This window comes from Zavarzinella formosa DSM 19928 (genome assembly GCF_000255705.1).
GTDB lineage: Bacteria > Planctomycetota > Planctomycetia > Gemmatales > Gemmataceae > Zavarzinella > Zavarzinella formosa.
Window position 1 is genome coordinate 202933 of sequence record NZ_JH636448.1, and the last position, 115343, is coordinate 318275.

Annotated in this window: 109 protein-coding genes and 2 tRNA genes (1 of these 111 running past the window's edge); 77 read left to right on the top strand and 34 right to left on the bottom strand. The window is 58.7% G+C overall.

Annotation, left to right across the window (positions count from 1 at the left end):
* Positions 1–4542 (bottom strand): beta strand repeat-containing protein (locus BGIM_RS0139600; RefSeq protein WP_238537812.1); only part of this gene is annotated, 4542 nt, incomplete at its 3' end.
* Between the two features lie 1720 nt (positions 4543–6262).
* Between BGIM_RS0139600 and BGIM_RS59090 the strand changes: the two genes are divergently transcribed.
* From BGIM_RS59090 to BGIM_RS0139625, 5 genes are all read left to right on the top strand, one after another.
* Positions 6263–7012, top strand: coding sequence for a TIGR03000 domain-containing protein (locus BGIM_RS59090; RefSeq protein ID WP_020475141.1), 750 nt, complete (start codon positions 6263–6265; stop codon positions 7010–7012).
* Between the two features lie 131 nt (positions 7013–7143).
* Complete coding sequence (locus tag BGIM_RS0139610; RefSeq protein ID WP_020475142.1) at positions 7144–8595, top strand: FAD-binding oxidoreductase; 1452 nt, start codon at positions 7144–7146, stop codon at positions 8593–8595.
* A gap of 19 nt (positions 8596–8614) precedes the next feature.
* A complete protein-coding gene (locus BGIM_RS0139615) occupies positions 8615–9046 on the top strand; it encodes a hypothetical protein (RefSeq protein ID WP_020475143.1) in 432 nt (143 codons plus the stop codon).
* Positions 9047–9146: 100 nt separating this feature from the next.
* Positions 9147–11087: an FHA domain-containing protein gene (locus tag BGIM_RS0139620; protein WP_020475144.1), complete on the top strand. Its 1941-nt coding sequence runs from the start codon at positions 9147–9149 to the stop codon at positions 11085–11087.
* Positions 11088–11146: 59 nt separating this feature from the next.
* Complete coding sequence (locus BGIM_RS0139625; protein WP_020475145.1) at positions 11147–12565, top strand: DUF1501 domain-containing protein; 1419 nt, start codon at positions 11147–11149, stop codon at positions 12563–12565.
* Between the two features lie 7 nt (positions 12566–12572).
* Here the strand turns inward: BGIM_RS0139625 and BGIM_RS0139630 are convergent, their stop codons facing one another.
* A complete protein-coding gene (locus tag BGIM_RS0139630; protein ID WP_020475146.1) occupies positions 12573–12971 on the bottom strand; it encodes a hypothetical protein in 399 nt (132 codons plus the stop codon).
* On the bottom strand, positions 12971–13270 hold the full coding sequence (locus BGIM_RS64040) for a hypothetical protein (RefSeq protein ID WP_157369783.1): 300 nt from the start codon (positions 13268–13270) through the stop codon (positions 12971–12973). The genes BGIM_RS0139630 and BGIM_RS64040 overlap by 1 nt, the downstream gene beginning before the upstream one ends.
* A gap of 79 nt (positions 13271–13349) precedes the next feature.
* Between BGIM_RS64040 and BGIM_RS59095 the strand changes: the two genes are divergently transcribed.
* On the top strand, positions 13350–13928 hold the full coding sequence (locus BGIM_RS59095; protein WP_020475147.1) for an RNA polymerase sigma factor: 579 nt from the start codon (positions 13350–13352) through the stop codon (positions 13926–13928).
* Positions 13925–17095, top strand: coding sequence for a serine/threonine-protein kinase (locus BGIM_RS59100; RefSeq protein WP_020475148.1), 3171 nt, complete (start codon positions 13925–13927; stop codon positions 17093–17095). Before BGIM_RS59095 ends, BGIM_RS59100 begins: the two co-directional genes overlap by 4 nt.
* Before the next feature lie 20 nt (positions 17096–17115).
* Here the strand turns inward: BGIM_RS59100 and BGIM_RS0139650 are convergent, their stop codons facing one another.
* From BGIM_RS0139650 to BGIM_RS0139675, 4 genes are all read right to left on the bottom strand, one after another.
* The gene (locus BGIM_RS0139650) at positions 17116–17574 is read right to left on the bottom strand and encodes a hypothetical protein (protein WP_020475149.1); all 459 of its coding nucleotides are present in this window, start codon (positions 17572–17574) and stop codon (positions 17116–17118) included.
* Positions 17575–17744: 170 nt separating this feature from the next.
* Positions 17745–18155, bottom strand: a complete 411-nt coding sequence (locus BGIM_RS0139655) for a PDZ domain-containing protein (RefSeq protein ID WP_020475150.1) — start codon at positions 18153–18155, stop codon at positions 17745–17747.
* A gap of 81 nt (positions 18156–18236) precedes the next feature.
* Positions 18237–18770: a TIGR03000 domain-containing protein gene (locus tag BGIM_RS65260; RefSeq protein WP_020475151.1), complete on the bottom strand. Its 534-nt coding sequence runs from the start codon at positions 18768–18770 to the stop codon at positions 18237–18239.
* Positions 18771–19538: 768 nt separating this feature from the next.
* Entirely contained in the window at positions 19539–20927 is a 1389-nt protein-coding gene (locus BGIM_RS0139675) for a hypothetical protein (protein ID WP_040891693.1), read from the bottom strand.
* A 102-nt stretch (positions 20928–21029) separates the two neighbouring features.
* Here BGIM_RS0139675 and BGIM_RS0139680 point away from each other — a divergent pair, with 102 nt between their 5' ends.
* On the top strand, positions 21030–22334 hold the full coding sequence (locus BGIM_RS0139680) for a thymidine phosphorylase (protein WP_029631592.1): 1305 nt from the start codon (positions 21030–21032) through the stop codon (positions 22332–22334).
* Between the two features lie 130 nt (positions 22335–22464).
* Here the strand turns inward: BGIM_RS0139680 and BGIM_RS0139685 are convergent, their stop codons facing one another.
* The 4 genes from BGIM_RS0139685 to BGIM_RS59110 form a co-directional block, all read right to left on the bottom strand.
* Positions 22465–24813, bottom strand: a complete 2349-nt coding sequence (locus BGIM_RS0139685) for a cache domain-containing protein (protein WP_020475156.1) — start codon at positions 24811–24813, stop codon at positions 22465–22467.
* Positions 24810–25283, bottom strand: a complete 474-nt coding sequence (locus BGIM_RS59105) for a chemotaxis protein CheW (protein ID WP_020475157.1) — start codon at positions 25281–25283, stop codon at positions 24810–24812. Before BGIM_RS59105 ends, BGIM_RS0139685 begins: the two co-directional genes overlap by 4 nt.
* Before the next feature lie 4 nt (positions 25284–25287).
* Positions 25288–28095: a hybrid sensor histidine kinase/response regulator gene (locus BGIM_RS0139695; protein WP_020475158.1), complete on the bottom strand. Its 2808-nt coding sequence runs from the start codon at positions 28093–28095 to the stop codon at positions 25288–25290.
* An 88-nt stretch (positions 28096–28183) separates the two neighbouring features.
* Entirely contained in the window at positions 28184–29629 is a 1446-nt protein-coding gene (locus tag BGIM_RS59110; RefSeq protein ID WP_020475159.1) for a serine/threonine-protein kinase, read from the bottom strand.
* A gap of 440 nt (positions 29630–30069) precedes the next feature.
* Here BGIM_RS59110 and BGIM_RS0139705 point away from each other — a divergent pair, with 440 nt between their 5' ends.
* Positions 30070–30552 carry a VOC family protein gene (locus BGIM_RS0139705; RefSeq protein WP_020475160.1) on the top strand — a complete coding sequence of 161 codons (483 nt, stop codon included), beginning with the start codon at positions 30070–30072 and terminating at the stop codon, positions 30550–30552.
* Between the two features lie 104 nt (positions 30553–30656).
* Here BGIM_RS0139705 and BGIM_RS0139710 read toward each other — a convergent pair whose 3' ends face one another.
* The 3 genes from BGIM_RS0139710 to BGIM_RS0139720 form a co-directional block, all read right to left on the bottom strand.
* Positions 30657–32246 (bottom strand): TIGR02996 domain-containing protein, encoded by a 1590-nt coding sequence (locus BGIM_RS0139710; protein WP_162136337.1) that lies wholly within the window; start codon positions 32244–32246, stop codon positions 30657–30659.
* 241 nt (positions 32247–32487) lie between these two features.
* Entirely contained in the window at positions 32488–33060 is a 573-nt protein-coding gene (locus BGIM_RS0139715; protein ID WP_020475162.1) for a thioredoxin family protein, read from the bottom strand.
* 178 nt (positions 33061–33238) lie between these two features.
* On the bottom strand, positions 33239–33475 hold the full coding sequence (locus BGIM_RS0139720) for a hypothetical protein (protein ID WP_020475163.1): 237 nt from the start codon (positions 33473–33475) through the stop codon (positions 33239–33241).
* 190 nt (positions 33476–33665) lie between these two features.
* On the opposite strand from BGIM_RS0139720, the gene BGIM_RS54930 reads away from it, so the two are divergent.
* A complete protein-coding gene (locus BGIM_RS54930; RefSeq protein WP_020475165.1) occupies positions 33666–34997 on the top strand; it encodes a hypothetical protein in 1332 nt (443 codons plus the stop codon).
* Between the two features lie 177 nt (positions 34998–35174).
* Positions 35175–38144, top strand: coding sequence for a peptidylprolyl isomerase (locus tag BGIM_RS59115; RefSeq protein WP_020475166.1), 2970 nt, complete (start codon positions 35175–35177; stop codon positions 38142–38144).
* A 46-nt stretch (positions 38145–38190) separates the two neighbouring features.
* Here BGIM_RS59115 and BGIM_RS59120 read toward each other — a convergent pair whose 3' ends face one another.
* The 4 genes from BGIM_RS59120 to BGIM_RS54945 form a co-directional block, all read right to left on the bottom strand.
* Positions 38191–40578 (bottom strand): hypothetical protein, encoded by a 2388-nt coding sequence (locus BGIM_RS59120; RefSeq protein ID WP_020475167.1) that lies wholly within the window; start codon positions 40576–40578, stop codon positions 38191–38193.
* Positions 40575–41318 carry a PP2C family serine/threonine-protein phosphatase gene (locus tag BGIM_RS0139740; protein WP_020475168.1) on the bottom strand — a complete coding sequence of 248 codons (744 nt, stop codon included), beginning with the start codon at positions 41316–41318 and terminating at the stop codon, positions 40575–40577. The genes BGIM_RS59120 and BGIM_RS0139740 overlap by 4 nt, the downstream gene beginning before the upstream one ends.
* 7 nt (positions 41319–41325) lie before the next feature.
* Positions 41326–42075 carry a vWA domain-containing protein gene (locus BGIM_RS0139745; RefSeq protein WP_029631597.1) on the bottom strand — a complete coding sequence of 250 codons (750 nt, stop codon included), beginning with the start codon at positions 42073–42075 and terminating at the stop codon, positions 41326–41328.
* A 182-nt stretch (positions 42076–42257) separates the two neighbouring features.
* Positions 42258–43340, bottom strand: coding sequence for a TIGR03000 domain-containing protein (locus tag BGIM_RS54945; protein WP_020475170.1), 1083 nt, complete (start codon positions 43338–43340; stop codon positions 42258–42260).
* A gap of 392 nt (positions 43341–43732) precedes the next feature.
* On the opposite strand from BGIM_RS54945, the gene BGIM_RS0139755 reads away from it, so the two are divergent.
* A complete protein-coding gene (locus BGIM_RS0139755; RefSeq protein ID WP_157369784.1) occupies positions 43733–45067 on the top strand; it encodes a S41 family peptidase in 1335 nt (444 codons plus the stop codon).
* Between the two features lie 20 nt (positions 45068–45087).
* Here BGIM_RS0139755 and BGIM_RS62290 read toward each other — a convergent pair whose 3' ends face one another.
* Positions 45088–46095 carry a prenyltransferase/squalene oxidase repeat-containing protein gene (locus BGIM_RS62290; protein WP_020475172.1) on the bottom strand — a complete coding sequence of 336 codons (1008 nt, stop codon included), beginning with the start codon at positions 46093–46095 and terminating at the stop codon, positions 45088–45090.
* 841 nt (positions 46096–46936) lie between these two features.
* Between BGIM_RS62290 and BGIM_RS59125 the strand changes: the two genes are divergently transcribed.
* Entirely contained in the window at positions 46937–49207 is a 2271-nt protein-coding gene (locus BGIM_RS59125; protein ID WP_020475174.1) for a protein kinase domain-containing protein, read from the top strand.
* A 136-nt stretch (positions 49208–49343) separates the two neighbouring features.
* Here BGIM_RS59125 and trxA read toward each other — a convergent pair whose 3' ends face one another.
* Positions 49344–49676 carry a thioredoxin gene (trxA, locus tag BGIM_RS0139780; protein ID WP_020475175.1) on the bottom strand — a complete coding sequence of 111 codons (333 nt, stop codon included), beginning with the start codon at positions 49674–49676 and terminating at the stop codon, positions 49344–49346.
* A gap of 189 nt (positions 49677–49865) precedes the next feature.
* On the opposite strand from trxA, the gene BGIM_RS0139785 reads away from it, so the two are divergent.
* The 3 genes from BGIM_RS0139785 (at position 49866) to BGIM_RS54955 (ending at position 52293) form a co-directional block, all read left to right on the top strand.
* Positions 49866–49938, top strand: a tRNA-Glu gene (locus tag BGIM_RS0139785).
* A 201-nt stretch (positions 49939–50139) separates the two neighbouring features.
* On the top strand, positions 50140–50346 hold the full coding sequence (locus BGIM_RS67540) for a hypothetical protein (protein ID WP_020475176.1): 207 nt from the start codon (positions 50140–50142) through the stop codon (positions 50344–50346).
* 525 nt (positions 50347–50871) lie between these two features.
* Complete coding sequence (locus tag BGIM_RS54955) at positions 50872–52293, top strand: glycoside hydrolase family 140 protein (protein WP_238537813.1); 1422 nt, start codon at positions 50872–50874, stop codon at positions 52291–52293.
* A 7-nt stretch (positions 52294–52300) separates the two neighbouring features.
* On the opposite strand, the gene BGIM_RS0139800 is transcribed toward BGIM_RS54955, so the two are convergent.
* Entirely contained in the window at positions 52301–54115 is a 1815-nt protein-coding gene (locus BGIM_RS0139800) for a hypothetical protein (RefSeq protein ID WP_157369786.1), read from the bottom strand.
* A 474-nt stretch (positions 54116–54589) separates the two neighbouring features.
* Here BGIM_RS0139800 and BGIM_RS0139805 point away from each other — a divergent pair, with 474 nt between their 5' ends.
* Genes BGIM_RS0139805 through BGIM_RS0139815 form a run of 3 tightly spaced genes read left to right on the top strand, consistent with a single transcriptional unit; the run spans position 54590 to position 57613 of the window.
* Positions 54590–55603 carry a succinylglutamate desuccinylase/aspartoacylase family protein gene (locus tag BGIM_RS0139805; protein WP_020475179.1) on the top strand — a complete coding sequence of 338 codons (1014 nt, stop codon included), beginning with the start codon at positions 54590–54592 and terminating at the stop codon, positions 55601–55603.
* Positions 55600–56718, top strand: coding sequence for a mandelate racemase/muconate lactonizing enzyme family protein (locus BGIM_RS0139810; RefSeq protein WP_020475180.1), 1119 nt, complete (start codon positions 55600–55602; stop codon positions 56716–56718). Before BGIM_RS0139805 ends, BGIM_RS0139810 begins: the two co-directional genes overlap by 4 nt.
* A gap of 13 nt (positions 56719–56731) precedes the next feature.
* Positions 56732–57613: a creatininase family protein gene (locus tag BGIM_RS0139815; RefSeq protein ID WP_020475181.1), complete on the top strand. Its 882-nt coding sequence runs from the start codon at positions 56732–56734 to the stop codon at positions 57611–57613.
* Between the two features lie 15 nt (positions 57614–57628).
* Here BGIM_RS0139815 and BGIM_RS68510 read toward each other — a convergent pair whose 3' ends face one another.
* Together BGIM_RS68510 and BGIM_RS0139820 are read right to left on the bottom strand one after the other, a co-directional pair.
* On the bottom strand, positions 57629–57790 hold the full coding sequence (locus tag BGIM_RS68510) for a type II toxin-antitoxin system HicA family toxin (protein WP_020475182.1): 162 nt from the start codon (positions 57788–57790) through the stop codon (positions 57629–57631).
* Positions 57787–58014, bottom strand: coding sequence for a type II toxin-antitoxin system HicB family antitoxin (locus BGIM_RS0139820; protein WP_020475183.1), 228 nt, complete (start codon positions 58012–58014; stop codon positions 57787–57789). The genes BGIM_RS68510 and BGIM_RS0139820 overlap by 4 nt, the downstream gene beginning before the upstream one ends.
* 85 nt (positions 58015–58099) lie before the next feature.
* Between BGIM_RS0139820 and BGIM_RS0139825 the strand changes: the two genes are divergently transcribed.
* The gene (locus BGIM_RS0139825) at positions 58100–59218 is read left to right on the top strand and encodes a mandelate racemase/muconate lactonizing enzyme family protein (RefSeq protein WP_020475184.1); all 1119 of its coding nucleotides are present in this window, start codon (positions 58100–58102) and stop codon (positions 59216–59218) included.
* A gap of 2 nt (positions 59219–59220) precedes the next feature.
* Here the strand turns inward: BGIM_RS0139825 and BGIM_RS0139830 are convergent, their stop codons facing one another.
* The 5 genes from BGIM_RS0139830 to BGIM_RS54960 are packed head-to-tail and all read right to left on the bottom strand — an operon-like array spanning position 59221 to position 65371.
* Complete coding sequence (locus BGIM_RS0139830; RefSeq protein WP_202947380.1) at positions 59221–60666, bottom strand: neutral/alkaline non-lysosomal ceramidase N-terminal domain-containing protein; 1446 nt, start codon at positions 60664–60666, stop codon at positions 59221–59223.
* A complete protein-coding gene (locus tag BGIM_RS0139835) occupies positions 60647–61903 on the bottom strand; it encodes an MFS transporter (protein WP_020475186.1) in 1257 nt (418 codons plus the stop codon). The genes BGIM_RS0139830 and BGIM_RS0139835 overlap by 20 nt, the downstream gene beginning before the upstream one ends.
* 39 nt (positions 61904–61942) lie before the next feature.
* Positions 61943–62851, bottom strand: coding sequence for a dihydrodipicolinate synthase family protein (locus BGIM_RS0139840; protein WP_020475187.1), 909 nt, complete (start codon positions 62849–62851; stop codon positions 61943–61945).
* A gap of 1 nt (position 62852) precedes the next feature.
* Positions 62853–64031, bottom strand: coding sequence for a galactonate dehydratase (dgoD, locus tag BGIM_RS0139845; protein WP_020475188.1), 1179 nt, complete (start codon positions 64029–64031; stop codon positions 62853–62855).
* Positions 64028–65371, bottom strand: coding sequence for an MFS transporter (locus tag BGIM_RS54960; RefSeq protein ID WP_020475189.1), 1344 nt, complete (start codon positions 65369–65371; stop codon positions 64028–64030). The genes dgoD and BGIM_RS54960 overlap by 4 nt, the downstream gene beginning before the upstream one ends.
* 138 nt (positions 65372–65509) lie before the next feature.
* Between BGIM_RS54960 and BGIM_RS0139855 the strand changes: the two genes are divergently transcribed.
* The gene (locus BGIM_RS0139855) at positions 65510–67102 is read left to right on the top strand and encodes a carboxypeptidase-like regulatory domain-containing protein (RefSeq protein ID WP_020475190.1); all 1593 of its coding nucleotides are present in this window, start codon (positions 65510–65512) and stop codon (positions 67100–67102) included.
* Positions 67103–67190: 88 nt separating this feature from the next.
* Entirely contained in the window at positions 67191–68306 is a 1116-nt protein-coding gene (locus BGIM_RS0139860; RefSeq protein WP_020475191.1) for a mandelate racemase/muconate lactonizing enzyme family protein, read from the top strand.
* A gap of 1 nt (position 68307) precedes the next feature.
* Here the strand turns inward: BGIM_RS0139860 and BGIM_RS59995 are convergent, their stop codons facing one another.
* A complete protein-coding gene (locus BGIM_RS59995) occupies positions 68308–70638 on the bottom strand; it encodes a serine hydrolase (RefSeq protein WP_020475192.1) in 2331 nt (776 codons plus the stop codon).
* Positions 70639–70848: 210 nt separating this feature from the next.
* The gene (locus tag BGIM_RS0139875) at positions 70849–71337 is read right to left on the bottom strand and encodes a cupin domain-containing protein (RefSeq protein WP_020475194.1); all 489 of its coding nucleotides are present in this window, start codon (positions 71335–71337) and stop codon (positions 70849–70851) included.
* A gap of 151 nt (positions 71338–71488) precedes the next feature.
* Here BGIM_RS0139875 and BGIM_RS54965 point away from each other — a divergent pair, with 151 nt between their 5' ends.
* Positions 71489–71815 (top strand): DUF3817 domain-containing protein, encoded by a 327-nt coding sequence (locus tag BGIM_RS54965; protein ID WP_202947381.1) that lies wholly within the window; start codon positions 71489–71491, stop codon positions 71813–71815.
* A gap of 229 nt (positions 71816–72044) precedes the next feature.
* Here BGIM_RS54965 and BGIM_RS54970 read toward each other — a convergent pair whose 3' ends face one another.
* Together BGIM_RS54970 and fusA are read right to left on the bottom strand one after the other, a co-directional pair.
* Entirely contained in the window at positions 72045–74435 is a 2391-nt protein-coding gene (locus BGIM_RS54970) for a G8 domain-containing protein (RefSeq protein ID WP_020475196.1), read from the bottom strand.
* Positions 74436–74695: 260 nt separating this feature from the next.
* On the bottom strand, positions 74696–76840 hold the full coding sequence (fusA, locus tag BGIM_RS0139890) for an elongation factor G (RefSeq protein WP_020475198.1): 2145 nt from the start codon (positions 76838–76840) through the stop codon (positions 74696–74698).
* Positions 76841–77273: 433 nt separating this feature from the next.
* On the opposite strand from fusA, the gene BGIM_RS0139895 reads away from it, so the two are divergent.
* From BGIM_RS0139895 to BGIM_RS0139905, 3 genes are read left to right on the top strand one after another with little or no spacing between them, the layout of a single operon-like run.
* Positions 77274–77831, top strand: a complete 558-nt coding sequence (locus BGIM_RS0139895) for an inorganic diphosphatase (protein WP_020475199.1) — start codon at positions 77274–77276, stop codon at positions 77829–77831.
* A 49-nt stretch (positions 77832–77880) separates the two neighbouring features.
* Positions 77881–78846 carry a GDP-mannose 4,6-dehydratase gene (gmd, locus tag BGIM_RS0139900; RefSeq protein ID WP_020475200.1) on the top strand — a complete coding sequence of 322 codons (966 nt, stop codon included), beginning with the start codon at positions 77881–77883 and terminating at the stop codon, positions 78844–78846.
* A gap of 4 nt (positions 78847–78850) precedes the next feature.
* On the top strand, positions 78851–79819 hold the full coding sequence (locus tag BGIM_RS0139905) for a GDP-mannose 4,6-dehydratase (RefSeq protein WP_020475201.1): 969 nt from the start codon (positions 78851–78853) through the stop codon (positions 79817–79819).
* A 123-nt stretch (positions 79820–79942) separates the two neighbouring features.
* Here the strand turns inward: BGIM_RS0139905 and BGIM_RS0139910 are convergent, their stop codons facing one another.
* Positions 79943–80386 carry a hypothetical protein gene (locus tag BGIM_RS0139910; RefSeq protein WP_020475202.1) on the bottom strand — a complete coding sequence of 148 codons (444 nt, stop codon included), beginning with the start codon at positions 80384–80386 and terminating at the stop codon, positions 79943–79945.
* Positions 80387–81427: 1041 nt separating this feature from the next.
* Between BGIM_RS0139910 and BGIM_RS0139925 the strand changes: the two genes are divergently transcribed.
* The 8 genes from BGIM_RS0139925 (at position 81428) to BGIM_RS0139965 (ending at position 85618) form a co-directional block, all read left to right on the top strand.
* Positions 81428–81502 (top strand) — tRNA-Pro (locus tag BGIM_RS0139925).
* A gap of 175 nt (positions 81503–81677) precedes the next feature.
* Positions 81678–83147: a tyrosine-type recombinase/integrase gene (locus BGIM_RS0139935; protein WP_157369788.1), complete on the top strand. Its 1470-nt coding sequence runs from the start codon at positions 81678–81680 to the stop codon at positions 83145–83147.
* A 114-nt stretch (positions 83148–83261) separates the two neighbouring features.
* Positions 83262–83459: a hypothetical protein gene (locus BGIM_RS0139940; protein WP_020475207.1), complete on the top strand. Its 198-nt coding sequence runs from the start codon at positions 83262–83264 to the stop codon at positions 83457–83459.
* 72 nt (positions 83460–83531) lie between these two features.
* Positions 83532–83813 (top strand): hypothetical protein, encoded by a 282-nt coding sequence (locus BGIM_RS0139945; RefSeq protein ID WP_020475208.1) that lies wholly within the window; start codon positions 83532–83534, stop codon positions 83811–83813.
* 107 nt (positions 83814–83920) lie between these two features.
* On the top strand, positions 83921–84475 hold the full coding sequence (locus BGIM_RS0139950; RefSeq protein ID WP_020475209.1) for a hypothetical protein: 555 nt from the start codon (positions 83921–83923) through the stop codon (positions 84473–84475).
* Positions 84476–84551: 76 nt separating this feature from the next.
* Complete coding sequence (locus tag BGIM_RS0139955; RefSeq protein ID WP_020475210.1) at positions 84552–84836, top strand: hypothetical protein; 285 nt, start codon at positions 84552–84554, stop codon at positions 84834–84836.
* Positions 84833–85090 carry a helix-turn-helix domain-containing protein gene (locus tag BGIM_RS0139960; protein WP_020475211.1) on the top strand — a complete coding sequence of 86 codons (258 nt, stop codon included), beginning with the start codon at positions 84833–84835 and terminating at the stop codon, positions 85088–85090. Before BGIM_RS0139955 ends, BGIM_RS0139960 begins: the two co-directional genes overlap by 4 nt.
* A 96-nt stretch (positions 85091–85186) precedes the next feature.
* The gene (locus tag BGIM_RS0139965; RefSeq protein ID WP_020475212.1) at positions 85187–85618 is read left to right on the top strand and encodes a hypothetical protein; all 432 of its coding nucleotides are present in this window, start codon (positions 85187–85189) and stop codon (positions 85616–85618) included.
* A 256-nt stretch (positions 85619–85874) separates the two neighbouring features.
* On the opposite strand, the gene BGIM_RS0139970 is transcribed toward BGIM_RS0139965, so the two are convergent.
* Positions 85875–86597: a hypothetical protein gene (locus BGIM_RS0139970; RefSeq protein ID WP_157369789.1), complete on the bottom strand. Its 723-nt coding sequence runs from the start codon at positions 86595–86597 to the stop codon at positions 85875–85877.
* Between the two features lie 412 nt (positions 86598–87009).
* On the opposite strand from BGIM_RS0139970, the gene BGIM_RS0139980 reads away from it, so the two are divergent.
* The 43 genes from BGIM_RS0139980 to BGIM_RS0140210 all read left to right on the top strand — a co-directional run.
* Positions 87010–87357, top strand: a complete 348-nt coding sequence (locus tag BGIM_RS0139980) for a MerR family transcriptional regulator (RefSeq protein WP_020475216.1) — start codon at positions 87010–87012, stop codon at positions 87355–87357.
* Positions 87354–87506 carry a hypothetical protein gene (locus BGIM_RS64045; protein ID WP_020475217.1) on the top strand — a complete coding sequence of 51 codons (153 nt, stop codon included), beginning with the start codon at positions 87354–87356 and terminating at the stop codon, positions 87504–87506. The genes BGIM_RS0139980 and BGIM_RS64045 overlap by 4 nt, the downstream gene beginning before the upstream one ends.
* Positions 87507–87815, top strand: a complete 309-nt coding sequence (locus BGIM_RS0139990; RefSeq protein ID WP_020475218.1) for a hypothetical protein — start codon at positions 87507–87509, stop codon at positions 87813–87815.
* Between the two features lie 88 nt (positions 87816–87903).
* Positions 87904–88584 (top strand): hypothetical protein, encoded by a 681-nt coding sequence (locus BGIM_RS0139995; RefSeq protein ID WP_020475219.1) that lies wholly within the window; start codon positions 87904–87906, stop codon positions 88582–88584.
* A 9-nt stretch (positions 88585–88593) separates the two neighbouring features.
* Positions 88594–88722 (top strand): hypothetical protein, encoded by a 129-nt coding sequence (locus BGIM_RS67965; RefSeq protein ID WP_020475220.1) that lies wholly within the window; start codon positions 88594–88596, stop codon positions 88720–88722.
* A complete protein-coding gene (locus BGIM_RS0140005; protein ID WP_020475221.1) occupies positions 88722–88991 on the top strand; it encodes a hypothetical protein in 270 nt (89 codons plus the stop codon). Before BGIM_RS67965 ends, BGIM_RS0140005 begins: the two co-directional genes overlap by 1 nt.
* A complete protein-coding gene (locus BGIM_RS54975) occupies positions 88991–89671 on the top strand; it encodes a lambda exonuclease family protein (RefSeq protein WP_020475222.1) in 681 nt (226 codons plus the stop codon). Before BGIM_RS0140005 ends, BGIM_RS54975 begins: the two co-directional genes overlap by 1 nt.
* Positions 89668–90249, top strand: a complete 582-nt coding sequence (locus BGIM_RS54980; protein WP_020475223.1) for a hypothetical protein — start codon at positions 89668–89670, stop codon at positions 90247–90249. The genes BGIM_RS54975 and BGIM_RS54980 overlap by 4 nt, the downstream gene beginning before the upstream one ends.
* On the top strand, positions 90249–91835 hold the full coding sequence (locus tag BGIM_RS0140020; RefSeq protein WP_020475224.1) for an OLD family protein: 1587 nt from the start codon (positions 90249–90251) through the stop codon (positions 91833–91835). The genes BGIM_RS54980 and BGIM_RS0140020 overlap by 1 nt, the downstream gene beginning before the upstream one ends.
* A complete protein-coding gene (locus BGIM_RS0140025) occupies positions 91835–92035 on the top strand; it encodes a hypothetical protein (protein WP_020475225.1) in 201 nt (66 codons plus the stop codon). Before BGIM_RS0140020 ends, BGIM_RS0140025 begins: the two co-directional genes overlap by 1 nt.
* Before the next feature lie 2 nt (positions 92036–92037).
* Positions 92038–92394: a hypothetical protein gene (locus BGIM_RS0140030; RefSeq protein WP_040891705.1), complete on the top strand. Its 357-nt coding sequence runs from the start codon at positions 92038–92040 to the stop codon at positions 92392–92394.
* On the top strand, positions 92394–93632 hold the full coding sequence (locus tag BGIM_RS59135; RefSeq protein ID WP_020475227.1) for a DUF5131 family protein: 1239 nt from the start codon (positions 92394–92396) through the stop codon (positions 93630–93632). Before BGIM_RS0140030 ends, BGIM_RS59135 begins: the two co-directional genes overlap by 1 nt.
* 1 nt (position 93633) lies before the next feature.
* The gene (locus BGIM_RS0140040; protein WP_020475228.1) at positions 93634–93933 is read left to right on the top strand and encodes a hypothetical protein; all 300 of its coding nucleotides are present in this window, start codon (positions 93634–93636) and stop codon (positions 93931–93933) included.
* A gap of 217 nt (positions 93934–94150) precedes the next feature.
* Entirely contained in the window at positions 94151–94345 is a 195-nt protein-coding gene (locus tag BGIM_RS0140050) for a DUF1737 domain-containing protein (protein WP_020475230.1), read from the top strand.
* Between the two features lie 258 nt (positions 94346–94603).
* Positions 94604–94849: a MerR family transcriptional regulator gene (locus BGIM_RS0140055; RefSeq protein ID WP_020475231.1), complete on the top strand. Its 246-nt coding sequence runs from the start codon at positions 94604–94606 to the stop codon at positions 94847–94849.
* Between the two features lie 72 nt (positions 94850–94921).
* Entirely contained in the window at positions 94922–95968 is a 1047-nt protein-coding gene (locus BGIM_RS64050; RefSeq protein WP_157369790.1) for a hypothetical protein, read from the top strand.
* Between the two features lie 133 nt (positions 95969–96101).
* Positions 96102–96581 (top strand): P-loop NTPase family protein, encoded by a 480-nt coding sequence (locus BGIM_RS0140065; RefSeq protein WP_162136338.1) that lies wholly within the window; start codon positions 96102–96104, stop codon positions 96579–96581.
* Between the two features lie 60 nt (positions 96582–96641).
* On the top strand, positions 96642–97763 hold the full coding sequence (locus tag BGIM_RS0140070) for a hypothetical protein (RefSeq protein ID WP_157369792.1): 1122 nt from the start codon (positions 96642–96644) through the stop codon (positions 97761–97763).
* The gene (locus BGIM_RS0140075; protein WP_020475235.1) at positions 97760–98041 is read left to right on the top strand and encodes a hypothetical protein; all 282 of its coding nucleotides are present in this window, start codon (positions 97760–97762) and stop codon (positions 98039–98041) included. Before BGIM_RS0140070 ends, BGIM_RS0140075 begins: the two co-directional genes overlap by 4 nt.
* Positions 98038–99222 carry a DNA cytosine methyltransferase gene (locus BGIM_RS0140080; RefSeq protein ID WP_020475236.1) on the top strand — a complete coding sequence of 395 codons (1185 nt, stop codon included), beginning with the start codon at positions 98038–98040 and terminating at the stop codon, positions 99220–99222. Before BGIM_RS0140075 ends, BGIM_RS0140080 begins: the two co-directional genes overlap by 4 nt.
* 187 nt (positions 99223–99409) lie before the next feature.
* Positions 99410–99742 carry a hypothetical protein gene (locus tag BGIM_RS64055; protein WP_020475237.1) on the top strand — a complete coding sequence of 111 codons (333 nt, stop codon included), beginning with the start codon at positions 99410–99412 and terminating at the stop codon, positions 99740–99742.
* Entirely contained in the window at positions 99739–100086 is a 348-nt protein-coding gene (locus BGIM_RS59140) for a MazG nucleotide pyrophosphohydrolase domain-containing protein (RefSeq protein WP_052640205.1), read from the top strand. Before BGIM_RS64055 ends, BGIM_RS59140 begins: the two co-directional genes overlap by 4 nt.
* Before the next feature lie 199 nt (positions 100087–100285).
* Entirely contained in the window at positions 100286–100906 is a 621-nt protein-coding gene (locus BGIM_RS55000; RefSeq protein WP_157369793.1) for a TIGR02996 domain-containing protein, read from the top strand.
* A gap of 149 nt (positions 100907–101055) precedes the next feature.
* Entirely contained in the window at positions 101056–101592 is a 537-nt protein-coding gene (locus tag BGIM_RS0140100; protein WP_020475240.1) for an RNA polymerase sigma factor, read from the top strand.
* Positions 101593–101623: 31 nt separating this feature from the next.
* Positions 101624–101929 (top strand): HNH endonuclease, encoded by a 306-nt coding sequence (locus BGIM_RS55005; protein WP_020475241.1) that lies wholly within the window; start codon positions 101624–101626, stop codon positions 101927–101929.
* The gene (locus tag BGIM_RS0140110; RefSeq protein ID WP_020475242.1) at positions 101926–102108 is read left to right on the top strand and encodes a hypothetical protein; all 183 of its coding nucleotides are present in this window, start codon (positions 101926–101928) and stop codon (positions 102106–102108) included. Before BGIM_RS55005 ends, BGIM_RS0140110 begins: the two co-directional genes overlap by 4 nt.
* A gap of 691 nt (positions 102109–102799) precedes the next feature.
* Complete coding sequence (locus BGIM_RS0140130) at positions 102800–103027, top strand: hypothetical protein (RefSeq protein ID WP_020475246.1); 228 nt, start codon at positions 102800–102802, stop codon at positions 103025–103027.
* Between the two features lie 9 nt (positions 103028–103036).
* Positions 103037–103309, top strand: a complete 273-nt coding sequence (locus BGIM_RS0140135) for a hypothetical protein (RefSeq protein WP_020475247.1) — start codon at positions 103037–103039, stop codon at positions 103307–103309.
* Entirely contained in the window at positions 103288–103776 is a 489-nt protein-coding gene (locus tag BGIM_RS0140140) for a phage terminase small subunit P27 family (RefSeq protein ID WP_020475248.1), read from the top strand. Before BGIM_RS0140135 ends, BGIM_RS0140140 begins: the two co-directional genes overlap by 22 nt.
* Complete coding sequence (locus BGIM_RS55010) at positions 103769–105481, top strand: terminase large subunit (protein ID WP_020475249.1); 1713 nt, start codon at positions 103769–103771, stop codon at positions 105479–105481. The genes BGIM_RS0140140 and BGIM_RS55010 overlap by 8 nt, the downstream gene beginning before the upstream one ends.
* Positions 105478–107097, top strand: a complete 1620-nt coding sequence (locus BGIM_RS55015; protein ID WP_020475250.1) for a phage portal protein — start codon at positions 105478–105480, stop codon at positions 107095–107097. Before BGIM_RS55010 ends, BGIM_RS55015 begins: the two co-directional genes overlap by 4 nt.
* Positions 107094–108074, top strand: a complete 981-nt coding sequence (locus tag BGIM_RS55020) for a S49 family peptidase (protein ID WP_020475251.1) — start codon at positions 107094–107096, stop codon at positions 108072–108074. Before BGIM_RS55015 ends, BGIM_RS55020 begins: the two co-directional genes overlap by 4 nt.
* Positions 108075–108127: 53 nt before the next feature.
* Positions 108128–109435, top strand: coding sequence for a phage major capsid protein (locus tag BGIM_RS0140160; RefSeq protein ID WP_157369794.1), 1308 nt, complete (start codon positions 108128–108130; stop codon positions 109433–109435).
* A 73-nt stretch (positions 109436–109508) separates the two neighbouring features.
* Positions 109509–109946, top strand: a complete 438-nt coding sequence (locus BGIM_RS0140165) for a hypothetical protein (RefSeq protein ID WP_020475253.1) — start codon at positions 109509–109511, stop codon at positions 109944–109946.
* 37 nt (positions 109947–109983) lie between these two features.
* Positions 109984–110556 carry a head-tail connector protein gene (locus BGIM_RS0140170; RefSeq protein WP_020475254.1) on the top strand — a complete coding sequence of 191 codons (573 nt, stop codon included), beginning with the start codon at positions 109984–109986 and terminating at the stop codon, positions 110554–110556.
* Positions 110557–110661: 105 nt separating this feature from the next.
* Positions 110662–111009, top strand: coding sequence for a phage head completion protein (locus tag BGIM_RS0140175; RefSeq protein WP_020475255.1), 348 nt, complete (start codon positions 110662–110664; stop codon positions 111007–111009).
* 1 nt (position 111010) lies between these two features.
* Complete coding sequence (locus BGIM_RS0140180) at positions 111011–111580, top strand: HK97-gp10 family putative phage morphogenesis protein (protein WP_020475256.1); 570 nt, start codon at positions 111011–111013, stop codon at positions 111578–111580.
* Position 111581: 1 nt separating this feature from the next.
* Positions 111582–112028 carry a hypothetical protein gene (locus BGIM_RS0140185; RefSeq protein ID WP_020475257.1) on the top strand — a complete coding sequence of 149 codons (447 nt, stop codon included), beginning with the start codon at positions 111582–111584 and terminating at the stop codon, positions 112026–112028.
* 14 nt (positions 112029–112042) lie between these two features.
* Entirely contained in the window at positions 112043–112495 is a 453-nt protein-coding gene (locus BGIM_RS0140190; protein ID WP_020475258.1) for a hypothetical protein, read from the top strand.
* 52 nt (positions 112496–112547) lie between these two features.
* Complete coding sequence (locus BGIM_RS0140195) at positions 112548–112982, top strand: hypothetical protein (RefSeq protein ID WP_020475259.1); 435 nt, start codon at positions 112548–112550, stop codon at positions 112980–112982.
* An 8-nt stretch (positions 112983–112990) separates the two neighbouring features.
* Complete coding sequence (locus BGIM_RS55025) at positions 112991–113254, top strand: phage tail assembly protein T (RefSeq protein ID WP_449355847.1); 264 nt, start codon at positions 112991–112993, stop codon at positions 113252–113254.
* 3 nt (positions 113255–113257) lie between these two features.
* Positions 113258–115264, top strand: a complete 2007-nt coding sequence (locus BGIM_RS0140205; RefSeq protein ID WP_020475261.1) for a tape measure protein — start codon at positions 113258–113260, stop codon at positions 115262–115264.
* 2 nt (positions 115265–115266) lie between these two features.
* Positions 115267–115343, top strand: partial view of a hypothetical protein gene (locus tag BGIM_RS0140210; RefSeq protein ID WP_020475262.1) — the 5' portion only. The gene runs 871 nt beyond the window's last position; only the first 77 of its 948 coding nucleotides appear in the window; its start codon is at positions 115267–115269; its stop codon lies off the right edge, out of view.

Genomic DNA, 115343 nt, shown 5'->3' on the forward strand with positions numbered 1-115343 from the left:
TGTCGTCGGGTTGATGAGGAACTTCGCGTTGTCGTTGCCGGTCCCGGTCAGCGAATACGTGAAGCTGTCCACGGCGTCCGGGTCGGTCGTGGTCACCGTTCCCACGGCGGCTCCCGTCGCGAGGTTCTCGTTCACCGACGCGTGGTCGAGCGACAGGTTGGTCGGGGCGTCGTTCGTGTCGTTCACCGTGATGGTGAAGTCCTTCGAGACGGTGAGGCCGCCCGAGTCCGTCGAGGTCACGTGAACCGTGTAGCTGCTCTTGGTCTCGAAGTCGAAGGTGGCGTTGGTCGTCAGCGCCCCCGTCGCCGGGTTGATGAGGAACTTCGCGTTGTCGTTCCCCGTCCCCGTCAGCGAATACGTGAAACTGTCCACGGCGTCCGGGTCGATGGTGGACACCGTCCCCACGGTGGCGCCGGGGGCCAAATTCTCGTTCACCGTCGCGTTGTCGAGCGACAAATCGGTTGGGGCGTCGTTGACGGGGGTAACAGTGACTGTGAAGGTCTTGGTGATGGTGTTAACGCCGCCGCCGGCCGTGCCGCCGTCGTCAGTCACGGTCACGGTGATTACGGCCGTTCCGTTGGCGTTGGGCACGGGGGTGTACTTCAAATCCCGGAAGGATCCAGTGCCGCTGACGCTCACGGAGGAGATCAGGGCGGTGTTGCCGGAGGTCGCCGTCACCGTGAGATTTTGCGATGATTCATTGGCGGGTCCGGCCGAAATCCCGCCGATGGGGATCGTGACTTCGGAACTGTCTTCCAGAATCGGGGCCGGGTCGGGGATGTCGTTGAGGGTCGGCGCATCGTTCACCGGGGCGAGGATCACGTTAAACGTCTCCTCGACAAACTGGTTGACCGTGTCGGTCGCCCGGACGGTGATCGTGGCCGTGCCATTGGCGTTGGCTTGCGGCGTGATCGTCAGAGTCGAACCGCTGACACCCGTGGAGACCAACCCGCCCGGCGTGTTGCTTTGGACGGCGTAAGTCAGCGTGTCGTCGTCCGCGAAGAACGCGGACAGGTCAATGGTGAAGGGGGCATCATCTTCCAACTTCGACTGAGCGGGGACACCTGCCCCGACAATGGTGGGAATCGTGTCGGGCCGGAGTGTGATCGTGGCCGTGTCGAAAAGATTGCCGGTGCCGTTGTCCGTGGCCCGGAGGAGGATTTGGAATGTCCCGCCCAAGGCCGCCTTGTTGGCGACCGTGATCTGGCCGGTGGAACTGACGGCAAACGCCCCGCCGGTGTTGCCGGTGTCGGCGGGGTCGATGGTGTAAGTGAGCGTGTCGCCATCCCTGTCGGTCGCAGTGACCGTGCCGACCACGGCGCCGTTGTTGTCCGAGGCAAGGTAACCAATGTTGGCGTCGTTGAAGACCGGGGTGTGGTTGATGGCGTTCACCGTGACGGTGAAGGTCTTGGTGATGGTGTTGACGCCGCCGTTGGCCGTTCCACCGTCGTCGGTGACAGTCACGGTGATGACCGCCGTGCCATGGGCAAATGGCACGGGCGTGTACTTGAGGGCACGAGTCGCACCCGTGCCAGTGACGCTGACCGAGGCGATCAGGGCGGTATTGCCCGAAGTGGCCGTGACCGAGGTGATCGTCTGGCCGGATTCGTTGGCCGGGCCGGTCGAGATTCCGGTGATCGTGACTGTTTGCTCGCCCGATTCTTCGTCAATCGGGGCCGGGTCGGTGATGTTGTCCAGCGTCGGGGCGTCGTTGACGGGCGTGACGTTGATCGTCATCGTCGCCGACACCGTGCCGAGGCCGGCGTCATTCGCCTTGAAGTCGAACTTGGAAAGGGCCGAACCGTTGGCGTTCAGGGCCGGGGTGTAAGTCAGCGACGGGATTTGAGCCACCGTAATCGTCATGCCGTTCGTCACCGTCACCGCGCCGGAGCCTTGGTCCACGGTCAGCGTGTCACCGCTGGCGAGATTCAGGTTGCTCACCGTGATCGACACCAAATTGTCATTTTCCGTGTCGGTGAACAAGAAGTCCGACGCCGCGAATGTCTTGGGCGTCTCCTCAAGCGTCGTCACGCTGCTGGCTTGGGCGACCGGGGGGAAGTTGATGGTAAGGTTGGTATAGTTGAACGTAAGCCGGGCGGCTGACGTGGCCCAATTGGCGCTGTTTGCGATGGCGGAACGAAGCTGGCTCGGGCTTCCGACCAACAGTGAGTTGTTGTACTGGGCATTTGCGGTTGTCGCAACAGAAGTGCCGAGGGCAATAGCCGTCGTGCCGACCACCAATCCCGCTGGGAGCGCTGAACTGCTTGCGGAAGTGGCGTCGGCGTCAAAGACGTTGCTGTTGGTCGTGAGGGCAAACAAAGGTGTCGGTGATGCCACCGTGCCTTGGAACACGATCAATTGATCGCCGGAGCTGTTCAATCCAAAGGAACCGGCGGTTGTTTCGTTGAATGCAGTGCCCAAATTACCCGTTTGAACAATGGAAGCGACTCCAGTGGTACTATTGACGGTGATGCCAATCTCAGTGCCAGCAGTCAAACCTCCGGCCGGAGTCACATAAACGATATCTCCCTCGTTGGCTCGAAAACCTCCAGCCGCAAACCATCCGTTATCGGTAAATCGGATTTCGGTTCCGGCCGCCAAGTTAACCAAAGGAACGAAGCCGAACTCATCCGGGTTACTGGAATCAAACCGGGTGACCACAATGTCGCCGGGGCTAAGAACAGTCCCTTCTTGCACGTTTGTCAGATTGACTGTTACGGTGTTTGTGATCGACAACGAGTTTGCCGTGTCGAGCGCCTTCACTGTCAGCAGGAATGAGTGGTTGACCACGGCTTCGTAATCGATTTGGCTGGCATCGGCGATAGTGATTTGGCCATTGCTGTCGATGGCAAATGCCCCGCTCCCGGCGCCGTTGCCGCCGGTGATCGAGAAACTTTTGACGGCGGACGAATCAAAGGTCGCCGAGACCGTACCAACCACTGTCGAAGCCGGTGTGTTTTCGGCAATCGTGAACGACTGGTTCGCGGGAATGACCGGGGCTTCGGGCACATTGGTCAAATTGATCGTGACGGTCGCTGTGTCGAAGTGCCCGAACATGTCGGTGGCATGGACCGTGAGGGTGAACACGGGCGTCGTCTCGAAATCGAGTTGGGCGACAGCGTTGACCGAGATCTGGCCGGTGGCGTCGATCTTGAACGCCCCGGCTCCGGTTCCGTTGCCGGCCGTGATGCTGTAAGTGATCGAATCGCCCGTCGAGGTGTCGGCATCCGTTGCCGTCAGCGGCGTTCCGACGTTTGTGTTGTTGGCGGAGTTTTCTGGAAGGCTAAAGGAGTAGGTTTTCGGGTTGAACACCGGGTCGGCATCGGTGACGACATTGATGGTGACGCTCTTGGCGGCGCTTGTCAGGCCGTGGGTGTCGGTCGCCGTGATCTGCAAGGTAAACACACCGGTGCCAGTGACCTGGCTGGCATCGATCACGGTGATGTGACCCGTGCTGTCAATCGCAAAGGCGCCCGAGCCGGTACCATTGCCGCCAGTGATCTGGTACGACGCGACGGAATCCCCAGCGTCGGGGTCGGTGGCCGTGACCGGGCCACCCACCACGGCTGTCCCATTGGCGGAGCCGACAACCAATGAACGTGTGATGGCGCCAGCCGCAAACGTGGGCGATTCATTCACATCGGACAGATTGATCGTGACCGTTGTGTCCGTGCTTTGCGGTGACGAGCCGTTGTCGGTCACCCGCACGCCAAACGTGTAGGTTTTCGTGCCCTCGAAATCGAGAGCGGCCCCGGCATGCACGGTGATAGCGCCGGTGGAACTAATGTCAAACAGCCCCGCGCCCGTGCCGCTGCCAATCGCCGAGAAGGCGATGGTTTGCCCGACGTCCGGATCATGGGCCGTCACCGTCCCGACCGCCGTGCCGCCAGCGCTGTTTTCGGGCACGCTGAACGGACCGGTGAGATCAAAAATCGGGGCTTGGTTTGACGAACCGGCCGTTACGACGATGGTCTGTTGCGCGGCAGCGTTGATCGTCGAAGCCTGGCCGTCGTTCTGCGTCACTTGGAAGGAAAGCACACGATTGCCGCCCGCTGCCCCGGAGGTGGTGGCGAACGTGACTTGGTTCATCAACGCCTGGATGCCTGCGGCAAGAACATCACTGCCACCGCCAGTCACGGTATTGAAGGCGATTTTAAGCGACTTGCCGCTTGTGCCGTCCAAGGTGGCATCAATGACCCCAATCACATTACCGTTATAACTGACACTCGTTCCAGCAAGCGTGATCAATCCACCGGCTTTAACTGAAATCGTATCATTGTTGGTCCCGCCAGAAGGAGTGATGGTGAGGCTGCCGCCTTTGAAATTCGACAGGTCCGAAAAAGCAGCCGACCCGTTTACGATGGTCGCCGCATCACCGGCGTTGTAACTTGTCGTGCCACCGAGACCGGTAATGGCACCGATACCATCGTCAGGGGCGACCGTGATACCCCGCCACGCGATGTTGGCGGCCGAGACTTTCACCGTTGTGATGGCAGCCGACGTCCACGTGCCTCCGCTTGTGTAGGCGGCGTTTCCTGCCACGGGGGATGTGGCCAAGGCATCAGTGTAAAGACCAAATGTTGTCGCGCTCAGCACCTTAACGAAATAAGTGTTGTTGGCGTTTGTGTTGCCTCCGACTCCGCTGATTGTGACTTGCTGACCGCTCGTCAGGCCTGCGGTGCTGCTTGTGGTGATGACAATTGGGCTGGCATTTGTCGCGCCTGTGATCGATCCGGTGGCACTGGCCGTTGTGGCTGGAGGGGCGTTGAACCCCGCTGTGTCAACCAACGAATACAAACTGCTTGTGCCCCCGGCTGCACTGGCACCGTTGGTTCCATAAAGGGTGACCGTGCTTCCGCTGACAACTCCGGTCAACCCACGTACGGAAGGAGCGACAACGGAACCCGTCTGAACCCAGGCAGAACCGTTATATGAATATTTCTGAATCCCACCGCCGGCGGTGTTTGCAGCATCGTCAGCGATATAAACAGTGTCATAACCATTGGAAGATGGCCCGTTACCCAAGCGGGCGAAGAAGAATTGATAAGGGCTGGAATTTGCACCACCTGTGAAAGATGACGTATCCACAACTGTGGAAGTAGCCGCGGTGGCAGCGGCGGTCGGCGTGCCTGTCCCGACAGTGTAAATGCCGCGTGTCGAACCAGACCCCGTGCTGTAATAAAGCTGACCGTTGAACACGCTGACCGTGCGAAGGTTTGTCACCGTCGTGCTTACTGAAGTTCCGGCGCCACTGCCACCAATGGTGGTGCCAACCACCCCTGAATTGCCCCCGACAATCCAGATGTTATTCCCATCTCGGGTGGCACCCCGAACATTGTTGGCGCTGAACTGTGTTGTGGAGGTCGAAACATCAACAGAACTATCGATGGACACAATTCCAACCGAGCGAGGCACGGTTGTGCTGGCTGTTCCGGTCAAACTAGAGCCACCAAGAGTTGTGCTGTAGCCTGTCAGCACAAGAGACTGGCCATCTTTGGCCAGTGACATCATCCCGTCAGAAGTGCCCACGCCGGTATCAATGAGTTTGTTTCCGCTTCCCGTCGAAGGAAGTGAAATTGATTGCACCAACGTTCCACTGGGCGTGTACTCATCAACGAACACAACATTCCCTGTGTTGACGAGAGCTGCGGATCCATCACCAAGGCGATACACAACCAAGTCCCCCGGCGTAAAAGCCGCCGGGACTTCTCGTGCTTCCAAGTTCTCGATGGCGAGTTTGATTTTCGGCTTGTTGGACGACGGACGGGCATTGACGGAGAGAAAACGACGGAGCATCTCTGTACCAGTGGTTAAGATTGAGAAAAAAACGAGTGCAAAGACCAGTGGAGAGAGAGTCCGCAGCCGAGGCAGCGTGATCTCCCGTGAGCATAAGGTGTATTGGTACCCGTCACCAGATGAGATGTGTGATGGATGTCGAAGAAAATCGGCTCAATTCATCATTTCTTCATTGAAAAGCATCCTTTCGTGCTATGGCAATATTCCTCGTTATGAACAGAATTTCCGTCTGACGAAAGTCTTGGCCACACCTCTAGATCGGTTGTGTCGGTTGCGACACTTTTCCCTCTCCCGACTTGTGTGACGATTGCCAAATTCCTGCCCCAAATGAGGGATTGGTGAGTTTTCAGGCCGTTGGCTTTCTCATCAATTCAGCCACCCATTGGAATTGCCACCAACACCCTTGAAACACCTGTTAGCGTGAACCCACGACCACCAATACTCAAGACACGGACGCAGGTTCCACATGGGCAAGTTGCTCCTCCGCTTGTTTCTGCCGCTTCCGCTCATTCTCACGGTGGCCGTCACCGAGGCGAAAGCCCAGCCGGGCGGCATCGGGATTGGTATTGGAATTGGAACAGGCTTCCCCGGTTTCGGGCCGGGATATGGTTATGGCGGGTACGGTGGATACGGCTATGGGCCTTATTGGGGGCCGGGGTTTGGCCGATTCGGTTATCCGGGCTGGTATCCCGGTGTATTCCCCGGACAGATGTACGGCAATTACAGCAACGGCCTAAGCATGTACGGCCCCCCGGTGCCGACCTATAAGCCGATCCCCGGCATGTTTGGAGGAGGGGACAGTCGGTTCTTCCCGCCGCCCCCGGCGTATCGGCCGTGGGGTTATAATTTCGCCTACCTTCCGATCAGCAAGCCCGTACCGGTCATGTCGCCGGTCCCCTTCGCCGGTCCGGCCCCGTTGCCGCCGGCCATCGGCGAGGCCGAGGTGATTCCCTCGGCCCTGACCGTGCTGACGGACACGGCCCCGTTGGAAATGGAAATCTATGTGCCGAAAGACGATGCCCAAGTCTTTATCGACGGTCAGGAAACCACCTCCGCCGGCAGCGTCCGGATGTTCAAATCCCCGCCGCTCGGCGCCACCGACAGCCACACTTACGAGGTGAAAGCCGTGTGGATGACCACCGAGGGGAAAGTCAGCCACACGAAGAAAGTCACTGTCCGCACCGGTGAACGGGTCCGGGTGGCTTTCCGGGAATAGGATGACAAGGTGACACGGAGACAAGGTGACACGGTGATCAAAACCAACAAGCATCAATTCTTCTGGTTCTAATCACCGTGTCACCTTGTCTCCGTGTCACCTTGTCATCTTAAAACTCCGGTGAAAAGACGATGGCCCCTGCCGCCAGTTCCACACTCATCGACCGCTTGCGGCCCATTGTCGGGGCCGGCGGGATGCTCACTTCCGTCAGCGATCTCATGGTCTATGAGTGCGATGGGTTCACCATCGAGAAGACGCCGCCGCAGGTGGTGGTTTTCCCGACGACGACGGAGCAGATCGTCCAGATCGTGAAACTCTGCAACGAGTTAAATGTCCCTTTTCTGGCCCGCGGAGCCGGAACCAGTCTCGCCGGGGGATGCGTGCCGGTCGGCGGCGGGGTGATGATCGGCCTCTCCCGGATGAAGAAAATCCTGGAGATGAACTACGAGAATCGTTACGCCATCGTTGAACCGGGTGTGGTCAACAAGTGGCTGACGGAAGCCTGCCGGGACGCCGGTTTTCATTATGCCCCGGACCCCTCCAGCCAGGGGGCCTGCACCATCGGCGGGAACGTCGCCACCAATTCCGGCGGGCCGCACACGTTGAAATACGGTGTGACCGTCAACCACATTCTCGGCGTGGAAATGGTGATGCCCGATGGCCGGGTGATTGTCACCGGCGGGCCGGCCGAGGACAATCCGGGCTATGACCTGACGGGCGTGATCGTCGGCAGTGAGGGAACCTTCGGCATCGTCAGCAAAGTGTGGGTACGGCTGACCCGGAACCCGGAATCGTATCGCACGTTGCTCGGCGTGTTCGCCACGGTGGATGACGCCACCAACACCATTTCCGAAATCATCGGCTCCGGAATTATCCCCGGCGCGTTGGAACTGCTCGATCAATTGATTCTTGGAGCGGTGGAACAAGCGTTCAAATTCGGCTTCCCGCTGGATGCCGGGGCCGTCCTCATCATGGAAGTGGACGGCGTCAACGCCGGTCTCGACGACGAGGCCGCCCGGATCGAGGCCATTGCCATGCGCAACGGCGCCCGCGAAGTGCGCCGGGCGAACACGGAGGCCGAGCGGCTGTTACTGTGGAAATGCCGCAAGCAAGCCTTCGGGGCCGTTGGTCGGCTGGCGCCGAGCTATTGCACGCAAGACGGCGTGGTTCCGCGAACGAAACTCCCGGAGATGCTCCGGTTCATCCGGAACGTGTCGGAACGGCATTCGCTGAAGATCGCCAACGTCTTCCACGCCGGGGATGGCAATCTGCACCCGATCATCCTGTTTGATGAGCGGGATGCCGATCAAGTGAAACGGGTGTTCGAGGCCAGCCACGAGATTTTGGATCAGTGCATCGCCTTGGGCGGCAGCGTGACCGGCGAACACGGCATCGGCGTGGAGAAACTTGACTTCATGCCGAAACTCTTTTCACCGACTGATCTTGGGATGATGGTTCGCCTGCGGGACGCCTTCAACCCGACCAACATTTGCAGCCCGAACAAAATGCTCCCCACTTCCGGCGGGTGCGCGGAGCCAAGCCAGATCAGCGCGGCCAAGCCCGGCCGTCGCGCCGCCGTTTGACGACTCGCGGAAGTTTCCCATGTGTTTCGCCGAAGTCCTCGGACTGATATTTGGCGTTCGCGCGCTCGTGCAGGGGCGTTTCTCCCTCAACACTTGGGAAACGCACATCACGGGGGCATTGAACACCGTCGTCGCCCTCATGCTCCTGTCCATGCCGTTGGTCGGTGTGGCGGCGGTGGTCCTGTATGTCATCACCCGTGAACCCTTGTACTACGGCATCACCTGTTGCTGGGACTTCCTGATTTGCGGGCTGGCGTTGGTGATCACCGCATCATTTGCCGACACGGAACATGGCCATTTGAAAAATGAGATCGCCAGGCGGCGAGAACAGAAAAAGAACCAACCCCGCCCGCGCAAGAACCGCACCGGCAAACGTCGCTTTGAGGACTTCGTCGAGGACGAAGGAGGGGAACCCCGCCGACGCCGATCCCGCGATGACGACGAAGACTGATCCTTCAATATTTATTGCCGGATTTCAAATTATTTATCTCCCGCAGATTTCCTAATATCCGCACGACCGGTTGTCCGATACAATGGGCGAGGATTCACTCATGACGTTGCACATGGGAAATCGCCACGACCGTCGCGCTCCCCGTCTTCCCGGCGAACTGATTGTTCGCAACGGGCCGGATCGGGGTGTCAGCCGGGTTTTGCTGGTGCCCCTGACCCTTGTCGGTTCCGGCGAGGCTTGCGATCTCCGCATTATCGACCCCCTCGTCCGCTCTGTTCACTGCGTGATTTCGGTCACCCCCGAGGGGCCGCACCTGCGTTCCGTGGGGGGAAGCACGCTGGTGAACAACACTCCCTCCTCCAGCCGGATGCTGGCGGCCGGGGATCGGCTGACGATTGGCGAGATCGAACTGGAGATCCGCTGGGCATTTCCGCCGGGGCCGTTTCCGGGTTCCGGGGCCGGAATTCCGCTGGCGAAACTGGCCGAGGAAGAAGAGTCGCCCGAAGAACCGCCGATGGCGATTCCAGCCCGCAAAAGCGCCCGGCAACATTGGAAACTGGTGCAGGGACGCGGCCGGTTGTTCCGTGACCGCCTGCGGTTGGAAGCCGAGACAAATCACCAGTTCCGGCAGATCACCGAGGTTCGTCTTGAGGGGGAATCCCTCCAAGCCGAGGCTCGGACGGCATTGGACGAATTGCGAAAACTCCGGCGACGATTCATCCGGCGTTGGAAACGCCAATGGACGGCCGAACGCCAGCGGCTGGCTTCGGAAACCGCCCGCCTGAAGGCCGATCGTGCCGCTTTCGACGAAGAGAAGGCCCGTTTCGAGGCCACTCGATCACAAGAGGAGCGGGCGAGGCAAACGCTCGCCAAGTCCCTGCAAGAATGCCGGGCCAAACGGCAGGCGATGGAAATCGAACTCCAGGCCCGGCAACAAGAACTGGCTGACCGCGAACATCTGTTAAACGCGCGGGAAGGATCTCTCACGCGGGAACAAGCCGACTTCGCCAGCCAGCGAGTCGCCTTGGGTCACGAGATCGCCGCGTTGGAAAACCGGGTCAACAATCTTCGCGAAGCACTGCCCGCCTCCGAAGCGACCATCCCCCTCCCCCCGGAAACAGTGGTTCCCGAAGAAGCGGTTCCGCTGCATGTTCTCGCCGACGATCTGGCCGACCAGCAATATTCACTCGGCGAACTCGTGGGCCATGTCGCCCGCGCATTGACGGATGCCCGTTCGCTCGGTTCCAACACGCTGGAAGAACTAGAAGCGATTCTTCGGAATGTCTTGGGGCAAGAAGAATCCCTCCATGAAACCGCCCGCCAACTACTAACAGAACAAGCCCGATTGGAAACGTGGCAGGCCCGGTTGCTCGATTCTCAAATCAACCACGAACGGGACGAACAAGACCTCGCCATCCGCGAGCATCGGGTGGAACGATACGAAGGTCGGCTCAAATCGCTGATTGCTGAATGGCAACGCCGCCGCAAGGCCGAACTGGCGGTGTTTCACGATCAACTGGAACACGCCCGCTTGTTGCGAGACCAAGCCGCCGAGGCCATTCGCCGGACGGACGACCGGGAGGCCGAACTGGCCGTTCGCCGGGAGACACTGGCCGGCCGGGAACTGGCGGTGGAACTCGCGCGAACGGAACTGGGAGAATCGGATTCCGAGGCTCTTGCCCGTGGTGAGCGCAAAATCCTCGCCCTGCATGAGGCGAGGGAAGAACGGCTGGAAGAGTTGATTGGCCGGTTGAAAGAGGAACGGGAGGGATTGGCCGTCTCGTTCCGTCAGGCGACCGAACAATGGGAAGCCCTCGCCCGGCAACAACGAATTCTGGCCCGGAAGCAAACACAGTTTGACCATCGGGAATACCTCGCCGACCGGGCGACAGGCGACGAGGCGGCCCGTATGATGCAATTACAGGCCGACCGGGCGACGGCCGAACGGCACGCGGACGAATTGCGGCAGGAACTGACCCGCCTGACAAAGTTCGTCGAACAACTCTCCCGGCCCGACACGGACGCCAAACGGGCGGCGTGACTCCCTGCAATCCGGCGGGGTTATCGGGAACCACACGGCATCACACCAGCGGCACGCCGATGAACCCTCTCCGCGACTGGCAGCAGCAACTCACCCGGCGCCACTTCCTCGGCCGGGCCACCCTCGGCACGGCGGCCCTCGCCACCTTGTTCCAGCAGGATGGTTTTGCCGGAAGCCTCACTCACTTTGCCCCCAAGGCGAAGCGGGTGATTTACCTGTTCCAATCCGGCGGGCCGTCCCACTTGGAACTCTGGGACCACAAGCCGAAACTGGCAAAACTCACCGGCACGGAACTCCCCGATTCGATCCGCAACGGGCAACGCCTCACTGGCATGACCTCCGGGCAGAAGAGCTTCCCGGTCATCGCCTCGAAATTCAAGTTCACGCAACAGGGCAAAAACGGCACATGGGTCAGCGAGTTGCTGCCGCACACCGGCAAGATCATTGATGAGTTGTGCGTCATCAAGTCCGTAAACACGGAGGCGATCAATCACGACCCGGCCATCACCTTCATGCAAACGGGTTCACAACAACCCGGCCGGCCGTCGTTCGGATCATGGCTCAGTTACGGTTTGGGAAGTGAATCGAAAGACCTCCCGGCATTCGTCGTGATGATTTCCCACGGGACGGGGAGCGACGCCAATCAGGGATTGCTCGACCGCTTGTGGGGCAGTGGATTTTTGCCGTCAAGCCATCAGGGGGTGAAGCTTCGCGGCGGCCGCGACCCGGTGTTGTATCTCTCCGACCCGCCCGGCATCGATCGCGAGATGCGAAAGCAAATGCTCGACGGCATCGCCAAGCTGAACCAGCTTCAACTGGAAAAAGACGGCGACCCGGAGATTCAAACCCGCATCGCCCAATACGAAATGGCCTTCAAGATGCAGGCCAGCGTGCCAGAACTGACGGACGTTTCCAAAGAACCCGCGAACGTGATGGACTCCTACGGCCCGGACGTGAAAAAACCGGGGAGTTTCGCCGCCAATTGCCTGCTGGCCCGCCGTCTCGTCGAGCGGGGCGTTCGCTTTGTGCAACTTTATCACCGAGGCTGGGACAACCACGGCAGTTTGCCCTCGAACATCCCCAAGCAGTGCAAGGACATCGACCAACCATCCGCCGCCTTGGTCGCCGACTTGAAGCAACGCGGAATGCTCGATGACACGCTGGTGATTTGGGGCGGCGAATTTGGCCGCACGGTATATGGCCAGGGGGGCAATCAAGCCGACTACGGCCGTGACCACCACGGCCGCTGTTTCACCATGTGGGCGGCCGGCGGCGGCATGAAACCCGGCCTCGTCCACGGGGAGACAGACGACTTCGGCTACAACATCGTGAAAGACCCGGTTCATGTTCACGATCTGCACGCCACGCTTTTGCACTGCTTGGGGATCGATCACGAACGACTGGTCTTCCAGCATCAGGGCCGTGATTACCGCCTGACGGATGTTCACGGCAAAGTCGTCAAAGCCGTGCTGGCATAAGGCCCGATTACTTCGGCGGCAGCGGCAGACTCGGGATCGCGTTCTTGCCGTCCTTTGGGGCCGGGCAATAATCCTTGTCTTCGTAGTCCTGATACTTGGTCTCGGTGGCGTCGATGTGCTGCCAGTACATCGCCTTTTGATCGTATTTCGGATTACCGGGGACGGCGCATCGCGCCCACGGCTTCTGTTGTTCGTTATAGAAGTAGGCCCAATTCTTCCGGTCGTTGTCGCCGTAGTAGACCACCACGTTTTGCACGGCTGGCTTGTTGGCCCTCGTGACGTATTTGTACTCGCAACTATAAGTCTTCGTCTTTTCGTCCTTCACCCACGGGGTGTACTGATCGGCTCGCAGGCTTCCCGTCAACAGAAGCAGGCCCGTCACGGCGGCGATGGTCGCGTTTCGCATCAGATATCTCTCAAAATAAGTTTGATTTTGCCGGACATCAATGACGGCGAATCATCATGCCCCTGCCAGGCACAACGCCGACTGTAGCCGGATCTTTCTTGGGATTCAAAATTATTTTCGGGAGATTCCCCATGCCAGCGCAAAGCCCGAAAAAGAATAGGCATGATTCCTGATGGCTTGTGACACTTTTGTTGAAAAATCCCGAAATATTCCGCAGAGTCACGCGCATCTTTTTCCGGTCCGGGCTTTTCACCGCCTTCTCTGCTTCTTTTGCGGAACTTTCTCTTGAAAGCAATCAACCCCGCCTGTTACCCTTGGGACTGATCCCATTGATGACGACTCGTGAAACACCTGCCGACAAGTATTTGGAAGGATCATATGGAGGCGCTTTTGCTTCTCGCCCTTCGGGGAGATTCTGCGGCATTAAACCAGCTATTCGCCACGATTCGTCCTGAAATACGGGCCAACTGCCATGGGATCATTCCACCGAGACTTCGGCCGAAGGCTGACTCTTCAGACGTCGCCCAAATTACCCTGCAGGCGGCGTTCAAGGACTTCGCCACTTTTCGGGGCGCAACGATCAGCGAGTTTCGGGCCTGGCTTTGCGGAATCCAACACAACAAATCCCTGTCCCTGATCGAGCGATTTGGGACGAAAAGCCGGGATGCCACCAAAGAAGTTTCCCTGGCGGCCATCCAGACAATCCCGGAGAAAACCGTCCAAGAAGACACCTTGGAAACCCGTGAACTCTTGGAAACGGGCAAGCGCTTGTTTGGGGAGCTTTCCGAACCGGATCGCACCATTCTCACGCTAAAGGACGAACAATCGCTGGAGTACGGGCAAATTGCCGAAATGCTCGGGGAAACCGAACAGACTTTGCGCCAACGCTATTTTCGGGCGAAAAACCGATTGCTGAAGAAGATTGAAGGGGTCGCGAAGGATGGGGAAGCGACATGATCGACGATTCATTCGATGGAACATTCCATGACTCGTCTTTGCCGAAGCGGATCGCCGGTTTTGAAATCAAGTCAGAACTCGGCCGGGGCAGGTTTGGGGTCGTTTACCTTGGGTATGACGGGGAATTTAATCGCCAGGTTGCCATCAAGCAACCGCTGTTGCTCGCCATGCTGGACGAATCGGCCCGGCGGCGGTTCTTGCGAGAAGCGGAGATTGCGTCCCGGTTGGATCACCCGAATATTGTGGCCGTCCACTCTGTTGACGAAAGCGACGGGGTTCCCTTTATCGTTTCTGAATATGTGGAGGGATCCAATCTTTCGGAATGGCTTGACAATCGCGGCAGCGAGCCGGTTCCAATCAACGAAGCCGTCGAGTTGCTCCGGCAAATCGCCGACGGGATTGCCCTCGCCCATCAACGCGGGATATTACACCGGGATATCAAGCCGGAGAATATCCTGGTCGGCCCGGACGGACGGAATCCCCGTGTCACGGATTTTGGATTGGGGCGAGTCATTGAGGAGGACGACTCGTTGTCCGCGAGCCACGCCATCATTGGAACGCCCAGTCATATGTCCCCCGAACAGGCGGCCGGAAGGCGAAACGAGGTTGATGTCCGGAGTGAAGTCTGGTCGCTCGGAGTCGTTCTATATCGACTGTTGACCGGCCGGATGCCATTTGAATCCAAGAACCATGCCGCCATCCTGGTCGAAATCCTGTCAAGCCCCGTGCCGCCGTTGCGTTCATTTCGGCGAGAGATTTCCGCGGATTTGGAGGCGGTCTGCCAGAAATGCCTGCAAAAAGAACCAGCGCAACGTTATCAAAGCGCCCTTGATCTCATCAGGGATTTGAAATGTGTCCGACACGGCGAACCAACCTATTTTGCCCGGCCGCGTTCCAAGTTCTCAATGGCTTGGTCTTGGGTGACGCGACACCCGACAAGTTCGCTGTTGGCGGGGTTGTCACTCATGACCGTGATCGCCGGCCCGGTCTCCTGGTCGGCTTATCAGAACATGCAACTTGAGGTCGAGACCAAGGAGCAATTGGCGAAACAAGAGCAACTGAACACCCGGTTCGTCACGCTGACCGGCGATGTTCGGCAGCGAATCGTCCGGCAACCGCCGGGTTGGATTGAGGCCAACAAGGCGGATTTTCAAGAACTGGCAGGCATGCCGCAATTCCCGGCGAACGCTCCCGTGGTGCGGGATGATTGGTTTGCCACGCTGATTGCCGAGGAATGGGAGCAAATCCCGTGGGAGGTTCCCGAGGGACATTACGATTACTTTGCCGAATCACCGGACGGCAACTGGTTTGCCATTATTCAGACTCGCGCGGATTTGAATCCAACGATTGAAGTTTATTTATACAACGCCCTTACTCTGACGCGGGTTCACACTTTCCAACTTCCAGTCAAACCGGCCAAATCCAACTCGAACTTCGACAATCCTGTCGATGGAGGCAAAGCGCTAACCTTCTCCCCGGACGGCAACAAACTGTATGCCAGCACCCGCAGCGGCTGGGTGTATGTTTGCGAAACGAGTGACGGCCAAGTCAGCGGGGGGTGGGAGGCATTTGACGAATTCATCGGTGACATCGAAGCCTCGCCGGATGGAAGCCGACTCTATGTGTGCGGTCGGTTCAGCAATGTGCTCCGGGCGTTTTCGGCGAGAGTGCCGGGAATACTTCTGGCTGAGAGCGATCCCCCGGACGGTGAATCCGAACCGGACATGGATCAGGCGATCATGTGCCACCCGGACCGAAATCATCTGCATTTTTCCAGCGGCAAAAATCGTCCCTGGCGATTGGACCCCGTCACGCTTGAACCGGCGGGATTGCCGCCGACTTCTCCTGATGAGATGAAGAAATTGTGGCCGCAGCTGGCTCGAAAATCGGCGTGGCTGCCAAAGCGTGATTGGCTGGTGTCGCTGGCCGGCGACCAAGTCGAGTTTATTGATTCCGACCATCTGACACTCACAGATGGATCGTCTGATTTAAATCGGTTTGCCGGGCAGGCGGGCCTGTCGATCGTCACGCTATCGGATGACGGCCGATATCTCGCCGTGGGCAGCCGGGAGAACATCTTGATTTGGGATCTGTTGCGACGGGATGTCGCCACCCGTCTTGTTGGCCCCGACCGACCCCGGTTGAATTTTCTATCCGGCGGCAATCATTTGCTGATCTTGGGACAGTCGCCCAAGGCTTATCAACGCCGCCGGTCCCCGTATTGTCATGTGATCGCCGGTTCCCCCATGCTTATTAACCGTTTTGCCTTGCTTAATGGCCGGAATGAATTGTTGACGATGAGCAACGCCCGCCCGGATCGACATAATAGTCGCGGCATTTTGTGGAACACCACCACCGGAGATTGGATTCAAGAGGTGATTGCCCATTGCGTCGTGCGAATCGACGAGGATTTCGCCCTCGCCCCCGACAACCGCCGCCTTGTGGCCAGCCTGGGGAAAAACTGGCTGCACATTGCCGGGTGGTATCCTCGCACAGACAGCGAAGCGGAAACAGGCAACCGGGTCGTGGACTCTTCCCAAGCCAGGGTGTTCACCTCGGATGGAGATTCGTTCTGGAACATTGTCAAGAACCGGCTGGAAAAGCGGTCGGCGAAGAATTTCAACATCATCGGCGAGTCGGAGTCGTTAAAACTGACGACCGTGGACCAACGTTATAATTGTTTGGCTTTGTCTCGAAAACGACTGGTGGCCGGCCGGGGCACGGGCGTGATCGATTTGTTCGATGAAGTCACCGGGGCACACCTTTCCAGCATTCTCGTCAGCAAGGAACAAATCTTCGCCCTCGCGGAATTTGCCGACGGCCGTCTGCTGGCGTCAGACGCAATCGGAAACATTCACATTGTTAATGCGACGACCAAGGAAGTGACTACCCTGCCAAATCAACACAAAGGCCGTGTCCCCGGCCTGGCCGTTCACCCCAATCAGACCACCCTTGTCACCGGCGGCATCGACGGCCAACTGATCGTGTGGAAACAGACGGCCGACAATGGCTGGACTCCCTTCGCCCGCCTCCCCGCCAACGGCCAGCCCGTCCGCCAGGCGGAATTCAACTCCGACGGAAACCGCCTGTACGTTTTGCTGGACCGGTCGCATCACGTGCTGGTGTGGCAATTAGACCGGTTGCCGGAGGAGTTGGGGTTTGACTGATGAACACGCGGTCAGCGAATTTATTTCTTTGGGGCTGTTGGATTTTTGGGATTTATCGGCACCAACGGCCAGTTTCCGGGAATGGCCTCCTGACAAAGCGTGAATATGATTTTTCCACCATCAATTTCCGCAGGTTTATTTTTGAAAATAAAACTAACGGTCACATTCTTTGCTTTCGCATAACTTTTTACCAAAACCACAGGGTATTCGTCACCAATTCTGTCGATTTCCACAAGACCACCGATGGCGGGCGATCCCGAGCCTGTTTCGACAATGCAAGCCCAGATCCAGAATTGCTGCTGGCCGGGAACAGGCTTTGCCGGAGAGGCATAGACTTGATTGAATTTTGTTTCAAATTCCAACTGTCGAATCTGCATCACCGGCGTGATTGCCTTTTCTTCCGCCGCCACATGGCAATCATGAACTCCGATAACAGTTGTGGACACCAACATTATGATCGGGCTGACCCAATTGTTCATGGCCTCGCTCTCCAGATGGTTGATTGATGAAAATGATACATACTCACGTGGAAAACCTGTCAGCTTCCTGCGGTCTTCCGCAATGCCCGATCCGGCGAGTGTGATCTACCCAATCAGTCTCACAAAAAATTGCATGAATGCGGTGGCTCCTGTGTGATTCAGGGCAAACACTATTTCTTAACCATTTCCAATTCGATGTCCTTGATTTCGACAATCCGGCCCGTTCGGGAGTCGATCGCCTTGATAGCGATCTTTCCGTTCGACTTCTCGATCTCGGCAAGAATGTCGGCCGGCTTGAGGGTCTTTGTTCCATTCACCTCGGTGATGATGTCATTTGCTTCCAACCGGTTTTTTGAGGCGGGAGAATCCGCGATCACTTCGAGGATCTGGCAGCCCCGGTAGGTGATTTGGTCGATCATCACCCGGACAGGCGCGACAGTCACCCCCAATTTTCCTTTGGGGATGATGTAAGATCCCGATTTTTCAGGAATGACAACCAATGTCTTTTCCTGCGAGAACGAAATGCCCGAGAAGATCAGCGCCGTCAAACAGAACAGTTTCAAATGCATTTTGGCCAGCATGAAAACACCTCGCTAATAAGATCGAAAGGGATTTCGAGACAAAGCAGGCCCGATGTCTGTCGGGCCTGCTTTGAAGTCACCTCACTTCAAGGTCACCACACTGTCGGCCGATTTGCGCGAGAAATCCACGACAACCGCTTCGCCCGCCTTGAAGGTCACCCGGCGGGTTTCCAGTTCAATTCGACCGTCGCGGGGTGTTTCGATTTGAAACAGATAGCTCACCGATTTGCCGGACTCCAGTTCCGGTGTGTTAAGGTTCGTCGTTCCCGAAAGGGCGGGAGTTTCCACGCCATCAATCAACAATCTTGCCTTGGACGGCACATTCACGCTGATCGCACTGGTGGCTTTGGAGTCGGCCAGACTGCTGAAATCAACCGGCGTGACCCGGCCGCCCCGGACAACCACCCGTTTGCTGGCCACCCGGGTTTCCCCGTTGATGACCGCCTCCACCTTCACCGTGTAACAGTGGTCTTGGTTGGATGAGATTGCCGGCGTGGTCAGCGTGCGGATCATCCCCGTTTCCCCCGTCAAATAACCGTCCGCATACACCTTGGCGGCCTCTGGAACGCGCATTTTGATCTGGGCCTGGTTTTCCGGCAGTGTGACAGTCCGCACTTGGGCATGAGTTTCCAATATGTCGGAAAGGCTGACCGGAACGCCTCGTCCCGAATTGGGATACGGCGGGTATGGAGGCTGCCAGCCGCAACAGTTCGTGGGCGGGCACGGAGGATACGGCGGTTGCCAGCCGCAACAGTTCGTGGGCGGGCACCATTGCGGGATGCCACCGCAGCACCCATGACATGTCCCCGTGCAACCTTGGGGGATGCCACCGCAGCACCCATGACATGTCCCTGTGCAGCCAATGTGGTTATTCGGCCACATGCCCGCGCAGCCAAGACACCCTCCGCAATTCATCGGCGGGCAGTGATGATGGCATGGCGGCGGAGGACATGGAGGACATGGAGGACATGGAGGACAATAGATCGGCGGGCAAAATGTCGGCGGGCAGGAAGGCCGCTGGCACCGAAGGAAAAACTCCGGTGTTTCAGGGGCGGCCGTCATCGCGGCGATCATCACGATGCTGTACATCGAGTCAGAACCTTTCTGGAGTGTTCAACTCCTGGTTTCAACGGTGAGTTGTGCCGTCCGTCTTTTGGGGCAGTTTGCCGACTCGGGACGTTGATTCCGAATGTGATCGGACGCCATCAACCCACCGATTTTCAATAGCGGCACGGACTGCCATTGCGGCTTCGGCGATTTTCGTCCCGCAAAGATAGGCAAAATACACAAATTGATGTGACATGAAAAATGATGATTTTGCCAAAAAAACGGGCTGTTCTTTTTGGAAAAATTTTACCGATATAAATTTCACTCAAACCCGGATCACTTGATCGCGGGCAATCCTTTCTTGCCGCCGAATTGGGCCTGAAAGGCGAAAAACTGTTCCACCAACGACGCCGGGCCGAGGCCGGAGGGGCCGTCGATTCGCAGGAGGGATTTTTCCACCCGCACTTTACCCAAGAATCCGGTGACTGTCACCTCACAGTAAGACGCATCGCTGCCGACGCGGATTTTCACCCCCTCCGGGCGGTTGTCCTCAATGCGGTCCACCAGTTCCTCGATGTCGATCAGCGTGTCAAAGTGGAATTCCAGTGTTTCCAGCGCGTCGGGGAACACTTTCCGGAAGGCGGGCTTTTGCAACAGGTCGGCCTTGGCGAATTGGGACAATTCCCGGCGCCAGAGCATCGTCGTCGGTTCCAGCGAGTCGATGGTCACGCTGACGGCATAATCAAACGCCGGGGTGCGGATGAAGCCGAACCCGTCCGGCCCGAGGACGCATTCGAGGTCTTTGCGTTTGTAGCCAAGTTCCTCGCGGATCGCGTTGAACTTCTCGTCCAAATCAGCCTGCAATTCCGGCATGGCGAGCCGGTGAAGCCACTTTTGGGCCGACGGTGTGTTGGCCTCCGGCAGCCGGTAGTTTTTCTGGTAGCCAGACAATTCCCGGATCTTCGCGGGACGTTCTCCCCGGAAGACCAGTCGCTTCAATTGCTTCAAACTCAATTTTGCCTTCGGCGGCTTCGGAGCCTCCGGGACGGCCACGGGAAACGGAATATTGTCCCGGCCGATCAACACCGGGGTTTGCGGGCCGGGTTCGGTGATCGCCTTGCGGATGGCTCGGGGAAGCTCGTCCGTCAGCCAGTCATTTAATTCGGCGGCCGTGATGTGCGGCCCGGCCACCGGCGGTGTTTTGCCCCGCAGGGTTTCGCCAAGGGCATGCAGCCAAACCCGGCGATTGTTGGCGGTGTGTGAGATCTCTCCGGTTGCATGGGAGCGCAAACCGACCATGTGATCGGCGTCTGTCAAACCGTCATCGGTTCCGAATTCAGGCAGGTCGGTCAGCCAACGGGTTTGCGCTCCCGTTTGGTCGATGGCTTGCACCAGATCGGCCAGTCGGATGGCGGTGGCATCCCGGTCGTCTTCCAAAGTATCGGAAGTCGCCAGAAACGTTTCGCCATCGACGATGAAACTTGGGCCGCCCCAGGCAAACCAGAGATCGTCCCCGGCGGCCAGTGTTTTCAACAGTTTTCGCAGTCGTGATTCGACGGCCGACTTGGTGGCGGCCGCACCCATCAGCACGGTTTGATGCGTTTTGGGAACGCCAGCCAGCGCCAGCGTGTCCGCGAGATGGCCGAGTTCCGTGATGGTGTGCGGCCAGCGGGCAAACCCCGAAACTTCCTCGATGCCGATCAAAATCGCATGTGACTGTGCCAAGATGCTCCTCGCTTGATCCCGATCAATCCTCTAAACCATCCATTGTGCCCCGGAATGCCGAAGGCACAAGGTTCGTTGCCGATTTTCAGAGGCGGCTTTCCCATGCGGGCCATCGATATTATTCGCACAAAGCGAGACGGGCAACCCCTTTCGCCGGAAGCCATTCAGGCTTTCGTGTCGGCGGCGGCCAATGGCGGTTGGGAGGATTATCAACTCACCGCCCTGCTGATGGCCGTCTGGCTGCGGGGGATGAACCCGGACGAGACGGCCCGCTTCACCAAGTGCATGGCCGAATCCGGCAAAAGTTACCGCTGGGACGACATCCCCGGCCCCAAAGTGGACAAGCACAGCACCGGCGGCGTAGGGGACAAAACCTCCCTGATTCTCGCCCCGCTCGCCGCCTGTTGCGGGTTGGTTGTCCCCATGATGTCCGGCCGGGGGCTTGGTCACAGCGGCGGCACGCTGGACAAACTCGAAGCCATTCCCGGATTCCGTGTCGGTCTCTCCGAAGATGAATTGCGCACGGCCTTGCGAACAGTCGGCGTTGGCATGATCGGCCAGTCGGCCGAGGTGGCGCCCGCCGACCGCAAATTGTACATGCTACGTGACGCCACCAGCACCGTGGAAAGCATCCCGCTCATCACTGCCTCGATCCTTAGCAAGAAACTGGCCGAGGGAATCGACTCGTTGGTAATGGATGTGAAAGTTGGCCTCGGCGGCTTCATGAAGACGCTGCCGGATGCCCGTGCGCTGGCGAAATCCATCGTGTCCGTCGGCAACGCCAACGGCGTCCGCACCGAGGCGATGATTACGCGAATGGACGCCCCGCTGGGTCGAATGGTCGGCAACGCCCTTGAAGTTCAAGAGTGCATCGACGCCCTGCGCGGCGAAGCCCCGGTTGACATCACCGACTTGTCTGTCGCCCTCGCCGCCCGGATGGTTGAGATGGGGAACAAGACTGACCCGGCCAAGGCGCTGGCCGACGTGCAAAAGGCCCTAAAATCCGGGGCCGGCTTGGAGAAATTCCGCAAGATCATCGAACAACAAGGCGGCGATCCCCGCGTGATCGACGACCCGAAACGACTCCCCCAAGCCCCGCACCGCCACATCCTGACCGCCAACCGCCCCGGCGTCGTCCACGGTCTCGAAGCCTTCAACATCGGCATCGCCGCCACCATGCTCGGCGCCGGCCGGGCCAAAGCCGCCGACCACGTCGATCACGCTGTCGGCGTCCGCGTGCTGGCCACCGTGGGATCAACCGTGCGGGAAGGCGATGGCATTCTCGAAGTGCATTACTCCGACCCGGCCAAGTTGAAGACCGCGTTGCCACTGTTGGAAAAGGCGATTAACATTGGCGATGGGAACGTGACACCGGAAAACTTGGTGGTGGAAGAAATAAAGCCTTGAAGCCGCGACGCGGAGTCTTCGGAGCGGAGCGCGGACTTCCTGCGTTCAGTCGTGGTTAGTTATGGCAATTATTTGACACAGGAAGTCCGCGCTCCGCTGCGAAGACTTCGCGTCGCGGCTTCACGGCCCTTCAAACCGGACGCAACACATGCGCCAGCCAGCCGAGCCCAGCGTATTCGCGGTAGCCTTTGGTGCGGGACGAGCCCATGATGTAGCGCTGGCCGTTGATGACCAACAAGCCAGAAGTCGATTGGCCGGCTTTGAGTTGGTTGTGGGCCATCGGGAGGGAGAGTAGCTTGCCGACGGGGAAGTGTTCCGGGTCGGTGGTTTCGATGACTTCGTGGTGAGAGTTGGTGTAAAAGGCGGCGCAACCGCCGATCAGGCGGCCGTCGCGGTCTTTGGGCAGACAGGTGGCGAGGATCTTCTTTCCCTCCGTGTCCCAATCGAACAGGATGCCGACCACGCCAATGGGATCGCCCGCTCTCGCGCCGCCGACCCGGACGCCACCGGAGTAAATCAGCGAGCGTTCCTTGCGGGGTTCCAGCTTGGATGTCATCACATCCTGCACGGCATACTCGCTTGATTTGTTGGTTCGCATCGCCATCAGGAACCATTGGTCGTCGTACACGCTGACGGCTTTGAGTTTGTGCCGATCCTCGCTGCGGGCCGAGGCGACCACTTCGCCGTTGCGATTCGCCAGCACCAGATTTCGGTACATCGTGTACGAGCCGTTGATGACCTCCATCCGGTGAGCCGCTTTCTGGAAGTTTTCTGGCGTCGGGTCTTTCAACGCGGTCCAGAAGTATTGATCCGTGGACCACCAGCGCACATCGGCCGCCCGCTCGAACAGGTTGCGGTCAATCAGATCGATGGCCTGCTTGGAGAAATTTTCAAGTGCTTGCAAGTTGAGTTGCAATTCGCCGACGGCCATTTCCGTCAGCAAGTATTCCATCTTGCTGGTCGTGAACTCACCAGTCTGTTTAATCTGGTCGAAAATTGGCCCGAGCGCCACGCCTCGTTTGCCGAGTTTCGAGGCGAAAACAATCCCGTTGAGCGAGATGAGCTGAATCGATTCCTTGTCGTCCTGCACCTTCGTGAATGTCTGTTTGTTGATGTCCGGCACGAGGCGAGATTGCATCAGTTCATCAATGCTGATGCCGAGTTGCGTGTTCGAGGCGGCGGTGCGAAAAATCTGATCCTTCGGCACGACGAGATGACTCGCCCACCCGAGACCGGGATAATCGAGATAACCGTCCGTCCGGGCCGAGAAAACAGCCGATTCCTGGCCCTCGATCACGGAGTAAGTCATCGGCCGCAACCCGGCCGGGGGGGTTCGCTGTTTGCGCGGCAGGTGGGCGCTTTTGCCCGGTTCAATCACGCCGGGGTCGCTGGAGGCGATTACCACCCCCTCGGAGTTGGTGATAAACGAATACCAGCCGTCTTCGACGAAGTTGTCCGCGTCCCGGCTCATGTGATCCTCCAGAATCATCATGGCCTCGCCTTGGAAGTCGAAGAAGACCCCCATCGCCCCGATCACCTTGCCATAGTTGTCGCTCTGTTCGCGGATGCCTGCGGAATAGATCAGGCTCCGCTCGGTCTCGATGCTCGATTCCGTTAGGTCTTGGGCGTGGTATTGCGTGCCATCCTTGGTGGTCAAGGCTTTTTGAAACCAGTTCTCTCCGGCGACGTTCAGTCCCAACACGCGGGGGCGGGTCGTTTTGTTGGAGTTGGCGATAATCATGCCATCACGGCAGGCGATCACCAGATCCCGATACAGCGTGTAAGAACTGTTGATGTCTTCCAGCCGGTCACAGGCGAACGAGGCTTTTTTCAGAACGGCCCGCACATCGGCGATCAACGTCTCCGTGTCGTCGAACATGGCAAGCGATTTCTGAAGCCGCTCGTTGGCCGCAGCGTTGACTTCCCAACGCTCCTTTTCCTCTATGACTTCCCGCAAGACATCGCCATCCGGCTTGTTATGCGGCCCGTCCAAAATGGCCCGCAACCGTTCCGACACCCGCTCCCGGAACTCGATCACGTCGCTGAAGGCGGTTTCCAGCGCCCACCAGCGGACGTCGCAGGTGCGCTCCAACAGGTTGCGGTCCATCAGGTTGATCTTCACGTACGCCGTCGTGCCGTGGATCATCTTGCAGAAGTGTTCTTTTGCCTGATAGAACTGGTCGAAGAGTTGCTTCGTCACCTCCAGCAACTCGCCGGAAAAACTCTCGACGCGCTTCATTAGGTCGGTGATCTGCTCCTGTTCGGTGGCGTCCTCGCTCACTTCGACGGCCGTGCATTTCCCCTGCGTGCAGATGGGGAATACGCCGTTGAGTTCGGAGACAATCCGCTCGTAGAACTCGCGGTGTTCGACCGTGACCACGGGGCTGAAGATGCTGAACTTACTATCCGTGGCGGGCGTCTCCCCGTTGCCGGCGAGAGTGATGGTCTTGTTCGACGCGGGCACGATGGCCGAACTCATGATGTTCCTCTGGGATTGAGAATGTCGTCGATCAGGATCATCAGATCGATCAGGGAAACGTAGTCCTTGCCGTGTTTCAACACGCCGGTCACAAATCGCTCCGGCACATGGGCGGGGCGGGGTTGCACATCCTGAAAGCGGATCGGGAAGATGTCGCAGATGCGATCCACCAGCAACACCACCGGCTCGCGGAAGACTTGCACGGATAGCTGCCGGGCCTCTTCCGTCAGACGGTCGGTTGTCTCCAGCAAGATCATCTTGCCGTTCGGCGAGGGTTCGCCATGCGGCTTGACGAAGCATTTGCGAAGATCGATGACCGTGCCGCTTTTGCCCCGCAGGTTCATCAACCCGGCGACACGCCGGTCAGCCAGCGGGACCGGGGTGACGGGTACGGGACGGGTGAACTCCTCCACCGCGAGGATGGGGATGCCGTGGATGCCGCCGGCCGCCGCAAAGGTGACGATGTGCATGGGGTCAGCCCTCCGCCCGGTTCGCCAGCGCCTTGGTCACGGCCCGGTGTTGCATGCCCCGCTCGATGTTTCGCTCGATGGTCTTCACGAGCTGTTCCTTGTCGATCTTGATCAGGTAGGAGTCGAAGCCTTCGCGCAGGCCTCGCTCGATGTGTTCGGTCGTCGCCAGCGAGGTGACCGCGATCACCGGCAAGGTGCGGAGCCGGGCGTCCAGCCGGACTTTCTTCACCAGCTCGAAGCCGTCCATCTCCGGCATTTCGATGTCCGACACCAGAATGTCGAACTCCTCCGGGCTGGCTTGCAACAGTTCGAGCGCCAGACGGCCATTGGCCACAATTGTCAACCGCCGGGGCGGGTTCTCCAGATAACTGCGGATGAGGTTCTGGAAAAACGGGCTGTCCTCGGCCACCAGAATATGGGCCGGGCGGGTTTCCAGCGGTGACGAACGGAACTGGTCCGGCGAATGCCTCTCGAACAGGTGGTACAAGTCGAGGAGCATCACCAGCCGGTCCTGGTGCATGAATGTCCCGAGCATTCCCCGGCCGTCGCTGAGGCGGGATTCATAATGCTCGGCCACGTCCACCACGCTCACCGAACGCCCGGCCAGCACGGCAATCGGGTAGTTCACGCGGGCCGGGATGATGAGATACGCCTCCTTGTGCGGGGTCATGGCGCTGACGCTCATCACCTTGTCGATCCGCAGAATGGGCATCGTCCGCTGGTTCACCTGGATGAACTCGCGCGCCCCGACCTTTTTGATGGCGGCCGTCGAAATCTTCTCGATGTACGAGACCATCTCCAGCGGAATGGCGAAGAATTCATCGTCCGCGAAACTGAACACCACAAGCCGTTGCGGGCCATCCGAGCGTTCGGCCGCGTGGCCGTTGTGCCGGTTGTGGAACTCGTCCGCGAAGACCAGTTTCCGATGGCTGATGATGCCGTTGCCGTCAAGGATCAGGGCCACCCGACCGTCACCCATCACAGTGTGCCCGGTGAAGATTTTGCAGTGCCGCACCAGTTCCGGGAGCGGCCGAACGACGATCTCCTCGACGCCCAGTATGCCCTCTACTTGGAGGCCAAAAAGCTGGCCGCGAAACTGCATCACGATCAGGATGCGGGCGCCGTCCCCTTCTTCTTGCACGGGAAGGCCCAGCACTTCGGTCAGCGAAACCACCGGCAACACCTGATCGCGGAGTTGATAAACCGACTGGCCACTGATGCGGTGAATCCGGTCGCGGTCCCCCTCGGGGTTGACGCGGATGATCTCATCGACAGCCGTTTGCGGGATCGCGTAACGCTGTTCGCCCGACTTGACGATGATTGCCGAGATCAGCGACGAAGAGACAAGCGCCTGCGTGAGCGGAATACGGGCCGTGAATGTGGTTCCCTGGCCGAGGTTGCTGTCCACTTCGACGATGCCGCCGAGTTGTTCGATATTTGTGCGAACGACATCAAGACCGACTCCCCGGCCGGACAGACTGGTCACGTCGTCCCGCGTGGAGAAGCCGGGCATGAACAGCAGGTCCATGATCCCGCGACGATTCAACATCGCGGCCCGGCTGGCGGGAATCAATCCTTTCGCGACAGCCTTATCTTTGACTGCGTCCAAGTCGATGCCCCGGCCGTCGTCGGCCAGCGAGAGGATGACTTCGCCGGATTGTTCGCGGGCACCGAGCTTCAACAACCCGGTTCGCGGCTTGCCGACGGCTTGCCGGTCGGCGGTCGCCTCCAGCCCATGATCCATCCCGTTACGAAGCAGGTGCATCAGCGGGTCGGCGAATGATTCCAACACGCTTCGGTCAAGTTCCAGTTCCCGGCCGGTGATCTCGAGCTTCACTTCCTTGGCCAGTTGCCGTGACAGATCCCGTACCAGACGTTCGCAACGGTCAAACAGGGAGCCGATGGGATTCATCCGCGTCTGGACGATGGTTTTGTGAACCTCGGTGACGCACTGGGACAGGGTGATGAATGCGGGGTCGTCGGCGAAGTTGTATTTGGCGAGCAATTGGTTCCGGGCCATCACCATGTTGCCGGTCAACTGCAGCAGGTCATCCAGGAATTTCACCCGGACCCGCATCATCTTGTCTTCCTCGGCCGGTTCCGGCTCCGGTGCCGGTTTGGCGGCAGAAGTCACGCTCTTTGGCGGCAGACTCGCCGTCATGTTCACCGGCGGGTTCACCATCACTTCGATGCGAGGGGAACTGTTGGCCGAGGCTTCCCCGGATTTCACCGGCACGGACACGGACACATTGATCGACGGCGGCGGGGAGGCCGCCACCAGCGGCGGAGTCGGTGGTGGCGAGGGAATCGGAGGTATCGTCTCCGGCAGAATGCTCGCCGGGATGGAAGGCAGTATTGACTGGATGCGAGTGTGAACGGTGCTGCCCGTGACGGGGGCATCCAACACCGGCGCTGGTTTCGGCGGGGGTGGGGCGGGCGGTTCCCCTTTGATAAAGCTTTCCAGCGAGGCCAGCGTGGCGTCGAGATTGATGGTTTGCCCGAAATCGGGTTGCTGAAGCATCTCGCGGAGTTGATCGACGCACTTTAGCAGGGCGTCGTTCATCGGCGGGGTGAGTTTTCGCTTGTCCTTGCGGAGCAGGTCGAGCAGTGTCTCGGCGTGATGGCTGAGTTTCTCGATGGCCGCGAGTTCGAGAAAGCTGCTGGAACCCTTGATGCTATGAAGGGAGCGGAACACCCGGCTGAGTGTGCCGACATCGGACGCTCGTTCCAAACTCAGCAAGTCCTGCTCGACGGTTTGCAGGACGTGGGTGGTCTCCAGGATAAATTCCTGGATAACCGACGACTCTTCCACGAATTCACTTCTCCGGGCCGGCTGTGTCAGGCTGGGGCTTTTTCGATTCGGTCGCGGCGTTTCAACAAGGGGATTGAAACACCGGCGATCACTTGCTCATCTTTCCTGCGAGTTCCGCCACCACCGTCGCAAGCATGTCTTTGGTGACGGGCTTGCGAAGGAGTTTCATGTTCAGCAGTTCCGGGGTGGCCTCCGTGCAGACCGAACCGCTGTGAATCAGATAACAGGTCACCGAGTCTCCCTTGGGGAGATTACGCAGTTGCACGGCGGCTTGTTCGCCGGTGCCGTCGTCAAGATACATGGTGGTGATGAAGCCATGCGGCATTTTCTGTGTTCCGGCCGCCATCACTTCGGCCACCGTGCTGAATGTGCGGATGGAATCAATCCCAAGGTTCTTCAGGTTGTCCTTGAGGATCATGGACTGCACTTTGGACGGTTCCAGCAGCCAGATGCTCGGCGGGGTAAAGCCGGAGCGAACCGTCACCGGCATGTGCGTCAGGATGGGGGTCGGGGCGGGGACGACCGGGGGTTTCACCAGCTTCGTCGGGGTGAACGATGAGGGATGGCTTAACAATTGGGTGATGGCGTATGCCATCTCGTTGCATGTTTGATACCGCTCGGCCGGGTTCTTCGCCATTGCCTTGCGGATCATCTCCACGAAGCCCATCGGGATTTCCGGCTTGATGACCCGCGGATCGGGGATCGGCTTCTGACAGTGCGAGTACATCATTTGCATGATGGTCGTCGCCTCGGAGAACGGCCGCCATCCGGTGATGAAATGGTAGAGCGTCGCCCCGACCGAATAAATGTCCGACCGGGCGTCCACGGCCTCGCCGCTGAATTGCTCGGGGCTCATGTAGAACGGCGTGCCGAGCAACTGCCCCGGTTGGGTGCGTTCCAGTTCCTTGCGGGTGTCGTTGGAGGCTTTCGCCAACCCGAAGTCCGTGATCTTGATGCGATCATCGGCCGTCAGCAACAGGTTTTCCGGCTTGATGTCCCGGTGGATCAACCCGGCCTGATGGGCGGCAGCCAACCCTTGGCACACCTCGAAGATCCATTTGCCGGCCGTCTTCAAATCCAAAGAGCCGAGCTTCTCCAACCGGTCCGACACGGCGCCGCCGGGAACGTATTCCATTGCGAGGAAGTACAGACCCTTTTCCTGGCCGATTTCATGTAGGGCGACGGAGTTTGGGTGGATGAACTTGCCGACGGCGCGGGCCTCGGCCAGAAAACGCCGGAGCATTTCCGCGTTGGTCATCAGTTCGGCCGGGATGACTTTCAGGGCCACATCCCGCTCGATGAGCGGATCGAATCCCCGATAGACCTCGCCCATGCCGCCCCGGCCGATGAACGCGGTGATCTGATATTTGCCGAGGACGTCTCCGACCACGAAGCGGGGAGCGCTCTTCACAACGGGCACCTTGGGAGAATCGTTCGGACCAATGCACTGGGTGACATCCGTGGGCATGCCAGCCTTGCCGGTGTCCGTGCCGACAGCCAGTGAACTCATCACGAGTGTCTGATCAAGAGTCATGAAAATACCCCGTCCGCATGCCGACGGACTTCGCTGTGGATCAGCGACCTTCTCGGGGAGAGATTGAGAAGGTGTGACACGAGGCGAGAGACTCAATTTTGTACAAGACAATCGGAGGCTTCATCGCCGTCCGAGTTCAAAACACCCGTATTAATCGCAAAATTCTTCTGTGGTATGGAAAGTATTCGGTTGGGAGTCGAATCCTTTGGCCACGGTGGGATTGCTTGTCGAATATCCAACCTTTTCTTTCTTCTCCCATAAATATACCTCCTCATTCGCAAGTCTGCCAGAACAATTTTCTGAGAACAGCCAACCATTTTTTCACCGGAAATTCATTTGATTGACACGTGGAATTTTGTTCAGGTATGTGAGGGCGTCAGCCGATAGAAAGCTTGTTCGCCCAAACCACGCATCACCACATTTGGTGGAAGGAAAGAAAAATGGCAGTCAAACCCATTCCGGACGGTTACACAAGCCTCACGCCGTATTTGTTCATCGGAGGAGCCGCGAAAGCGTTGGAGTTCTACAAGGCCGCGTTTGGGGCGGTGGAAATCTTCCGAATGCCCGGTCCGGGGGGACTGGTCGGCCACGCCGAGATGAAGATTGGCAACGCCATTTTCATGTTTTCGGATGAGAACCCCAAATGGGGAACCAAAAGCCCGACCACGCTCGGCGGTTCACCGGCCAGCCTCATGGTTTACGTGGAAAATGTTGACGAGGCCTTTGAAAAGGCCGTCGCCGCCGGGGCCACGGTTGTCCGGCCGCTGGCGAACCAATTTTACGGCGACCGCAGCGGTTCGCTGGTGGACCCGTTCGGCCATCAATGGATGCTCGCGACGCACATTGAAGATGTGCCGCCGGAGGAAATGACCCGCCGGATGGCCGAGATGGCGAAAACCATGGGAGAGAATTGCGAAGGGTGATTGACCTCGCCATTTCGACTGGTCTCTCGCCAAGCAAGCCAAGTCGGCGCATGGCCATCCTCAACGCTCAAACCCGTTGGGGCGGTCTTGTGCCGGCGTGAGAATCAAGACACATCGAGGATGGATTCGCCGAAGCGATTCAGCAACATCCCTCCTCCGTCTGAACTGACCAGACTGGCCGTCACCTTCAAAGAGGTGAGCGAATTCAGGCGAGAAGAACGGGCAAGCGCCTCGGCTCCGGCGGTTCCCAATGTGAAGCCTCGCAGGTCGAGTTCGGCCAGATTGGGGAAGCGAGAAGAGGCCGCCAAGGCCTGCGCGGCATCAACACCGGGAGGCGGCTGGTCTTCATCTGCCATCAAATCAAGTTTTTTGAGGGCGGGCCAAGACAGTCCTCGGCAAAGAGCAGACACTCCGGCATCGCGGAAGACATTATAATCAATCTGCAAATGTTCCAGTCGTCGGAAATCGGTTTGCGCCAGCGATTCCAATTCCGCGTCGCCAAGTTGTGTCTTGGAAAGATTGAGAGTCCGTAGTCCGGCCAGCCACGGGGCGGCCAGCAGAGCCGTCAGGCCGCCGCCATCCAGACGGTTGCCGTTGAAATCGAATCGTTCCAAGCGAGCAAAAGAAGCGGCGGCCAGGGATTCGGCCACCGCCACGCCATCTCCGTCTTCAACGCAAGCCCCCAAGCCCAGTTCCCGCAGGGTATCACGGCAGGGAGCGGCGTGGCACAAGGCAAACGCATCCTTGCCACATTTGTTCCCGTTCCAGATCAGTGTTTGCAGGCCGGACAGATGCGAGGAAGACAGCACGGCCGCCAATCCCTCTCCGGTGCCGCCGTCATTCGGGAGTTCCAGATATTCCAACCGGGCGGCCGCCGGGACGGATACGAAGCAAGGGATGCCCCGGTCGCCCATCTTGGCGTAGGACATTTTGAGCCGACGCAGGCCGGTCAGCCAACGCGCGGCCGCCAGTGCCTGCCCGCCCTCTTCGCCGAGCGGTTCGGCGGTCGAATCAAACAGCAAGTCCAAACGCCGGAGTTTGGCCAGATGCGGCGAACGGCACATCTCCATAAAGTGCGGTGGTGCCGCGTCAAAACTTTCGATTTCCTCGATTTGGGCCATTTGCGGCACACGGGCGATGCGTCCCACGTCACAGCTTTCGTCATTCAGGCGAAGCCGTCGAACAAGCGGCGCGCCACCGAAGAACCGGGCGGCATTCTCCGGCAGGATGCCCGGCCGGTCGATCTCCATTTCCTGAATTGTTCCGCGATGCTTGAACCAAAAATTCAGATTGCGAATGCCGATGACCTCCGGCTGCAATCCCAAGTCTGTGAGCGGCTTGATCCATTTTTCGCCATGCTTCTCCAACAAGGCTTCTCGGGTCCTGTCGTGTTCCAGCCAGATTTCAGGCGAAGATGTCATGGAAGTGTTATTTTGATTGATGCACGCGCGGATGTATGCTCCGTAGGCATCGCCTTCTTCCTCCAGCCAGTCGGCATAGTCGAGATAGGGCCGGTCGCTATCTGGCCTGGCGAGGATGGCCGAGATGAACCGCAATTCCTCCGAGGTTCTCCGCACAGGAGCGCCTGGCCGCAATCGGCGTCTTTCCGGGGCATCGGGTCCGACACCGCGGGCACTGTCATAAAACCGGCGAGCTTTCTCCAAGTCCTCCGGTGTTTCAGGGCGCCAAGTCATTGTTCTTGCTTCGCCGTCCTCGCCGATCTCCATCCAAAGCAGCCTCTGTCCGAAATCGGTGGTGAACCTCCGCACCCGGCCGACGATTTGCCGTCGCCTTGGTTCGGGTTTGGGTGGTTCCTTCCGAGGAGGAGGCTGCCTGGGTTCTTCATCCGGAGGTTGAAGAAAAAATGATTTCCGGAGGCGTTTGAACAATCCCATGCCGGTCACCCTGCGAACAGATCATTGAGAGCGGGACAATTCAATAAGCCGGTTCCTGTCCCGGTTTCCACTTGATGTTACAACCGATGCTCGCCTTTTGGGTTTCCGGGGCGGGTTTTCCGGCCAGCACGGCTTCCATCGCTGCCCGCAAGTCTTTGCCATCGTTGGGGAGGCCGTTGCTGGGCCGGGTGTCGTCCATCTGGCCGCGATAGGCGAGCTTCTTGTTGGCGTCGTAAAGGAAGAAGTCCGGCGTGCAAGCGGCTTGATAGGCAAGGGCGACGGCCTGCGATTCGTCGTACAGGTACGGGAACGTGTAACCGGCCTCGGCCTTCTCGACGGCCATTGCGGCCGGGCCGTCGGCCGGGTAGGCCAGCGCGTCGTTGCTGCTGATCGCCACAACGGCCGCCCCCTTGGCTTGGAACTCCTTCGCCATCTCGGTGAAGGCCGAGCGGATGTGCTTCACATAAGGGCAGTGGTTGCAGATGAACGCCACCAACAGGGCCGGGGCATTCTGGAAGTCGGACAAGTTGACGGTCTTGCCGTCCGTGTCCGGCAACGAGAAATCAGGGGCCGGCGTGCCGAGCGGCTTCATGGTCGAGGGGGTGCGCGCCATGGTGTTGTCTCCGAGGTGAGAGAATCGTGGGTGATGTGGAATGGTATAGGAAACGGAATCAATCTTGCGGCGAACTCGAAGCTCCAGACAGGCAATCAGGAGTGGATCGACCCGGAACGAAAAAAGACCGCCGAACAAGTTCGGAGGTCTTTTTAGTGGTTCATCAATCAGCCAGGCGTCACGCCTTGACGTAGGCGTCCACGTCGGCTTGCGTGATCTTGTTGCCCGGTTTGTCCAGCTTTTGGCTGAGCATGCTCAGGATCGTCGGTGTGAAAGGCAGGGTGCCCTTCTTGACGAGTTCCTTGAGGCGGGTTTCCTTGCGGGCCCGTTCTTTCCGCTTCTTGTGACCGTTTTCCAGCCGGGACTCCTGCATTTCGACAATCCGCAGGTCCAAGCGATCGCGCCGCACGCCCATGACAATACCCTTTATTCCGAAGAGCCAACTCTTATTTTTCCGTAACTCCCTTTCTATGACCGCCCGTCATCGAGGCAAGGGAGCGGCGAGGCAAGAATCCCCCTAAATTTGTTCGGTCGTCCGGGCATTTTGATTGCCAATCCCCCGCCCTTCCGGCGATACTTCTTCCTCTCCCAAAAGAGGAACCACCATGATGAATCTACGCTCTCCATTCACCCAGGCGTTGATACTGCTGATTCTGGCCGTCCCGATGGCGACAGCCCAAGGCACTTTCCATGAGGTGACGTATGAACCGTCCGAGAAGCCGGGCGAGTTGCGATACGGCGTCACGTACACGGTGTGGATTCCCGACGGAGTGAAGACACTTCGCGGGGTGATCGTCCACCAGCACGGTTGCGGCTCCGGGGCGTGCAAGGGCGGGGCGACGGCCTCGGCCGATTTGCACTGGCAGGCCCTCGCCGCCAAGTGGGATTGCGCCTTGCTCGGGCCGTCGTACCATCAGGAAGACAAGCAGGATTGCCGGTTGTGGTGCGACCCGCGCAACGGCTCGGACAAGAAGTTTCGCCAGGCTCTCGGCGATCTGGCGGTCATGAGCAAACACCCGGAATTGGAGACCGCCCCGTGGTGTCTCTGGGGGCATTCCGGCGGCGGTTTCTGGGCCAGCCTGATGCAGACGATGCACCCGGAACGAATCGTGGCCATCTGGTTCCGCTCCGGCACGGCTTTTTCCACATGGGAAAAGGGGGAAATCCCCAAGCCAGAAATCCCGACGGCCGCCTATGGCATCCCGATGATGATGAACCCCGGCGGCAAGGAAAAGGACGACAAACGCTTCGCCGGGGCTTGGACCGGCTCGATGGCCATGTTCACGGCCTATCGGGCCAAGGGCGCCCCGGTGGCCTTCGCCGCCGATCCGAAAACCTCCCACGAATGCGGCGACTCCCGCTATCTGGCGATCCCCTTCTTTGATGCCTGCCTCGCCATGCGGTTGCCGAAACCCGGAAACGCGAGTCAACAATTACTGCCCGTGGACCAGAAACTCGGCTGGCTGGCCCCCATTCTGGGTGACAAGGCTGAACCGGCTGCAAAATTCACGGGCAAACCCGAGGAAGCCAATTGGCTCCCCAATGAGGCCGTCGCCAAGGCGTGGGCCGAATATGTGAAAACCGGAGCCACGACCGACACCACCCCGCCGCCGACCCCGACGGATTTGAAAGTGACCATGACGCCCGATGGCCCGATGCTGACATGGAAGGCCGCCGCCGACTTCGAGAGCGGTTTGCAAGGCTTCCTGATCGAACGGGAGGGGGCAGACGCAATTGCCTATCCGGCGAAACCCGTCGGCCGGTTTGGTCGGCCGCTGTTCCAGACCATGTCGTATCACGACACGCCGGAAAAGCCGGTTCCGGAACTCAAGTTCACAGACAAGACATCCAACGGAATCAAACGCGGCTACCGGATCACAGCCATCAATAGTGTGGGCCTGAAGTCAAAACCGACGGATTGGGTGGAGGCGAAATAAAGCGATCCGGCGCATTCCCGCCAATCGATTCTATGGCCTGACTGAAATTTTAATCTTTGATCAAAATCGTCACAACTGCTTGTCGGAACGGTTATAATGGCCGAATGGCTGACAAGCACCATCGCGTTTCCTCGTCAGCCCCATAAATGATTCCTCTCTTCCATTCTTAGGTGTCTCATGATGTGGGCTGCTTGGCTGTTTCGCCGTTCCTCTCGTCGCCCCTCCAAAGCCCGCCGCACCAGAAAACTTGGCATTGAATCGCTGGAACTCCGCGAAGTGCCGGCCTCGCTGGCCGGGAATGTCTTCAAGGACTTCAACAACAACGGGGCCTTGAACGGACCGGACACCGCCATTTCCGGCGTGACCGTCAAAGTGTCCGGCGGCACCCTGACCACCCCGCAAACCGCCACCACCGATTCGTCCGGTAATTTCAGCCTGACCGGGCTGGCGGCCGGTACCTACACCCTTACCGTCACCGCCCCCACCGGGACGGCAGCGGGCAAAAGCACGGCGGGCACCGCCGCCGGGACAGCCGGAACAACCAACACGGTCACCGGCATCACCCTGACGGCCTCCCAAGCGGCGACCGGCTATCTCTTCGGCGAGGTGCCGAACACCCTGACCACCGGCGGCAAGGTGTTCAACGACGCGAACGGCAACGGCACACAAGACACCGGGGAAGCGGGCATCGCCGGAGTGACGGTCACTCTCAATGGAACGTCCATCCTCACCGGGGCGGCCATCACCGCGAAAACGGCCACCACCGGAACGGACGGCAGTTATTCCTTCACCGCCCTCACCCCCGGCACATACTCCATCTCGGAAACGCCGAAGACCGGCTTTGTGCGGGGCACGCTCCAAAACGGCACCCCGCCGGCCGCCTCCAACACCAGCGGCGCCTTCACCGGCATTGACCTGACCTCCAGCGCCGCGACCAGCACAGGATTCAACTTCGCGGATGTGAAGCCCGCCACGCTGACGATCACCCAATCCGTCGATCCCTCGCGGGCCAAACCCGGCGATCAGGTGACCGTCACATTTGTGGCCAAAAACAACGGCACCCAATCGGCCGCTTCGTTGGCGGCCGCGATCAACCTAGACGGACTAACGTTCGTGTCTGCGGCCGGAACCGGCTATTCTTCGACCACAAAAACCTGGAGCATCGGCACCCTGACGGCCGGCCAGACCGCTACCTTGCACATTACCGCGACGGTCCCTTCGCAGGACGTTTTCCAACCGTCGTCGCGGATTGTTTCGACCGCGACCGGAACAACCGTGGTCGGGGACACGGACTTCAGCACGGTCAACGCCAGCGGCGTTGGCGTGTCCATGCAAGATTTTCTAACCACCACCTATCGCACCCGCGCCATCGTTGATGGCGGCACGCCGACCTTCCCGAGCGCCCCCACGAGTTCCGACACCGCCCCGACGACGCCGACTGTCCAGTTCTTTAACGCCGCCGGAACCACGGCCCTCACGAACGCCAGCACCGCCGAGCCGACCACCGTCATCAAGGGGACAACCTCGGCGAACACCTTGGTTACGTTGGTGGAAACAGGCGCCACCACGACTTCCGATGCCACCGGCGCTTACACTTTTAGCGGCGTGGCCCTGAACACCATCGGGGCGAACACGTTCACGATCAAGGCCGGAACCGGCACGGCCACCAGTCAGGCGACCGGCACGGTCACCCGCACGGGAACCGCCCCGACGGCGCCAAGCATTCAGTTCTTCAATGCCGCCGGAACGACGGCGATCACGAACGGCACGACGACCGATTCGACGACCGTTATCAAGGGAACAACCTCGGCGAACACAGCCGTCACCTTGGTGCAAACCGGAGCCACCACGACCTCGGACTCCGCCGGGGCCTATTCCTTCAACGCCGTGCCCGTCGCCCTCGGATCAAATTCGTTCACCGTGAAGGCGGGCACCGGGAACTCCACCAGCCAGACCACGGCCACCCTCACCCGCAATCCGGTCGCGCCGACGCTGTTGTTGTTCAACGCCGCCGGAACCACGCAATTGACCGGCTCGACCACGACGGATGCCACCACGGTCATCAAGGGGGTCACTTCCCCCAACACGCCGCTGACGCTCGTCGAAACCGGGGCCACCACCACCTCGGATTCCACCGGGGCTTACACGTTCACGAACGTTCCCGCCGCCGTCGGGGCAAACACTTACACCGTGAAGGCGGGAACAGGCACGGCCACCGCGCAAACCGCCGCCACCCTCACGCGAACGGCCGTGAACTCCGCGCCGACGATTTCCAACCAGCAGGCCGCCGTGGCGCTTTCCTCGGCAACGACGAGCAAGACCATCGACCTCGCGGGCGAATTCACCGACGCCGATCTCGGCTCCACCAAGGTGAAGTTCACCACGAGCCTTGGCGACGTGAACATCGACTTGTTCGACAAGCAAGCCCCGCAGACGGTCGCCAACTTCCTGAACTACATCACGGACGGCGATTACAACAACTCGATCTTCCACCGCTCCGTGTCGGGCTTCGTGTTGCAAGGGGGCGGTTTCGCCTTCAGCAGCACGGGCACGCCGAGCATCACCGCCATCCCGTCTGATCCGGCCGTGCAGAACGAACCGGACAGCGTGAACCGCTCGAATTTGAAGGGCACGCTGGCGATGGCCAAACTCGGCGGCGATCCGAACAGCGCCACCAACCAGTTCTTCTTCAACTTGGGGAACAACGCCTCGAACCTCGACAGCCAGAACGGCGGCTTCACCGTGTTCGGCAAAGTGGACAGCGCCGCCGACCAAGCCGTGGTGGACGCCCTCGCAGCCATCCCGACGCAGGACAAGAGTTCCGCCGCCGCCCTGCCGTCAAGCCAGCAGGGGGTCTTCGACAGCATCCCGCTGCGAAACTACACGGGCACGAACTTCCCGTCCGACACCACGCTGGCGAACTACGCGGCCATCACCGGCGCCACCATCGTGAGCCAGCCCGAAGCGCTGACATACTCCATCGTCAGCAACTCCAACCCCACTGCTGTCACCACCGCCATCGTTCACAACCGTCTGACGGTGACTCGCGTCGTCGGCCAGACCGGTTCGGCCACCATCACCGTCCGGGCCACCGACAAGGCGGGGGCGACGAAGGACATGACCTTTACCGTCAATGTGGCGACGTGACAAACCGAAGGCCGATCCCCGCAATCGGGGATCGGCCTTTGCACCCTCAATCTTTTCCCGTCATCAAACGCAAATCGGCCCGAGCTTGTTCCCAGACGGCAACGGCCTTCTTCAACTCCGGATGGAGTTCCTTGATCGCGGCCTGACAAGCCGGAGCAAGCGACTCCAGCCGGGAAAGTTGCCGGTCCAATTCGGCCAAAATCTGTTGCTGGCGAGTGCGGAATCGCGACGCCAGAGCCATTTGTTCGGCCGGTGAGACGGCCGTTTTCGGATCGAATCGAAATTGGGAAAGCACCCTCGCCCGCCAAGCCATCAGGTTGCTTGTCAACACTTCGCCGAATCCGCTGATCTCGAGGATGGCATCCTCTTCAACGTCGGCCGCCGTAAAAATAAAATGGGCTGCGAGTGTCTGTTTCCGGCCGGCGCCGATTTGCAAAATGTCCGCGTCCGAAATGAGATGAAGCCGCAAGTGCCGGAGACGGCCCGCTTCTTCGGCGTTGGCGGCCAACCGCCTTGATTCCGTCTGGTGTTGCGTGGACAGTTCGCGGCACTCGGCGATCAACCGGACGGCGTCTGGCACTCGCGATTGTTTCTCACGGCGATATTGATTGACCTGATCCGTCCAAACCTTTTCAATCGCCAGCAGCTTTTCCTCGGCCAGATGATGCCTTTGCTTTCGCGGATACAATTCTTCGTCGATTCGCGGGCGACAAATCTGGCCAACCTGCCGAAGAATTTGCTCCTGGTGACGTTCGATGGCGATGGATCTTTCTTCAGCCTCGCGTTTCGCGCGATGTGTGATCCTCAGCTCATTTTCAATCAGGTCGTCCAGCCGCGATGGTCCCTCAGCAAGCATTCTGCGGATGTTCTCCAACCTTCGACGGTGAGGAGAGAAAGTCGTCACGACGGCAAACACGATATTCCCCAGCCCAAACACAAGAAACACCGCCAGGCCAACCCACGCAAATGTCCGATGAAAGCATCCCAGCGGGAACATCACAATTCCCGATAACATTGCCCCGAGCAGCACGAAACCGATCATCCGGAAATTGCGGCTGGCGATCCTGTTGGCTTTTTTTGCGTTTTCATAATCGTCTTCCAGTTCCTCTTTTCGTCTCCAATGCTCCTTCTCAAGTCGTTTGATCGCTTTCCCTTCGTCTTCTTCGGCCTGCCGAATTTCGTTCTCTTCTTCGGCCTGCCGGGCAAGCAGGATTTTTCGCTGGCTCTCCTTGGCCCGGCCCCACATGAGCAAGAGATCCGGAAGGTCCGGCGGCAATTTCAGCGGCACCGGCGGGGTGGCCGGGGAGAACTGCTCACGGGCATAGGCAAAGTCCGCATGTTGCGCGGCGGCAAGACGACGCTGAATCTCTTGGAGTTTCGACTCGTCGATGACAAAGGTGCCGTGGCCGCCCGCGACGCCGTAGTAATATTCCGGTCCGCCTTTCGCCGCCAAACGGCACCAGACGCACTCCTTGCTTCCCCGCCAGAACTTGTGGCCCGCGTCAACGGGACAGTCGGCGATTTCTTGCTCCAGTTGCCGGAGGGCCGAAATCCATTCGTTTGGTTTCGGCCGGGCGCCGGTTTCGCTCCCCCGCTCGAATGCCCGCCGGAACAACATTCCCGTTTCGGGCGGGATGTCCGCGAATGTCGGCGTATGCGGCGGCGGGGCCATTCCCCATTTCGATGCCGATGGTCCTTGGGCGAATCGGTATTCCGCGATCAATTGCTCGAAAGAGGGATCGCCCGCTCCCTGATAGACCCCGGCATAAGGATGTCGGCCGACGAACAGGAGTTGGTAGATGAGAACAGCCAAACCAAATCGGTCATGGTTCTCCGTTCGTGTCAGCCCGCGAAGCGACTTCCCCTGCAACTCGGGCGGGATGTAATGCGGAACCCCGACCTCGCACAAATAGCTTTTGCCGTTTGCCTGAACTTGAAAAGAATCGCAATCGACCAGCCACACCAACGCTTGCGGCGACACAAAGGCGTTGCTCTGGTTCACATCCCCGACCAGACAACCCGCTTTGTGAACTTCGTCAAACGCAGCGGCCAAGTTCTGGGCTGCCCGGACTTGGAACGACCATCCGGCCCGAGGGAACAACTTTAACCGCTGCACCGGATTGTAAAGACACTGGATCGGCTGACAGTCGCTCATCTTGGGCATCACGAACCCGGCCACTTGGCGGGTTCGGGCGTCATACGCCAAACTCGTCGGCCATGTGGTCAGTTTCAGAAGTTGCGGATTCACCATGCCAAGCATCGCCGTCAACTTCTCAATTGTTTGAGCGGTCGGGGGACGATGGGGATGATAAACCTTAACGACGCTGTTCGGATCGTCGGAGAGGCCAAACACCGCCCCCTCGCCGCCCGAAGCAATCTGGCGGTCAATCGCCAAGGGGCGATTGTTCTGGCCGACAAGCATTGGAAGAGTCATGGGCGTCGGACGGCAAGGAGGAGGGTTTTGTCATCATCCGTGCGGTTGTTCACACGGGGCGAGTCGAGAAAGTCGCGGAGCGGTTGCAAGAGCGATTCGGGATCGGCGACGCTTTTTAGCCGGTCAAACAGGGGGCGAAAGAACGCGGCGTGCGGGGATCGTTCGGCGAAATCGAGGGCCAGCCGTTGCAGGCCGTCGGTCAGCGCGGCCAGTTCAGTGACCGGATTCGTGGTGGTTTCAAAGCGAATCTTCTCGGTAAATTGATCGTCGGTCAGGAAGTCCGTCGTGTTGACATACTCGGCCGGTTCCGGCCAGAAGACGGTGCGGAAACCGTCTCTTTCGTTGATGACGATGACCCCGTCGCCGATTTGGGCGAACGAAGCCGAGGACGTGCCGACAATAGCCACCAAAAGGGTACAGGCCATCTCTCGGGGGCGAATATCGAGACGTTCGGCTTCCGCGACCACGGCAGAACGCACTTCGGCGAACAGGCCGGTCATCTGCTCGCCGGTGAGCGGCCAATCCCTCTCGCGGGCTTCGAGTAGCCGAATAAACTCATCGCAAGCCAGCGTGGCCCCGATTCGCGAGTGGCTGGCGCTCCCCGCCCCGTCGGCGACGGCGACGGCCAGCCATTTGGCCATTGGCCCGAAAGTTCGGTAACGAAAGGCATCCTGACAGGGCGTGTTCCGCAAGTGATGCGAGGTTCCGGCCACACAATCGCCGACAATCGACCATGTCATGTCGGCCTCACAGGCTGGCCCAACCACTCGGCGCGGTCAGCTTGACTTGATCTTCCTGGCCGGGGTTAGAATGTGACACGCTGCGTTGCGATTGCGACAGCCACACAAACATTTCGCGGAAACTATAGCCCTTGAGATGCAGCGGCTCACGAACCGAAATCTGTTTCAAAATGTCAAAGTTGGCCCCTTCCACACCAACGGCGAAGAACGCGAATGATTTGTTCTTCTCCCCCTCGCGCACCTTGGCGGCCGCCGCCTGCCAGGCATCCGTTGGTTGTCCGTCGGTGATGAAGAAAATCCACGGGCGGTAATAATGCAGGCCGTTTTGCTTGTACAAACGCTTCCGCTCGGCCAGGGCATCAATCGCCTGGGTGATCGCCGCCCCCATCGGTGTTTCGCCATTGGCCACCAATGTCGGCGGCGTGAAATCATGGGCGGTGACGAACGGGGTGACCGTCTGGACCGTGCTGCCAAAGGTAATCACCGACACTTCCACCCGTTGGGCGGCCAGCGCGTCGTTGTTCAAATCGGCATGATAAGCCCGAAGGCCCTCATTCACCTTGTCAATCCGGGTGACGCCGCCGGAAACGGCTTGATAGGTCTGCCCGTCCTGTTGGATCGTGTATCCGAGGCTTTTGCCCGCCTCGCCGACGATCTCGGCCATCGAGCCGGACACATCGATTAGCAGCACACAGGGACACCTTGGCTCCGGGTTGCTGGCGAGTCCGACATCCGCGAATGGTAGTTGTTCTGCCACGGTCAGCCACCTGCCTTGGTTGAGTCATGAAGTGGAGGGATGTTGGTTTTGTAGCGATGGAAACGCCCGGTGACCGGGATTTTGAGGTGGCGGAAGGCAAACCGTTTCTCGTTCCTCGCCAAACGAAAAGAACCCCAAGCCAATGCTTGGGGTTCTTTGTTATTCACCGATGATTGTGCTGGTTACTTGGCCGAGGCCGTTCGCGTGGCGGTCATGTCGGAGAAGTCAACGCTGATCGGTTCGCCGGCCTTGAAGACCACTCGTTGGGTCTGCACTTCCGTCTTGCCTTCCACGTCCACTTCGGCCCGGAAGATGTACGCGTAGGTCGCGCCCTTGGTGAGTTCCGGGGTCCGGAAGGTCATCCGGCCACCGGAGCCGGCCGCCATTTTGTTGTCAACGAACAGCTTGGCCTTTTCCGGCAGCGTCACCGTCACCGGGCTGGCGGATTGAACGGATTCGGTTCCCGTGAGGTCAACCGTGGTCCGCTGTCCGGCCCGCACCACCACTTGCTTGCTGGCGGTTTGGGTTTCGCCGTTGACCGAGTATTCGATCTTCAGCGTGTACTGGAAATCCTTGCCGTTCGTCAGTTCCGGGGTGAGGAAGGTGCGTTCGGCGCCGGTGAGGGCGGTCGGCTGGCCGTCAGCATAGAGCTTGGCGTCGGCCGGAACCTTCACGAGAACTTGAGCGCGGGTGGCCGACAGGCCGGAAACCGGTTCGGTGGTCGTGTCAGCCGAAGAAACGGCCGGGGTGACGGGGGTAGCCGGAACAGCCGGATAGTATCCGGGAGCGGCCGGGGTCGTCACGCCGCCGATGGTGTACGCCGAGTAGCCGGTGCAACCGGTGCAGGACGTGTAACCACCGCAGCAGCCGCCACAGCTGCTTTGATAGTAGTAGGTCGGGATGCCATGACAGGCATAACCGCCGCCACAGCAACCGGTGCAGGACGTGTAACCGCCGCAACAACCGTAGCTATACCCGCCGCAACAACCGTAGCTATACCCGCCGCAGCAACCGTAGGACTTGTGGCCGTGGAACAGGCCATGGAAAAGACCGCCGCCGTGGAACAGGCCGCCACCGCCGCAACAACCCGTGCAGGACGAGTAGTATCCCGAGCAGGAATAGCCGACACAAGAAGAGTATCCTGTGCAGCCGGTGCAACCGGTGCAGGAATACGAAGATTGGTGACCCCACCCGCCAAACAGCCCGTGGAAATCGGGCGTTTCGGGAGCAGCCGTCATCGCGGCCAGCATCACGATGCTGTACATACGTTGAAGCCCTTTCTTGGAAGCAACTTAGAGAATCGCATCGGAGACCATCTCCGTGTATCCCAACTGGTAATATGCACAATATGGGATATCTCAAGACTTTAGGATAAATTGGGCGAATGGGTATGTCAAAGCCTTTTGGCAAAGATTGAGGCAGTTCCTGACAGACAGCGCAAATCGCCCTATCGGTGAAGTTGGTCGAGGCGGTACAATCGTTCCCGGTATTCGGACGGATGCGAAAGGTGTGGCGATTGGAAAGGAGGGTTTAGGGTTTAGGGTTTAGGGTTTGGCGGATAAAAGCCGAGAAAAGCAGCGATCAACACAATACCCCTCGGTTGTCTTCCAAACCCTAAACCCTAAACCCTAAACCCTGCAAACAGGGAGTGAAAAAAGTGTCTCGATTCAACCTCGGGTTTTTGCTGGCGGTCCCCCTGATGATGCTGGCGGGACTGGGCCTTTCCTTCTCCGCTCCGAACAAGGACCGGGAGCGGGAATACAAACTCATCCGCACCGTCGTGGATGTGTTGGCCGAGGTGGATCAGCATTTCGTGAAACCGCTCGACGACAAAGGGCGTGAGAAACTCGTCGAGGACATGATTAACGGCGGGTTGGAACGGCTCGACCCCTACTCGCAATACATGAACCCCGAGGAACTCAAACAGTTCAACGCCCACACCGAAGGCAACTTCGGCGGGGTCGGCATCAACCTCGGCGTCGATCCCAAGACGGGCCTGTTGATGGTCATCTCCCCGATGGTCGGCACCCCCGCCCACGAGGCCGGCATCCTCGCCGGGGATGTCATCACCAAGATCCAAGACCAGGCGACCGACACGATGAAGATGGCCGACGCCATCAAATTGATCCAAGGGGAGCCGGGAACGACGCTCACGATGACCGTCTTCCACGAAGGGGCCAAGCAAGCCGACACGTACACGCTCACGCGGGCGATGATAGAGGTGCCGAGCGTGCTGGGCCTGAACCGCAAACCGGAGAATCCCAAGGAATGGGACTGGTACGCGGACTCGTCATCCAAGATCGCCTACATTCGGGTGGTGCAATTCAGCGAACACACCACCGAAGACTTGAAAAAGGCAGTGCAACGCCTCGACAGCGAAGGGGCGAAGGCCATCGTGCTGGACCTGCGAGACAACCCCGGTGGCCTGCTCACGTCGGCGGTGTCCGTGAGCGACATGTTCCTGAACTCCGGCCGGATCGTCAGCACCAAAGATCGCAACGGCAACGGCAAGGCGTGGGACGCCAAGGCCGGGGACACTCTCTTTGAACCGGCTGACAAAAAGCCGATTGCCGTGCTGCTGAACAAAAATAGCGCCTCGGCCAGCGAGATTGTGGCGGCCGCGTTGCAGGACAACAAACGGGCTGTGATCGTCGGCGAACGCTCGTTCGGCAAAGGAAGCGTGCAGAAGATCATCCGCCTCCAAGGCGACCCGCCGGCCGCCCTCAAACTGACGACCGACACCTACTGGCGGCCCAGCGGCGCCAACATCCACCGCCACCCGGACAGCAAGGACACGGACGAATGGGGCGTGAAGCCCGACGCCGGGCTTGAAGTGGTGTTGAAGGACGAAGAACGCTTGGAATACCTGCGGGCGAAGCGAAACAAAGACATCATCCGCAAAGACATGAAACCCAAGGAAGGCGAAAAGCCCGCCGTTGACCGCGTGCTGGATACGGCGGTCGCGCACCTGAAGAAGGAATTGGCCAAATAATTGGATTTGGATTCCAGGCATCACGGTTCACAAGCCAGCATGATCGCGATGGCCGCCCAACTTGTTCCGGCGCAGGAAATCCACTGGTCTTTCTTGTGCGGAAAGCCGGACTCAAAATAGGCTTGGAACGGTTTTGACCGCGATTTGATGTGCCATGATCCGTCGGCTTCCTGGGTTTTCAACAGGAAGCCAAGACCCTTCTGATAAACGGTGTCCTTCGCGGACACGCTTCCGGATTGGTGTAAGGCCACGAGGACGGAACCAGTCGCGTAGGCATCGCTTTCCAATTTGTCATTCTGGCTCCAGCCACCGTCTTCGCGCTGGGCCTTCGCCAAATCATCGGCGGCCGCCTTCACTTCCTTTTCGTCAGCACCAATCAGTTTGAGCAAACGCAACCGAAAGACACGATCCTCCGTGTCCTTCGGCTTGGTTTCCCGCAACCATTCGCGGACCTTTTCCAACCGGGCGTCGATTTCTTTCCGCTTTGCCTCGGGGCCGTAATTCTTCAGGGCCGACACTCCCAAATAGGTGGTAGTAAACATGCTGGCCTCCGTCGGCGGGCGCTGCGACGATGTCGGCCAATAACCCCGGTCGCGATCTTTCTGGAGAAGATATCCGGCGACCGCCTCGGTGGTGGCGTCGGCTTTCCGGCCGCCGGTGTGCAGAGTCAGAAGGGCATAACCCGCCGTGTCGGCCTGGCCCCCTGTTCCTTTGCCCTTCTCAAAGTTTTCCCGGTTCTTGTCGAGAAAACTGGTGGTGTGCTGGATCTGCTTTTCCAAACTCTTTTCGTCCATTTTGAACCCGCGAGTTTTCGCAACGGCGAACGCAAGCACCGGCATGGCCTGATGATGGCACGAAAAACAATCCCGATGCTCCGTGTATTCGGCCGCGCTGCTCTCCAGAAGGGACAGGCTTTTCCCGGCCGCCGCCCGGAGCTTTTCCGGGGCCGGGGATTCGGCGACCGCCCGGCTAACCATCAAACAGGCGAGTGTCAGAATCGGCAAGATTCGGGAGCCGTGCCATGTCATGATGACATCCCTTGGATGAAAAAGAACAGTCATCGGTTCGGAAGAGGAAGCAGCGCACGAACGGGCGAGGAAAGCATCTCGAATTGATTGTACAGGACGAATCTCGGCGGCATTTTCGATTCTTCGGACTCCGAGCCTCCACGCGGATGTTCCCAATCTGGGCCAACTCTGCCATTTGGGCCACATGGCCCGGTTCAACGATCTGAAAACCAACAGAGAAGGGTTATTTTGGGCCATGAGAAACGACCCCAAAAGGCTCAGGATTACTCCAAAATCATCAGGTGATCTGTCGATTTACCGGGGGTTTTGAAAAATTGTGTCCAGTTGGCCCGCTGTTTTTGACCACCTCGGTGGGTGTCCAACTGTCCAAAAATGGTCGCCGGACGACTGTTTTTCACCTTTTCAGGCCACCTTTGGGTCGGTTTTTGACCGGTTTATAAATCGTGAAACCCCAAGCCCTGTAGCCTCATTGTTCACCGTAAGACATCGATCCGATTGAGTTGTTTGAGCGCAAAACGAGTCTTTGACTTCAGGGGTAGCATGTTGAGAATTTTCCAAACAATTTCCCTGAATCATTCCCGGCCGTGAGGGAAATAATGGAGGTTTTCAACCGCCGTGAGATTTTGCCCCTCTTCCCCACGCGCATTCTCTTGCCTCAATTCCACTTTCTTATGCCGACTCTTGCGCTGTCTCATCAGATATTTGCGCCAAGACGCGAAATGCTTTTCGGTCCCGGTCTCAGTTTCGGGCACACGATGGCCGGGAATCACCGATGATTGAGGCGGATGATACATGCCCGTAACCGCCCGCGCACGCTCTGGCGGGCGCCAGGACTCCCTCCATGAATCATGAATTTGCTACGTTGAGTCACACCATCATGCTTCCCCCGGCAGGAGCGACGATCGAAGCGCCATGTGAAAAACTCATCAATCGGTTGCTGACCGCCTCGTTTGTGCTTGCGGAAGACTGGGACGCCTTGCCGCAGCGAGTTCAACGACGCATTCTGGAATCGAAGGACGAAGCCAAGGCCATCGAGCAATTGGTCAAGCACGGATTGCTGACACGATACCAGGCCGCCCGGATCGAGGCCGGCACGACCTTCGGCCTCGTTCTCGGCAGTTACCGCCTTCTCGAACGACTTGGGGCCGGCGGGATGGCCGTGGTCTTCAAGGCCGAGCACATGGACCTTCGCCATCATGTGGCCGTCAAAGTGCTGCCGCCGACCACGAAAGAAGACGCCGCCCTCGAATCGCGGTTCTTCGCGGAGATGCGGATCGTCGCCCGGTTGCGACACCCGAACATCGTCGCGGCCACCGACGCCGGCAAAGCCGTCAATGACGACACGGACACGATTCTGCGGTTCCTCGTGATGGAATACGTCCCCGGCCAGGACTTGGAGGACACGATCCGCCGCAACGGCCCGATGTCCGTCACGCGGGCGTGCAGCATCGCCTACCAGATGGCCTCGGCCCTGGGGGAAACGCACAAATACGGACTGGTTCACCGGGACATCAAGCCCTCGAACATCATGCTGACCTCCGAGGATCAGGCGAAACTCCTCGACTTCGGCCTGACCCGGCACTTTGGCCACCGGATGACGATGCCGGGCACGATCCTCGGCACCATCGACTACATGGCCCCCGAACAGGCCCGCGACGCCTCCACCGTGGATATTCGAGCCGACATCTATGGTCTCGGCGGCACGCTGTACTGGTGCCTGACGGGCAAACTGCCGTTCCCGTTCCAAGGCAACCCGGTCGAGGCCCTCACCCGCCGTCTGACGGCCAACGCCCCGTCCTTGCGGTCGGTCGCCCCGGACATGCCGCACGAACTTGACTCCGTGGTGGCCAAGATGATGGCCCTTAACCCGGAGGACCGATATTCGGACCCGCAAGCGGTCATGACGGCCCTGATGCCGTTCGTCCGGGCCGGAACCGGGGAATACGAGGCCCTGTCGCCGATTCCGTTTGCGGAATCCATCCCGTGCGCGGGGGGATCGAACAGCCCGAAGTCGGGCAAGTATAAGGTTCTGATCATTGACGACGAATCCCCCGTTCGGGAACTCTGCAAGCAATTGCTGGAGACCGAAGGGAGCATGGTGGAAACCGCCGCCAACGGCGCACAAGGACTGGCGGCGGCGACCCGCGAAGAGTTCGACTTAGTTCTTCTTGATGTGGCCATGCCGGACATGAACGGCGTCGAAGTGCTGGCCCGGTTGCGGCAGCAGCACAAAAAAACGAATCTGAAGGTCATCATGTTTTCCGGCCACACAACGCCGGAAGAGATGAGCGACATGCTCAGCCGCGGGGCGGATGATTTTCTCACGAAGCCGTTCAGCGTGGCCCAATTGCTGGCCCGCGTGCAAAACATGCTCCGGTTAAAGGCCGCCCAAGACAAGGCGGGGACACTGAATAACCGCCTGTTGGCCGCGAACAATAACCTTCAGGAAAATCTGAAGGTGCAAACCGGCGACACCAACGAAGTGCGCAACGCCCTGGTGCTGACACTGGCCCGCATGATTGAACAACGCGACGGCCGGGGACCGGGGCACATCATCCGAATGCGGCAATATTGTCGGACGCTCGCCACGACGATGGGCCGCAGCGGGCCGTATGCCCACATCATCAACGACCAGTTCATCGACTGGCTCGAATGTTGCTCCCCGCTCCATGACATCGGCAAAGTCGGCCTGCCGGACCACGTTCTCACGAAGGTCGGCGCCCTTAGCCCGGAAGAGCGGGCGGTGATGGAGGCTCACACCGTCATCGCCGCTGACTCTCTCAAAGATGTTCTTCAAGAACACGGCGTGGCCCTGAACTTCCTGCAAACGGCCATCGATGTCACCCGTCACCACCACGAACGCCACGACGGCACCGGTTATCCGGACCGCCTGGCCGGGGACGCGATTCCACTGTCCGCCCGAGTCGTGGCCATCGCCGACGTGTACGACGCCCTTCGTTGCCGCCGGTTGTACAAACCCTCTCTGCCGCATGCCGCCGCGATGCAGATCATCACGCAAAGTTCCCCCGGCCAGTTCGACCCGGCCATTCTGGAATCTCTTCGGGAAGTCTCCGCGCAGTTCGAGAAAATCTTCCGGGAAACCCCGGATTGAGTCGTGGGCTATGAGCCGTGAGCCATGAGCCAAAAAAAAGGCCACTGATCGGGTTACGTCACTTTGACGCACCGGTCAGTCGCCTTCTTGGTTTGACTCATGGCTCACGGCTCAAAGTACGTGGCCTTTTCAATTCTTACAAAACCCCGTTCAACATCTGGGTCATGGCGGCTTCGTTCATCGTGCCGTTAATGGTCTGGACGGGGCGTTCGCTGCCCTTGAAGACCATGAGGCGGGGGATGGTGTTGATGCCGTATTGAGCGGCCAGGTCGCCGTTCTCGTCGACATTGACCTTGCCAACCTTGACCTTGCCGGCGAACTGGTCGGCGACCTTGTCAATGGTCGGGGACAACGCCCGGCACGGCCCGCACCACGGGGCCCAGAAATCGACGAGCACGGGGATGTTGCTCCCGACGACTTCGCTCTGCCAATTGTCGGTGGTGAATTCAAGCACGTTGGGGCTGGCCATGTTCTGACTCCTTGCGTTAGCTTCTTCCGGGGATTCTAGGAACCGCCCGGCGAAAGATCCAAACCTGATTGTTTCGTGAGATTGTACCGAATGGCTCCGGTTTCTCTTACACCCAACATCTGATGCTCAAAAACTCAGAAGGATTCGCTTCTTGACGCCCGGCGGTTGCGTTTCTAAGAAGTACGTCACGGCCCTATCGTCTAGTGGTCTAGGACACAGCCCTTTCAAGGCTGCGACACGGGTTCGAATCCCGTTAGGGTCACTTGTTGACTTTGACGGCTCTTGTCCTGAGCCGTCTGATTATGCCGAAGCCCACTCGGCACAATCACTTCTATCAAATGCTGTCTGGTGCCGTCAAATTCTGACTGCACCGGATTTTGCGCCAAATCTACAGCTACCACACCACTTACAACAGTTCTTTTGGTGGTCCGATTCTGTAATGTTCGGATACCACCTTCACAGAATGCCCAATTCACCTTGCAACAGTTGTGATGGCAAATTTGTTTCCCGGCCGCTGGCGAAGGAAGCCGCCCAACATCGTGACGGCCCGATGAGCAATGAGTCCGATATTTGCAAGTCGTTCTCCCAAATCGTCACCAATATTCGCCAGCCATCGAAAGAGGGCCGCATCGTGAGCGGCTCGCGTCCATCCGTCGCCAAGGTTTTGTGAGTGTGACACAGTCATATTCTGGCGCGCCACATCGATTGCTGTCATTCGTCCAAAGACAGGAAGAAAGCCAGGACACGCTGGGATGCGGCCGTCTTCCCGTGTTTAGCCTGTGAGGACGCCCACGATGGCTTAGAAAGGAAAGACGGTTGCGTGTCGTGGCCGTCTTCCTTCCTTGACAGTTCGACATGGCCGTGATCGGCCCATAACCGCCAAGGCCATTCTTTGCCATTTTTTGAACACCTCCCCTCCAATGAATCGCTTTCAAAATATCGCCGCGCCACCAATCCAAACTTCGGGCTTTTCCAATCTCGGTGTTTCCTTTCGAGACGCAATCACTGGAATGTTTCGGCCTTGCCTCCAAAAGCGAGCGAGGATCGGGTTCGCCGGGAATATGGGGATCATGAAATCATCGGGGAAAAGATGATTGTTGTTTTCCGGCATTTGGGCTTTGTCCGCGAATATCCTGTCATCTCACGGCCACATGATCCCTTCGGTGCGGCTGTCTCTCCTTTTCGGAATTCGGATATGATCTTTCGCAATTGTTGGCTCGTGATGCTGATGTTGTTTGTCAGCCAAGATGTGTCGGCGGCCGAACCGTTGTCGTTGCTCAAGGTGAGCGAGAACAAGCGGTTCCTTGTCACGGCCGATGGCAAGCCCTTCTTCTGGCTCGGGGACACTGATTGGGAATTGTTCCACCGGCTGGATCGGGCTGATGCCGAGAAGTTTCTGGCTATCCGGGCGAAGCAAGGATTCAACGTGATCCAGGCCGTTGCCATTGCCGAGTTCGACGGGAACACCGTGCCGAACGCCTACGGACACCTCCCGATGATCGATCAAGATCCCGCCCGCCCGGCTGTGAAGGATGGCCCCGACAATGATTATTGGGACCATGTCGATCACATCGTGGACTTGGCCAACGCCAAAGGGATGTATGTCGGTTTCCTGCCAACTTGGGGCAAATACTGGCATGACAAAGTGAAGGACGGCAAACCATTGTTTAACCGGGATAACGCTGAGAAATACGGCGAATGGCTCGGCGCCCGTTACAAGGACAAAGGCTTGGTGTGGATTCTCGGCGGGGATCGGGTGGTGGAGAATGACGAGCAAAAAGAGATCATCCGGGCGATGGCGAAGGGGCTTCGACGGGGAGACGGCGGCCGCCATCTGATTACCTTCCACCCGTCCGGCGGCCGGGGATCGGCGAGCGTATTCCACACGGAGGATTGGCTCGATTTCAACATGCGACAGAACGGCCATGTGGCCGAATACAACGGGCGTTATGACCAAACGAAGGTTGACTACGACCGCACTCCCGCAAAGCCGGTGATTGACGGCGAGCCGATTTATGAGGACCACCCGGTGTCGTTCAAGGCGAGCGAACTCGGGCATTCCAACTCGGCCGATGTTCGCCGACCTCTCTATTGGGATCTGTTTGGCGGGGCCTGCGGGCATACCTACGGGCATCATTCCATGTGGCAATTTTGGACGCCCAAGCGTCCGCCGATCAACAATCCGCTGTTGCCGTGGACGGAGGCCATCAATCAACCGGGGGCGATCCAAATGCTTCACGGGCGTCGGTTGATCGAATCCCGCCCGTTTCTCACGCGAATTCCCGATAATTCGGTGATCGTGACAGACCGTGTGCCGACGATGGTTCCGGGGGCCGGCCGATATCGCTTCGCCGCCACCCGCGACACGGAGGGGACGTATGCCATGATCTACGTGCCCACGGGCCGACCGTTCAAAGTGAACATGGCCAAGATTACCGGGCCGACGGTGAAAGCTTGGTGGTTCAACCCCCGCACCGGAGCCGCGACAGTGATCGGCGAATTCCCGAACACCGGCCAGCGGGAATTCCTTTCCTCCGAACCCGGTGAGCAACTCGACTGGATCTTGGTGCTGGACGATGCAGCGAAAAAGTATCCGCCGCCGGGCCAGGCAAAATGAACAAGCTTTATGCGGCAGCGTTTCGGTTCGGTCGCCCCAGAATCTTTACCCGTGCCATCACGCAAATAATGCCCGCCGCGCCGACGCCGAGGAAGATTGAAAACCCATAGGCAATCCACATGTCCGCCTTCACATTGCCGGGGTTCACGTCAACCAGCAACACGCGAGTCGAGGCCGCATCGGTTTTCAATTTGTCCGCGGCAAACTGTTGCACATCGCGCACAGGCACATGCCCAAGCATGTCACCGGGGTCGTCGGCCGCGTGCAGACGGCCCGAAATTGTCCATTGAACGGCTGCTACTTCTTTCGGCGCCGCGTTTCGCTTCTTTTTGGGAATCGGAATCGGGTCGGGAGTTTGATCGAGTGCCTGGCTGATTTCATGCTTTTCGGGGACGCAAAGAATCAAATCCGGCGATTCGCGGAACACCACCAGCAATCGTTTTTGCTCGCTTTTTCGCAACGGCTTGAGTCGCTCCGCGTGAGAATAATCGGGAACTCCCGAGACAGTCACGAATGCGCCATCCGGCACGGTCCGCCGGTCCATGATTTCTTCCGGCGACACCAATCCCAAGTCGATGATTGGAACATCGGATGCCCGGCCCTTGAAATACAACACGGCCGAGAGGGCGATCATCACCACAGTAATCAAGGAAGTTTTGAGATATGGATAACGCCACGGCCACGGTTCCTCATATTCTTTCCATTCTTCCAGCATCCGGTTGACTGTGTCCAACTGTTCGCGGGGAGGCAAACCGCTTACTCTCATGTCGTCGAGTTCAAACACTAGCTTTTCCCGGCTTGGCCGCAGCGGGATTGATTCCCAAGTGATGTCTCCGACACCCGATTCCCAGGCAATCGCCCCCTCGACATTTTCGGCGGTGTCCCAAATAAATTCGTCAAAGGATTCTTCGCTTTGTTCGGACATGATTCCCAGCAGGGAGTCGTAAGGAATTGATTTCTTCGTTTTGGCACTGTCCTCTTTGCCTCGGAAATCTTGGATGACTTTGCCGCCAAGTTGCTTCAGAAAATCCCCCGCCAGATTGACGTTGGCTTCGGTAGGCAGAAAGGCCATGAGATTGGGCCGCAGGACCATGATTCCGAGCCGACGATTTAACCGCCGCCCCTCGACCGCCGGCCACCAAGCCACATCCGCGACGCCGGATCGATCCGGGTTCAAGTCGAGATCCTCGGCATCGATCATCATCTCAATGCCGCCCCACAATCGTGAAATCCCCCGCACATAACGGATGGAAATCTTCCGCGATTCGCCGGGAACCTTTAACCCGCGATGGGCCGACACCGGCTTAATGTCGTCCGGGTCCACTTCCTCCAGATCGAGTGTTTGCAACTTTCCCCAGCGAGGCAGCCAAATCAGCCGCTTGTTCGTCAGCCAATAACGGCCGGAGCGGACCCAAGGCCAGAACACATAAAGCAACAGCACCGGCATGAACACAAGGGCGAACAGGCGTTCACCCCACCCGCCGACGATGGCTTGGGCGACCAAGAACAGCCCCATGCAACTAAACACAAACGTCATGTTGCACAGAATCCACACCCAAGCGAAAAGGCCGCCGAAGCCCTCTCGCAACACCACCCGCTCGCCCGGTACAAGAGCAAAGGGCAGTCCCTTCGGCACCGGCATCGACGGCCGTTTGGACACCGATGAAAGCGAAGATGGCAGCGGTGGCGGCCCGGCTTGTCTGGCTTTCCCCGACACGGGCAACGGCGGCGGCCCTTTGGCCGTCGGTTGGATGTCGAGATTCAACGAGTTCAACAACTCGTCATCGGGCGAAGAAGCCGGATCATGTAACTCATCGCTCATCTGATTGTTCACCGGGATGGCTTGCCCGCAACTGGGACATGCCATCAACGGACCCGCGTGATCAGCCGGTGGTAAAAAGGTGTTTTGACAATGAGGGCAAGTAATATTGGCAGGCATGAATCAGGATCTTTCACCAGTTGCCGAGGCGGGCAGGACATCTTGGGAGAGCGGGGTGATGAGAAGTGTAAACAATCGACGACATGAGCCGCAATGAAAAATTGCGTGTGAATTTGTCGCAAGTGAATGATTGCTCCCGTGGAATGTTCAGAGGAGAAACGTGCCAATACTTATCGGAAAATCCGATGCTTTTTCGATTTCTCGAATCCACTCTCCGGGAATCACGATGGCGTCATCGGTCGTGGTTCCTACCATGATTCACAAGTCATCGGTCAACGCGAGTTGAGCTGACTCCCGCCTGCAAGTTCTCCCCTTGAACGGCGACTCGTTCCACCACCAATCACCGGGACGTGTTACATGATCCGGGCTTCAGTCGATTTTTCTCTTCCAGGCAAGCAATTCGGCCATTTGTACGTGCCATACTCGTACAACATGGCCGGCTGGGCCAACTTGATGGTCCCGATTTCCGTGATCTCCAACGGCGAGGGGCCGACGGCCCTTGTGCTGGCGGGCAATCACGGAGACGAGTATCCGGGGCAGGTGGCCGTGATGCGGTTGCTCCGGGAATTGACACCCGAGCATGTCACCGGCCGGATCATCCTGATCCCCACGCTGACGATGCCCGGCGCCAAGGCCAGCACCCGGTTATCGCCGCTTGACGGCAAGAACTTCAACCGCTGCTTCCCCGGCAATCCGGCGGGCACTCCCAGCGAGATGCTGGCCGATTACCTCACGACGGTTTTGTTCCCGCTTGCGGATATTGTGATCGACATCCACACCGGCGGCCGGGGGGTCGATTTCTACCCGTGCGCCCACATGCACCTTGTTCCCAAAGGGCCGCAACGCGAGGCCATGCTCGCCGGGACCGAGGCGTGGAACTCGGATTTTTGCTTCCTATATGCCGATGTCGCCGGAACCGGCCTGTTGCCGGTTGAGGCCGAGAGCCAAGGGAAGATCGTCATCACCACGGAGATGGGGGGCAGTGAAAACGTCACCGCCGCCGTTCATCAACTGACCCAAAGCGGCTTGCGAAATGTCCTCGTTCAATCGGGGGTGTTGAAGGGCCAGGTGGCCACGCGCGAATCACTCGGGCTGCCGCCAATTCGTTGGGTTCAGGCGTTGAATTGGGAAGATTATCGGTTTGCCCCCGAGTCCGGCGTCTACGAAAACATGGTCACCCTCGGCACAGAAGTGGTCGCCGGGCAAACAGTCGGGGCCATTCACTTCTTGGAACGCCCCGAACGAGAACCAGTCAATGTGGTGGCCGCACGCGATGGAATTTTGATTGCCACCCGCGCGCCGACCATCGTCACCCAAGGCGATTGTGTGGCCTGCATTGCCCAAGAAATTGATCCCCGGAGGCTCCCATGAAAATCACCGAAGTCATCTGCCAGATTCTCCGCATTCCGAACATCACGGCCAAGACGGCGAGCAGCCAAGACTCGGTGCTTGTCCGTATCCGCACGGATACGGGATTGGAAGGCATCGGCGAAGCGGACTCCTCCCCCGAGGTGGTGAAGGCCATCATCGACGCCCCGTTCAGCCATAACATTGCCTGCGGATTGCGCCTCCTGCTGGTCGGTGAAAACCCGCTGGACAGCGAACGCCTCTGGCACAAGATGTATCGCCGGACGATGTACTTCGGCCGCAAGGGCGTGGGCATCACGGCGATGGCCGCCGTGGACATGGCGTTGTGGGATTTGAAAGGCAAAGCATTTGGCGAACCGATTCACCGGCTATTGGGCGGCAAACATCACAGCAAACTTCGGGGCTATGCTTCAATCCTGTTTGGCCGTGATGGCAAAGAGACTGGCGATATCGCCCGCAAATGGGTGGAAGCCGGGTACTCGGCCGTGAAGTTTGGCTGGGAGCCGATGGGCACATCGGAAGCGGTGGACATCGACCTCGTCAAAGGGGCGCGTGAAGGGCTTGGAAAAGCCACGCTGTTGATCGACGCCGGATGCGTGTACGACGCCCGCACGGCATTGCGACGGGCACAGGCTTTTGCCGAATACACGCCGGAGTGGTTTGAAGAACCGTTGCAAGAGGATGATATCGAAGGGTATGTCTGGCTTCGTGACCGTTCGCCGATTCCAATCGCATCTGGCGAAGGCGAATGCGGCCGGGAGTCGTTCCGGCCCTTCATTGATCGCAAAGCGTTGGACGTTTACCAAGTCGATCTCTCGCGTTGCGGATTCACCGATGCCGCCTACATCCGCGCCCGTGTGGAGGAAATCGGGGCGAGGCTCTGCAACCATTGTTACACCAGTCCGCTGACGGTAGCCGCCAGCCTGCATTGGTTAAGCACCTGTAAGGATGCCTTTATCTTCGAGGACTGTGTCGAAGACTCTCCGTTGCGGCATGAACTGACCATTGAAAAAGTGCAATCGGTGAATGGCTGGATCGAAGTGCCCGACCGTGCCGGCCTTGGCGTGACGCTGGATGAGAAGTTCGTGCAGAAGTATCTCGTTGCCGAATCCAAGTGAGCGGAGACAAGTCATGAGTCGCGCGAAGACCGAGTATCGGTACGAAAAGCTGACGTGGCCGGAGATCAACGACGCCGTTGATCTTGGCAAGGTGTGCATCATTCCTTGCGGCGCGGTCGAACAACACGGTCCGCATTTGCCGTTGGATGTTGACCTCGTCTGCCCGGTTGGCGTCGCCACCGGGGCAGGGCGTGAGATCGCGGACAAGATGCTCGTGTTGCCGGTGGTGGCGTATGGCTACACCGGGCATGTCATGGACTTTCCCGGCACGATCAATCAAGACTTCGAGCATTTCATGCACCATGTGCTCGACATCACCAAGTCGCTGGCTTACCACGGATTCAAGAAGATCATCCTGCTCAACGGGCATGGGTCCAACATGCCGAACCTGGACCTCGTCTCGCGCCGGACGAATGTGGAAACAGACGCGGAATGTTCCGTGGTCGCTTGGTGGAATCTGCTGACCGTGGACAAGACTTTCTTGCCGAAGTGGCGGCAAAGCAAGTTCCCCGGCGGCTGTTCCCATGCCTGCGAATTGGAAACGAGCCTGTATTTGTATCTCGACGGCGACAACGTCCGCAAAGACCTTATCAAGAGCGGGACGATCAGTTTCAATAACGAGGACAGCCCGTTCAACTGGGTCGATCTCTTCGGCGCCGGCCCGGCGACCACGGTGTCTTGGACAAGCAGTTACTCCGACACCGGCGTCTTGGGAGATGCGGAACTCGCCACTCCCGAAAAAGGTCGGCAAGCCTACGAAGAAGCGGTGAAGCAACTGGTGCGATTCGTGACATGGTGGAAGGATCGGCCGAAAGATGTTCGCCGGGACTTTCACCGGAAACCGCCGACGATTCCGATCCCGTGGGGACAACGGCCGTCAGATTCCGGCAGGTAATGGAATATCGAGTTGTCAGCAAATCCCGCGGATCAGGGGTTTCTTCAGCGTGCGGTGTCGGGGGACCGGAGATTTTGCGCCGTTGGACGGGTTCAACCACAGATCATGTTTTGATCCGTGCCGATGCAACTGACATCCGTGGGATCGAAGATGTTCTTCAAACTCACGACGGTTCATCGCGAGGCAGCCTTGTTCTTTTTGCTCAGCTCGGCCTTCCGATCCGCTGCGAACAACGCGATCACATCGCGGGCGTTCTCAAAAGCCTCTTCCAAAGTGTCGGCTTGGGTGAGAACGTCGGGATTGAACGGGGATGTGACCACATACCCGCCTTCTTCGGCCGGTTCAAGAAGCAACACCAGCTTTCCATCCGTCACCGTGAATCCCTTCGCCTTCTTGGCCATGTGATTCTCCGAAGAGCAGCCCATATGTTTGGTTTGTTCGAGTCCCTGTTTATTCTATCACGCCACAAGACATGGAGACTACGCCATGAAGATTGTTGATGTCCGTCTCACGGGGCTTTCCGGTGGAACTGTCGAGGGAGGCTGGGCCAAGGAACTGACCCCCGAGGATGATGTTCACACCGTTGTTGAGGTCATCACGGACACGGGCTTGGTCGGTGTTGGCAGCACGTTCACGAGCAGCGCGCTCGTGGCGGCGTCGGCCAAACTGCTCAAGCCGCTTTTGCTTGGCGAACGGGCCGATGAGCCGGCGAGAGTGAGCGAGAAACTTCGCCAGCATATGTTCTGGCAGGGGCGTGGCGGTTCGGTGGAACACGCCATCAGCGGCATCGATATCGCCTTGTGGGACTTGTTCGGCAAGTCGGCCAATCAGCCGGTCGCCCGGTTGCTCGGCGGTCTGTATCGCAACAAGATCAAGCCGTATGGCTCACTCTTGTTTGCGGAGGTGGACCCGCTTCGGGAGAAGTTGCAACAAGCGGTTGCCCGAGGGTTCAAGGCCATCAAGCTTGGATGGAAGCCGTTTGGCCGACGAGATGCGAAAACCGACGAGGAACTGGTTCGCACGGCCCGCGAAACGGTCGGGCCGGATGTGGAACTCATGGTGGACGCCGGAGGGAGCGAGGCGTTTTGGCCGCATGGGTACAAATGGGCGATTCGCACGGCCCACATGCTGGCCAAGTACGATGTGACATGGTTTGAAGAAGCGCTTCCCCCGGATGATTTCGCCGGGTTTGCCGAGCTTCGCCGACATTCGCCGGTTCCCATCGCCACCGGGGAAGTGTTGACACGCCGACAAAGTTTTTGGCCGCTTTTCGATCAGAAATGCGTCGATGTCGTCCAGCCGGATTGCACCAAATGCGGCGGGCTGACGGAGGCTTGGCGAATCGCCTGGATGGCTTACGAACACAATGTGCAATGGGTGCCGCACGGGTGGAACACGGCCATTGGCTTGGCCGCCGATATTCATCTGGCCTGTGCAATGCCGGTGGCGAAGTATGTCGAGTTCCTCACACCGTCGCCATACATGGATGAATTAATCAAGACGCCGTTTCGGCCGGATGCCGACGGGTTGTTGACACTCCCCGACAAACCCGGCCTCGGGATCGAACTGAACCCCGAAGCCATGAAGCGATTCGGCGGCGGCTGACCTCATCCCGCCAGAAGTCGTTCGATCTCCCGGCACACGTTTTGAGTCAGCGATTCAAAACTCCCGGCGGCGGTGGCGGCGATGATTTCCTGATAGATTCCGTACCCATACGACGCGGCCGGGGGAACGTAACCCGGCTGCCAATCGTCAGTGATGGTCGATACGACCACCGCAAATTGCGGGAATCGTTTTCGCAAGGTGATCTGAAACTCCTGATACAGTTCGCCGGGCGTGAATACCCACAATGAATGCCCGATCCGCGAGACGGACACGACAAACGGATATGCCTTGCCGGCGGGCAGGGCGGCGAGACGCACCAGTTGCCGCGTCATCTGCTCGGCCTTCGCCCGGCAATCGCTTACCCGTTGCATGTCGTTCGCAGCCCGAGCATCCGTTTCGCGTTTTTCCCATTCAGTCAGTTCAGCCCGAGTCTCGGCTTCTGTGGCCAATTCCATGCGATAGTGCATGTGAACAGTGAAGACCTTGGACTGCCAGCGCCGGGATTGTTCCGCAAATTCTGATGTCATCGGCCGGTGCCGCCAAGGCCCGAGAATGGCCCCGGAAATCACCGGCCCGGCGTATTCAAAATGCGTGCCGGGTTGGGGCAACGCCTCCAACCCGGAGAGGGCCGCAAAACCGAGTTGCCGCCCGTTGCGATCCGCAATCGCCGGGTCGCCGACAAATCCTTCCTTCGGCCCCAATTCCCCGGATGAGCCTTGGAGAAACAAGCAGGGCGAATGGGTGTGTCCCTCGATCACCTCTCGCATGGCTCCGATATAATCCGGGCTGATGAGCGTGTTTTCCCATGCCAGCGTCGTTGGATGGCAGGCGTAGTTCACCACCGTGCCAAGAACCCGGCCGTCTTCGGCGATGGCCTTGCCCACCAAGACAGTATCGTCGGCGAATCCATCGGGATTGAAACCCACCACAATTTGATTGGTAACCAAGTCTTGGAGATCGCGATGCGTGGCCAGCGAGCAACGGGAGGTGCCGTACACAATCGTCGCCGGACGGGCCGCCGTGGATGCCTCTATGGCGATTCGGCCACAAGTCTCCGTCATCGCGTCGAGATACGGGGCGATGAGATCGCCGCCCGGCAAATGGGAGCGGGAGCGGGACATCCACGCGGAACCGTGCGTGTGCGACATCGACACATGAACATCACTGGCCGGGATTCCGGCCGCCTCGCCGACATGCTTGCGGATTCGCTCGAACTCGGATCGGTCAAGCAAGCAATGGTCGAGGCCAAGGATTAACTGTCTGCCGGAACCATCAAGGGCCTCCAGCCAGAGGGCCGTCGCCAATAGCGGCCGGTGGATGCCGGTTGACCGCTCGTGCATGGCGGCCCCCCACATCCGATGGTAGCTGCCGACCGGCGGGGTGATGTCGGCTCGGGCAAAACCGACCCGACTCTGGCTTTGCGGAGTTTCAACCCTTGTCGTCATCATCTTCCTCGATTGGCTTGGTCGGACTGACATCTCCGAAGAGCGTCCCCTTCGGGTTTAGGAAAATCCAGCAAACAGCGCTGGCGGCAAAGAGCGAGGCGAACACCAACATGGCGATGTTCCAGTCCCCGTATCGGCCGACCAGCCAGCCCACGACAAACGGGAACAAACCGGCGCCGATGTTTCCGCTCATGTTCATGGTGGCAAACACCGTGGCCACCCGGTTGCCGCCGTAACCGATGGCCACGGTATAGCCGCTGACGCCGCTTGCCATCGCCCCGAAAGCGATGCCACATAACAGCACGATGACAATCCCGGTGTCGGTCACCAAATAAGCGGCCAGCCCAAGGGAGGCGCAAATGACCGTCAGAAATGCAGCCATCCCCTGACGACTTAGCCGGGAATTACCCGTGATCTTCAGCAGACGATCGGACAGCATCCCGCCGAGGATGCCGCCAAAGATACCGCATATTGGCGGCCAAGAAGCAAGTTCGCCGGCACGTTCTTCACTGAGCCCGTGTATTTCGCGGAGGTATCTGGGCAACCATGTGTAAAACAGAGCTACGGCTGAAGCCCGGAAAAATTGCTGTCCGCAAATGATTAGCATTTGAGAGTCGGTGGCCAATTTCAACCAATGTGATGAGGGAGTGTTTGGACCTTTCTCCTCTGGTTCGGCTTCCGTGGTTCGCTCCTTCCACCGAGGGGCAAAAACCGCAAACAGGAAAGTCCAGCATAATCCGGGTAACGTGTAGATTGTCAGAATTTGCCGCCAAGAGCAGATTCCAAGAAGGCTGCCGGATAGTCGATGCGAAATTGCCGACCCCATCGCCATGCACGCCGACAATCCGCCGGATGCCGAGGCTTGGTTTTCCTTGGGAAACGTGGCGCCGATGGCTTTGGTCGCACACGGAAACAGTCCCGCCTGGGCGCAGCCCATCAACCCCCACACCATCAAAAGCCCCGTGAATCCGGTGGCCAACCCGGTGGCGGCCGTGAGCATCGACCAAATGGTGGCAAAGAATACCAAACCTAATCGACTTCCCAACCGGTCGGCCAGCCAACCGGAGGGAAGTTGCATGAGGGCGTAGCTCCAATACCAGACAGCCATCACGATGCCCATTTGCTTCGTGGTGATATCCAATTCGGCCTCGATCATCTTCGTCGGGGCCGACAAAGCCAGTCGCTGGACGTATGCGATCACAGTGGCGGCGCAGAGGAAGCCGAGAACGATGTATCGCATCACAGGTAACCGGGTTAACGAGGAGAGGTCGTCAGGCGATCAGTTCAGCGCGGCTTGCAGACGGTCGTAAAGGCGGTCAATTTCGGCGGCGGTTTCGGCATCGAGTTCCCAGCCATAAGGCTTGCGTCGCGTCACGGTGGGAAACAGGCCGCGTTTTCGCATCAGGTATTTTTCGACGGCGAGGAAACCATCAAGCCCGGCCTGAAGTTCCAAGGCGACGATGGCGCAGATGGGAAAGTAAACGCGATAAGCGGTTTCTTCGTCACCACGTTGAAGGGCTTTCCACAGGGCCACCACGCCGTCCAGCAAATCCATGCCGGGCATCGTGCCGGTGATTCCCCGGCGGTAACTGTCAATCAGGAAGACGCCGCCCGAACCCTCGAACATCTTCGCCCCGCCGCCCGTGGCATCTCGCAAGGCCGACAACGTCGGCCCGTTGGGAGCGGCCTCCGGTTTGAACAACACTTTGTCCGGGCCGTAGTGTTCCAGCAAGCGAACGCAGACGTTGATCGGGATCGACTGGCCGACATAGCCGGAGGCATCCTGCACGATGATGGGAATCGAAATCCCGTCGGCGATGGCCCGGAAATGATCCACCAACAGAAGCTCGGTCAATTTGCCCGTCAACGGCGGCACGACCATGACGGCATCACACCCGGCTTTCTCGGCGGCGACGGCAAATTGAAGGGTTTGCTTCGTGCTTTCCGCCCCGACCGCCGAGAACACCGGCCCGCGACCGGCGGCGAATTCCACCAGCATCTTTGCCAGGGCCATCCGCTCGTCGCTGGTGAGCTTCAGTGTTTCGGACACCATGCCGGTGCCGATTCCGTTGGCGCCGACGGCAAAGGCCCAGTCGATGGACCGTTTCAAAGAGATTGCGTCAATCTCGTCGTCATCGGTGAACGGCGTGTGGGTGATCGCCAGCACACCTGAAAGATCTTTTTTCATCTCACCAGTCCCCCACGCTGCCATCGGCATAGAACACCCGCTGCGGCAACTCCTGTTTGAACGGATGTTTCTTCACTTCCGCTTCGTTGATCGTGATTCCCAATCCGGGCTTGGTGTTCGGCCGGACAATCCGGCCCTTTGATTCGACGACGAATCCCTCTTGTACCACATCCTGCCGCCAAGGCACATCGGCGTGAACGGTTTCGCAGATGATGTAGCTCGGTTGCGAGAATCCAAATTCCAAACTGGCGGCCGTGCTGACCGGCCCCTGTGGGTTGTGCGGAGCCAGCGCAATCCGGTGGGCCTCGGCCAATGCCGCGATCCGGCGGGCTTCGGACAAGCCGCCGCAATGCGTGATGTCCACCTGGCAGACTTCACAGGCTCGGGCGTTGAACAAGTCTTTGAAAGCCGCAAGATTGGTCACCCGTTCGCCGGTGGCAATCGGTGTGGCAACCGCCCGGTTGATGACGGCCAACCCGTCCACACTTTCCGGCCAGCAGGGTTCTTCGAGGAAATAAAGGCCAAATGGTTCGAGGATTTTTGCAAATTGCAATCCCATCGCCGGAGACGGCCGGGCGTGACAATCGACCATGATGTCGATGCCATCCCCCACGGCTTCCCGCATCGCGGCCACGCATGCTTCGGCTGTCTTGATCGCCTTCAACCCCTCCAGTGGCAGCGTCGGCGGCACGGCCATTGACTTGAACGCCGTGAACCCGTCGGCCACGGCCATTCGGGCCAAATCCGCAAATCGTTTCGCATCATCGGAAGCGGTTTCATAGAAGTCTTCTAACTTCCCTCCGCCGAGATGGCAATATGTGCGGACATGATCCCGAACCGGCCCGCCCCACAGTTTCGAGCAGGGCATTCCGGCTACTTTGCCGAGGATGTCCCAAAGGGCAAGGTCAATGCCCGCGATGGCGGTTGCCCGAATGATGCCGTGTCCGTGCCAGAAATGCTGGCGATACATCATCTGCCAGAGATGCTCGATCCGCGTGGGGTCTTCGCCGACGATCAATTCCGCGATATCTTCCACCGCACCGACAACGGCCCGAGTATGCCATTCCAGCGTCGCCTCACCCCAACCGAACAACCCGTCTTGGTCGGTGATGACTTTGACAAACACCCAATTCCGCATCCGGGCATGGCAAACATGCGTCTCAACTCGGACGATCTTCACGCTGATTCTCCCGCAGGGATTGAAGTGATTTCGGGTTCCAAGGGGCGATATCGGTAACACCACCACGCCACGGCCGAGAGAACCAGACCAATGCAATACACATCAAACATGGGGTCCCATCGTTCTCGCCCGGAATACCCGGCCTTCTCCCGTAAATCGGCAAATACCCCGGCGAATAATTGGGATGCCATCGCCCCGATAACGCCAACGCCATTCATCAACCCGAACAAGGCTCCAACATGACGCCCACACTGTGGGATGGCAACCGACCACCAATTCGGCAGGGTAATATGCATGGAGCAAAACGACACTCCCCACAACACGGCGAGAGCCATTGAATCATCGCAACGAATGCCCAAGAACAAGCTGCCGGACGCCACCAAGTAGCACACCACTCCGAGATAACGTCTCGCGTCGATCGGATTCGAGGACCATTTGGGAATCTGATCGGCCAGCCAGCCACCGAAGAGCATCCCGACCGCCGAGCCGGCCAACACGATGGAAACCAGTGCTCCAGCCCTCATATTGCTCATGCCACGGGCATCTCGGAGATAATTCGAGAACCAAGAGTAGAAGAAATAGGTGTAAAACGCACCCAGAATCATGATGAGACCGAGAACGAGAATGCCACGATTGGAAAAGACCCGCGCCCAAGGCACTGGCCCCGGCTCAAGTGTTCGCGGGGGCAGATCAGCATGGATCACGGCCAATTCGGCGGCGTTCACACCCGAGTGTTCAGCCGGGTCGTCCCGAAACCACCACCAAAACCCGATGGCCCAAACAACCCCCACCAGACCAAACACGCCGAAGGACCATTTCCAACCAAGGCACTCAATAAGAAACCCTGCCCCCACGGGAGCCAGAACCGCCCCGAACTGAGCGGCGGCCAGCATCAGCCCCTGCACCCTTCCTCGCTCATGGACCGGATACCAGCGGGCGATCACGCGGGCCGCATTCGGAAGCGCTCCCGCTTCGCCGGCCCCGAACAAGAACCGCACGATCATTAAAGTGAGCAAGCCAGAGCAGGCCCCCGTTAGGCCTGTGAAAATCGACCACCAGATCACGATGCGGGTCAGCACGGATCTTGAACCAAACCGATCTCCCATTCGCCCCGTTGGCACCTCGCACAATCCGTAGGCAAGCGAGAATGCCATCAAGACATAGCTCATTTGCGTTTTGTTCAGTCCCAACTCCTCTTGGATTGGGACTGATGCCTGCGACATGCAAATGCGATCAAGATAAAGCACGGCGGAAAGCCCGCAGAGCCAGAGGGCGAGGACAAACCGGGCTCGCGTGGGGCGGCTCGGCTCATCATCGTAATCGATGCGATCAGCGTTCATGTGTCAGTCCTGCGGGAGAGGACTGCCACAGTCTACGGGGTGTTGTGAAGCGTGTCACGAACTGAAATCAGATTCTGCTCGCGTTCTGTACTTTCATCTGGTGTAATGTCGCATCGGCCGCGGGAACGGAGGGAAAAGATGTTGCTTGGGTACGTCAGCGATGAACGGTATTCCGCGATTCCCGACGCTTTGCTTGAGTTCATCAACCTGGCCGGAGAATCTTGGGAAACCCGCTCGCGGGCGTCCGGGGCGGTTCACTTGGAGTTGCCGCCCGGCCAATATCGGGTGGTCATCCAAAAGCCGGGTTTCGGGGCCAAGTTCAGTGAGTTGAGTGTCCCTGCTACATCTCCTCATCAATTTCGGCTTCTTTCCGATTCGCTGAACGGCTATGCCTGGCCGAAGCAGGTTCGATCTGGCGAACAGTCGGAATTTCGCGTTCACTCGGTCGAAGCCTACAAGCTCGAACTGTGGCGATACGGCCGGGAACCGGAGTTTGTCCGCTCGCTCGGCTGGCACGACGAACACGCCCCAAGGGCGGTCATGCAGGTGACGCCGGACGGCGATTATTCCCAAACCGGGGTTGAGTGGAACAAGGTCGGATATGCGAATTCCGTCCACTCGCAGCATGTCACCGCCCCGGAGCGAAGCGGGCTTTACTATTTTCGAGCCTCCACCGCTTCAGGGAAACAATTCGCGTTTCCGTGGATCGTCGCCCCGTCCAAGCCAACAGCCTCAATGGCCGTGCTGGCCTCGAATCTCACTTGGAACGCTTACAACAGTTTCGGCGGCCGCAGCAATTACATTCATGCCGATGGTCTTCCCGCGACGCCGACCGTCAACGCTCGTTCCGAGTTGAAGAGGTATTCCGATTCCGGGTTCTTCACCTGGCATGCGGATGAATACCCGCCCCTGTCGTTTGACCGGCCCGAGCCATTCAATCACATCGACTTCGCCGAGCGGATCACCGATCCCATCGAAGGACGACAAGCCTGTCACCTCGCCCCGACCGAGTGGCGGTTGCTTGGCTGGCTCGAACAGGAAAACATTGAGTACGATTACTACGCCGAAACACAAATCGACGATGGCACGCTCGATCTTACCGCTTACAAGGTGTTGGTGACGGCTGTTCACCCGGAATACTGGACTCGGCGGATGTATGAACGGCTGAAAAAATGGGTTTTCGATGGGCAGGGGAGACTCGTTTATCTCGGCGGCAATGGCCTGAATTGCGAAGTGGAATTCCAGCCCGATGGCTCGATGGTTTGTCACAACGGCAAGATCACCGGCCTGACCGTCGAGGGATTGGGGGGCCACGACAGTCGCTACGCGATCCGACATGAATCGGAAGCCAATCTGATCGGTGTGGTGTTCACAATGGCCGGGGCGATGACCGGCGCTCCCTACCGCGTGGTTGATGGCAGCCATTGGATATACGCCGGCACTAGCCTGAAAACCGGAGACATTTTCGGGGAAAAATCTCTGCACATGCGCTGCCCCGGCGGGGCGTCCGGCCACGAGACGGACAAGGTTTCCCCGTCCTCACCCAAGAACGTGCATTTCCTCGCCAAAGGATTGAACCCGGATGATGGAGGGGCGGACATGATTATCTTCGATACCCCTTCCGGGGGAAAAGTGTTCTCCGTGGGGTCGATCAATTATGTTGCCTCGCTGCCAGTGGACGATCACGTCTCTCGAATCACGAAGAACGTGCTGAATCGATTTTTGGAATGATCGTTGCCCGCCGTCGAAGTCTATCGAACTCTCCTCTCCCTGTTCTTGCATCCACTCATTTGTGTTGCCGTCTCCGAGGAGTTTTGAAGTGAAGATTACCCGAATCGAACCAATTCCCGTCAGTGTGCCATTGAAGAAAGGCATGACCGCCAAAACGGCCCACGGCGAACATGCCGTTTCTCCGTATGTGTTGGTAAAGGTCCACACGGATGCTGGATTCGTCGGGTTGGGCGAGGCGACCATCTCTGGCCTGTGGTCCGGTGAAACCCAAGCGGGCACGGTGGCCGTGATCCGCGATTACATCGCCCCGCAATTGATCGGCAAAGACCCGCGAGACATCACCGCCGCCCGGCAGGCGATGGACTTTATTATCAAGCTCAACCCGTTCACCAAATCGGCCGTCGAGATGGCCCTCTGGGACATCGCCGGGAAATCGGCGGGAGTACCTGTCTATCAACTGCTGGGTGGGAAAGTCCGCGACAAGGTTCGCATCAAGTTGGTTGTCTGGGCGCGGGATGTGCCGGGTTCACGGCTGATGGCCGAGCAACATCTGAAACTTGGCGTGACCTGTGTGAAGGTAAAAGTCGGTCTCGATCCGGTGACGGATGTGGCTCGTGTGCGGGCGGTCCGCGAGGTGGCCGGGCCGGATATCCCCGTCACCATCGACGCCAATTGTGGCTGGACGATCCAGCAGGCGAAGTATTGCCTGCGTCAACTGGCTGATGTGAACTTGCTGCTGGCCGAGCAACCGATTCCCCCCGGTGATTTTGTGGCGATGGCCGAGCTTCGCCGGGATACTCCCGCTCCGATCATGGCCGATGAAAGTGTTTTCACGCTGCAAGATGCTTGGCAATTGACCCAGCACCGGGCTGCCGACATCCTCAGCATTTATCCCGGCAAACACGGGGGGATTGCCGCCACGGCCGAGATCGTTGCCGTGGCGAAAGCGGCCGGGATTCGCTGCACGATTGGCAGCAACCTTGAACTCGGCATCGGCACGGCTGCGATGCTTCATGTGGCCGCCGCGTTCCCGGAAGTGGATTGCGACACCTTCCCGGCCGACACCATCGGGCCGTTTTATCATGCCGGAGAAGTCATCACCCAACCGCTGGACCTCGGCCCGCCTTATGCGATTGTCCCGACCGGCCCCGGTCTCGGGGTTGAACTTGATGAAGAAGCCGTCGCCCGTTGGCGGGTTGGCTGATTTATTTCAGGTCTTCATACCGATCATTGAGGATCGGGTATTTTCGCCATTCACCGAAGTCGTAATGCCACCATTCGGCTTCGTAAACGGTGAAGCCCTCCGATTCCATCGTGTCCCGCAGCAGTTTGCGATGCCATCGCTGCAAACTCGTTCCGCCCATGTAATCCGGGTACGATCGGTCGGAGAACTCGTCGAACCCGCTGACCATCTCGACCGGCTTGCCCGTCTTCAAATCGTAAAGCGTGATGTCGGTCGCGCAACCCCGGTTGTGCCGCGACCCCTTGGACGGGTCCGCGACAAAGATCCGCTGATTCTCCGGGGTGGCTTCCCAGAACATTTTCGTGATGTGCCACGGCCGGTAACAATCAAAAAACAGAATCCCGTAACCATGCTCGGCCAATTTCTTGTTGGCCTTTTTTAAAGCCTCGGCCGCCGGCCTTTGAACAAAAGCTTTGGCCGAGGAGTAGAGCGGGGTGCTCATGAAATTGTTGTCGGTGGCGTAGCGGATGTCGAACTTGAAGGCAGGATCAACCGTTGCCAGATCCACCAAATCCGGCTTGCGGAATTCCCCTTTCTCCACCGGCGGTGTTGCCTTGAAAGCCTCTTTGCGGATGTCGTCAATTGAGCGATTGGGTTTGATCTTGAACGTCGCCCCGTCTTCGCCATCGAGTTGACGCCGATCAAATTTCATCGCGGCCGCCGTCACGGCCGTGGCCTTGCCGCCGGGCTTGCGATGGAAAACAACGGCTTCCCCCGGATACAAACCGGATTTGGACAGCCGGAATTGATCCGGGCCTTCTTCGGTCAGCGGGCACAGATAAAACCATTCGATCAACAGATGTAATTGGCCGTCTTTTTCCAATACGAACAGCACATTTGAATCGGTTCCGTATTCGCCGATCAATCCCTGCCATCGATCCGGGGCAGGTTGCGGGTTGGTGATTTCCATTCGCTCGTATGTCTTGCCATCAATCTTGAGGTTGCCTCCATTCAGCCCGATCTTTGTTCCATAAGAGAGTGCGTCATCTGTGATGAACGACTCCTCGAAGGACCGGATTTCCTTGAGCGTTCCGCCACCGGACGGGATCAGCCATGCCCGGTCGCCCCCTGTCATCACTTCAACTTGCTTGTCTCCTGATTGGTAACGGCCGTCGAGTTTCCTGGCGGCTCCCGCCGGGAGGGAAGCCGTTGTTCGCAGCAATGAAAGGGGTTGGCCGGCCTTCAATGCGAGCATTTGCCCGAGGGTTGCATCCGCAATGCGGCGAGTCAGCATGTTGGCGGAATCGAGGTTCGCACAGACGATCACGCCGAGTTGTTCTTCGGGCAGCACGGCGAACTCGGTGGCGCAGCCGTTGACCGCCCCGCCATGACTGACCTTCTTCTTGCCCTGAAACTCGGAAAGCATGAAGCCGATCCCGTATGTTCGTTCGGCCTTGACACCGGGAAACTGCGGCGTGAACGCCGTTTTCAAATCATCCGGATGAAACGGTTTTCCGGAGGAATACAGCGCCGGAATGAACTTCCCGATGTCCAGAACCGACGAATGAAGCCCCCCGGCCGGGCCAAGGGCCAAATAGTCGTGGGTTGGCCAGGGGAACGTCTTCCCATAACGGGTCCATCCCTGTCCGACGGCAAGCTTGGACCGGACGGGGTCTGTCAGCCGAAACGAGGTGTGAGTCATCCCCAACGGCTGGAAAATCCGGGTTTCCGCGACATCCTCAAATGATTTCTTGTCCGCCGTTTCGATCAGATGACCCGCCAGGGCGAAGGCCGCGTTTGAATACTTGTATTGTGTTCCCGGTTGATGAATCAACTCCGTGTCGTTGAGGCTGGCGACCAACTCGGCCCGGGTGGCTTTGCCGGGAAAAAAGCAATTCCCAACCGGGGGTTCGCGAACAATTCCGGAGCAATGGGCCAACAGGTGGCGAATTTTCACGGGAGTGTTGAAGGAGTTCTTCGGCTTGAAGTCAGCCAAATACTTGGTCACCGGGGCATCGAGATCAAGCTTGCCATCTCGCGCGAGTTGCAAAGCCAGAAGGGCGGTGAAGAGTTTCGACACGGAGCCAAGCGGATACTGGGTCTCCGCCGTTGCGGGTTTCTTCTTCTCCAAGCTTGATTCGCCAAATCCCCTGGCCCACACGATTCTGTCGCCATCAACAATGGCAATGGAGAGGCCGGGGGCATCCTTGGCCTTCATCTCGGCTATGATGAACGGTTCGAGCGAGCGGATCACATCCGCATATTTTTTCTCGGCTTGAACAGATTCTTGCCCGCGGGTGACGGGGCAAACCGCCATCACCGTTAATGCGGCCAGCAAACATAAGCGGGTCATCTGTCTTCCCCTGTTACCACTGAGTTCAGCCGTTCCGAAAAATCACCTTGTTGGTGGGGATCATACGGAAGATCGGCCCGGAAGTGATTTTTGCGATCCGCCCTCTTTTCATGGCGGGGATGCTGATCGGATGTGGAAGTGATCCCGTGCGGAAGGCCAATGAAGCCTGCGAGCGGATGCTTAAAAGCGACGTGAAGTAATTGCAAGCCGTCAGTGGTGATCGGGAATCTTGATTTCAATCCCATATCGCGGGGCAGCGGCCAGCATTTTTTCGATCTCTTCCTTCGTCGGCGGAAGGGTGGTTCGTTCACCAGCAGGAAGAGTCCGGCCGACTTCAAAAAACATGTTTTCCAATCCGGCCGGGATGACGGAAATCAACATCCGGGCCGGTTGTTGCGATTCGTTGCGGAACGAGTGCAACGTCCCCACCGGCATATGGGCGAACATCCCGGCTCCCGCCACATGTGTTTCGCCATCCGCCCGAAAGGTGATTTCCCCTTCGAGGATGAAAAAGCATTCTTCCTCACGGCTGTGAATGTGCGGCGGCGGCCCGCCACCCGGCGGGACAATCGCCTCCCATTGGGCATATCGCCCGTCGGTTTCTTCCCCCGTGGCCAGAAACCGATACACGTCGCCGACCACGCCGACCACTCGCCCCTCGCCGGGTTTCCTCAGATAAGCGGATTGTGTGTTGCTCATTTTTGATGCCTCCTGACGACGTGATACGGAAAATCATCAAGCGGAGGAGCAAAGAATCCACCGAACAATTTTCGTGATGCGACCGGCCAGCCTTCGGTTAAACTTCCAAGGTCGGTCGAAAACATGCGTCAATCATGCGGAGGCGGTTCTGGTGTCCAAATCATTGCGAATCATGCGGCTCGTGGGCTATTGCGAAGGAGCGTCCTTCCTGTTGTTGCTCGGCGTGGCCATGCCGCTCAAATATGCGGCCGGCCAGCCCTTGGGAGTCGAGATCGTCGGACCGATCCACGGAGGGCTGTGGATTCTCTACCTTCTCGCCGCCGTAATCGCGTTGAAATCGCTTCGCGGTGGCTTCCTCAAAATGGCCCTCGCCTTTGTGGCATCCATCCTGCCTTTCGGCCCGTTTGTCTTTGACGCTTGGGTAATCCGGCAAGAAACCCCCGCCCCTGTTTCAGAAGGAACAGGCCCGTCGGCATAGCCAGTTGAAAAAGCCGCTCGCGATCGTTTTGCGTTTGTTCGCCCGCCAGAAGCGGCCGATTAAACGTGTTGAAAATGTCGCATCCTGAGCAAATGCAACGGGATTTGGAGTGAGCTTGGGTTTTGACGTACAAACGGGACACAATTCGATGAACGAGGATTGTTGTCTGGTCATTTCTTGTGTCCGCCAACTCACCACTCCTTGCGATTTACAGCACATGTGACTCAAATTACCGCACCGCCACTGTCACCACATGCGGCGTTTTTTCCACGTTCTCGGCCGCATCCTCGGCGGTGGCGGTCAGCTTTACGCTGCCGGGTTTGACATCGTCCAGGACAATTTCCCACTCGGCGAAGTTAGCGCTGCTTGCCTTCACTTCTTTGCCGTTGACCGTCACCTTTTTCACCGGGCCGTTGTCGGAGGTCGTGCCCCGGACGAGGAGTTTACCGTCTTTTATTTGCGTATACGTGATGACCGTCGTCGGCGGAAGATCGTCCGTCGGGTCGAGCAGTTTCGGGAACTCGATGTTTTGCACGTCTGTGACACGGGCCTCCTGTCCGGCCAGCATCGCGTCGCTGTGATACTTGAGGCCGTCGGCTCCGAAATCTTTGGCATTGGCCAGCATCACTTTGGCCTGTTTGCCAGTTCCTGGGTAATCGTGCAGATAAACAGGCACGCCCGTGGAAGTCGTCGGGGCCACTTGCGCCCCGCCCCCCATGTCGAGCATCGGGCGCTGGCTTCCCTTTTGTCGGTTCATCTCGCGGACGTTGCGGAAATGGGCCACGGCCAGACCAGTCGGGTTGTCGTCGGTCATTTGAATCAGCGGCAGGGAGTTCTTGTAACCCTTAACATTGGTAAACGTCAGTCCGTCCACCGTCAGCGGGCCATATTGGGCGCTGATGTCGTCGTGGCCGCGATTGAACGGTTCCGAGCCATCGCCGTTGATCGTCAGATTGCGATAGACATGATGATCGTAATTCGGGTGATACACGCCATAAGTGGAACGATCAATCACCATATCCTCCACCATCACACAAGGAGATTGCACGCGGAAAGCATAATGAATTGCCCAAATCTTGGTGCGGCGAAGCACAAACGGATGCTTCATGTCCGGGCCGACACGATTCACGCCCTCGCCAATGTTGATGCCATACAGGCCATCGCAATGGGCCTCGTTGTCCTCGAAGCGGACGAACGGCAGCGTGCGGATGTCCACTGTCTTCTTTGATCCGTCCGGCTGGCGAATCGGGAAGGTCATGGCCAGTTGGCTCGTCTTGGTGGCCTCGAAGCGATAGCCGTAGCGGTCGTTTTCACAAGAGACGTTTCGGGTGAACGTGTTCAAACTGTTCGGCCACCAATAGCCGGCCCCGTTGTTCTCGTCAAAGGGAAGCGCCTGCTTGGGCAACGGCTTCCCGGCGAAAGCCTGCACCGCCAGATTGCGGTCAAACACATTGTCAATCTCGGTGCCGTCCTCCATGAAGAAGCCGTGCCCGACGCATTGATAACCGATGGTGTCCTTGACCACGAGATAGTTGGTGCCGTGGACGGTCAGCCAGTGATTGCCGCTGTCCCAAATCGAGGCCCCGACGACGGAACTGCCCCGCATGGTTTCCTTGCACAAGTGGAAGTGGAGCGGATATCGGCCCAACACTCCTTCTTTGCCAAGATGGCGAAACTCCGCATAGCTGATGGAACCGGCCGAACCTTTGTGGTACATCGTGTGGCCGCGTTCGGTCTTTGGGTCGGCCGATTCCACGACGACATTTCGGCTCAGATTGGCAACCTCGCCCCGGAATTCGCCGGTTCCGAGATGGTTGAACTCCAACGGTTCGTCGAGCGTGAGTTTGGTGCCGTCGACCGCTTTGATCGTGCGTTCTTCGGTGAAGACCTTGCGGTTTTGCTTGCCCGGTCGTCGGCTTCCGGCTTCGTTGGGGTCTTTGGTCGTCGCCGTGATAATCAGCTTGTCCCCCGCCTTCCAACCGGTTACTGGTTCGGCAAGCACAAGGTCCTTCTGGCGGACTTTGGCGGTTTCGCCGAGTTTTACCCAAGTGCGGTTCATCGGGGCGCCGTGAAAGTCCATCCGGCCGCCGCAGCTAACGATGGCGGGAGCGCTCAGTTTGTCCATTCCGGGAACGTAATGCAGCCGGATGACGGCCGTTCGCCCGGCCGGAATCGGTTCCCCGGCGGTTCCGACTTCCAAGACCGGCTTGGGACCATCGGATTCGTCCAGCATCGCGTGGGCGTCGCAATCGAAGCCATTCTCCCCATATTTTTCGCCGGATTGGATGAGGATCAGACCGACATTCAACAGCGTGTCCTTGTCACGGGCGAACGTCAGCGTGCCGCCAACATGGATGCCGCGAATGACCTCATCGGATTTGACATCGTAAGTGACCGTGTGACCCGGCCGAATCTGCACCTTCGCATTGGCGCCGGGAACAACTCCCTTTTCCCAAGTGGCCGCCTCGGACCAGCGGCCATTCTTGACACTGCGAATCACCCCGGAGAAATCATCCGGCTTGGACTTGGCGTCGTCGGCCCGGAGAAATCCGGCAGTGACTCCCAACAGCACAAGGGCTGAGAGAACAAGTTGAAGAGATGCGGAATGGCGTGAACGCATGTTTTACCCCAAGGAGAGCAAGGAAACACTCGGCAGGCGGCGGGTGGGAAATCGGCCGAACTTCAGGCCCGGCGGAAGGCAAAGGCGGGACAGGGGAGCCACCAAGTCGAGTCGCTCCCTTGTATGCGCATGATCCTAAACGGAACGAGAGGGGAGATCAAGAAGATATGTTTCGTTGTGCGATATTACCTTGGTCAGCGCGTAAAAAAAGCCGACCGCCAGTTTCCCGGCGACCGGCTCATTCATCACTTCAACTCGCGTTACTTCTTATCCGGCTTGGGGATGTCCGCCAGGCTTTCGTTCACTTCAGCGTAGTGGCTAAACTCCATTGAGAAGCTCGCCGTGCCGGAGGTGGCGCCTCGCAGGTCAGACGTGTAGCCGAACAGGTTGGCCAGCGGCACCTTCGCCCGGATGATCCCGCGTCCCTTTTCGGAGGTGATTTCTTCAATCACCCCGCGACGACGGTTGATGTCCCCGGTGATCGAACCCTGATATTGCTCGGGGCTGACGGCCACCACGGTCATGATCGGCTCAAGCAGCTTGATGCCGACCGCTTGCTGCACGTCACGGAAGTTTTCTTCCGCCGCCATGCGGAAGGCGTCCTGCGAGGAGTCCACCGGGTGAATCTTCCCGTCGAACAACACGCACTCCAAGTCCACGAACGGGAAGGGATACTTGCTCCCCCTCTTGGCCATGTTGCGAATGCCGTCTTCCACGGACGGGACATATTCCTTCGGAACCACCCCGCCGACGATTTCGCTGGCAAAGTAGACGTTGTTCGGATCGGGCTTGTCCCCGTCCTCGATCGTCTGCTTGGTCCACTTTTCGATTCCCTCCGCATCCAGCGGAGTGTAGCGAACGTGGATCACGGCGAACTTCCCGCGACCGCCGGTTTGCTTGACGAACTTCGTCACCAGTTCGGTTGCCCGACCCAGCGTCTGGCGATAAGCCACCCGCGGCTTGCCGAGTGACAGAATCGGGTCGCCCTGCGGAAGGCCAAGCGTTCGCTTGATCTTCTCCAGGGTGATTTCCAAGTGAAGCTCGCCCATCCCGCTGAGGATCGTGTCCTTCGTTTCTTCGTCCGTGTGAACCTTGATCGTCGGGTCGTCCCGGGTCATGCGACCGAGGGCTTCGCCGAGTTTGCCGGTGTCCACCGTTTTGCCGGTGGTCAGGGCGGCCGAGATCACCGGCTTCGGGAACGAAATCGATTCCAAGGCGACCGGATGGTCCTCGTCACACAGGGTGTTCCCCGTGTACGTGTTCTTCAGGCCGACCACGGCGACAATGGCGCCGGGTTGCGCTTCGTCAAGCTCTTGCCGAGTGTTCCCCATCATGCGATACAACCGGGCGATGCGCTCGCCACGATTGAACGTCGTGTTGATGACAGACGCACCCTGCTTGAGCACGCCGGAGTATACGCGGACATACACCAAGTCCCCGTTCGACTCGGCCACGGTCTTGAAGGCCAGTCCGGAGAACGGATCCTTCGGGTCCGGGTTGCGAATGACCTTTTCCTTGGTCTTCGGGTTGATCGCCTCGACCGGCGGCCGGTCGAGCGGGCTCGGCAGAAAATTCACGACGGCGTCAAGCAGAACCTGCACGCCGTGGAAGGTCTTGGACGACCCGCAGTACACCGGGTTGAACTTGCCTTCGATGGTCCCCTTGCGCAGGGCGGCGATCAGCCGTTCCTTGGAGATTTCCTTGCCCTCCAGGATCATCTCGGCCATTTCGTCGTCCGCCAGCGAGGCGGTGTCGAGCAGTTTCTCGCGGTATTCGGCCGCGATGTCCTGATGAGACTCCGGGATTTCGACGAGCGACTTCCGCACGTGTGTCTTGTCGGTGTCGTCCTTCAAGACGAACTTGTTTTCGATCAGGTCAATGATGCCCTTGAACTCGCTCGACTCGCCGACCGGGATTGCGCAGATCGCCGGGACGCAGTGGAGCTTGGTCTGCATCTCCTTGACGCAACCCTTAAAGTCCGAGCCGAGCCGGTCCAGCTTGTTGATGTACGCGATCCGGGGGACTTTGTACTTGTTGGCCTGGAACCACACGGTTTCGGACTGCACTTCCACGCCGCCCACAGCGCAGAACACGCACACGCCGCCGTCGAGGACGCGCAGGGACCGTTCAACTTCGGCCGTGAAGTCCACGTGGCCGGGGGTGTCGATGATGTTGATCGCAACGTCATTGTCGTGTGAATCTTTCCAGTCAATCGACACGGCGGCCGAGTTGATGGTGATGCCTTTTTGACGTTCGAGCGGGTCAAAGTCGGTCGTGGTGTCGCCGTCGTCCACGTCACCGAACTTGTGTTTGGTGCCGCTATAGTAAAGGATTCGCTCCGTGGTCGTGGTTTTCCCGGCGTCCACGTGGGCGATGATGCCAATGTTTCTGAGTTTGTCGAGCATGAATGACGGCCGGAAGAGGCCCCGCCGGCTCCCAAAAGGAAAAAAAGGGTGTCGCGGGATGCACCACACATCCCGGAATCGCACCCAACCGTGATTAGACGTTCATGGGGTCGTTTCAGGTTCACTATTATCGATGAACCGGCAACGACGACGTAACGCCCCCGATGCCGCCTGACAGGGCGAACGATCTCACCAAGCTATGAATATAAGCCGGGACCGGCATTCGTCCACCCTTTGAAGATGACACGGTGACACGGCGACACGACGACACGGTGAAAAATCAGATCGCCGGAGATTTCTTTCTCTCCGGACAAGTTAGGTTTTTAGGTTTTTCACCGTGTCACCGTGTCGCCGTGTCACCGTGTCATCTTCAAAGGGGCTTCATTTCTGATACACCGACACGGTAACCCTTTGCTCTCATGGGACCCGTCCAATGGCACGCAGTTCATATCACAGCGACTACATGATGATCTCCCCGGGGACAGACATCCCCTCCGTGGTCAACATGATCGTGGAAATCCCCAAGGGCCGACGCAACAAGTTTGAATTGGACAAGGAAACCGGCCTCATCCGATTAGACCGATATTTGTACTCTTCGTCCGTCTACCCCGGCGATTACGGGTTTATCCCGCAGACACTTGCGGCCGACGGTGACCCACTCGACATTTTGGCGATGGTGAACGAGCCGACCTTCAGCGGCTGCCTGATCGAAGCCCGCGTGGTTGGCATGTTCCGCATGAAGGACAAGGGATTTGACGACTTCAAGGTGCTGTGCGTGCCGAACGCGGACCCGCTGTTCGGGCATGTCCGCAAGCTGGAGGATGTCCCCCCGCACTTTCTGCGGGAAGTCGAACACTTCTTCGGCACCTACAAGCAACTTGAAGGGGCTCTCACGGAGTCGCTTGGCTGGATCGGTGCGGACGAGGCCACCCACGAAGTGCGGTCTTCCGTGGACCGGTTCCGCAGTTCGATGGGCAATGTGAAAATTTGAAGTAAATCTCAGGGACATACCAACAACCCCCCGATTCCGAGGAAGTGGAATGAAGAAGGGCTTGATCACAGGCATTAACGGACAGGACGGCAGTTATCTCGCGGAACTGCTGCTCGAAAAAGGTTATGAGGTTCACGGTCTTGTCCGGCGATCCAGCACGGAGACGTTTGAACGCATCAATCACATCACTGATCGCATCAAACTGCACCAAGCGGATCTCAACGACCTCTCTTCCATCACGGAAGTGGTCCGGGAGGTGCGGCCAACCGAAATTTACAACCTGGCCGCCCAGAGTTTCGTCCCCACCAGTTGGAAACAACCCCTGCTGACCGGCGACATCACGGCCATGGGGGTCACGCGGATGCTGGAAGCCGTCCGGCAGACGGACGCGAAGGGAATCAAATTCTACCAAGCTTCCAGCAGTGAAATGTTCGGCAAGGTGCAGGAGACGCCGCAGCGGGAAGAGACGCCGTTCTACCCTCGCAGCCCGTATGGGGTGGCGAAAGCCTACGGGCACTTCATCACGGTGAACTACCGTGAAAGCTACCAGATGTTCTGCGTCTCGGGGATCTTGTTTAACCATGAGAGCGAGCGCCGGGGCAAGGAATTCGTGACCCGCAAGGTGACGGACGCGGTGGCCCGCATCAAGACCGGCAAACAAAAAGAACTCCGCATCGGCAACATGGATGCCAAGCGGGACTGGGGCTTCGCCGGTGATTATGTCCGGGCGATGTGGCTGATGCTTCAGCAAGACACCCCGGACGATTTTGTCGTCGCCAGCGGGGAAACACACACCGTCAAGGAATTGATTGAAATCGCCTTCGATCACGTCGGGCTGGACTGGAAAAAATTCGTTGTTCAAGATCCGGCGTTCATGCGTCCGGCCGAGGTGGATTTGCTGCTGGGCGATCCCTCCAAGGCCAGCCGGATTCTCGGCTGGAAACCGGAGCTGGATTTTCCGGGCTTGGTGAAGCGAATGGTCGATTTCGACCTGAAACGCCAAGGCGGGGCCTGACCTAATGCGATGCCTGATCACGGGGGCGACGGGCTTTGTCGGCGGCCATCTCGCCGCCCGCTTGCGAGAGGCGGGGCACGAGGTGATCGGCCTCGCCAGGGAAACTCGCCCGGTTGCCCGCCGGGCGTCCCTTGGTGAGTCTGTTCCCCTTCATGCAATCGACCTGCGAGACACGGCCGGGCTGTCGACAATCATCCAACAAATCCAACCCGGCTGGATTTTTCACCTCGCCGGATACGCAAACACCGGCAAGTCCTTCCGGGAACCAAAAGCAGCTTGGGACGGCAATCTCACAGCGACGCAGTCCCTCTATGAGGCAATGACCGTCGTCGGGTGTTCGGCCCGCGTCTTGTATGTTTCGACCGGACTGGTATATGGCGACTCCACCCCGGATTTCCCGTTCTGCACGGAAAACCAACCACTACGGCCCGCTTCGCCGTATGCCGCGAGCAAGGCGGCCGCTGACTTGTTAAGTTATCAAGCGACCCGGCATCCCGGCTTGGACGTCGTGATTGTCCGGCCGTTCAACCATATCGGTCCCGGACAGGCAACCGACTACGCCGCCAGCAACTTCGCCCGCCAACTCGCCGCCATCGAGGCGGGGCAGCATCTCCCCACGATCCTCACCGGCGGTTTGGATTCACAACGAGACTTCACGGATGTCCGCGACATGGTGCGGGCGTATGTCCTGTTAATGGAAAAAGGGGCGACGGGGGAAGCCTACAACGCTGGTTCTGGCGGCACATTTGTGATGCGCGACATTCTGGAACGGCTTCGGCGAATGACAACCGCCTCGGTCCAAGTAAACGAACAAACCGACCCCAACCGCAAGAACGACACCGCCATCAGCCGAGTGGACAACGGCAAACTGACCCGCGTCACCGGCTGGCAGCCCGCCATCGATATTAATCAAACGCTTGTCGATTTGCTGGCTGACTGGCGGGAGCGAATCGCGCAAACTCCCGCCCGTTGACCTGGCATTTCGTGTCGTTTGAATTCTGTGGAAAAGAGAAAGCCGCATGACTCTTGCCCTTTGCGGGGGCGAGTCATGCGGCTTTCTCTTTTCCACACAGGGAACACCCGGTGTTTTCAAATCTTACTTGTGCTTGCTGTGGCAGCCGCCGCAGGTGCCCTTGCCATCGCTGAGGTAGGCGATGGCGGCCGTGGCGGCGTCGGTGTCCTTCTTTTCGGCGGCGGCGAGCAGTTTCTTCGTCTCGGCCGTGTATTTGTCGGTCAGTTCCTTCCAGCTCGCTTCGTCACCCTTCTTCGGCTTCTGTCCGGCCATCACTTCGGCGGCGGCCACCCAGTCCGTCGCTTGCTTCTTGACCGTGTCCCAATCGCCGGCCTTGATCGCCTTCGGAACGGCGCCCTTGAGTTGGTTTTGGGCGGCCATCACGTGCTTGATCGTTTCGATCTTCTTGGGAAGTTCCTTCTTGGCTTCTTTCTTGTCCTGGGCAACCGTGTCCCCGCCACCGACAAGGACAGCCATGCTGAACACAAGGGCGGCCGCGGCCAACCCCTTCACACCAAACAGCTTCATCGGAACTCCTAGCGAGCAACTGATTCATATCGAGAATCGCCGGAAACCGCTCCCGGCGATTACATCGCAATGGCGAAATCAATCAAAATGGCAGACTGTCCGGCCAACGCCAACAGTGCCTCCGGCGGGAATCGAACCCACGGCCGACTGGGAGGGTAGACGCACGCGAGACCGCGTTTATTCGCCGGGGGGAGGTTCCTCAACATCACACCAACGACACGGAAACACGACTTCCACCAACCGTCAAAACGCCAGCCTCTCCCGGATTAAGACCGGAGGCTTTTGAGGGTAAAAGCGTCACGAGTCCGGCTCGCGGAGGGGGAGGCGTCGGAGGTTCTGATCGGGCGTCGGGAAAGGTGGAATCGGCAAACTCAACGGTTTCGCCGGGAAGGTCAATCATCAGGCAGACGGGGGCATCCGGCAGAACGGCCGCCCCGCCAGACAAACCGGGGCCATCAACCAAGCCACGACATTTTTGGGCAAAGACGCCCGCGACAAACACGACCGTCAACGATTCCGGCCCGGCCGTTTCCTCACAACAAGCATGTTTGACAGGCGTGGCCGGAACATGACAACACTCCATCGCCCGTGCGGATGTCGGAGCGGGTTTGGGCGCGACTGGTTTCGTGCAGCAACAAACCTTCGCGTTTCGATCAGCGGGACAGCACCCGCACTTGGAGCAATCATCGGCCGCACTCACCCGCCCAATTGCCGGCAATCCAACGGCCATCACGCACTGACCCATCAGGGATAGTGCCACGGCTAATCGAGATAGGGCGGCAACGATCACGCGGAGAAGCGTTTCTGCTTGGAAAAGACATTGAGATGGGAATGATGCTACCCCGTCGAATCGGGCAAGTCAACGAGGTGCTTCGCTGATTTGGGGAATTTGAAGTCAACGATTGGAAAACGAATTAGCCCCGAATCCCGACGCAATAGAAATGCGCCCTTGAAAGATAGTGGCCGGGATTCATAGACTGTCCCCGTGAACCCGACCCCGGCCGACAATGTCCTGTTTGGCACTCGGATTCTTTGAATGATCGGGCTGTAGCGCAGTTCGGCTAGCGCGCCTGCTTGGGGTGCAGGAGGTCGTGGGTTCAAATCCCGCCAGCCCGATTAGAAAACCCCTGGTTTTGCCGGGGGTTTTCGCATTTCTGGGGACTTGTTTCAAATCAATCAACCTGCATCGTCGATGCAACGTCGTGAATTAAATCACAAATCTCCCGCGTTTCCGACATTGCATCGCGTCCCGTGATCGGGAAGAATCACCCGGTCAAACGGAGATTCGCCGGTGCAGCCCGACAAACAAATTCGCATGGTGACCGCATTCGGGGAAACTCTTTCCGTGCGTGATTGGAGCCATCGTCACGGCATTCCCGTCGCGACAATTTATTCCCGCCTCGACTTGCTCAGATGGTCACCCGAGGACGCCGTTTCCAAAGGCTCGAAGGTCCGCATCATCGCCGCGTTTGGCGAATCGCTCACCGTCCAGCAATGGAGCGCCAGACACAAGGTTCCCCCGGCCACGATCTGCACGCGAATCGACCGGCTCAAATGGACGCCGGAAGACGCCGTGTCGAAGAGGCCGAGTCAGAAATTCCGGGGAGGCGGGCGGCATCAATCCGGCAATCCCCGGCCCTGCCCCGCAATGAAGCCACATCCAAACGGACAGGCATACGCAAGATGGGAGACGGGCGGCGAAAAGACTGTCGTCTATTTCGGCCTCTATGGCAGCCAGCAGGCGAGAGACAAGTACGCCCGCTTTTGCGTCGATTGGGCGAACGGGCAAGTCAGGGCCAAAGAGCCGAAGGGAGGTGAGGCCACGCTCGTCGAAGCGGCCGCGGGGTATCTGGTCGAAGCCGCCCGGATCTATCGCAAAAATGGCAAGCCTACCACCGAATACTACGGCATGAGAACGGCCGTCGAAGTGCTGTTGGCCAACGCCGAAAATGAAATGCGAGTGATCGATTACAGGCCCGATGACCTTCAGCGGTGCATGGATTCGCTAATCGAGCGAGGGCAGGCCAGGGAGACGATCAACCAGACGGCCGGCCGGATTATTCGCATCTTCAAATGGTGTGCGGTCAAGGGTTATTGCGGGCAAGATTTGCCCGCACTGTTGGAGTATGTGCCCCGCGTGAAACGAGGCCAGACCGAGGCCCCCGAATGGGAGAAGCCCGAGCCAATTCCGGAGGCTGACATCGTGGCGATATTCCCGCATCTCTGGCCCGGAGACGAGTCACGCCGGGCAATGATCGAGGCGATGATCCGTGTGCAATGGCTGTGCGGGATGAGGCCACAATCGGTGTGCGGAATGCGGGCATGCGATATCGATCGGCGAATTTCCGAATGGAAGTACGATGTGCCCGACCACATCAACAAAATGGCTCACGCGGATCGCGACCTGACGTTTTTCCTCGGGCCGAAAACCCAAGCCATCCTTGCCCCGCTGCTCGCCGATTGCCCGCCCGAGCGGACCGTGTTCGGCTTTCTCCCCGCACGCAAAGGACGATGGGGGGAATGGCTGCCGATCAAGCGGGAGAGGTATGCCCGGATCATTGCGGCCGCGTGCGTGCGAGCGGGCGCGACACCGTGGGAGCCCAGGCGACTGAGGCACACACACGCCGATTTCGTCCGGCACACCTACGAGTCCGTGGAGGGAGCGGCGGCAAGGATCGGCGACACTCCCGAGGTGACGGCCCGCGTGTACAGCAGGCCGACCGAGGAGGTTGCCCGCCGGATCGCCCGAGAGGTTGGGTGAAAATTATTTTGCAATTCATCGTAAATTATAATTGACAGTGTACCCGATATGGGGTACAAATAGTTCCATCACGCCGCCACAACGGCGACCGACACGAACGAAGGAGACTCGACCATGACAACCGAACAAGTGATCATCGAAGGCAAGAAGATCAAGATCGACGCCAGCGGCGTGGGCCACAATTGGAAGGCCGCGACGGCCGACAACTGTCCGGCCAACATCCAAGAGGAGATTGCCGCCGAGATCATCGACGGCGGCAAGAAAACGGCCAAGGGCTATGTGGCCAGCAACGGCCAGCACTATAGCTGGTAACCCGACCGTGACGCGGGGCCGGACTCACCGGCCCCTGATTGACACCACCAACTAATATTTTGGAGACTCGACATGACCGCTGCTCACACACCCGTGATGGATCTCTCGAAGATCGTCCTCCTTTGTCCGGAGAAGGCAGCGACTGACGACGGCGGGCACATCTGGTACACACACGTCCATTGCCACAGCAGCAAGCCCGAGGGCCAGCCGTGGGAGATTGCCACGGTGGAGGGACCGACCGAAGCCTCTCTGTTCCCGTTGGCCCACGCCGCCTTGTGTCGCGAATTTCGGAAGCCGGCCAGCACGATTTTCAGGACGCAATTTCACACGATTGCTTCGACCGGATTGGTTTGATTTTCCCAGTTTTCCCGTCGCACTTCGCCCGTGCGATGGCCACAAAAACTTGTCACGCCGGGCGATGGTCCGGCGTATTACTCACACGACTAAATTTGGAGACTCGCATGACCGATACCCTGACTCACGCCCCCGCCGGATGGGCCTTCTTCGGCCTAGCCAACACGGCCGAAAATTCACGAGCCGACATCATTGCCTGCCGCGCGGCCCTCGCTCGGGCCGTCGAAAAATGGTGTGGCCTCGCCGCTCCCGGACACGGCGAGGAAAACCGCCGGGTGTACGATGTGCTGACACGGATGTGCGTCTATGCTCCTGATGCCGAGACATTGCTTGCGGCGGCCGCGGAGCTGCTCGCCGTGGCCCGTGACGACGAGGGGACCAATCAGCCCCGAGCGTCGGTCAGGCTCGGGGATAATGGTGTGGTGACTCTGTGTTGGTCTGGCACATGGACCGAGGGCAGGCACGTCACGATTGCCGTCGAGTTCGCGGGTGGCGATGCCCCGGTCGTCCACGTGCCGCACAAGATCGGCGATGCCAAGGCCCGCTACCTCCCGCCTCACGTTGGTGGCCGGATGGAGTGGGACACAGGCAAGCCGTCCACGTTCCTGCCATGGATTGACGGGCTGATTGGTGACGCGGCCGACTCCGGGGCGGCCGAATAATTCGCCGGATTTTTGTCGAACTCCCGGCCGACGCCGGGAACTACTCCTGACACCCACACGCACAGGAGATTAACCGATGGACCCGACCGCCCGCTGGACCCGCGACACCGAAATGCGACCGTATTTCGCCGGCCACCACGTCGCCCGGTACGCCGTCGCAAATGGGCTGAGCCGGGCCGAATTGGCTGTTTCGCTCGGGATAACGCCAGACCAACTGGACGACATCCGGCGGTGTGGTAAGCCCAAGAGTCGGGACGATGCGGCGATGATCGCGGAGCGGTTTGCCCCGGCTGAGAGATTCGCCGAGGTCGTGGAGTGGTTGATGAAAATTTGCAACGTGCCCAAAACAAGTGAGGAATGATGAGCGAAAAAGCGCCCGATCCCCGTGACGAATTCCGTGTCCGTGTCGGCCAGCGATTGGACGCAGCCAGAATTGCCATTGGCTTTTCGTTCGGCGATCTGGCGAGCCGAACAAGCATCTCGCGGGGCAAACTCGGCGACTATTTCAGCGGCCGGACCGAGCCGTCTCTGTGGGTCGTTGCCCGGCTTGCCCCCGTGCTGGAGGTCGATCTATACGAGCTGCTCGGCATCGCGGCGCCGGTCCCGAGAATTTGACCGCTTGAACATTTTGCAACTACCGAGATAGACACTTCTAATCTTCACGTTAATCTTGGAGAGGCTTCTTTTCACACCCTCTCTCGGAATCGTCCCATGAATCCCAATCCTCTGTTTGAGGCCGCCCGCAAATCGGGCGGCACAATGTTCCTCGGCGTCTGTCTGCCATTGGACGGGAGCCAAATCCCACCCGGCAAACCGCCCTCGCCTGGCACTCCCGGCCCGTCTGGCGAAGATCCCGACCGTGCCATTCCCGGCCCCGGATTCGCGTCTGTGGCCTGGTTCGGCCGGGTCTACCACTTCACCCCGCTCCAACGTCCAATCGTCTCCGTGCTGTTTCACGCATGGGAAAATGGCACGCCTTGCGTGGATCAAGTAACGCTTTTGGATCATGCCGGCGCGGAGTCAAAAAAGCTCCGCGACCTGTTTGCCAAGCATCCCGCGTGGGGCAAAATGATTTGCTCCGGGCATGAACACGGCGGGCGACTCGGCACGTTCTGCCTGGTCCGTCCGGCGAAAGTCGTGTGAGGTTGACGCATCAGGATGAGGCGATGCGTTGACCGCCAAGGCTGGCGGTTTTTTTGTTGACACACATCAGCACTGATTGATGAGAAGCCCGGCCGAAACGCCGGGCTTTTTTCATTCCCCCGTATTTCCTCCCGCCTTCCTCCCGCCTTCCTTTGGCTCGCCGTTATTCTGTTGTGAGACGCGGGAGAAACGAGACGAACGGGGTCAAGCGGGAGAGATGAGGGGATGAGGCGATGCGGGATTAACGGGAAAGGGGTCATTCTTTCGGGTAATCATGAGGATCGATTTCGATGCGGAGTTTAAATTCGCCGGTCAGTCCAACTGCTCCGGCCGACAGGTCCAAGGTTACGTATTTGGCGGCTGCCACCGGATGCTCAAATATCAGCGTGTCACTAATTCGCTTGCCTGGATAAATAGAGTCGCCCTCGATTGCGCCGTCCACTTTGGCCATGACGCCAAATTTGACGGACCGATAATGGTTTCCGATATCGTCCTTGCATTCGGCGGTGGTTGGCAAAAATGCGTTGGCCCATTGCCAAGACCTGTAGTCGGCCTTCTTGTTTTGGCTGAGATTCTCGATGTCTATCGTCACCCGGAGAAGCGTATCTCTGGATGTGTGCGATTCCCTGAATTCGGTGACGGAAACCTTCTCGACTTTGGCAGATCCAACGCGGACCCGGATGTTGCCGATGGTCTGCCAGTCGCCCTCTTTTGCGTAGCCGGGCGAAGCAGAGCGACCGGTGGCCGACGACTCAGCAATGTGATCTTTCTGGATGGCGCCAATGAGTTTTATGGCGACAAAAGCGATCGAGAAAACAACGAAACACATGACCGCAAGGCTGACGGCAACAATCGCCTGAATGCGTCGTCGCCGAAGCTTGGGTGATGGTGCTGGCGTGCGGGATGGGATTGGCGGGGGCAACGCCGGCGAGGGTGGCGAATGTCGGCGAGGCTGGTAAGGTCGTTCCGGTGGGGGCATGGCGAATCCGATCAGGGTGAAGTGTCGGCCTTTTTGGGAGGCCAAAATCCGTCCGTTTTCAGGAGCGTTTCAAGGAGACCGACGAACACGGATTGCTTTGTTGGTTTGAACTTTTGGGCCTCAATGAACGCTTCAAAGGCCGCGTGCATTTGCGGATCAAGCCTCACAAGGATGGCAACAGTGTCGTTGTCAGAGTCGGTTTTTGCGGGCCTTTTTGCCATGACTGCCAGATTACCCGAACATTCCGCAAGGTCAAACTCGGGTTGTGACGATTATGTTTCAAAGAAAAACAATTGATATCATTTGCTAACTGTGCAAAATGGGCGATAGTCTCGATGTGCCTCAAACGTCTCGCATCGCCCCGACTGTCTCGGGATGCCGCGAACGTCTCGCACAGGAAGGAGAGATTTTGATGAGCAGTGCAACGGTGGACGAACAACGAGTGGTGATTGGCTCGCTTAGCCCGCAAGACGTGGCGACCAGATGCGGCAATGTGTCGCTGAAGGCCGTCAACCGCTGGCTGAACAGTGGCGTGCTGGTCGGGAGTCGCCGCGTCAAGCTGCGATCCCTGAAGATCGGGGGCCGTCATCACATCACGGAGGCCGACCTGTCAGAGTTCGTGGCGGCCCAAAATCCGGGACGTGCAAGTGATGCCCCCGTGCCAAAAGTCCGGGAGCGAAAGAAGCGGTTGCGTGAGGCGGTGGCCCAACTGCGTGAGTTGGGCGTTAATTTGCCGGGCAAGAAGGAGGAAGCGGCGTGAGAACGGACATCGTCACCCGCGTTGACAAGTGCCCGATCCAAGCCAAGATCGACCGGCTTGAACGGCGGCCGTGGTGGCTGGAATTTGCGACTCCCATTGTGAGCGCCTTGCTCACGGCGGTTTCGCTTCTGCTGTTTGTGAGGGGCTAGATGAGCCATCGCGCCAACCACGCCGGGGAAGTGTCGACCCACACGGAAGGCGAGATCAACACCACCAAGCGGGCGGCTTATCCGCGGCTGGCGGCGACTTCCCGAAAGGTGCTGAGGCTGGCGATGCGGTTCAGGGATGAAGGCTTCACGCCGGCCGATTTGCAACTGCGGACAATCGAGGTCGAAGCGGTGGCCCGGCTCGAATCGGACGGGCTGCTTGAGCGAATCAGGACAGTGACGGGCGTTCGGTATTGGGTGACCGAACGCGGGATCGAACAGGCTGACAGACTGGCAAACGGCCCGGCGTAATCCGGGAACAATCATCACGCAATTCACATTGGGTTCCACGTTTGCTTGACGTGGCCGTGGGTTTTGCACGCTTATCGAAGGGCAAAAGATGGCGGCATGCAACGTTCTTGAGGTTAATGATTTTGACAGCATCGAATCGCTCATGGTCGATGCAACCATTCGCGAGGCACGCGAAAAACTCGGGTGCAAGGCGACGTTGAAGCACGGCAATCCGAATGACCCTTACGTCATCACGGCTGTGCTTATCCGGCTCGAAGACAAGGGATATTCGGAGGCGGTTGAAATCTCGCAGGTGCGACATGACAGCATGAATGGCTCGACGACGGAGCGGATCATCTGTGACTCGATCATGCTCACGATTTACCCGCCCGAGCATCCCGAACCGACCGAGGAAGACGACGACTTTGGCGGCATCAAGACGATTCCCGAGGACAACGCCGAAGCGACGGTCGTGATTCCGAAGGAAGAGCTTCCGATGGCCGTTGCGTTGACACCATTGGAAGAACTTGAAGCGGCCGTGACGGCTCATGAAAAGCTTGAGCGGACGCTTCCCGATCTCATCAATGCGGCCCTGCCAGTGGGGCTCCCCGTGCGGTGCCGAAATTATGGGAGCGGCGTCGTGTCATCCCCGACCGGCCCGGACGAAGGCGACACGGTTCACATCCAGATTGACGAAGGGCAGGCTCACGCGGGCGAAACACGATGGACCTCCGCTCGCCACATCAGCATTGGCGGCCACTGTCTTGACACCAATTACATCCCCTTCTGAGGCTCCCAAATGGAAACGCAAGAACGTTTCAGCCGGGCTTTGTTCGTGTGCTTTTCGGGGGCGTTTCTGACGGTGGCCGGGGCGTTCGTGGGAGCGTTCGGCGTGTATGGAATCGTGGTTTTTATCAGGGGGATTTGATGGTGACGGCAGGAGCTTTGATCGCATCGGCAAACGCTGATGCGATCTCCGATCCGGGATGCGACTTCGCTCCCGGCGACTATGTGAAATACCGCTCGGGCAAGGTCGAAGGGGCGTATCAGGTGAACGCCGTTCTTGCCCGGACGAACATGCTCTATCAGGTGAATTACCTGTTGGAGCTTCGCAACGCGGCGACTGAGCAAGTGCTGATCGGCTTCGCGAACGTGGAGATCGTGGAGCATTTGCAGAAGAGAAAGGCGGGTGCGTGATGATTCGTTACCACCGAGACCTAACACAGGGTTCGCCCGAATGGCACGCGATCCGTTGCGGCCTGCTGACGGCGAGCGAGATGAAAAACATCATCACGCCATCCACGCTGAAGTATGCGAACAACGAGAAATCACGTTCGCACATGCACGAACTGGCGGCGCAACGGATCAACAAATTCGTTGAGCAAGCCTTCGTCAACGACGATATGCAACGCGGCAAGGATGACGAGTTTTACGCACGACAGGCATACTCGGAACACTATGAGCCTGTCGAGGAAGTGGGGTTCGTCACGAACGACGAATTTGGTTTCACACTCGGCTACTCTCCTGACGGGCTTGTCGGCAAAGACGGCGCGATCGAGGTTAAGAGCCGCAAGCAAAAGTACCAGCTTGAAACGACGCTCTCCGGGATCGTTCCCGAGGAGTACATGATTCAGATTCAGACGGGCTTGCTCGTCACGCGCCGGAAATGGTGCGACTTCATTAGCTTTTGCGGCGGCACTTACATGATCGTTATTCGCGTGCCGGCAAAGGAAGAAATGCAGCGGGCCATCATCACGGCGGCGAAGGCCTTTCATGTGCAACTCGGGATGCTCATGGACAAATACCAAGGGTGGAAAGAGGACCAGCAAACGGTGCTGATTCCGACCGAACGCCGGGCAACGGAGATTTTCGTATGAGCGACATGCTCAAAGCAATAGTGCCGAAAAGTGACCAGCTAAACGCCGACTCGCTCGCGGGCGGCCGAACAAAAACGATCACGGTGACAAAGGTCATCGTGAAGCAAGGCGAGCAGCCCGTCACGCTGCATTACGAGGACGACAACGGACGGCCGTTCAAGCCTTGCAAATCCATGTGCCGCGTGCTGGTCGAGCTATGGGGAGCGGACGGCAACAAATATGCCGGGCGATCCATGACGCTCTATTGCGATCCGACCGTGAGATTTGGAACTCAAGAAGTAGGGGGGATTCGCATCTCCCACATGAGCCATATCGAGAGGGCGGAGACGATTCTTCTCACGGTGACAAAGGGAGTCAAAAAGCCCTTCACCGTTCAGCCTCTTGTGATGGGGCCAACGCTCGCGGAAACGATTGCCGAGATCGAAAAGGCGGCAACCTTGGACGCACTGAAAGCAGTGGTAACCAAGGCCGGCAAAGCGTTCGCGGACGACGAATCACGGGCGGCAATCACGGTCGCAAAGGACAAGCGGAAAGCGGAACTGACACCCAAAACTGACGACGAAGGGACCAAATCATAATGGCCAGAACAATGAAGAAAACGCCTCCCGCAATCGAGGAGGCCGCACAACAGGTGAAGGCAATCACCATCGTGAACGCCGGTCCGATTGAGCATCTGAACATCCCCATTCCCTCGGCGGGCGTAGTGGTTCTCCGGGGCAACAACGGATGCGGGAAATCGACCGCCATCAAAACGGCTGAGTCGATCCTTAACGGTGGCAACGCTCCCGGTGTGACGCTCAAAGACGGATCGTTGAAAGGGCATGCGGAAGGGTTGGGAGTGCGGATCAACTTCGCCCGTTCTCGCAACACGCGGACGGGCGAGCTTGAAGCGGTCAAGGTGGAACACAGCATCGACTTGGCCGGGTTCATCGATCCGGGCATCAGCTCGCCGGAAGCCGCCGACCGGGCACGCATCAAGAGCCTTGCGAATCTCGCGGGAGTGAAAGCGGACCTGAAGCTGTTCGACGTGCTTCACGTCGGCGATGACGCCCCGCTCGACTCTCACCAATTCGAGACGATGTTTCCCGAAGGTGGATCGTCGAGTTGGGATCTCATCGAGATGGCGGCACAAGTAAAACGCCGTGCCGAGAACAAGGCCCGTGAGTTTGAGGAAAGCGCCAAGAAACACAAAACGGAGGAGGAAACTTACCGAAGCCAGGCTGGCGAAGTCCCCGCCGATATCACCGAAATCCCATCCATGGAATCGCTTCATGAATCCGTCTCCAATGCCATCCGGCACGAAGACGCTATTCATGCCAAGATTGCATCCTGCGAACGCGAGGCGGCGAAACTCGATCATGCAAGAAAAGGATTGGCCGAGCTTCCCGAGTCCTCTGTTTTGAAACTCGAAGGCGAGGTTAATTTTGCACAAGAGCAATTGAACACTCGGAAGGCCGTCACGGAAGATTTGAACGCCAAACTGGACGAGCTTCAAAAGAGGATAAAGGAATCTTGCGAAGAAGAACGCTTCACACGCTCGGCGCTCCACGCGAAACGTGCCGAGCTTGCTTCGGCCGTCAGTATTGATGCCACGCGGAAGACATTAGAGGATTTCATCGCTTCCAGCTTCGAGGAGCCTCCGACAGCGGCCGAGGTCAACGACGCTGCAAACGCCGTGGCTGACGCTCGCCTCGGCGTCGAGCGAGCGACCGCCATTCGCCGTTCATTGCAATGTCTCGCCAAAGCCGATAACGCGAAGTTGAGGTTTGGCTATCAGGCCAGCGTTGCGGCCGAATACCGGGCGGCGGCTGCCATGGTCGAGGACATCGTTACGAACGCCATCCACGCGGACGGGCTGAAAATCATTGACGGCCGATTGACGACCAAGACAGAGCGGGGCCAGGTGTATTTTGCCGACCTTTCCCACGGCGAACGCACACGCATCGCCATGATGCTCGGGCTTGCCAGAGTCGGGACGGGCGGGCTGCTTGTGTTGCCCCAAGAGTATTGGGAGGGCTTGGACGGGATTGCTCGCAAGTCGGTGGACGCCATCGCCCGGCAGATCGGCGTTGTCGTCCTCACGGCCAAGGCTTCGGATGCGGTTGAGCCTGAGCCCATCCATGCTGAAGTTTACTGCGGAAACCCGATGGAGAGCGTGAAGTAATGTTCAACTCAGATCAACGCGACCATATGCGTTATTTGGCCAGTCTTCCCACCGATGCCAAATGCAAATGTGGCTGGAACCTGAAGGGTGATTGCAGCAATTGCCCCCCTGAAGTCGAGACCCAGAAGGCAGGCGAACCCGAACCCGGCCACTTGTTCGGCGACCTTGCCCAACCAAACACGAACGCCCTGAAAGGATGACCATGAGCAGCGTCGAAATGATTAAGGCAGCCGCCCATCGGGTCCGAACCGGCGACTACAGCGGCATTCAAGGCATCAATGACAGATCGCTCATGCCCGGCATCGATCTGCGATTGCTTGCCCTGGCATGGCTTGCCGATCATCCCGCCGACGATGACGAGCCCGCGACATCCGAATGGCTTCAAGCCGTCGGACTCGTCTCGGAAGGCGGCGAATCTGTTGACATCGAAGCGGCCCTGCAACGCTTCTTCGCACGACCGGAAGAGGCAAAGGACGGAGACCCGATCAATCGCACGCGGGGCGAACTTCGGCGGCTGATGAAGGCCCTGAGCATCCCGATTAAGGAGTCTGCGAAGTAATGGAAAACTCAAAGATCCAATGGACGGACCACACGTTCAATCCGTGGCGAGGTTGCACAAAAGTGTCGGCCGGTTGTGCCAACTGTTACGCCGAGTCGATGAGCGGCATCAACCCGAAAGTCTTGGGCCAATGGGGACCGAACGGCACGCGGGTTGTGGCCAGCGAGGCCAAGTGGGTCGAGCCGTTGAAGTGGAATCGCCAGGCACAACAGGCATTGATTGACGCCAGCGATCACAATCATCGTTTCTGCGGGGACGCTGGTTTTGTCGAAGAAGTGGCAGAGCGACCCCGCGTATTTTGTGCGTCGTTGGGCGACGTGTTTGAGAGTTGGAACGGTCCGATGAAGGATTCCAAAGAGAGATATCTTGCGAAGCGGGGAGACGCTTTTGTCCCCTCTGAACTGAAGATCGGCCGGGATATCGTGACGATGGCTCATGCCCGGTTTCGTTTGCTTGATTTGATCCGTCGAACGCCTCATCTTGATTGGTTGCTCCTCACAAAACGACCGGAGAATTTCGGCTTGGCGATGTCCTGCATCCGCACGGTGTTCGATGCAAACCACGATGAGACTCTTATTTGGGCGGCGAATTGGGCTGCGGGAATTGATGTTCCGTCCAATGTGTGGATCGGCACATCGGTCGAGAACCAGAAGGCGGCCGACGAACGCATTCCGCACTTGCTCAAGATTCCGGCGGCTGTCCGGTTCCTGTCCTGCGAGCCGCTTCTTGGGCCAGTTGATCTGTCGAGATGGCTGCTCATCAAATGGCAGTGTAGCGGATGCCGTGGCTACTTCTCCGGCCAGTGGCTGAAGGTTTGCCCGGACTGCGGAAAGCAAGATCAATGGTCGGGCAGCCATGCCTTCAATGGTCGCGGACTACCTGCCAGACAGATATTCCCTCGACAAGAAGGCAATGGCATTGATTGGGTCATTGTCGGTGGCGAGTCGGGAGCCGATGCCCGACAGTTTCAAATCGGATGGGCCAGCGACATCGTCCGTCAATGCAAGATCGCCAGTGTGGCGCCTTTCGTGAAACAACTCGGCGAGAACGCCTCCACCCGGTTGTTGACCAACGAACAATGGCCGGGACACACCGGGCCGGATTCGCCGGTTCAATTCTCCGGGGATGGGTTCGGCAACTACACCGTTCTCGGCCTGAAAGACAAAAAGGGCGGCGACATCACCGAATGGCCGGAAGACTTAAAGGTCCGCGAATTTCCAATTGCGAAGGGGGCATGACATGCGGCAACGATTCGCCAACCCCGCCCCTTTCGAGCTGCTGAGCGGCCAGTATCACGCACTGGCCCGAGGCTACCCCGCGACGTCGGGCAACGTGATTGTGCAGGCAAGAGCGGCAAAACCCGTCGGCACACTGGCTGACGGCGTCGAACAAATGGCCGTGTTGATGGAGTGGCTGAAGTCCGAGGCTGACATGCCCCGCGACGACATGAACGTAACGGATGTGCTGGCCATGCTCGCCGAACTGTCGGCGGTGGCACGACGGACGGCCGAGGATTTGAACCTGATCGGGAGGGCGTGAAGATGCGTATGAGCTTGGAAGATATCAGTTTGCTGGCCGGGGCCGAAAGACAGGCGCACGAGGTCGTTGAAGCCACAAGGCCGGGAGCGAAATTCAACGTGATCGCAGGACGGAAAGCGGCCGCCAATCTCTCGTCAAGAGCCAAATGGCTCCTGAATGCAATCAGGGATTTCCGCAAGGCAGCCGAAGAAGCCGCCGCTTCTGAGAGGGCGTAAACATGGAGCGAGCAATCACCAACTACCGCGTCGTCGAAGAATGCGAGCCCGGAAAGCTGGCCGCAAAAGTGAACGAGAATTTGGCCGAAGGATGGCAACCGCTCGGGCCGGCATTGCCCTGCACGAACCAGCCGGAATGCACGGCGCCCATTGTGTACGTTCAGACCCTTGTGAAGTACGGGCCGTTGCCCGCGTGAAACCCGAACGTCCCGAGTCTCCCGAACGTCTCGTTTAACCCCAAACGTCTCGTTTCTCCCGATATGCCTCAAACGTCTCGCTTTGCCCGCATTTGTGGGCAAACACGGGTATTTTGCGGACTTGTCGGAAGCTTGATGGTTCTGTTGTTCCGTATGGCCGGGGAGTGGTTGAAGATATTTTTCCATAATTCTTGTCAGATTTCTCACACGGGACGCATGCGAAGGTCGGTGTGCGTTTGCCCCAATATCGGAGTTCACATGGAAAGCACAGAGACGGCCAAAGAGCAAAAAACGCTCTATCGAATCCCGGACATCGCCAGGCTTCTTGACCTGAGCGAGATCCAGATTCGCAGTCAGGCCAACGCCGGTTTGATTCCGGGAATGATCCGAGTCCGCGCCCGTGGAGCGATTCGCTTCAAGAGGGCCATTGTGGACAAGTGGTATGAGGACGGTTGCCCTCAGGTGAAGGCCGAGGCGAAGACGCAAGAGGGCGACGGCCAATGACTGGCCTGCCAAAGGATTTCAATCGCCGCAAGGAAGCGTCCCAAGGGCATCAACTGACAACAAGGCCGATTCGTGATGGTTGCCGAATCAAGTAAATACCCGAAACGTCGGCCTTTCTTCGCCATGAAGTTCAACAGACTGATGGCCAAGGTTTGCTTGGCCAACCAGATAGGCCCCGAAGGTTGCTGGCTTTTGTCGGTTGTTGCCTCAACAGAAGATGCAAAAAGCTATCGATCTCCCGTGACGTTCTTCAACGAGCAATTGATGCCACTTATTGGGGTCAACGTCGATGCCTTGGCTCGCATAAGGGCCAAGGCTGTTAATGCAGGTTGGCTTCAGTATCAACCGGGCAAACGAGGAGTGGCGGGAGTCTATTGGGTCACTATTCCGGCCGAGTTCAATGACATGGATGATTGTCCATCGGACGAGAATCCGACCGAATATGAGAATGTTATTGACCGAGCTTTCCTACGCGAAATCAAGGGGGAAAGTGCGGAGGAAAGCGAGAGGAAAGCGAGAGGAAAGTGCGGAGGAAAGCGAGAGGAGAGTGCCGAACCTTCTTCCTTGCCTTTATCTGATCCTTTGCCTGAAGAAGAGAAAAAAGGAGCGGGCGAGGCCGCTTGTTCCATTCCAGCAATGACGGTGACGATTTATGAGCCGGAACCAAGGCCCGCCGAATTGCCGCCATCGCCGAAACGAAAGGAGCCATATGACCCGAAAGCCGAGCAGCTCCCCTTCCCGTCGGAGCGGTTCAAACTGGCTTGGTCCGAATGGGTCGATTATCGGCGCGAGGCAAGAAAGCCCATCACGCCAACGTCCGCACGGAAGCAACTCACGGAACTTGCGAAATTCAGCGAAGAGGCCTCGGTCGATGCAATCTCGAAATCCATTGCCAGCGGATGGGCCGGAATCTTCCCAAGACAAGCTTCAGGTTCTCATGGATCGGCTGCTGGCTCACGCGGAAGCCCAACGTTCGGACCTGAGCAACTCGCAAAAGCAATCCCCGCCGGAAAGTACCGGCGACCTGCCGAGCGGGAAGATTTACCCGGATCTGAAAGCGGGGCTTCATTGTTTGGCGATGGCCAAATCCCCGACGCCCAAGGTGATGGCGAACGTTGAGCGAGTTTCACCGGATCGCTGGCCGCACGTGGTTCGCCAGGCGTTGAAAAATTTGACGACAGGCGTTCAGCCTTGGCCGTTTTACCTTTGGTCTCAGGCCACCGGGACGGGGAAAACTACCGTCGGGCTTGTGATGCTGGATCTTGCAAACGCCCACATTCGTCGGGAATCCGAGGCGTTTAACGATCCGGACGTTGCGGCTCTGATGCTCGGATTCGTGGATTACGCGAGGCTTCCGCGAATCCTCAAGCGAATCGACTCGGGGCGGGTCGAATGGCGATTTTCGTCTGACACGGCTTCGGTGACACGGGCGAGCGTGTCGAAACGTCTTCAGACGCTTCCGCTGATCGTGATCGACGACATTTGCGAAGTGTCGAAAACGGGCCGGTCTTTTGGCGAAGATCATGAGGCCGAACTAAAGGGCATCCTCGACTCACGAGGAAGGCGCCCCCTGATTGCGACGGCGAACCTTTCGCCGTGGTCCGATGGCAACGGCTTGCCGGAATTGTCTCGCGTCGTAGACGCGAATTCGGCGAGTGATCGCGTTTCGGACCGACTGACGTGCGGCGTGATCGTCGAGATGCCGGGCGAATCCCGGCGGCGAACGCGATAGGCGAACGAATCAGTATTGATTGATCCGAATTTAACGACCCAAAAACAAGGGCAATCCGATATGAGCAGGCGAAGCAAGAAAGATAAGACGACGCAACCGACCAATGAATCGCCGGAATTGGCCCAAGGAGGCGCGATCCTGACGCAAACCGAACCAGAACCCATTGCGGGAGCGACGAGCGTGGAAGGGGCTGTTTTGGAGACCGGGCATCCGTTGTTAGATTGTGCGGTCTGCAATGGCAAGGGCGGGGATTGCGCTTTATGCGGCGGTTCTGGTGTGATGCCGCCGGGTGCGACCGCAACCAAGTCTGTGGGTGAGGCGATGACCGAAATGGAGGCGACAATCGAAATCACGGTCAATGCGGCAACCGGCGTAGTGACGCCCGCCGACTTCCCGGAGATTGTCCAGGCGGCACGGGAGGCGGGAACGCTTGACCCGGTTGCCGACGTGCAAGCCTTCGACAAATCGGGCGATCTGGTGGCGACGGGAACGATCAACCTCGACACGGGCGAAACGAAGATCGGCACGCCCGAGATTCCATCTATGAATTGGCGAGAGCACAGCATCATTGATCACTGGCATGTTGAGACGGCCCGCGTTGTCAGCGACATGGAAGAGGTCGTCTCGGAGGCCGAGTCGGAATATGAGGAGGCAAAGGACGCCGCAAAGAAGGCCAAAGAAAACCTTGAAGACAAGGAAAGGGAGCTTCGACAGTTGATTCGGTGGCGCCGCGAGAACTTCGGCAAGCCTCAGCAGGGCGAGCTTTTTCACGCCAAGCCCGCCGATCCGCACGCGTCCGAGGGGCTGACGGATTCGCCCGACACGGACTTGCCCCCGAGCGAGTGGAAGCCTGCCACCACGCCCAAAACATCAAGCGATGAGCATGGCTTGATGCCAAAAGAGCCGGAAGACGAGACTTGGAAAAAGGTGCCGCTCTCGTCGCTGAGCCTCAAGCCGGGATTGCTGAAGAAGCTCGAAAGTCCGATCCACAAGGATCGGGGGCCGATTTCGCCCATCACGACGTTGGGCGAGCTGACGGCTTACCAAGAGAAGACGCAGTCGGGATACGTCCATCTTCTGACCGACATCAAGGGCATTGGGGAGAAGGCGGCCGACGAAATCAGTGAGGCGGCTATGCAATTCTTTGCTGAAAGGAACACAAAGAAAGCGGGTGCGAAATGAACATCGCCCGCGATCCGCGAAAGATGCGGACCATAGTTGCCGTCGATTTGATCGGGCATCCGACGTCGGCGGCAAGGCTTTTGAAAACTGACGAAGCCGGGCTTCAGGCGATTATCAAGCGGCTCGAAGCTGAAGGGGCCAAACTCGTTCTTGAGGAGAAGGAAGGCGGCCGCTTTGGCTCGTTCATGTTTTGCGATCAGCAAAAAGCGAACGATGTTCTCGCCGATATTGGCCGGATTCTTCAGGAAAGGTATGCGAAGAAAGGCGGCACTGAATGACCGCCACTAAACGCGGCCATTACCTGAACGAGTTCGACGCCGGCGCAGCGGAATGGATGAGAGAGCTAATCAAGGGCGGCCACTTGCCGAAGGGGGAAGTCGATGAGCGAGACATCAGGGAAGTCAAGGGATGCGACCTTGCTGGCTATCGGCAGTGCCATTTCTTCGCGGGACTCGCCGGCTGGCCCCTTGCTTTGCGACTCGCCGGCTGGCCCGAGTCTCTTCCCGTGTGGACCGGAAGTTGCCCCTGTCAGCCATTCAGTGCGGCCGGGAAGCAAAAGGGCGAAGCGGACGAGCGCCACGTCTGGCCAGAGTTCCGACGTCTCATTGCCGAATGCCTCCCTCCAATCGTGTTTGGAGAGCAGGTTGCGAGCAAACTTGGAAGGATGTGGCTCGCCGGAGTACGATCTGACTTGGAAACATTGGGATATGAATTTGGGGGTTCCGATTTGTGCGCTGCGGGCGTCGGCTCGCCGCACATCCGGCAAAGGCTCTATTGGGTTGCCTGCCGAGTGGCCGACGCCGGATCACAATCACCACGGGACATCGGCCGATCCGTTGGCGAAGACTCGGCCGAGCGGCGCAAAGAAGCAATTGAATTTGCAGGATGCGGCCCAATTAGCGGGATGGGTGAGTCCTTCCAGTCGAGACTGGAAGGACTCACCGGGGATGGCCACGACAGGCATCAACCCGGACGGTTCGACGCGGACGAGGTTGGACCAGCTTCCGCGCCAGGCTCAGCTAGCGGGGTGGGCAACGCCAACCTGCATGAACGGGATGATACCGTCCCCGAAGCGGCTGGATTTGCTCGCCTCGGGCCAGACGACGCGAAAAGTGATGACAGGCGGGGAGCCGGTGAACTTGCACGAACAATGCCATCTATCGGGATGGCCCACTCCGAGAGTCGGGACCAACGGCGGGCATGGGAATGCCGAGAGAGCGAACGATCCGGGGAATTGTCGGTTGGAAGATACGGCGGCGGCTTCTGGGATGCCTTCGACCTCATCTCCTGTCGAGACGGAAAAACGCGGCGTGTTGAATCCGGCTCTTTCCCGCTGGCTCATGGGGTTTCCGGCCGTGTGGGACTCTTGCGGGGCTACGGCAATGCAATCGTGCCGCCTCTCGCTGCGGTCTTCATCAGGTCGTTCCTCGAAGCGAAAGGGCTGAAGGGGCAGTCATGACCAAGCAGCAAGCGAGAGATTGTCTGCCAATCGGCACGGACGATGCTTTGGGATGCCGCTACGTCTTCCGAGATTTACGAGTCAGGCGAATATACTCGGGCCGAAATCAAGAAGCTTCAAGGGGCATTGCTTGAATTGGCATTGAGCCTGTCACCCATTTTGGAGAGAAAGCGAGCGAAGAATAGCAATGCTAAAACTGACGCCCCTTGAGCATGTCAAGCTTCATTGCCGGGAGTTGGGCCTTCCGCTCCCGGAGCCCGAGCACAACTTCACCAAGGGCGTTCGGGAATGGGCGTTTGACATGGCTTGGCCGGAAAAGATGGTTGCCCTCGAAATTGAGGGCGGCGCGTTCATCGGCGGTCGTCACACCAACGGATCGGGGTTTGTGGCCGACATGCTGAAATACAATGAGGCGGCCTTGCGTGGATGGTGCGTACTTCGGTGTGTGCCGAAGGATGCTCAAAGCGAACGGATCAAGTGGCTAATTTACCGGGCGTTGACGATGAGGGCGAAATCATGATGACTTTTGAAGGATTTTCGATCACCAACCGGATGCGATGCGAGGATGCGTCTGGCTTCTCGCATCCGCTGAATTCATGGTCGCTTTCGGACTGGATCACGGCCACGACTGGCGAACTTGGCGAAGCGGCCAACATCGCCAAGAAACTGAACAGAGTTCGGGATGGAATTCCGGGCAACACGCAGCCCGAAGAAGAATTGCGCGCCAACTTGAAGGATGAGCTTGCGGACGTGTTCATTTATCTTGACCTGCTTGCACAGTCGCAAGGAATCAGCTTGGAGCAAGCCGTTCGCGACAAGTTCAACGCGACATCAAGAAGGATCGGATGCCCCATTGAATGCTGAGGGAGAATGATGATCTCCAGCCCGAAGCCCGGCCAAACCGTCCAAGTCTGGTATGGGCCGAAGTCTCGAAACCGCATGCCGCTACACGGACGGCTTGCGGTTGTTTTGGTTCCGGGAAATAGCAGGCCGAGAAATCACCTTATCAGCGTGGACGGCCATAAAGTGATTGTTCCGGCGGGGAATTTGCGAAAGGCGACAAGTGAACTACCGTAGTGATCCCGAATACCGTGCCATGCTTGAAACGGTCCTAACGTCGCCGCATGACACGGCGCCGAGGCTGGTTCTTGCGGACAAGATTCAAGAGTCTGGGGATGACGCAAGGGCTGAAAATATCAGGAGCCAGATCTCGGGATTCGTGAGCGGCAGCACGTTGCACATGATTTTGCCGATCAGGCTGGATCATGATCTTTTTGGCTCTCCGATGGTCGAAAAGCACAATGTGGAGCTTCGGGAGAATCGGGGATTTGTCGAAGGATTGACGACCACGGCGAAAGCGTTTTTTCATCACGCCAAAATTTGGTTTTCGGAGCATCCGATTCTCTGGGTTCGCCTGACGGATTTTCGGCCTTTGGAGTATTCGAATGGCCCCTATCCCATCGTGGGGGTTATCGATCAAAATTCAGCAGATGCCAGAATCAGCCATCCGTCCCACTCGCTCCCCTCTGATGTGTGGGTTCTACTCTCGAAGTCGTGCGAGTTCGTCAACGGGGGCATTGCCAATTTTAAGCGTCATGAGCTGGAGGCCGATATTTCCGACGCACTTGTTGCTTACGGCCGTCATCTCGCCGGGTTGCCCCCTCTGACAGTCTCAAATGCTTAATCGTTGATCCGTTATTGCGTCCCCACACGACCCGGCATTTTTGCCGGGTTTTTTCGTTTGCACTTCATGCGTCGGTCATGCTTTCGCATGGGCCGAACCCCAAATATTACCCGCCCGAATCCAAGCCAAGCGACGGAGAACATTTAGCCATGACGAGCAATGAAATCGTCGAACGCCTGCTAGGTCTGAATGGTCACCCCGATCCGGTGAAAGCGGCTCTCGCCAAGGTTTCGATTCCCTGCGGAATTGATCCCCATGACGTGGCCCAACACTGCCGAATCAGGGTGATGCTCGCGGCTCCGCGTTATTCGGAAGACAAGGGGACAGCGTTCACGTTTGCCTTTTCGGTTGCCTTGAATGTGGCTCACAACCACATTCGTGACACCGAGCGGAAGACGAAGCGGCTGGCTCCCTTGCCCCGACAACTGAACTCGCGGCCTGATTCACGGACCGTTCCCGATTCGAGGGATGCCGTAATCGACCGGGTTCGGACAGCGGTGAGGCAGCTACCCAAGGATCTTCGCCGGGTGATTCGGCTGGTGATGCTCGAAGAGGTCTCAAAGCCCGATGCGTGCAAAAGGCTTGGGATTCCAATGCGTGAATTAAACGAACGGCTTAACCTCGGCAAAGGCTTGCTCAAGCGCATCCTTTCGGGCAAGCCGGTCAAAGCGACCCGGCGAGCCTGAGGCCACGGCTCGCCGGGATGAGGTAACAGTGATGCCATACGCTCCGAAGCCTCTTCCCAGATCGCGGCTTCACCGGCCGGACAACCGACCGACTCGCCAGAAGCGAGGCTATGACCGGGATTGGGAAAAGCTGCGGGCGGCGGTGATTGATGACGAGCCGCTTTGCCGGATGTGCATGAACCGGGGCCGTCACGTTGCGGCCGATCTGGTTGACCACATCCAGCCCATTGAAGACGGCGGCGAACGGCTGAGTCGGGAGAACCTTCAGCCGTTGTGCCGGAAGTGTCACGGCGAGAAGACGGCCGAGGATCTGAGGAAGCGAAGGGGCAAGGCATGACCGCCGATCAATGGTTTGCGTTCGTCATGGGATGCTGCGGCGGGGCCGTTTGCTCAATTGTGTTCGGCCTTGCCGGGAGTCGCAAGGAGGATCGAAAGATGCGTGAAGCGTTGCTCAGGCTGACCGATGCCATCAACAACAACAGTCGGAAGCTGGCCGTCACAACTCGGATGAATTGAGCCATGCTCGAATATTGGTAGCTTTGGCTGATCCTGTTTGTCGTCATCTTTGCAAGTTCGGACTGACCCATGAACCCTGAGCAACTGCGGGCGGCTATTGCAACCACGACGGGCCGACCAGTCCAAGAGGTCAGGCTTGACGGCTTGCAGGCCAGCGTAGACGTACCGAGCGTTGGTGTCTTTGTGAGGATTGGGACTACGCCGACCGAGGCACTTGACCGGCTGCTCATTGCTGTCCGGGCCAATGTGAGGCTGGGCGGTGCGGGGCGAGCCATACGGTTTGAAGCGTGATTGGACATGCACCACGACGCGCCCCATCCGAGCCTTGAGGGCATGAACTTCGCCTTCTGGGCTGACTACCCTTGCGACCCGTCTTGGCCCATTGAGCGAATGCCCGACACCAAGGCCGAGGCAAAGATCAGGGCCAAAGTGATCAATGAGAGGATCAGGGCCAGAGACCGCCTCAATGAGGCAAAGAAGGCAAAGCGATGATTGACCCTGAGAAGGCCGCCAAGATCGGCTTTTGCATCTCTCTTGCTGTTGTCTTTGCGTGGCTTCTGACCCTTGCTGGCGGCTTCTGAGGGGCCACAGTGGGATAGGGGGTCGAATCTCTGGGGCTATGGCCTCAGTACCGACGGTTACGCATTTCAAAAAGTCACGCAGGTTTTCGAGCGACTTGGAGGGGGCTCCGATGGCTCCGGCGAGCGATTTTGACCCCACGGCGACCGTATTCGTGGGCGGTCCGTTCGATGGTGGCTCGGTCTGGACTGATGGCCATCGCATCCCGGACATGGTTTACACGCCTCGAATGCCCCCGGGTCAAGGCGGGGCGAAGCCAAAATTGTTCCCCCGGCCCGGCATGACGCGATACGAACGCGACGGCGGCCGACATGTGTTCCGGGGGTGGGTAGCCGAGTGAGGGGCGATCATGTTCGGATTCGGTGGCGCCAAGAAAAAGCGGGCCGTTGTCGCGTTGGCGAGAATCGGCGAGCTTTGGCCGCTGGCCGTTGAGCAGACCGACATTCCGAAAGCGTCGGGAGTGGTCAGAGGGAGCCACAGCCAAGCAGTGATTCTCTGGGCCAACGGGCTTGACAGCAACGGCAAGCAATGGTTTCCGCATCGGGGTTTCACCGACGCACAACTTGCCGACTACGAGGCCGGTCACGGTGACAGGAAGCAATGCGAGGCCCGATCCCACTGAGCCGAGAGGCCAACGAAGCCGCCGGAAACCCCGGCAAACGCTCCCAACCACGACGCGGAGCCCTGACGCTCGGCAAGCCGAAGCCCCCGAAAGACCTGACCGGGGAGGCCGTCGCCGAGTGGAACCGGCTGATTCCCGAGTTGGAAGAGGCCGGATTGCTGGCCAAAGTGGACCGGGCGGGGCTGTCGGAGATGTGCCGGGCGTGGGGCGAGATCCAAGAGGCACGGGCGATCCTCGGCAAAGACGGCTGGATGCTTCGTCAGCCGATCCAAAACGCGAAGGGCGAAGTTCTCGGCGAGAAGGTTCAACGGCATCCGGCGGCCTTGATGCTCTCGGACGCAACACGGCGATGGATGGTTCTCGCGATGCAATACGGCCTGACGCCAGTCGCCCGGATGCGGATGCGGCTTGAGGCGTCGGTTGATCAATCCGAAGAAGACGACCTGTTGAAGCTCCTGAATGAATAAGCCCGACTACGATCCGAGCCATCCGACGACCCAATATGCGAGGGACGTTGTTGAGGGCAAGATTGTCGCGGGGAAATGGGTCAAACTGGCATGCCAAAGGCACCTTGACGACCTCGAAAACGCCCATGAACGCGGGCTGTGGTTCGATGAACGTGCGGCGACGGCAGTCTTTCGGTTCTTCGCCTTGCTCAGGCTGGCCAAGGGGAAGTGGGCAGGCAAGCCGTTCAAGCTTGAGCCGTGGCAAAAGTTCGTCCTCGGCTGCGCTTACGGGTGGAAAAGGGAAGACGGCCTGCGGCGGTTCCGTGAGGTCCATTTGGAAGTAGCCCGGAAGAATGGCAAGACGGAGGTTGCGGCGGGAAATTCGCTTTATCTGCTTGTTGTTGATGGCGAGCAGGGCGGCGAAGTCTACTTCGCGGCGACGAAAAAAGAGCAGGCTGAAATTGCCTTTGACGCCGCGGCGAAGATGGCGGCGAAATCCCCGATTCTTGTCGGCCGGGTGAAGGTTTATGCGGGAAGCCTTGTCCACGCGGCGAGCGGGTCGAAGGCCATTCCTCTCGGGGCTGATGCGAAGACGCAAGACGGCCTGAATCCGTCGGGGATCTCCCGCGACGAGCTTCACCAATGGAAGGGCCGGGACTTTTGGGACGTGCTGGAGACGGCAACCGGAGCGCGATCGCAGCCTCTCGGCCTCTCCATCACGACCGCCGGGCATAACAAGTTCTCGATTTGGTGGGAGCGGCGAGAGCGATGCCTGATGATGCTCTCGAAGAAGCTTGATGATGACGAGCTTTTGGCCCTGATTTACACGCTGGACGAGGGAGACGACTGGACGGATCTTGCCAACTACATCAAGGCAAATCCAAACCTTGGCGTCACGGTGCGGATTGAGGAGCTCGCGAAACGGTGCGAACAGGCAAAGCAAACGCCCGGCGCCGTGAATGCCTTCAAGAGGCTTCGGCTCAACATCCCGACCGATTCGGCCGAGCGGTGGATCGACGAGGAACAATGGGCCAAGTGCCGAGACCCTATTGACGAGGCCGAGTTGCGAGGCCGGAAGTGTTTTGCGGCTCTCGACCTTTCGCAGACGCTTGATTTGACGGCCCTCGGGCTGATTTTCCCGCCAACGGGCGCTGATCTCAGGTGGAGATACATCGTCCGGCATTTTCTGCCGAAGGATGTCGTCAGGCAGCGGAGCGAAAAGGATCGCGTTCCTTATGACCAATGGGCGGCCGAAGGGCTTCTGATTCTGACGGAAGGCAACTGCGTTGATTACGCGGCCATCAAGTTGCGGGTGATTGCCGACGCCTTGGTGTTTCAGATTGTGGCGCTTGCCTACGACCGGATGTTTGCGTTGCCGGTGATTCAGGAGCTTCAAGACGAGGGGATCGAGTGCATTCCGTGGGGGCAAGGCTATCTGAGCATGAACGCTCCCACGAAAGAGCTTTCCCGGCAGATCGCATCCGGTGAACTTGCCCATCAAGGCGACAAGGTTTTGGATTGGGAAGCCGGGAATGTCTGCATTGAGACGGACGCGGCCGGCAACGTGAAGCCGAGCAAGCGGCGAAGCGGCGAAAAGATCGACGGATTCGCGGCGATGTGCAGTGGTTTGGGCGTGGCCTTGCTGAAGAATCATGAAGCCCCGACGACGGCCGGGATGCTCGAAATGGACGAAGAACTGGCGTCAATGCTCTGGGGTGATTCATGAGCCTTTTTGGAAACATCGGCGGGGCGTTGATGGCAATTCCGATTGCCGCCGGACGCCTCTACCACGTGCTTTCCAACAAGTACGCCGGGAGTTTCTTCGGCGGCGGGCAGGCGGGCCAGCAGCAAGATGGCAAAGTTGTCGTCACCGAGCAAACAGCCCTGACTCTTTCGGCGGTGTGGGCAGCGGTCCGGGTGATCTCCGGGAGTATCGGCGTCCTCCCGCTGCACGTGTTCATGAAGGGTCAAGGCGGGGCAAAATCAGACGCGGACGAGCGAACCCCCGGCGTGAATCTGGCGATGAATCCGAACTCGGAAATGAGCGCCATCACGTTTTGGGAAACGATCATCGCATCAGCTTTGACCAACGGGAACGGGTACGCGGAGATCGAGCGAAACGGCGCCGGCGACCCGATTGCCCTCTGGCCGATCCCGCCCACTCGCATCCGTCCGAAGCGTGATGCGAACGGTGTCATGATGTTCGAGGCTTTGGATGAGACCGGGCAACGCGTGCCGATGCCCGCCGAGGATGTTTTCTTTCTGCCCGGCCTCGGCTTCGACGGCTTGCTTGGCTATTCGCCGGTCAAGATGGCGGCGCGTTCCCTCGGGATGGCGGCGACGGCCGAGCAGGCCGGGTCGAATTTCTTCGCCGATGGCATGCGACCCGGCGGCATCTTGGAATTCCCCGGCAGCTTGCAGGACTGGCAGAAGTTCAATGCGAAGCAAACGACCAAGGAAGAACACGGCGGCGTCAAGAATTTCGGCAAGCGGATGGTTCTCTACGGCGGGATGAAATATGTTCCGCTGAGCATTTCGCCGGACGATGCTCAGTTCCTCGAAACGCGGGCGTTTCAGGTTGTCGAGATTGCCCGTTGGTTCAACGTCCCCCCGCACATGCTTCGTGATTTGAGCCGGGCGACGTTCAGCAACATCGAGTCTCAGGGCATCGATTTTGTGACTCACACGCTCCTGTACTGGCTCACGAAGATCACGCAGGAGTTTGATCGGAAGGTTTTGGCGGGACGGCCGGGCATGTTCTCCGAGCATTGCACCGAAGCCTTGCTGAAGGGCGACACAATTGCCCGCTACACGGCCTACGGCATGGGCCGGCAATGGGGCTTCCTGTCGGTGAATGACATTCGCCGGAAGGAAAACGAGTCGCCGATTCCGAACGGCGATCAGTATTTGGTCCCGGTGAACATGATGCCCGCTGGCGACACGCCACCGAAGCCGACCGCCCCGCCAACGCTCCCGAAGCAAGGCAACCAATCAGCGGAAGTTGATCCGTTGGTTGTGGCGATCAACCGGGCCGTGAGCCTCGAAATCTGCGAACTGACGGCGAACGCGGCCGAGCCGAAGACGTTCACGGAATGGATCGACGCCGGGTATGGTTCGACCCGAAAGTTTCGCATCATGGGTGATGTGAACGCGGCCGGCCTGGAATTCACGGCGGCCCATTCGTTCGCGGCGAAGTGGATCGCTGGGCGGCGGGAAGAGTTGAACCATCTGGCCGATTCTGTCACGCCGAAAGAGCTTCCCTTCGCGGCCGAACGGCTCGCCTTGCAGTGGTCGGAAGGCAAACGCCAGTTGATCGAAGACGCCCGGAGGATGATCGCGTGAAAGACTTCGCTTTGCTCAATCTGGCCCAAACGCTTTACGGCCAGCCGCACGCCATCACGCTCGACAAGTTGCGGCAGATTGTCGCCGCATTCGAGCGACGGCGGGCCGGCCTTGCCTTGTCGGCCGAGGAGCAAATCAGTTTTGAGGACGCCCGCGAGAACAACGAGATCATCCGGGCTTCCGTGGTCGGGGCAAAACTCCGCACGGCGGGCGGGATGACCGTTCAGCAGGTGGGCAAGGTCGCAATCCTCCCGATGCAAGGGACGATTACGCAACGGGCATCTTTCTTCACGAGTTTTTCGGGCGGTTGCTCGGCTGAGCAATTCGCAATGGCTCACGAAGAGCTCGTCAACGATGGGTCGGTCAAGGCGATTGTGTGGGATGTGGATTCGCCGGGCGGCTCGGTGGCAGGCGTTCCCGAGACTGCGAGCAAACTGCTTGCGATGAAGGGTCAAAAGAAGACCGTGGCCGTCAGCAACACGACGATGGCCAGCGCGGCTTACTGGCTCGCATCCAACGCAGATGAGATCGTTGCCACGCCTTCGAGCCTGACCGGATCAATCGGCGTGCTGGCCGTGCATGAGGATTACTCGCAGCAAAACGCGGCGGCTGGCGTGGCCGTCAACTACATCCACGCGGGCAAATACAAGGTCGAGGGCAACCCCGACCAGCCTCTCACGGACGACGGCCGGGCGGCTCTTCAGCAGACGGTTGATGATTATTACAACCTGTTCGTGAAGGGTGTCGCCAAGGCCCGAGGCGTGACGGAAAACAAGGTTCGGTCGGGCTATGGCGAAGGCCGGGCGATCACTGCGGACCGGGCCGTCGAAGCCGGGCTGGCCGACCGGGTTGGAACGCTGGAATCCGTGCTGAAGAAGTTGGGGGCCTACGAAGGATCGGCTCCGGCGGGGGCAATCCTTCTGCCGGGCGGTCTCAGTGCGAAGGCCCGTTTGCTGCTTGCCGAAGTGACCGACTGAATCCGAAATCAATGCCGGTCATTCCGGCGGTTCAAACAATCTTGGAGCTTGATATGAGCGTGACCGAATTGAACGCCCTGGCCATTCAGCGCAAGGGCCAGATCGAGAAGGCCCGGGCCATTTTCGGCCGGTCGGAATCCGAAGGCCGCGAGATGAGCGACGACGAGAAAAAGCAGTTCGACGCCCACATGGACGATGCGTTCAAGCTTCAGGAAAAGGCCGCCAGCCTGAAGGCCGAATCCGAAAAGAACCTTGCCCGCAAGAGTCTTTTGGAGGCGGGAGAAGCTTCTTTGAAGGAGCCGCGCGGCCGTCAGGTCGCGCCGTCGCAGCCGTTCGGCCAACGCGAGGGGATCGTCTATCGCGGCCGCCGGATGAAGCAAACCGCCGAGCAGGCCCGCCGAAGCGGCGACGAATACAAGGCGGCTTACAACGCCTACCTTGCGGACTTCACCGGGCAGAATCAGTTCTCGGCCGCCCTTCAAACGGACGTGGCCGAGAAGGGCGGCTATCTCGCCCCGACGGAAATGCTGGCCGAGGTTTTGAAGACCATCGACAACACGTTCTGGTTTCGCAAACTCGCCAACGTCCTGCCGCCGACGTCCGCGCCTTCGATCACGTGGAACAAGCGGAACGGCCGCATCAAGTCCTTTGCCTGGGGAGCCGAGATCGCCCCGCCAGCGAAGGACGCGAACCTGAAGTTCGGCCGTCGCACGATGACCCCGCACTACATGACGGGCGAGATCGACGTGTCGAATGACTTGCTCATGTCGGCCATCGTTGATGTTGACCAGTTCGTGGTAATGGAGATCGGCTTCGGGGCCGGGGACCTGGAAGAGCAGGCGTTCTTCGTGGGCGACGGGATCGGCAAGCCCATCGGTGCCTTCACGCCGCACGCCAACGGCATCACGACGGCCCGCGACAAAGCGACGGCGGCGGTCGATCAAGCGGCCTTGGTGTCGGTCAAGTACAGTCTCCGCGAGCCGTACCTTCGCGATCCTTCCTTGCGGTGGGTTGGCTCACGTCAGTTCCTCATGGACTGCGCGAATCTGAAAAGCACGCAGAACGAGCCGCTTTGGCTAATCAGCCTCCGCGACGGGCAACCGGATTTGCTCCTCGGCACGCCGATCACGATGAGCGAATACGCCCCGACCGGCAGCAACGCCGGCGCGTGGCAGACGGGCGACTATCAGGCCGCCATCGGGGCTTGGAGCAATTACGACATCATCGACGGCAACGACATGGGCATTCAACGGGACGAATCCCTGATGCGTCGGGAGAACCAGACGGCCTATATCGTTCGCCGAAAGGTGGACGGTTGCCCCCGGTTTGAAGAGGCGTTTGCCCGCCTCAAGCGATCCTGAGATTCACGCCGATTCGCCGGGCTCGCCGTGAGTTCCGGTCTTCTTCCGACCACTGATTCAAGGGATTTATCCGATGGATAACACCGAACTTTCGAGTTGCGTCCGCTTTGAACGGGCATTGGCCGGGGCGGCGGCGGGATCAACCGCCCTGACCGGCCTGACCATCGACACGCAAGGGGCCGAACGGGTGTGTTTCGTGCTGGTTCTTGGCGACGGAACCAGCACAGGCACCGTTGTCATGAAAGCCCAATCCGACACGGATTCGGCGGCCGGAACGATGGTTGACATCGCCGGGGCAACGACAGCCACGGCGACGTCGGACGGCACGAGCACGGACAACAAATTGATGATTCTTGACATCATCAAGCCAACGAAGCGATACGTCCGTGTGATCGTCACGCGGGCCGTGGCCAACCATGTTGTTGAAAGCGTTGTCGCGGCGGTTTACTGCAACCGCGATGAGCCGGTGACGCAGACCAACAGCCTGTCCACCGTGGCGGCCATCTGCTGATTGATTGCCTTGATCCGCGACTCTTCGAGGGCTTGCCGTGCATTCGCTGCGAAAAACCGTCCCCGCAACCGAACTGCCGGTGAGCCTCGAAACAGTCAAGGCCCATCTTCGCGTGACGTGGGACGATGACGACGATTTGATTTCGGGGATGATGCTCCGCGTGGCCGAGGAGATCGAGGCCGGATGCGGAATCCCGATGGGCGTGGCGACGTTTGCCGAGACCGTGGACGAGTTTCCTTGCAACCACATCACCATTTCACGCCGACCGGTCGTGTCGGTGGATTCAGTGGCGTATTGGGACATTCACGGCGTTCAACAGACGCTCGACCCGGCCGCTTATTATTCGGCCTTGCAAACGGGCAGGTTACTCCCGAATTGCACATGGCCTTGCACGCAATGGAACCGGCCCGAGGCGGTGGAAATAACGTTCACGGCGGGCGCTTCGGACAACCTGCCGCCGCAAGCCGTGAGTGCGTTCCTGCTGACGATGGCCAACCGCTTTACCCTTCGCGGCGAGGCGACGACGAACACGTCGGCGGGGACTGACACGCTGTCACTTCCCCCGGCGGCGGTGATGCTTTTGCGGCAACTGTGGCGGGGGGATATCTGATGATTCGCGTTGGCTCTATGGTTGACGAGTTTCATGGATCGTCAGAGGCGTTGGCAAATGGGCTGAAACTGGCCGCCGAGAAGGCCAAGGCATTTGGGGCCGAGCATGATCGACGTCAGCGACTACGACCGGCCCGTAAAGCTTTTGGTCTCATCGCCAGTCACCGATCCGGAAACAGGCCAGGTGAGCTATGCGTTCACCGAGGGCCGACGCCTGGACGCGAACATCCAAGAGGTTGGAGCCAGCAAGCAAGCCGACGGCAACGCCGAGCGCGGAAACGCTGACGTGATTATCAGGCTCCGTGGCGAGATGCACGCGGTCAAGGTCACGGACATGGTTCGCGACCATGACGGGCAGGAATACAGCATCGGCGGCGTGAACAAGGACAGGGCGAACCGCGAGACGATTTTGACATGCACGCGGGTTGATGCGGAGACTGATCCGGGGGATTGATATGGCCTTCAACATCGGCATCAGATTCAAGGCCCTCGGCGTCCCGGAAATCTACCGGAAGCTTTACGAGCTTGACCGAAAGTTGGCCCGCAAGGCAATGCGAAAAGCAATCACCGAAGTCGACAAATTGATCCTTCGGGACGCAAGGTCGAAAGTACGCGAACAAACCAAGACACTGAAAAAATCACTCGGCTCGAAGGTGAAATCGTACAAGGGCGGCCTGGTGATCGTCGGCATGACCGGCCCGAGAAAAGACGCCAGAGGCAAGCCCGCAAAGTTTCGGCGACAGGTCAAGGTGAAGACTGGCCGTGGAACGCGAATGGAATGGAGAAACCCCGTGTTTTACGCCCATTTGGTTGAGCAAGGCACCAGACCGCACACGCTCGGGGGCGGGTCCGAATTGACGAGGCTTAAGGCGAAGAAACGCAAGCGGGTCCAACATGGGACCATGCACCCCGGAACGAAACCGCAACCTTTTCTGAGGCCGGCTTTGGAACGGAATCGGAGTGCGATTCCGGAGATCATCGCCCGCTATTTGAACGAGGCGATCAAGACACTTGCGAAGGGATGACATGGCGGCACGATACCGGATGGACGCGGCCATCCGGCAATACCTTTTGGCGGTTCCGGGCGTTGCCGCTTTGATGGGCACGCGAGCCTTTCCGGAGACAGGCCCGATCAACATCACGGCCCCGTTTCTGACGCTCACTTGCGACTCTTCGGAGAGCAACAAGAGCCTGAACGGCGGCGAGTTGAAATCACGCGAGGCCGTTTATCAAGTCGCAGTGGAAGCCCGGACAAGCAAGATTGCCGGGCAGATTGTCGGCCTGATGACCGCGAGAAAACAAGATGGCGGCATCGGCGGATTTCGCGGCACGATGGGCACGGGCGACAACGCTGCTTACGTGCAATATGCCTTCGTCGGCGAGGTTCGCGACGAAGCCGAGCAACCGGCGACGGCCGAGAACGACCAGCGGTACACGGCGTCTTTTGACCTTCGGATTAAGTTCAACACATAAGCGGGAGTTGATATATGGACCACGCAACAAGCAGCCTTGGCCTCGATATTCTTTCTGCTCCCGACGCTGACACACAACCGGCCGACAACACCTTTGTGAGCGTCGGGCAGATCATTGACGAGAACACCGATGAAGGCGACACGGGTTCCATCCCGGCCACGCACTTGAACCAGACCGGCGTGCGAAAACGATCCCGACCGTCCGTGACAGAGCTTGGAATGCTCACATATAAGGTTCACATGAACGGCGGCGTTTTCGCCAATTTGAAGGCGTGGAAGGAAGGCAGGGAAAGACGATGGTGGCTCGTCAAACTGCCGTTGCCTGACGACGAAACCCACTTTGACTTGCAATACGCTTATGGCTTCATCAAGTCCCTGAAGCGTGACGCGCCGGCCGACGGCGGCGGGATGACCGTCGATGTGACCATCGAATGCAGCGAGTTGAATTTCGTCGAATATGCCCCGTGATTCGCGGGCTTTTGATTGCTGACTGATCCCACAAACCAAGCGAGTTTTGACCATGCCACGCACGCTGACGCGAGCTGATTATCTGAACGCCGAGATCCCAAAGCCTGAGCCGTTCGCCGTGCCAGAGCTTCGGATCGATGGCGACGCCGAAGACCCGGTCGTCTTCATCAAACATCTCGACGGAAACGGACGGACGGACCTGGGCAAGAAGCTTTCGTCCACGAAAAGCGAGGCTGACACGCAAGCCATCGCCGTGATCGTCGGCGTCGTGGACGATGCAGGAGTCCCCCTTTTCACGGATGCCGACATCAAGGCAATCGAGGCGAAAGACGGCACGCTCCTCTTCCGTCTCGCCGAGCGAGTTTTGGCCATCAATGGTTTCGGACGCAAGGCCACGGAGGACATCGAAAAAAACTCCGTGACGACCCCGAAGAGCGTTTCTGGGTCGAACTCTCCTACCGATACGCCCGCACCGTCGGCGAGCTGAAGACGCAGATTTCGAGCCACGAATTCACAAAGTTGATCGTGGCCGAAAAGCTCAACCCACGCGGGCCGGAACGCATGGATCTTGGGTTTGCCACACTGGCGAGTCTGTTTGCCAACGCTTACCGGGGCAAGGGGCAATCGACTTCCAAGACGGCCGACTTTATGCCGGACTTCATGGGCAATCGGAAGAAGAATCTTGCTGAGCGTATCCGGCAGACCGGCAAGGCGATGGCTGTTTCGCTTGCACGCAACAAGAAGAAAAAGGGAAGCTGATCCGTGGCAAATATCGCCTCACTCGCCGTGCAAATTGTCGGCACCACCGGGGGGCTTTCGGCCTCACTGAAGGAGTCGGAAGGGCTCCTGAACAAGTTCCAAAAGAGCGCGGCGGGCAAGGGTGTTTCTTCTCTTGCAAGCGGCCTCAAGTCGGGCATTGGATCGGCGTTTGACGGTGTTTCTGGAATGATTTCCAAGGCAGCTCTTTCGCCGCTGACGATGGTTGGCGGTCTGCTCGGGGGCATCGCCGGGATTGGTGGCGTCGCGGAAATCGTGACGCAATCAATCAGCCTCGCGGCCGAGCTCGAAGACTCGCAAACGACGTTCAAGGTGATGCTCGGAGACATGGGCAAGGCCAAATCCCTGATGGCCGACATCACGGACCTTGCGGCCCGGACGCCCCTCACCACACAAGAGCTTGTCAAGTCGGGAGGAATGCTGCTTTCGGCCGATGTGAAAGACACCCAAATCGTTCCCACGCTGACGATGCTTGGCGATGTTGCGGCCGGGGTTAATCAGCCGCTCAATGAGATTGTTTACCTCTACAACCAAGTCCGCACGCAGGGCCGTTTGTACGGGGACGATCTGCGTCAGTTCACGGGGCGGGGCATCCCCCTCATTTCGGCGTTTGCGTCATCGTTGAATGTGAGCGAATCGGCGGTTAAGGGATTGGTTGAAGAGGGCAAGATCGGCTTTCCTGAGCTGCAGGCGGCGTTGCTTGGCATCACGTCCAGCGGTGGCAGGTTTTTCGGAATGATGGACGAACGCAGCAAAACATTCTCAGGAATGATGTCAACCCTCAAGGATAATTGGCAGCAACTTGGGGCGAAGTTCGGCCAGATTTTGATTGAGGAGTTTGACCTCAAGCCACTGATCGAAAAGTTCAGCGTCTTCGCCGGTTCGGCGAAGGCCGACCTTGATTGGTTTCGTCCGTGGTTCTCCGACGTCAAGGATGGGGCGAAGGCATTGGGGGTGGAGCTCGTCAACGGACTTCAAAGTGCGGTCGTGTGGATGGCCGCGATAGTGGAGGACGCGAGAGAACTGAAGGATCAGTTCATGAGCATCGCCAGTATGGCCAGAGTTGGCGGCGCCGCCGCCAAGCTCCTGAACCCCATGCATTTAATCGCCCCGAACGGAACGGCGATAATACGGGACGGCAAAAATCTGTACGCGGAGTACAAGGGCAAATCGCCAGAAGAAATTGAAGCCGAAAAGGCCGCACGAGAAGCGAGATTTTCGGGCGCAATGACAGTGAGGATGAAAGAGTTCAAGACGATTGTTGATCGTCTTGCGAATCAATTCATCACGGGCATTTCGGGCAGTGTCGAAACACGGAAGGCATTTGACCTCTCGGACGTGGCCAAGGAAATTAGCACCACTTTCAAGCCTGACATGAAGGCTGGAGGCTATGACCAGCTTGGGTTTGTGATGGGCGGGCTTGGCATGTCCGTTGCAGCCGGCGGCGATTTGATCAAGAGCAAGACAGAAGCTCTTGCGATGGGCTTCGGCGGGCTCAGTGTTGTTGCCGCGGAGCTGAAAACCAGCATCAACCAACTCAATATCGAGTCCAAAAAGCTGACCGCCGACCAGGTGAAGCATGTTCGCACGCTCACAGAGGAGATGGACCCCTTCATCAAGATCGGCCGCGAAATGAGCGAGTTGCGAGATATTCGCAAACTTGGAGGCTTCAACAAGGAAGGCGTCACCGGGCAGTTCTTCGGCTTCGGCCGAGACAAGGAGCAAAAGCTGTTCGACTTCGCCCAAGGAAAGCTCTTTGAGCCGCTAATGAAAGACGTTGCCGAAGGGAGCAAACTGGCCGCCTCCGCATTAAAGGGAAGCTCCGAAGCTGCGAGCATTATCAACCAAAACAAAACCGACCAGCAACAAAGCGCCCTTGAGCGAATGGCTCAGGGGCTTGCGGACGCGAAGGAAATTCAGACGCAACAACGCGACCTGATGAAGCGGTTTGTCGAGTACGCCAGCAAGGCCGGATTGATCGAGGTCAAATAATCATGGCCGACACGCCGACAGTCATTGACATCATCGAAACCGCCGACGGGGTCGAGGGCACGCTCGACATCCAGACGGG

Excerpts from the sequence above, each read along its gene's own strand:
- BGIM_RS0139825 (WP_020475184.1), top strand. The coding sequence starts at position 58,100 with ATGAAGATTGTTGATGTCCGTCTCACGGGGCTTTCCGGTGGAACTGTC.
- BGIM_RS0140140 (WP_020475248.1), top strand. The coding sequence starts at position 103,288 with ATGCGAGGCCCGATCCCACTGAGCCGAGAGGCCAACGAAGCCGCCGGA.
- BGIM_RS64055 (WP_020475237.1), top strand. The coding sequence starts at position 99,410 with ATGCTAAAACTGACGCCCCTTGAGCATGTCAAGCTTCATTGCCGGGAG.
- BGIM_RS55005 (WP_020475241.1), top strand. The coding sequence starts at position 101,624 with ATGCCATACGCTCCGAAGCCTCTTCCCAGATCGCGGCTTCACCGGCCG.
- BGIM_RS0139625 (WP_020475145.1), top strand. The coding sequence starts at position 11,147 with ATGAACCCTCTCCGCGACTGGCAGCAGCAACTCACCCGGCGCCACTTC.
- BGIM_RS59120 (WP_020475167.1), bottom strand. The coding sequence starts at position 40,578 with ATGACTCTTCCAATGCTTGTCGGCCAGAACAATCGCCCCTTGGCGATT.
- BGIM_RS0139805 (WP_020475179.1), top strand. The coding sequence starts at position 54,590 with ATGATCCGGGCTTCAGTCGATTTTTCTCTTCCAGGCAAGCAATTCGGC.
- BGIM_RS0139990 (WP_020475218.1), top strand. The coding sequence starts at position 87,507 with ATGAGCCATCGCGCCAACCACGCCGGGGAAGTGTCGACCCACACGGAA.
- BGIM_RS0139820 (WP_020475183.1), bottom strand. The coding sequence starts at position 58,014 with ATGGCCAAGAAGGCGAAGGGATTCACGGTGACGGATGGAAAGCTGGTG.
- BGIM_RS0140065 (WP_162136338.1), top strand. The coding sequence starts at position 96,102 with ATGCTGGATCTTGCAAACGCCCACATTCGTCGGGAATCCGAGGCGTTT.
- BGIM_RS0140080 (WP_020475236.1), top strand. The coding sequence starts at position 98,038 with ATGACCGCCACTAAACGCGGCCATTACCTGAACGAGTTCGACGCCGGC.
- BGIM_RS59140 (WP_052640205.1), top strand. The coding sequence starts at position 99,739 with ATGATGACTTTTGAAGGATTTTCGATCACCAACCGGATGCGATGCGAG.
- BGIM_RS0140130 (WP_020475246.1), top strand. The coding sequence starts at position 102,800 with ATGGCTCCGGCGAGCGATTTTGACCCCACGGCGACCGTATTCGTGGGC.
- BGIM_RS0139710 (WP_162136337.1), bottom strand. The coding sequence starts at position 32,246 with ATGACTTGGCGCCCTGAAACACCGGAGGACTTGGAGAAAGCTCGCCGG.
- gmd (WP_020475200.1), top strand. The coding sequence starts at position 77,881 with ATGAAGAAGGGCTTGATCACAGGCATTAACGGACAGGACGGCAGTTAT.
- BGIM_RS0140020 (WP_020475224.1), top strand. The coding sequence starts at position 90,249 with ATGGCCAGAACAATGAAGAAAACGCCTCCCGCAATCGAGGAGGCCGCA.
- BGIM_RS0139905 (WP_020475201.1), top strand. The coding sequence starts at position 78,851 with ATGCGATGCCTGATCACGGGGGCGACGGGCTTTGTCGGCGGCCATCTC.
- BGIM_RS0140100 (WP_020475240.1), top strand. The coding sequence starts at position 101,056 with ATGACGAGCAATGAAATCGTCGAACGCCTGCTAGGTCTGAATGGTCAC.
- BGIM_RS0139655 (WP_020475150.1), bottom strand. The coding sequence starts at position 18,155 with ATGCTGGCCAAAATGCATTTGAAACTGTTCTGTTTGACGGCGCTGATC.
- BGIM_RS0139835 (WP_020475186.1), bottom strand. The coding sequence starts at position 61,903 with ATGCGATACATCGTTCTCGGCTTCCTCTGCGCCGCCACTGTGATCGCA.
- BGIM_RS55010 (WP_020475249.1), top strand. The coding sequence starts at position 103,769 with ATGAATAAGCCCGACTACGATCCGAGCCATCCGACGACCCAATATGCG.
- BGIM_RS0140075 (WP_020475235.1), top strand. The coding sequence starts at position 97,760 with ATGAACATCGCCCGCGATCCGCGAAAGATGCGGACCATAGTTGCCGTC.
- BGIM_RS54970 (WP_020475196.1), bottom strand. The coding sequence starts at position 74,435 with ATGCGTTCACGCCATTCCGCATCTCTTCAACTTGTTCTCTCAGCCCTT.
- BGIM_RS0140055 (WP_020475231.1), top strand. The coding sequence starts at position 94,604 with ATGGAAAGCACAGAGACGGCCAAAGAGCAAAAAACGCTCTATCGAATC.
- BGIM_RS0140190 (WP_020475258.1), top strand. The coding sequence starts at position 112,043 with ATGGACCACGCAACAAGCAGCCTTGGCCTCGATATTCTTTCTGCTCCC.
- BGIM_RS67540 (WP_020475176.1), top strand. The coding sequence starts at position 50,140 with ATGCCCAATTCACCTTGCAACAGTTGTGATGGCAAATTTGTTTCCCGG.
- BGIM_RS0139945 (WP_020475208.1), top strand. The coding sequence starts at position 83,532 with ATGACCGCTGCTCACACACCCGTGATGGATCTCTCGAAGATCGTCCTC.
- BGIM_RS0139685 (WP_020475156.1), bottom strand. The coding sequence starts at position 24,813 with ATGAGTTCGGCCATCGTGCCCGCGTCGAACAAGACCATCACTCTCGCC.
- BGIM_RS0139630 (WP_020475146.1), bottom strand. The coding sequence starts at position 12,971 with ATGCGAAACGCGACCATCGCCGCCGTGACGGGCCTGCTTCTGTTGACG.
- BGIM_RS0139875 (WP_020475194.1), bottom strand. The coding sequence starts at position 71,337 with ATGAGCAACACACAATCCGCTTATCTGAGGAAACCCGGCGAGGGGCGA.
- BGIM_RS0139740 (WP_020475168.1), bottom strand. The coding sequence starts at position 41,318 with ATGACATGGTCGATTGTCGGCGATTGTGTGGCCGGAACCTCGCATCAC.
- BGIM_RS0139995 (WP_020475219.1), top strand. The coding sequence starts at position 87,904 with ATGGCGGCATGCAACGTTCTTGAGGTTAATGATTTTGACAGCATCGAA.
- BGIM_RS0139715 (WP_020475162.1), bottom strand. The coding sequence starts at position 33,060 with ATGGCGCGCACCCCCTCGACCATGAAGCCGCTCGGCACGCCGGCCCCT.
- BGIM_RS0140160 (WP_157369794.1), top strand. The coding sequence starts at position 108,128 with ATGAGCGTGACCGAATTGAACGCCCTGGCCATTCAGCGCAAGGGCCAG.
- BGIM_RS0140180 (WP_020475256.1), top strand. The coding sequence starts at position 111,011 with ATGGCCTTCAACATCGGCATCAGATTCAAGGCCCTCGGCGTCCCGGAA.
- BGIM_RS0139950 (WP_020475209.1), top strand. The coding sequence starts at position 83,921 with ATGACCGATACCCTGACTCACGCCCCCGCCGGATGGGCCTTCTTCGGC.
- BGIM_RS68510 (WP_020475182.1), bottom strand. The coding sequence starts at position 57,790 with ATGAACCGTCGTGAGTTTGAAGAACATCTTCGATCCCACGGATGTCAG.
- BGIM_RS0139620 (WP_020475144.1), top strand. The coding sequence starts at position 9,147 with ATGACGTTGCACATGGGAAATCGCCACGACCGTCGCGCTCCCCGTCTT.
- BGIM_RS0139810 (WP_020475180.1), top strand. The coding sequence starts at position 55,600 with ATGAAAATCACCGAAGTCATCTGCCAGATTCTCCGCATTCCGAACATC.
- BGIM_RS0139610 (WP_020475142.1), top strand. The coding sequence starts at position 7,144 with ATGGCCCCTGCCGCCAGTTCCACACTCATCGACCGCTTGCGGCCCATT.
- BGIM_RS54945 (WP_020475170.1), bottom strand. The coding sequence starts at position 43,340 with ATGTACAGCATCGTGATGCTGGCCGCGATGACGGCTGCTCCCGAAACG.
- BGIM_RS0139800 (WP_157369786.1), bottom strand. The coding sequence starts at position 54,115 with ATGAGCGATGAGTTACATGATCCGGCTTCTTCGCCCGATGACGAGTTG.
- BGIM_RS0139720 (WP_020475163.1), bottom strand. The coding sequence starts at position 33,475 with ATGGGCGTGCGGCGCGATCGCTTGGACCTGCGGATTGTCGAAATGCAG.
- BGIM_RS55015 (WP_020475250.1), top strand. The coding sequence starts at position 105,478 with ATGAGCCTTTTTGGAAACATCGGCGGGGCGTTGATGGCAATTCCGATT.
- BGIM_RS0140070 (WP_157369792.1), top strand. The coding sequence starts at position 96,642 with ATGAGCAGGCGAAGCAAGAAAGATAAGACGACGCAACCGACCAATGAA.
- BGIM_RS0140165 (WP_020475253.1), top strand. The coding sequence starts at position 109,509 with ATGGATAACACCGAACTTTCGAGTTGCGTCCGCTTTGAACGGGCATTG.
- BGIM_RS0140025 (WP_020475225.1), top strand. The coding sequence starts at position 91,835 with ATGTTCAACTCAGATCAACGCGACCATATGCGTTATTTGGCCAGTCTT.
- BGIM_RS54975 (WP_020475222.1), top strand. The coding sequence starts at position 88,991 with ATGATTCGTTACCACCGAGACCTAACACAGGGTTCGCCCGAATGGCAC.
- BGIM_RS0139680 (WP_029631592.1), top strand. The coding sequence starts at position 21,030 with ATGCGGGCCATCGATATTATTCGCACAAAGCGAGACGGGCAACCCCTT.
- BGIM_RS59135 (WP_020475227.1), top strand. The coding sequence starts at position 92,394 with ATGGAAAACTCAAAGATCCAATGGACGGACCACACGTTCAATCCGTGG.
- BGIM_RS59110 (WP_020475159.1), bottom strand. The coding sequence starts at position 29,629 with ATGACTCTTGATCAGACACTCGTGATGAGTTCACTGGCTGTCGGCACG.
- BGIM_RS67965 (WP_020475220.1), top strand. The coding sequence starts at position 88,594 with ATGGAAACGCAAGAACGTTTCAGCCGGGCTTTGTTCGTGTGCTTTTCG.
- BGIM_RS0140135 (WP_020475247.1), top strand. The coding sequence starts at position 103,037 with ATGTTCGGATTCGGTGGCGCCAAGAAAAAGCGGGCCGTTGTCGCGTTG.
- BGIM_RS0139940 (WP_020475207.1), top strand. The coding sequence starts at position 83,262 with ATGACAACCGAACAAGTGATCATCGAAGGCAAGAAGATCAAGATCGAC.
- BGIM_RS0140185 (WP_020475257.1), top strand. The coding sequence starts at position 111,582 with ATGGCGGCACGATACCGGATGGACGCGGCCATCCGGCAATACCTTTTG.
- BGIM_RS54930 (WP_020475165.1), top strand. The coding sequence starts at position 33,666 with ATGATGAATCTACGCTCTCCATTCACCCAGGCGTTGATACTGCTGATT.
- BGIM_RS0139895 (WP_020475199.1), top strand. The coding sequence starts at position 77,274 with ATGGCACGCAGTTCATATCACAGCGACTACATGATGATCTCCCCGGGG.
- BGIM_RS0139830 (WP_202947380.1), bottom strand. The coding sequence starts at position 60,666 with ATGATGACGACAAGGGTTGAAACTCCGCAAAGCCAGAGTCGGGTCGGT.
- BGIM_RS0139970 (WP_157369789.1), bottom strand. The coding sequence starts at position 86,597 with ATGCCCCCACCGGAACGACCTTACCAGCCTCGCCGACATTCGCCACCC.
- BGIM_RS59115 (WP_020475166.1), top strand. The coding sequence starts at position 35,175 with ATGATGTGGGCTGCTTGGCTGTTTCGCCGTTCCTCTCGTCGCCCCTCC.
- BGIM_RS0140040 (WP_020475228.1), top strand. The coding sequence starts at position 93,634 with ATGCGGCAACGATTCGCCAACCCCGCCCCTTTCGAGCTGCTGAGCGGC.
- BGIM_RS59105 (WP_020475157.1), bottom strand. The coding sequence starts at position 25,283 with ATGCACATCGTCACCTTTGCGGCGGCCGGCGGCATCCACGGCATCCCC.
- BGIM_RS0140195 (WP_020475259.1), top strand. The coding sequence starts at position 112,548 with ATGCCACGCACGCTGACGCGAGCTGATTATCTGAACGCCGAGATCCCA.
- BGIM_RS0140175 (WP_020475255.1), top strand. The coding sequence starts at position 110,662 with ATGATCGACGTCAGCGACTACGACCGGCCCGTAAAGCTTTTGGTCTCA.
- BGIM_RS0140110 (WP_020475242.1), top strand. The coding sequence starts at position 101,926 with ATGACCGCCGATCAATGGTTTGCGTTCGTCATGGGATGCTGCGGCGGG.
- BGIM_RS54980 (WP_020475223.1), top strand. The coding sequence starts at position 89,668 with ATGAGCGACATGCTCAAAGCAATAGTGCCGAAAAGTGACCAGCTAAAC.
- BGIM_RS0139855 (WP_020475190.1), top strand. The coding sequence starts at position 65,510 with ATGTTGCTTGGGTACGTCAGCGATGAACGGTATTCCGCGATTCCCGAC.
- BGIM_RS0139615 (WP_020475143.1), top strand. The coding sequence starts at position 8,615 with ATGTGTTTCGCCGAAGTCCTCGGACTGATATTTGGCGTTCGCGCGCTC.
- BGIM_RS0139815 (WP_020475181.1), top strand. The coding sequence starts at position 56,732 with ATGAGTCGCGCGAAGACCGAGTATCGGTACGAAAAGCTGACGTGGCCG.
- BGIM_RS0139650 (WP_020475149.1), bottom strand. The coding sequence starts at position 17,574 with ATGAACAATTGGGTCAGCCCGATCATAATGTTGGTGTCCACAACTGTT.
- BGIM_RS62290 (WP_020475172.1), bottom strand. The coding sequence starts at position 46,095 with ATGACATGGCACGGCTCCCGAATCTTGCCGATTCTGACACTCGCCTGT.
- BGIM_RS0140005 (WP_020475221.1), top strand. The coding sequence starts at position 88,722 with ATGGTGACGGCAGGAGCTTTGATCGCATCGGCAAACGCTGATGCGATC.
- BGIM_RS59095 (WP_020475147.1), top strand. The coding sequence starts at position 13,350 with ATGGAGGCGCTTTTGCTTCTCGCCCTTCGGGGAGATTCTGCGGCATTA.
- BGIM_RS59995 (WP_020475192.1), bottom strand. The coding sequence starts at position 70,638 with ATGACCCGCTTATGTTTGCTGGCCGCATTAACGGTGATGGCGGTTTGC.
- BGIM_RS54955 (WP_238537813.1), top strand. The coding sequence starts at position 50,872 with ATGATCTTTCGCAATTGTTGGCTCGTGATGCTGATGTTGTTTGTCAGC.
- BGIM_RS0140050 (WP_020475230.1), top strand. The coding sequence starts at position 94,151 with ATGGAGCGAGCAATCACCAACTACCGCGTCGTCGAAGAATGCGAGCCC.
- BGIM_RS0139955 (WP_020475210.1), top strand. The coding sequence starts at position 84,552 with ATGGACCCGACCGCCCGCTGGACCCGCGACACCGAAATGCGACCGTAT.
- BGIM_RS0139960 (WP_020475211.1), top strand. The coding sequence starts at position 84,833 with ATGATGAGCGAAAAAGCGCCCGATCCCCGTGACGAATTCCGTGTCCGT.
- fusA (WP_020475198.1), bottom strand. The coding sequence starts at position 76,840 with ATGCTCGACAAACTCAGAAACATTGGCATCATCGCCCACGTGGACGCC.
- BGIM_RS0139705 (WP_020475160.1), top strand. The coding sequence starts at position 30,070 with ATGGCAGTCAAACCCATTCCGGACGGTTACACAAGCCTCACGCCGTAT.
- BGIM_RS0140030 (WP_040891705.1), top strand. The coding sequence starts at position 92,038 with ATGAGCAGCGTCGAAATGATTAAGGCAGCCGCCCATCGGGTCCGAACC.
- BGIM_RS59100 (WP_020475148.1), top strand. The coding sequence starts at position 13,925 with ATGATCGACGATTCATTCGATGGAACATTCCATGACTCGTCTTTGCCG.
- trxA (WP_020475175.1), bottom strand. The coding sequence starts at position 49,676 with ATGGCCAGCCCCAACGTGCTTGAATTCACCACCGACAATTGGCAGAGC.
- BGIM_RS54960 (WP_020475189.1), bottom strand. The coding sequence starts at position 65,371 with ATGAACGCTGATCGCATCGATTACGATGATGAGCCGAGCCGCCCCACG.
- BGIM_RS59090 (WP_020475141.1), top strand. The coding sequence starts at position 6,263 with ATGGGCAAGTTGCTCCTCCGCTTGTTTCTGCCGCTTCCGCTCATTCTC.
- BGIM_RS0139980 (WP_020475216.1), top strand. The coding sequence starts at position 87,010 with ATGAGCAGTGCAACGGTGGACGAACAACGAGTGGTGATTGGCTCGCTT.
- BGIM_RS0139840 (WP_020475187.1), bottom strand. The coding sequence starts at position 62,851 with ATGAAAAAAGATCTTTCAGGTGTGCTGGCGATCACCCACACGCCGTTC.
- BGIM_RS59125 (WP_020475174.1), top strand. The coding sequence starts at position 46,937 with ATGAATCATGAATTTGCTACGTTGAGTCACACCATCATGCTTCCCCCG.
- BGIM_RS0139965 (WP_020475212.1), top strand. The coding sequence starts at position 85,187 with ATGAATCCCAATCCTCTGTTTGAGGCCGCCCGCAAATCGGGCGGCACA.
- BGIM_RS0139910 (WP_020475202.1), bottom strand. The coding sequence starts at position 80,386 with ATGAAGCTGTTTGGTGTGAAGGGGTTGGCCGCGGCCGCCCTTGTGTTC.